The following is a 112344-nucleotide window of genomic DNA, read 5'->3' as shown; positions in this document are numbered from 1 at the left end:
TGATGCCGCCGTCCGGGTCGACGTCGGGCTGGTGGAACCGCGTGAACAACAAAGTCGCCGCGTGGTCCTGCCCCGCCGGCCACTCGGAGATGCCGGCGGCCGGCGTTCGTCGCCGACCGCACCTGGGCGGGTGTCTTCGGGTCGGCGGCGACGCCCGGGAAGTAACCAACAGCCGGGCGCGGCCGGCGTTGAGCTGCAGCGTGCGAGAAATGCCGGCCGTTTCAAGATTAATGAATTTGGAACGGCGGCCGTGACGCACGTGGAATCAGCCAGAATGGCCACCATCAAAATACATGCTCCGCCGGCTAGGGGAAATCCAAACCGATCCGGGTTCGGCCTCCGCGGAAATGGTTGAGATCGACTGCTAATGGGTTGATCCGCATGGCGTAGCGACCAGGGTGTGGATCGGGATTAACTGGTCCTGGCCGGAACCTTCCCGCCTGAGCTGCAAGCTGCCAAGGTTGCGGGCTGCCTCGGCGCTTCCGCCGCGGGGGTCGTCCGGGCGACTTGGTTGCGGGAGGGCGCCGAGGCGCTGCCGGCGCAGCTCAGTTGGCCGCGATCGGCAGCGCCCCGGTCTCACGCTTTGCCAGTGAGGGCGGCGGCTCGGTCGAGGTCGGCCGGGGTCACCGTGGCGAGTGAGCCGAACAGCTTGACCGCCTGGTAGTAGGTCCAGGCCAGGCTGTTGCAGGCGGCCTGGCTGGCTGAGCTGTAGGTGGCGCAGACTCGCCTGAGGTCGGCGTAGAAGGTGTCGTCGACGCGGGACTTGTTGGCCGCGAAGGTGCCGATCGCCTTGTAGTTGCGGTAGCCGAAATCGTGGTGCCAGCAGGGGATGTCGAAGGCGTAACCGAGCGGGTTGTCCGGGCTGGACGAGCAGTAGTCGGTCGACCAGTCGAAGCTGTAGGAGGCCCACGGTGCCCGGTCGTTGCGGGCGGCGTTCCAGGCGTTGAAGCTGGCCGCGGTCGGCTGGGTCCAGTTGGACAGGACGGTGGCCTTGCTGTCGGCCGCGTAGGCGGCGCCGGCGGGGAACAGGGCGGCGACGGTGAGCAGCAGGACGACGAGGATTCGCCGGGTCATCGGAGCCTCCTTGGCAGGGGTTGCCCGGAGCCTCGGAGGCAGACGTGAACCGATAGATGACGGTGAATTAACTTTGCCGGAGTTCGGCGGAAGGCCCTAACCGGCCTTCCTTAACGAGCCCTAACCTGATCACGTGGGTGTCCCTGACCGGCCGGCGGCGACGACGGCCAGCACGCCCGCCGCGACGATCGGGAGGCCGATCGACAGGATGCCGAGCAGCCCCAGCGCCAGCTGCAGCGCGCCCGCGGTGAACAGCGCCGGCCGGTGCCGCGGTGCCGCGGCGAACGAGCCGTAACCGGCCAGCACCGCGGCCACCGCCAGGCCGGCGACGAACCAGACGGCCGGCTGGTTGCCCTGCCGGCTGATCAGTCCGAGGTAGACAACGATCATGATCAGGGTGAGCGCGGCCGAAGCCATCGCCATCCGCCGTCCGGGGGTCATGCCCTCATCGTGACAAGCGCGACGCCATCGGAGAAGGCCGGAAGCCCTTGAAGAGCAGGTAGAAACCGAGCGCCAGCTCCCAGGCCGCGATCGGGAGGGCGGCCAGCGCGGCCAGCGGGGCGTCCCGCTCGTAGAGGCCGAACAGGATCGCGACGTCGGAGGCCAGCAGCAGGGGCGCGCCGATCAGGCCGACCACCGGAATGACCCGGGGCACCAGGCCGGACTGGTACATCACGCTGCCCAGGAACGCCGCATTGAGAACGGGCATCAGGCTCTGGCCGACCAGGAACGCCCCGTCGTAGACCGCCAGCAGGGTGTGCCCGGCCGCGACGAGCGAGGCCGGGTCCGCGCCGGCGGCGTCGCGGCGCAGCGTCAGCAGGGCCAGCAGGCTGACCGCGCCGAGCAGGATCAGGCCGGCCTCCAGCAGCCGGGAGCTGAGGAAGCCCACCGCGGCCGTCTCGCTGCGCCGCTTGGCGATCGGGAACAGCGCCACGGCGGTGCCGGCACATGCCAGGGCCAGCAGAACCTCGAGCAGAATGCCCCAGGTGACGGACGTGGCACTGCCGGCCCCGAGCACGAAGTCGGCGTTGTCCCGCACCGGTTGGTACAGCACGAGGGTAGGAATCGACGTGAGAAACGTCAGCAGATAGAGGGCGCCGGCAATCCGAGCGTTCACGCCACAACCTCGCCGCGCGCGACAGGATCTTTCACGAACGCGGAGTCTACGACCTGCGCAAGTGCGCCGCCGGGGTCTCGAACCCCGAACCCTCCGCTTAAGAGGCGGATGCTCTTCCATTGAGCTAGCGGCGCGTGCCCCTGGGGAGAGTCGAACTCCCGGCCTCCGGATTCGTAGTCCGGCGCGCTGTCCAGCTGCGCTACAGGGGCGTTGTGTCGTCGGGTGGGGTCGAACCATCCGGCTTCCGCGTTATGAGGGCGGCGCTCTTCCGCTGAGCTACGACGACGTGGGCGTGGACTCGGCCGGGATCGAACCGGCTGCCTCCTGTTTGCAAGACAGGCGCTCTACCCAGGGCTTATCTGGTGGATCACGCGGGCTGCGGCGTGGCCCAGCCCGCGCCTGACGGCGTCCGCAGAACGGCCTCATACAACACCGGTATGAGACCGCCCTGCGGCCGACGCCAGCCACGCCCTGGACCTCGCCTCGCTCCCACGTGATCCACCAGATAAGCCCTGGTGAGCTACGAGCCCTCCGCGAGGGCGAGGAACGGCGGTGCACGCGTTGGCCGGGTAGCGCAAGTATTCCCGTCCAGCGAGCCGGAGCCAGCCCGCGTTGCCGCCATTCCTCGCCCTATTTAATGGATGTTTGAAATGCGCGCACGGGCGGCCGGAATTGAACCGGCAACCTACGGCTTTGGAGGCCGTTGCTCTGCCAATTGAGCTACGCCCATAAGAAAGCCGCCCGTCCCGAGGTGGGAGGGCGGCGGCGGAAACCGTTACGGCATCAGCCGTTTCGCCAGCTCACTCCCGGGGAGCGCCACTTCGCCACGCGTCGCATGGCGGGGTCGACCAGACTGGTGGCCTGCCACATCATCTCGATCCCCTTTCGCGCTCTCCCGTGCTGACTTCCCAAAGATTAATGCACCGCCGCCGCCTCGACAACGCTTTTATTCGACGTCGGTCACGGTCGGGCCCAGACCGACGCGGCCGAGAAAATAGGGGCCCCGGCCGGCGGGCGGCCGGGGCCGGAGAATCACATCGACCAGCCGTCGCGGTATTCGACGGCCAGGCCCGGTTGCCGGCGTCGCTCACCGTGCCAGGCGCCGGGGACCGGCTCGGTGCGGATCACGGCGGGCCGGTCCACCAGGACGCAGTGCTGCTCGCCGGGCCACCACCAGCCGCCCGAGCGGGCCAGCGTCGCCCAAGTGGAGAACGCACCGACCGGCGAGGCCAGGCCGAGTCGGTGCAGGGTGTCGGCGTGCCCGATCCACGCGGCGTCCTGGTGGCCGTACCAGCAGACCGGCAGTTGATCTCGGGAGGGGAAGCCGGGCACCGCCGCCCGGATCGGGTTGTAGATCTCGCCGGCCAGGGTTCGGAACAGGGCCTCCCGCACGCCCTGATGCAGCAGTTCGTGGAAGGGCAGGCCGGCGTCGAGGGCGGCCTCGGGCCGCAACGACGGCCAGGGTTTGCCCTTCGGGCGCTGCATCGGTTTTCGGTCCGGCGACGGCTCGACGTAGGTCGCCGCCATCCGCGACCGCAGGTGAGACAGCCCGGCCGCGATGTCACTGGCGATCGGCCAGCCACGGCCGGCGATGCTCGCCCGCCCGGCGACCCTGTCACCGGCCCCCAGCCGGCCTGCGCTGGGCTTGCCTGCGCCGGATGAGCTGGATGCGCTGGGTTTGCCTGCGCCGGATGAGCTGGATGCGCTGGGTTTGCCGGCGCCGGGTGCGCCGTCGGGCTGCGGCCGTCGATCGGAGACATAGGACCGCAAGGTTTGGTGGGTGGGCAGGCCGGCTAGGTGCGGCACGGCGGCCACGGGGGACAGCACCCAGATGAATTCGGGACGGGCACGCCGATGCGAGGCATAAATCGAGGCGATGGCCTCTTCGGTGGCGGGCCGGTCGGCCGGCTCGGTGCTCAGACCTAGGTCGAGCCATTCGTCGCGGATCTTGATGGCCTCGGCCCAGAGGCCCGGCTGGAGCGCGGCAGCACGCCGCGCGGTCGCGATCAAAGCGCGAGGGCGCGCACGCCCTTTCGAGTGGAGTTACGCATCTGATCATGATGACCGCGCGGCGCGGGCCGGGCAACCGAATTACTGCGGGGCGCCCAGGTCGTCCAGGGCTTTGACGGCGCCGCGGTGCAACGGCACCGGGTCGGTCTTGCGGGACTTGTCGAGGGTGATCTCCTTGGCAGCGGCGTTCGCCTGTTCCAGCTGGGCCTTGCGGTCGAAGAGCACCCTGGTCAGCACGCATGCCACGTTCGGGTCCAGGTCGGCGCGCACCAGCAGGAAGTTCGGCACGATGATGGTCGGCACGTCGGCGGCCGTCTTGTAGGTGGACGCCGGGATGGCTCCCGTCTCGTACACCGGGTTGATCTTCTGCAGGTCGGGCAGGACGGCGGTGATGTCCAGGAATTCGACCTTGCCGGCCGACGTGGTCAGCAGGTCGGTGATGCCGGGGGTGGGCAGGCCGCCCGACCAGAACAGCGCGTCGATCGAGCCGTCCTTCATGCCGTCGACGGTTTTGGTGAGGTCGAGTTTCTGCGCGCTGATGTCCTTGGCCGGGTCGAGGCCGGCCGCGGTCAGCACCCGGTTGGCGATGACCTCGGTGCCGGATTTCGGCGATCCGGTGGAGACGCGTTTGCCGCGCATCGCGGCGACATCCTTGATGCCGGCGCCTTTACGCACAATGACCTGGGTGTAGTTGGTGTGAATGCGGGCCAGCGCCGCGATCGGCTGTTTGCTGGTGAAACTCCCGGTGCCGTTGATGGCGTCGGCGGCGGTGTCGGCGAGCGAGAACGCCACGTTGTAGGTGCCCGCGACCACCTGCTGAATGTTCTGCACCGAGGCGCCGGTCTCGGCCGCCGTGGCCTTGACCTTCCCGCCCGCGGCGCCGATCTGTTCCGCATAGGCGTTACCTAGCGCGAAATACACCCCGGTCGCATTTCCGGTCGCGATTCCCACCCGGGTGTCGCTGGCAACGTCGCAGGTCACGTCGCCGCCCGCGTCGGTCGAGGCGGCATCCTGCCGCCCACCGCAGCCCGCCGCCCCCACGACCAGAAGCCCGACCACACCGATTGCCGCTCGTCTCATCTCAACCCCGTTCAGTAGGCGATTCCTTCTCTTCTGCAAAACCAGCTGAGCGGTCCGCTTCCGCATCTTTTGAGTACGCGTTCCGCTCTTCCAGCCCAACGTTGGCGGTTGCGGACTCGCGCAACTTCGCCGCAGTCCCGAATGAAGCGGAATCGCCCGGGGCCGACCCCGTCGAGCGACGGCGCACGAAAGCCCACACGGCCGCCGCGATCAGGGCGGTCACCCCGACCCCGATCGTCAACGGCTCCAGATAGAGCAGCAGCAGACCGGCGACCGCGGCGAGCAGCCTGCTCGGCGTACCCGCCGCTCCTATGCCTGGCACCCAGCCGCCGGTCGCCACCGCCAGCCCGAGCACCGCGAGGGCCGCGACGATCGTCGTCCAAAGGACGTCGATAAAAGAGCCCCGGGCCAGCAGCGCGGACCCGGAATCGGTGAGCACGAAGGCAACCGGGACCAGGAACGCGGGCAGCGCGTACTTCAGCGCCTGCCACATCGTCGGCACCGTGCGGCCGCCGGTGATGGCACTCGCGCCGACCGCAGCCAGGGCCGTCGGCGGAGTCACCTCGGACAGCACCGAGTAGTAGAAGACGAACATCGCGGCGGCCGGCGCCGGCACCCCGAGGCCGAGCAGCGCCGGCCCGATGATGACCCAGCCGATGATGAAGCTGGCCGTGACCGGTACGGCCAGGCCGAGAATCGCCAGGGCCACCGCGGCCAGGATCACGGTCAGCGCGAGCACCGCGGTCGGGTTCGAGGTGACCGCCTGGGCGCCGGAGACGAGCAGCGACGCGAGTTGGGCGCCGAGCCCGGTCTTGGTGGTGGCGGCGGTGATGATGCCGGCGGCGGCGCACACCGCGACGACCGGCAGCACCCCGCGCACCCCGGCCGACAGCGCGCTGAAGACCCGCGGCGGGGTCATCCGGCAGCGCGGGTCGAGGAAGGAGAGCAGGAACGCGGCGAGGGTGGCGTAGACGACTGCCCGGGTGGCGCTGATGTCGAGCGCGAGCAGGACCACGATCAGGATCAGCGACGAGAAGTGGTAGCCGAAGCGAAGCAGCAGTCGCCACGCGCTGGTGGCCGGCACCTCGATCGAGCGGACCCGGAAGCGCCGCACGTCGATCTCGACGGCGAGCAGGATGCCCAGGTAGTAGAGCAGGGTGGGGATGGTCGCCCAGCCCAGGACGGTCAGGTAGGAGACGTCCAGGTACTCGGCGACGATGAACGCGGCGGCGCCGAGCGTGGGCGGCGACAGGATCGCGCCGACGCCGGCCGCGGCCAGCATGCCGCCGGCCTGTTCGGCCGGGTAACCGGCCCGGCGCAGCAGCGGCCAGGTCACCGCGCCGACGCTGACCGTGGTGGCGGTGCCCGAGCCGGAGACGGTGCCGAGCAGGAAGCCGGCCGCGACCGCGGTGCGGCCGGCGGCGCTGCGCGACTTGCGGAACGCGGCCACCGACAGGTCGACGAAGAAGCGGCTGGCGCCGGAGAGATCGAGGACGGCGCCGTAGATGGTGAACAGGACGATGTACGTGGCGGCGACGTCGAGCGGGGTGCCGTAGAAGCCGCTGCCCGAGTTGTAGAGCGCGTCGACGATCTGGGCGAAGTCGAGGCCGGCGTGCGCGATCGGCCAGTTCTGCGGCAGGAGCCCGCCGTAGTAGCCGTAGGCCAAAAACGCCAGGCAGACGATCGGCAGCGCGAGCCCGGTGGTGCGCCGGCAGGCCTCGACCACCAGGATCAGCAGGGCCGCGCCGAAGAGGATGTCGATCGGTTCGAGCAGGCCCTGCCGGTCGAGGAAGCCGTCGTAACCGCCACCGAACGGATTGACCGGGTAGAGACAGGCGATCAGGGCGAGGCCGGCCAGGAGCCAATCCGGCAGCGTCGGCCGCTCCCGGCCGCCGTTGCCAAATCGTGATCGGTACGCGAGGAAAACCAGCGGCAATGTTCCGGCCAAGAAGATGATCAAATAGAACTGGCTGCCCCTTGCGAGCGGCCGGAACACCTGCCAGAGCACGAGCAGCGCCACCGCGAAGGCGACCGCCGAGACGACGGCCCCGATCCGGCCGGAAAGGCTGCGAGCAGGGAGTTCTTCGTCGTCGTAGTGCACCGCGGGCGGATCGTTCACCGTCGAAGGAGATCGATCGACACCCATGTAACGGACAGTACTACGGCGAATATGAATGGTAACTATCCGATCGGTAACGGATACCACAGCGTTTTCATAGCGATCTTCACTAACCTCCCGGCCGTGAACGTGACCTTGGAAGAGATCCGCGAGCGCACCTACAAACCGCGAGATGCCTGGTGGACGGTGCTGCTGGTGGATCCTATCGCCGCCCGGCTTGTCCGATTGGTCGCGCCGCACCGTCGCATCACCCCGAACATGCTCACCCTGTTCGCCACCGTGATCGGGCTGGCCGCGGCGGGCTGCTTCGCGATGCAGTCCCGCTGGTGGCTGGTCGCCGGGGCGCTGCTGTTCCACCTGAGCTTCGTCGTCGACTGTATGGACGGGAAGATCGCCCGGCTGAACGGCACCGGCTCGATCTTCGGGGCCTGGTTCGACTTCGTCTTCGACCGGATCCGGGTCTTCATCTGCGCGCTGGCCCTGTTCGGCGGCCAGTACCTGCACACCGACAACATCGCGTACCTCTGGCTGCTCGCCGTGGTGGTCTTCCTGGACCTGTTCCGGTACCTCAACGGCAGCCAGATGGCCAAGGTCCGGCTGGAGATGCGCACCAAGCTGGCCGAGGTCCTGCCGGCGCGCGAGCCCATCGAGGCGGCCGAGCCCGACGAGGTGAAAGAGAAGGCCTCGACGAAGCGGCAGGTCGGCTCGTTCCTGCGCCGGCACCGGATCCGGACCCACCTGTTCAGCGGCATCGAGTACGAGATGACGGTCTTCATCATCGCGCCGCTCACCGGCTGGCTGATCCCGGTCACGGTCGCGGCCGGCATCCTGCTGCTGATCTTCGAGTCCTGGCTGGTGTCGAAGTTGTGGCGGCAGACCCAGGCGTTCCCGGCCAAACTGCGGGCAGCCGAGGCCGAAGCCGCGGCGTTCACCGATTTCACGCCGTACGAGAAGCACCCGATCTGAACCCGGAACCGGCGCGCCGGCGCAACCCACCACGGGTCGAATGGTCGGCATGCTGAAGCTGGAGACGTTGCACGACCGCGGACTCGCCGACGACTTCTCGACGGTGCTGCGGCGCCGGATGATGGGCCTGGCCCGCGGCACCACGGTGGCGGCGCTCGCGGCCGGCCACTCGTACTCCCCGCTGGTGCGCTCGGGCATCGTGCGCGGCGACATCCGCCGTAGCTTCGGCACCGCCACCGGCGCGGCCCGCGGGGTGTCGCTGGACATCCGGCTGCGGATCACCAGCGCCAACTCGGGTCGCCCGCTGCCCGATTACGCCGTGTACCTGTGGCAGTGCGACCAGGACGGCAACTACTCGCTGTACGACGGCGGGCTGGACCAGGAGAACTACCTGCGGGGCGTGCAGACCGCCGACTCGGCCGGCTGGGCCCGGTTCACCAGCGTCTTCCCGGGCGCGCACGAGGGCCGCTGGCCGCACCTGCACGTCGAGATCTACCCGAGCCTGGCCTGCCGGGATCTGCTCTACAGCGGGAAGGTCGCGCTGCCCGGCGACGCCTGCGAGAAGGTCTACGCGACCGACGGATATACCGCGACGCTCGACCCGGCCGCGATGAGCATGCCGCTGGAGATGGCCTCGGTGACCGGTGACGTGCGCAGGGGAATGGTGGCCACCCGTACGCTCAGTGTTTGAGAGGTTTGAGATGATCGCCACCCCCGGATGGGGCTGGTGTTCAACGCCTCGCCCGGCGCAGTCTGTGCTGATCAGGACGCGCTGAGGGGACATCATGGCGGGCACGGCGGCATTTCGGCAGGCACGGGACTTTCTGGTCGATCATGCCGACCAGTACGACGCGGCCGTGGCCGGGTTCGCCTGGCCGGAACTCGACGAGTTCAACTGGGCGCTCGACTGGTTCGACGTGATCGCCGAGAACAACGACGCGCCGGCCCTCTGGATCGTCGAGGAGGACGGCTCCGAGCAGCGGTTCTCGTTCGCCGAGATGTCCCGCCGCTCCAACCAGGTGGCGAACTGGCTGCGCGCGCAAGGTGTCGAGCGCGGCGACCGGATCGTGGTGATGCTCGGCAACCAGCACGAGCTGTGGGAAACGATCCTGGCCGCGATGAAGCTGGGTGCGGTCCTTGTCCCGGCGACGCCGCTGCTCGGCCCGGCCGACTCGGCGCAGAGGGTGGCCCGCAGCGGCGCCAAGCACGTGATCGCCGCCGCCTCCTCCGCCGCGGCCAAGTTCGAGGGCGTCGACGTCACCAAGATCGCGGTGGGCGACGCGGTCGACGGCTGGCATCACTATGCCGACGCCTATTCCGGAAATGTCGGGTTTGAGGCCGGCGCTACCAAGGCGACCGACACTCTTCTGCTCTACTTCACCTCCGGCACCACCGCGCGGCCCAAGCTCGTCGAGCACACCCACCAGTCCTACCCGGTCGGGCACCTCTCGACGATGTACTGGATCGGCCTGCGCCCCGGCGACGTGCACCTCAACATCTCCTCGCCCGGCTGGGCCAAGCACGCCTGGAGCAACGTCTTCGCCCCGTGGAACGCGGAGGCGTGCGTCTTCATCTACAACTACACCCGGTTCGACCCGGCCCGGCTGCTGGCCGAGATGCAACGCTGCGGAGTCACCAGCTTCTGCGCGCCGCCGACCGTGTGGCGGATGCTCATCCAGTCCGACCTGTCCGCGCTGCGCACCCCGCCGCGGCTGGTCGTCGGGGCCGGCGAACCGCTCAACCCCGAGGTCATCGACCAGGTGCGGAAGGCGTGGGGGGTGACCATCCGGGACGGCTTCGGGCAGACCGAGACGACCGTGCAGATCGCCAACACCCCCGGCCAGCCGGTCAAGCCGGGTTCGATGGGCCGCCCGGTCCCCGGTTACCGGATCGAGCTGATCGACCCGTCGTCACATCAGCCCGCCACCGAGGGTGAGATCTGCGTGGCGCTCGACCCGCGGCCGCTCGGGCTGATGGTCGGTTACCACGGCGACGACGAGCTCACCACGGAGCGGATGGCCGACGGTTACTACCACACCGGCGACGTGGCCTCCCGCGACGACGACGGCTACATCACCTACGTCGGGCGGACCGACGACGTGTTCAAGGCGTCCGACTACCGGATCTCGCCGTTCGAGCTGGAGAGCGTGCTCATCGAGCACGACGCGGTGGTCGAGGCGGCCGTCGTTCCCTCACCCGACCCGGTGCGCCTGGCGGTGCCGAAGGCCTACGTCGTACTCGCGGAGGGTTGGGACGCTTCGGCCGCGACCGCCGAAGCCATTTTCGCGTACGCGAAAGAGCACATGCCGCCGTACGCCCGGATCCGTCGCCTCGAGTTCGGCCCGCTCCCGAAGACCATCTCCGGCAAGATCCGCCGCGTCGAACTGCGCGCCGCTGAGCTGGTGAAGCACGCCGATCCCACCGCCACGCCCGACGGCGAATTCACCGGTTAGGGTTGCGCGGTGCCGCGCCGACGCATCGCCTATCTCCTCGTAGTCGCAGCGTTGCTGGGGGGCATGGCGTTCGCGATGGTCACCACCGCGATGCAGCAGTCGCCGACCATCGACGAACCGGTCTACGTGGCCACCGCCGAGGTGCTCACCCAGCAGCACAGCCTGCGTTACAACCCGGAGCACCCGCCGCTGGGCAAGCTGCTGATGGCGGCCGGGCTGGTCTTCGACGACGCCCAGCTTGATCCGTCCTATCCGGGCAATCAGACCGCGCTGGGCCGGCACCTGCTCTACGAGACCGGCAACAACCCGTTCCGGCTGATGCTGCTGGCCCGGCTGCCGATGATCGTGCTGACCCTGCTGTTCGGGCTGGTCGTGCTCGGGTTCGCCCGCGACCTGGCCGGGCCGTGGGCCGGGCTGGTCGCGCTCGCGCTCTACGCTTTCTCGCCCGACGTGATCGCGCACGGCTCGCTGGCCACCCTGGACGTTCCGGCGGCCGGGATGCTGCTCACCACGTTCTGGATGCTGTGGCGTTCCCGGAAACGACCTCGGCTCTATCTGCCGCTGGCCGGGCTGGCACTGGGTGCGGCGCTGGCGACCCGGATGAGCGCGCTCCCCGCCGTACCCATAGTCCTGGCTCTTGCGCTTTTGTCTCCGGTCGTCATCGGCCGGCCTTCGTCATGGTGGCGTTCGCTGCTCCTGCGGCTGGCGGCCGCGATCGGCGTGGGATTGATCGCCGTCGCCGTGGTGTGGGTTGTCTACTTCGCGGTGGATCGGTCGATGCGGTGGACAACCCCGGCCTATCTCACCAATCCGGGCGGCCTCAAGGGGTTCGTGGTCGACCTGCTGCCGTTCCCCAAGGCCTATCGGGACGGGATTCTGATCCAGTTCCGGTTCGAGTCGCGCAGCTTCAACGGGTTCCTGCTCGGGCACGCCTACCGCGGATCGCCCTGGTATTACCTGCCGGTGGCGCTGCTGATCAAGACGCCGCTCGGGATGATCGCGCTCTGGCTGGCCGGCACGATCACCATGCTGGTGCGGCCGGCGCTGCGAATCGCGACGCTTTATCTGTTGCTGCCCGCGGGCGTGCTGATGCTGGTGGCGATGACCGGGTCGCGCGACTACGGCACCCGTTACGTGATCTTCATGCCGATCTTCCTGGCCGTGGTGTCCGGGACGGTGGTGCTGATCCGGTTCCGGTTCGCCCGGATCGCTACCGGGGTGCTTGTCGCTTTCGTGGCGGTCAGTTCGATGCTGACCTTCCCGTACTACCTGCCGTATTCGAACGAGGCGTTCGGCGGGACCTCGAAGACGCACCTCAACCTGCACGACGCCAATGTGGACTGGGGGCAGGATCTCGGGCGGCTCGGGACGCGGTTGCGAACTGCGTATCCGAACGAGACGGTCTGGCTCGTCTACAAGGGCAGCGGCGTGCCCGGATATTACGGGATTCAGGGGAAAAATCCGCTCGGGGTGCCTCTTGATGACGTGCATGGACTGCTCGTCGTGTCGGACTCGCGGGTGGCGCTCGCCCGGGGCCGGTTGAAACAGCTCATCGACTCGAGCACCGAGATCGACAACGTGGGGTACTCGATCCGGATCTACCGGCGGTAAAGATTAAGGCTCCCCAAAGATCTTCAGGATGACGCCGTGGGAGCGTGCCCAGTAAAGTCCCGCGCTGATGAGCACGAATGAGGCCCCCAGCGGGCACCGCAAACCCGGATCGCCCGCCCGCCGTTTCGCCGTACTCGGCGTGGTCATCGGGGTTGCTGCGGCGGTGGCCGCCGCGGCGTTCGTCCTGCCCGCCGGGGCCAGCGGTTGGTTCTCGTCCTCATCGCCCTCTGTTTCTCCGTCCTCTTCTGTTTCTGTTTCGTCATCGGCCGTCCCCTCGGCTGCCACCTCTGTCGCCGCCGCCCCGGTGTCGGCCGCACCCTCGGCCTCAGCGTCGGCCACTCCCAAGACCGCCGGCCCCTGCGCCCGCCCGGTCGGCGCCGCCCCCGCCACCAAAATCACCCAGGTCAGCGTGGGTTCGGCGGTGAAGGGTTACGGCGGCGAAGGCGACACCGAAGCCCTGCCGATGGCGATCTCGGCCGCTCCCAACGGCGGCTCGTGGCTGGCCTGGCTCGGCACCGACGGCAAGGTCCACCTGGGCCGGCTCGGCTGCGACGACAAACTCGTCGGCACCCCCACCAGCTTCACCGGCATCGACCTGCAGGACGTCCAGGCCGACGCGACCGGCGGCGTGCTGCTGCTGACCCGCAAGGGCGACTGCCACACCGGCCCGCTCTGCGGCGGCGAATCCAGCCCGTGCAACCAGATGGTGATGGTCCGCTTCGACAACGCCGGCAAGACCGTGTGGGAACGCCAGGTCACCAACCTGACCTCGGCCCGCGGCGGCTACGACGACGGCGCCCGCTTCGTCTGGTGGTACCAGCACCACGGCCGGCTGGCGACCGACGGCACCAACTTCGCGGCCTACTTCGGCGTCGCGATCACCGTGCAGAACGGCAGCTGCGTGGACATCCACGAGGGCGACCGGATGCAGGTGGTGAGCAAGTCGGGCGCGCTGCTGAGCGGCCACAACAGCTTCGAGGTCGGGTGCAGCCACGCGTGGACGTCCCGGATCGTCTGGGACCCGCGCGCCAAGAAGTTCGCGATGGTCTGCGCCACCGACAACGACTGCCGGATCGCCCAGCCCAACCCGTACCGAACGGTAGCGGCCGGCACCTGCGACGGCTCGTTGTTCGGCGGCGACCTGGTGCTGGCCAAGAGCTCGGGTTACTGGACGGCGTGGAGCCAGGGCGGGACGGTCCGGCTGTCCCACTTCAGCGGCAGCTCCGCCGCCGACAAGACCATCAAGACCTCGGCCGGCTCGCAACACCCGCACCTGGTCACCTACGGCGCCGGCAAGATGCTGCTGACCTGGCAGTCCGGCTCCACGATGAAGGCCCAGGTCTACAACTCGGGCACCGGCGCGGCCACCGGCAAGCAGTTCACCATCGCCGCCAAGGACCACAATTACCAGGCCTTCAAGCCGTACGCCGACGGCAGCGCCGCCTACCCCGCGGCCGGTTCCACCAGCACCTCCATCAAGATCGCCCGAGTCCTGCCCAGCTAGCTCACGGACTCGTTGAAGGTGATCAGCCGGGGTGGGCGGCTGCTGTCCCACTCGACGACTGTCAGGGCGCAGTTGTCCAGGTTGAGGCCGATCCAACGCCATTCCGGGGCGTCCAGCACGTGGCGGACGAACCAGCCGATTACGAAGTTGTGGGTGATCAGCAGTTCGTTGCGGTCCTGGTCGTCGGTTGCTCCGAAGTGCTCTACGGCGGTCCGCAGGGCCTTCGCGTCCTCGTCTCGCTCGTCCCTGGGCACATCGTCCAGCCAGGAAAGCCACCGCTCCGGGTAGTCGCCGCGCCGGGCGGGGGACGGCACTGGGGTGCGGTCGGTGACGTGGTCGCAGGCGTGCCGGGGAACCGGTCCGAGGTGGGCCGCGACGAGGTCGGCGGTCTGCGCCGCCCGGGCCAGCGGGCTGTGATGGATCGCCGCGAACGGGGTGTTGCTCAATCGTCGGCCCAGCCGCTCGGCCTGCTCTCGCCCGCGCGGTGAGAGGCCGCCCTCGGGTGCGTGGTCGGAGGCCGGGTCCTGCTCGCCGTGGCGTACGAGATGCAGCCGGGTGAATGCCATCGCCCGATCATCGTGGGGGACCGCAACCGGGCGGCCGGCCACGCCGGGGACCTGCCCGAGCACGTCGAGAGCACCACCGGCCACCGGCTCTGACTATCGCGGACCCAGCTCGGCTATGTCGTACCCGTCGGGGTAGGTCTTGGTTTGGATGCCGTCCTCGAAGAGGCCTGTCGGGCGTGGGCGGTGCAGGTGCCGGAGCACGCGCGACCTGGCCTTGAGCGTGGTGTGCAGGGCCGCGCGCACCGGCCACGGCGGGGTGGGCACGCCGGTGGCGGTGCGCTGGCGGTCGTCGTACATCGCGCTCACCAGCGAGTTGCCCAGTGGGGCCAGCGGGCGGGGAAGGCGTTTCAGCATGCGTTCGCGGGTGGAGCGCTCGATGGTCCGGGCGGCGTCGCTGGGCTGCAGGTGGGCTTGGTCGTACGCCTCGAACCAGGTCTCCGTCCCGGACAGGGAGTCGGGCATGCCGGGCACGTTCATGTGCCCGGCCAGCTCGCCGAAGAAGCGGTACGTCGCCTCCCGCTCGTGGCAGCAGGGGCGGCGCCAGCCGTAGCGGTCCAGCCAGCGCAGCGGGAGGACGACGCCGCAGGCCAGGACGTAGAGATAGTCGTCGGCCGGGAAATCGCGGTACGGGCGGTGGATCTGGTTGATCCGGCGGATCGCGGCCCGGGCCCGGGGATCGGCGAAGCCGTTCAGGACGATCTCGTACATCAGGATGCCGGTGTCGTCCGCCCGCTTGCGGGGGCGTTCGAGCAGCTCGCCGGTGCCGACCAGGGTCTCGGCCACCCGGGGGATGGAGAAGGACCGGTTGAACGCGAGGTTGAGGGACAGCCGCATGTCCCACGGGAACTCGAAGCGCAGCATGGTCCGGAAGATCTGCTCGTAGTCGCGAGCGGGATCCAGGGCGCGGGTGGCGGCCAGATTGGCGTATCGGTCTCTCACGTCGTCACATTCAACCAGCCTCCGTCGATGTAATAGGTCGAGCCGACGGTGTAGCTCGCGCGGTCGGAGGCCAGGAAGACGAACAGGTCGGCGATCTCCTCGGGGGTGGCGAACCGGCCGATCGGGGCGTTGTCGTCGGCGATCTTCTGAAGATATTGCTCCCAGGTCTGGTCGGTGCCCTCGGTGAGCAGCTTCGCGGTCTTGACCCAGTCGCCGGTCATCACCAGGCCGGGGTTTACCGCGTTCACCCGGATGTTGTCGCCGATCAGCTCGTTGGCCAGGCACTTCGAGAACATGACCAGGGCCGCCTTGGTCACGTTGTAGATCGGCTCGTAGCCCAGCGGCTGGGTGGCGCAGATCGAGCCGTTGTTCAGGATCACCCCGCCGCCCCGGGCGCGCATGCCCGGCACCAGCGCCCGGGCCAGCCGGACGGCGGCCATCACGTGCAGGTCCCAGTACCACTGCCAGCGGTCGTCGGCGGCCGTCATGATCTTTTCTTCGCTGCCGGTGCCGGCGTTGTTGATCAGGATGTCGGCGCCACCGAACTCCTGCTCGACGACCCGGGCCACCCGGGCCGCGTCGTCCGGCACGGTCAGGTCGGCGGGGACGCCCACCACCCGTACGCCCGGGATGTCGACCGAGCGCAAGCGGGCCTCGTCGCGGGCCACCAGGACCAGATTGACGCCCTCGGCCGCCAGGCCGTGGGCGATCGCCCGGCCGATACCGGCACTTCCTCCCGTTATGACGGCTACCTTGCCGGTGAGACGCAGATCCATCGCCAACTCCGTTCGTGGTGGGTGAGCGGGGGTACTCACCACACGGTTCCATGACGGGCGGGAGGCTCGGGGTGTTCGGGAAGAAGCAGACGGTCGCCGACCAATTGGTCGAGGTGCTGGTGCAGTCGGGTGTGCGCCGGATTTACGGCATCGTGGGGGACAGCCTCAACTCGCTGAGTGACGCCATCCGGCGCAGCGGCGAGATCGAGTGGGTGCACGTGCGCAACGAGGAGGCGGCCGCCTTCGCGGCGTCGGCGGAGGCGCAGCTCACCGGCCGGCTGGCGGTCTGCGCCGGCAGTTGCGGGCCCGGCAACACCCACCTCATCCAGGGCGTTTTCGACGCGCATCGGTCGGGGGCGCCGGTGCTGGCGATCGCCTCGCACATCGTCTCCACCGAGATCGGCACCGGCTTCTTCCAGGAGACCGACCCGAAGCGCCTGTTCGAGCAGGCCAGCCACTGGACCGAGATGGTGTCGTCGGCCGAGCAGATGCCGCGGATGGTCCGGGTGGGCATCCAGGCCGCGGTGGGCAAGCTGGGGGCGGCGGTGCTTGTGGTGCCGGGTGATGTGCTGGAGGCGGCCGCGGTCAACGAGACCGGCACCGGACACCCGATGGCGGGACGGGTGCTGGGCGCGCCGCCGGCTGACGTGATCGACGCGCTGGCCGAGCGGATCAACGCCGCGGAAAAGGTCGCCATCTTCGGCGGGATCGGCTGCGCCGGGGCCCGGGCCGAGGTGCTGGCGCTGGCCGAAAAGATCAACGCCCCGGTCGGGCACAGCCTGCGCGGCAAGGAATCGCTGCAGTACGACAACCCGTACGACGTGGGGATGTCGGGTCTGCTGGGTTACGGCTCCTGTTACCAGGCCTGCCACGAGGCCGACCTGCTCCTGCTGCTCGGCACCGACTTCCCCTACCGGCAGTTCCTGCCGCAGAAGAACACCGTGCAGGTCGACATCGACCCGTCCCACCTGGGCCGGCGCAGCGCCCTCGAGATGGGCGTGGCCGGCGACGTCGGCGCGACGATCCGGGCGCTGCTGCCGAAGCTCGCGCCGAAGAAGCGGGACTTCCTCGATCAGATGCTGCACAAGCACTCGAAAGAGCTGGACCGGGTGGTCGACGCGTACACCCACGACATCGAGCACCTGTCGCCGATCCACCCCGAATACGTCGCCCGGGTGCTCGACGAGGAGGCCGCCGACGACGCGATCTTCACGGCCGACACCGGCATGTGCTGTTCCTGGATCGCCCGTTACATCACCCCCAACGGCAAGCGCCGGCTGCTCGGCTCGTGGGTGCACGGCACGATGGCGAACGCCCTGCCGCACGCGCTCGGCGCGCAGATGCTCGACCGGAGCCGGCAGGTGGTGTCGATGTCGGGGGACGGCGGCCTGTCGATGCTGCTCGGCGAACTGCTCACGGCCCGCACCCACCGGCTGCCGGTGAAGGTCGTGGTCTTCAACAACTCGAGCCTCGGCATGGTGCGGCTGGAGATGCTGGTGGCCGGGGACCCGCCGTTCGAGACCGACCACGACAACGTCGACTTCGCGGCGATCGCCCGGGCGGCCGGTTTCCACACCGTGCGGGTGGAGAAGGCCGCCGACGTGCGGGCCGCCATGCGCGAGGTGCTCGATCACGACGGCCCCGCCCTTCTGGATGTGGTCACCGACCCGGACGCCCTGGAGCTGCCCCCGCACATCACCAAGGAGGAGGCCAGCGGCTTCGCTCTGGCGATGGGCCGGACCGTGCTGGCCGGCGGGGTGGGCCAGATGGCCCACCTGGCCCGCACCAACCTGCGCAACGTTCCTCGTTAGTGCTCGGCCCGCAGCTCGGCGCCGACCTCGTGGAGGTGGCGCAGGGCCTGGGCGTACGACTCGGTCAGCGACGTCATCTCGTAGGGCACGCCGATCTCCGCGCAGTAGCGCTGGACGATCGGCTGTGCCTTGCGCAGGTTGGGGGTCGGCATGGACGGGAACAGGTGGTGCTCGATCTGGTAGTTGAGGCCGCCCAGCGCGTTGTCGACCAACCAGCCGCCGCGCACGTTGCGCGAGGTCAGCACCTGCTTGCGGAGGAAGTCTTCGTCGCCGGTCGGATGCGGCATGCCCTTGTGGTTGGGGGCGAACGTCAGGCCCAGGTAGACCCCGAACAGGGCCTGGTGCACCACGAGGAAGGCGAGCGCCTGCAGCGGCGACAGCACCAGCAGCAGCGCCGCCGCGTAACCGGCCAGGTGCACCGCCAGCAGGACGGTCTCCACGCCACGCTTTTTCACCGTGCCGTCGCGCAGCGCCCGGATGCTGTCCTTCTTCAGCGAGATGCCCAGCAGGGTGAGCAGCGGGAAGAAGAGCCACGCCTGGTAGCGGGTGAGGAATCCCTTGCCCCGGGCGGCTTCCGGGCTCCACACCAGCACCCCCGGGCCGACGTCGGGGTCGAGGTCGTCGTGGTTGGGGTTGGCGTGGTGCTTGGTGTGCTTGTCCATCCAGTAGCCATAGGACATGCCGATCGCCAGGTTGCCGGCGACCAGGCCGGCCCGGCGGCTCGGCGCGTTGGTGCGGAACACCTGCCGGTGGGCCAGGTCGTGGGCGACCAGTGCGACCTGGGCGAACACCACGGCCAGGAAGGCGGCCACGGCCAGGGTCCACCAGGAGGAGCCGATCAGGAAGAACGCGGTCCAGCCGGCGGCCAGCGCCGCGGCCACCGCACCGAGGCGAAAGGCGTAATAGGCCGGCCGCCGCTCCAGGAGGCCGGCCGCGTTGATGCGGCGGCCGAGCTCGGCGAAGTCGCTGCGCGGTCGCGCTGTCGTGGTCGTCATGCCGGTCAACTCAACCGGTTCGCGGGTTCCGAGTCAGGAGTGCCAGGCCTACTTTCGGGAGTAGTGCTAGCACTACTGAGTTCCGTGCCCCGACCCGCCAGGATGGAACCCATGGAGACGAGAGACTGGCTTCGTGAGGGGTTGCGGGCGGTGGCCGGCGGGGTGCTCGCGATCGCTCTCTCGATCGCGAATGTGGTGCTGCTCGTCCTGTTCCTGGTCGCGCTGCTCACGACCGCGGTCTGGGGCCTCGGCCTGATCCTGCTGCCGCTGGTGACCGTGCTGGTGCGGCTGCGGGCCGACGCCGCCCGCGCGGTCGCCGGGTGGCAGGGCGTGCCGATCGAGCGGCCCTATCGTCCCCGGCCGCCGATCGCCCGGCCGGTCGGCTGGCGCGCCTACAAGTGGATCGTCACCGACCCGGCCACCTGGCGCGACCTGGCCTGGCTGGTGCCGGGCGCGGTCGTCGGACTGGTCCTCGGCGTCGCCTCGCTGCTCATCCCGCTCTACGGGGTGGAGGGCATCATCCTGCTGCCACTGTGGATCTGGCTCGGCACCGGCTGGTATGGCTACGGCGTCATCTGGCCGATCGACACGGTCAGCGAGGGCCTGCTGTCGCTGCCGCAGGGCGCCCTGTTCCTGGCCATCGGCCTGGCCGCGGCACCCTACCTGCGCCGCTACGACGCCCTGTTCAACCGGCTGCTGCTGGCCCCCACCACCAACGCCCGGTTGCGGGCCCGGGTCACCCAGCTGTCGCACAGCCGGGCCGACACGGTCGACGCCCAGGCCGCCGAGCTGCGCCGCATCGAGCGCGACCTGCACGACGGCGCCCAGGCCCGGCTGGTCTCGCTCGGCATGACCATCGGCCTCGCCGAGGAATTGTTCGGCCGCGACCCGGAAGCCGCCAAGCGGCTGCTCGCCGAGGCCCGCGAGGCCAGCTCGACCGCGCTGGTGGAGCTGCGTCACCTGGTCCGCGGCATCCACCCGCCGGTGCTGGCCGAGCGCGGGCTCGACGGCGCGGTCCGGGCGCTCGCTCTCAACCTGCGCCTGCCGACCGCCGTCGACTCCGAGGTGGCCGAGCGGCTCGACACCCCGGTCGAGTCGGCCGCCTACTTCGCGGTCGCCGAGGCGCTGGCCAACGCGACAGTGCACAGCGGGGCCACGGTCGCCTACGTGAGCATGCGCTGCGAGGGCGACACGCTGCGCATGGAGGTCGGCGACGACGGCCGGGGCGGCGCCGACCCCGACCGTGGCACGGGCCTCAAGGGCATCGGCCGCCGTCTGGGCGCTTTCGATGGCACGATGACGCTGTCCAGCCCGCCCGGTGGGCCGACCATCGTGACCATGGAGTTGCCGTGCGTGTTGTCATCGCCGAGGACCACGCTCTCCTCCGGGACGGACTGACGCGGCTGCTCGAGGCCTTTGAATTCCGGGTGGTCGCGGCCGTCGACAACGGCCCCGCGCTGCTGCCCACCCTGCTCGGCCACAAGCCGGACGTCGCGGTCGTCGACGTCCGGCTGCCGCCCACCTTCACCGACGAGGGTCTGCAGGCGGCGATCGCGGCCCGCACCGCCGTGCCCGGCCAGCCGGTCCTGGTGCTGTCCCAGCACGTCGAGCCGCTCTACGCGCGCGAGCTGCTCGGCGACCGCAGCGGCGGCGTCGGCTACCTGCTCAAGGACCGGGTCTCCGACGTGGCCCAGTTCATCGACGCGGTCCGGCAGGTGGCGGGCGGCGGCACGGTGATGGACCCGGAGGTGGTGGCCCGGCTCCTCGACCGCAGCCGCCCGCTCGACGTGCTGACCGGCCGGGAGCGCGAGGTGCTCGGCGAGATGGCGGCGGGCCGCTCGAACGCGGCGATCGCGGCCCGCCTGTTCGTGACCGAGAAGGCGGTGAGCAAACACATCAACAACATCTTCACCAAGCTCGACCTGCCCCCGTCCGAAGACGACAACCGCCGCGTCCTGGCCGTCCTGGCCTACCTCAACGCCTGACCGGAATTGCGTTGCTCGTATCCCCGGTTACCGCCGACGCTTCAGTCATGGCGGGCATGGTTGACATCTATACCCTCGGGGACGAGGACATCCGGATGACGCTGGACCGCAACCAGGTGGAGTGGGTGCGGACCTGTGAACTGCTGGCCCGCTGGCTCCCACCAGCGCCGGGCCGGGTGATCGACGCCGGCGGCGGACCCGGCCGCCAGGCCCGGCACCTGCTCGACCTCGGCTACGAGGTCACGCTCTACGACATCGTGCCCAAGCATGTGGACCAGGCCCGGGCCAAGGGCGTGCCGGCCCAGGTGGGTGACGCGAGGCGGCTGCCGGCCGGCGACGAGACGGCCGATGCCGTGCTGCTTCTGGGGCCGCTGTACCACCTTCCGGATGCCGCCGACCGTGCGCAGGCGCTCACCGAGGCGTCCCGGGTGCTGCGCCCCGGCGGAGTCCTGGTGGCCGCGGCCCTGTCGCGCTGGGGCCGGGTCTTCGTCCGGGCGGCGGCCGGCGAGCTCGGCGATCCGGCCCGGCACCGGCACACGGTGGCGTCGATGCGGCACGGGCATGTCGAGGAGGGCGACGGCTGGGACCGGGTGGCCTACCTGCACGACACCCGCGAACTCGAGACCGAGCTACGAACCGCCGGGCTGCACCACGTTCAGGTCGTCGGAGTCGAAGGCCCCACCGGCGCGTGGGCTCGGCGCGACCCGGCACTCAACGCCGGCGCGTTGGAACTCGCGCGAGTCGCGGAGACAGCCATGGCCGAAGCCTCTATCCATCTCCTGGCCTGCGGGACCAAGCCCGCCTAGGCCTCGCGACGGGGCCGGAGGGGAGTGGAGGACGGACCGGGAGTCGGGCGGGCGGGCGCGGGGGTCGCTATCTTGGCGGCGTGGCAGTTGACGAGAGGACGCGGATGACGGCCGGCTATGCGAACGCCGCCGGTGTCACCTGGCTCGGCGACGCCGCGGAGGAGGCCGAGACGGTGGTCAGCATCGCGGCCGCCGGGAGGTGGATCGTGGCGACCTGCGTCGCGATTCTCGTTCGGCAGGGCGACCTTGATCCCAACCTGCCGGTGCGCACGCTGCTGCCCGAGCTGCCGGCCTGGGCCGCGCCCATCCGCCTGCACCACCTGATCCACCACACCAGTGGGCTGCCTGGGGAAGCGGTGCCGGCCGGGCGTGGCGACTGGATCGAGGGGCTGTCCCGGCCGGAGGCCGAGCCGGGGACGGTCTTCTCGGACAGCGACATCGGTTACGCCTGCCTGGCGATTCTGGCCGAGCGGGCCGCCGGCCGGCCGGTTGCCGAGATCGCCCAGAAGCACCTGTTCACCCCGCTCGGCATGGCCTCGACCCAGTTCCGGGCTGGGCCGTCCGGCGACGAGGTCTGGTCGACCGCGCGCGACATGCTGCGCTGGGCCGAGGCGATGCACATCGGCGCCCTCGGCCCGCGCCTCACCGCTGTGCTGCGCCAGCCGGGCAAGCTGCGGGACGGGGCCTTCGTGCCGTACGCCTGGGGTTCGCACATCCTGCCCGGCGAACGCGGTCCTGCCTTTGCACACACCGGCCGCTCGCCCGGCTGCGTCACCTTCGTCATCGCGTCGCCGGCGACCGCCACGTCGGCCATCGTCATCGCGCTCACCGACGACCCGGAGCCGGCCGAGTCCCTCGGCAAACAGCTGGTCGGCCTCACCGGGTAAAGCGCGAAGGCCGCGCTCCGGCCTGGACCCATCGCCCGGGTCGCGCCGGCGGCAGCCGCCGAAGGCGGGGTTCGCGATAATTGCGGTTGTCGAGCGCGAAAAGGCGTACCCGCTAAAGGTTTTTGGGGTCGGCGGCCAGGCGCCGGGAATTCTCGACGGCCATCGTCCGGATTTCGTCGGCGGTGAAGCCGGCCGCCAGCAAGCGGTCCGCGAAGAGGGCCAACCCGTCCTCGACGGGCGGGTTGAACGGCTGGCCGAGGTCGCTGGAAAGCACCGAGTGCTGCGGCCCGACCGCGCGGATGTTGGCGAACAGGTCCTCCCAGGACACCTTGCCGGTGTACGGCGTGGTGAAGCAGCGCTCCAGCAGGGCGCCTTCGGCCGCCAACTCCTGCTGCTGCTCGACCGTCAGCCGCTGCGACGTGAATTCGGGGTGGGTCACGACGATCCGGCGGACGCCCTCGGTTTTTGAAGCCCTGACAACGGCGAGGATCTCCGGGGCCGACAGGTGGCCGGTGGCCAGCACCATGTCGTGCCGGGCGATCACCCGCAGCACCTTGCGCACCGACTCCAGCACAGTGACGCCGTCGGAGGAAAGGACCTCGACCACGTCGGGGACGATGCCCTGCGCGTGCAGGTCGGCCTGCAGCGCGCCCCACATCGCCGGCTTGCTGCCGGGCAGGTCGGAGGCGGTGCTGCTGCGCTGGTTGCGGGAGTCGACGGTGGGCATCCAGACAATCCGGGCGCCCAGCCGGCCGGCGATCTCCACGGCGGCCGGGTTCATGCCGCCCATCGAGCCGTTCAGGGTGATCGCGCCCAGCACGTCGGTGCCCGGAACCGCCGCCCGGACCACCGAGGCCCGCTCGGCGGTCGTCAGGTAGTGCGATTTGATGACAAACCCGGCCAGCCCGACCTCGGAAAACCGCCGGGCCAGGGACAGGTCGTCGATGCGCCGTTCCATCACGTCGGGGGCGATGTGCACGTGCGTGTCGTAACCCCCGGTGACGATCTCGCGCGCGGCCGCGGACGGGACAGGGTGCTCGCTCATGACTCTCCAAAATGACTAAGGCGTCGGCGGGACAGTGCCGCTTCGACATGGCTCAGGTGGTGCCGCATGGCGTTCTCGGCGGCGTCCGGGTCGCGGCCGGCGATCGCGTCCACGATCGCGGTGTGCTCGGCCAGCGAATCGGGGGCCCGCCCGGGGACCAGGATGGTGCGGAACTGGAACCGGACCATCTGGCCGCGCAGTCCGGCAATCAGCCGGGCCGCGGTCTCGTGCCGGGCCGCCGCGATGATCGCGGCGTGCAGGGCGGCATTGCCCTCGGAGTAACCGAGCAGGTCGCCCTCCGCGAGTTTGCGTTCCATGCCGGTCAGCACCCGGCGGACCGCGGTGATCTCCCGGGCGGTGGCGCGGGCCGCGGCCTGCCGGGCGGTCAACGCTTCCAGCACGGCTCGGGCCTGGAGGATCTCCACCGCCTCGGCGTCGGTCACCACCCGCACCCGGGCCCCGCGGTGCGGGGTGTGCACGACGATCCCGTCCTGGCCGAGGCGGACCAGCGCGGTGCGCACGATCGCCCGGCTGACCTGTAGCCGCTGGGCCAGATCGGCCTCGACGAGGCGCTCGTTCGGCATCAGTTCGCCGGTGTAGATGAGGGACCGCAACCGCTCGTAGGCGTCGTCGACGGCAGGCGACGTCACGAAATGCTGTCCCCCTCAGAAGAGCCACGGATTGCTCACAATCTTGTGCACAGCATCGCGTTCGGCCCGATCACTGTCAACCGACGCTTGACCTGCGTCGATGTCCATTTGGGAGGGCGATGGCCAGTATATGACGGCCGATTCGCCCGAAAAGAGCGCGATGACAGGTGAGACCCCCTGCTCTACGATCTCGACCGGACGCGGGACCGAACGGACGATCGTCAATTGACAGACCGTCCATGCAGGTCAGACGAACAGTCATCGCCGCCGATCGGACCGGCGGATTCTCAGGAGGCTTAGGGATGTTCAGACGCTCTCGTGTGCTGGCGGCTACCACGCTGCTCGCCACGGTGCTCGTGACGGCCAGTGCATGCTCCAAGGACGACAGCTCCAGCGACGGCGGCTCGACCGTCAGCGCCGGCAGCGGCGACCTGAAGAAGGTCACCTACGTGACGGCGTTCGGCGCCGTGGGCCGTGACTCCTTCGTATGGGTGGCGAAGGAGAAGGGCTTCTTCAAGGACGCCGGCATCGACGTCGACATCCAGAAGGGCACCGGTAACGTCCAGAACCTCACGCTGATCAAGTCGGGCGGCGCGCAGTTCGCGGCCCTCGACTTCACCGGCGCCGAGATCCAGGCCGGCCTGGGCAAGTTCACCAACTGGCGCGCGGTCGCCGCGGTGCACCAGCAGACGCTGGTGTCCATCATGACCACGGCCGACACCAAGATCACCAAGCCGACCGACCTGGCCGGCAAGACCGTCGGCACCGGTACCGGTTCGGTGAGCGAGCTGCTCTTCCCGGCCTACGCCAAGCAGGCCGGCCTCGACCCCAAGTCGGTCAAGCTGCAGGGCGCCCAGGCCACCGCGCTGAACGGCCTGATGGCCCAGCGCAAGGTGGACGCGCTGTCGACCTTCCTGCTCAGCAAGAAGGCCCTGGAGACCGCCTCCAAGAAGGAGGTGACCGTGATGCCGTACTCGGAGTACCTGTCCGACCTGTTCGGCAACGCGATCATCGCCCGCGAGGAGCTCATCGCCAGCGACAAGGACCTGGTGAAGAAGTTCACCGACGCCGCGATGAAGGGCCTGCAGTACGCCGTCGACCACCCCGACGAGGCCGCCAGCATCATGAACAAGGCCGAGCCGACCGCCGCCATCCCCGCGGCCGTCGGTGAGATCAACGCCATGAAGCCGTACGTCGCTCCGCCGAACGGTGCCCCGCTCGGCCACCTCGACCAGGAGCGGGTGGCCCGCAGCATCGCGGTTCTGCAGGGCAACGGCCTGATCCCGGCCGGCCTCACGCCGGACAAGGTCGTCGACTTCAGCTTCATCCCGGCCAGCTGACGCACTGCGCGGGGCGGGTAAACTCCCGCCCCGCGCACGCTCTACACAGGAGCAGGAAACATGACGGACTTCGACGCCGGCTCGCGGACCTCGCGGGTGTGGACCAACGTGGGGCTGCCGATCCTCGGCGTGATCATCACGGTCACCGGCTGGTGGGCGATCACCGCGGCGTTCCACATCGACCCGTTCTACGTGCCCTCACCGGCCGACGTCGTCGACACGTTCCTGCGTACGCCCGAGTTTCTCCTTCAGGAAACCTGGACCACCCTGCAGCGGGTGTTGATCGGGTTCGCCATCGCGGTGGCCCTCGGCCTGGTGATCGCGGTGACCCTGGCCGCGTCGCGCACCGTCGAGCGGATGGCGATGCCGATCCTGGCCGCGATCAACGCGGTGCCCAAGGTCGCCCTCGCGCCGCTGCTGCTGGTCTGGATGGGTTTCGGCGACTCCCCGAAAATCGTCATGGTGGTCCTGGTGAGCTTCTTCCCGGTGATCGTCTCGACCATGGCCGGGCTCACCTCCACCCCCGACGACCTGCAGGAACTCACCCGCTCGCTGAAGGCGTCCTGGTGGCAGACCTTCGTCAAGGTGCGGCTCACCTGGGCGCTGCCGCAGGTCTTCGTCGGCCTCAAGGTCGCCACCCCGCTGGCCATCATCGGCGCGGTGATCGGCGAGGTGGTCAACCCCGACCGCGGCCTCGGCTCGGTCATCGCCGGCTCCGGCGCCTCCAACGACACCCCGCTGGCCTTCGCCGCGCTGGTCCTGCTGGCCGTCACCGGCGTCGTCCTCTTCTATCTGGTCGCCGGGATCGAACGCCTGCTCGTCCCGTGGAGGGTCGCGAAATGATTTCTATCGACGGCGTATCGCAGACGTTCAAGGGCAAGTCCGGCCCGGTCGAGGCGATCCGGGACATCAGCCTGACCATCGGCGAGGGCGAGTTCCTCACCGTGATCGGCCGCTCCGGCTGCGGTAAATCCACCCTGCTGCGCATGGTCGCCGGCCTGCTCAAGCCGACCAAGGGCGAGGTGCGGGTGGCCGGCGAGGTGGTGCGCGAGCCGCGCCGCGACGTCGCGATGGTCTTCCAGAAGCCGGCCCTGCTGCCGTGGCGCTCGGTCGAGGACAACATCATGCTGCCGGTCGAGATCTTCGGCCGCCGCAAGGCCGACCACCGCGCCCAGGTCGACCGCCTCCTGGAAACCACCGGCCTCACGGCCTTCCGCAAACGCCTGCCGCACGAACTCTCCGGCGGCATGCAGCAGCGCGTCTCACTCTGCCGCGCGCTGATCCAGAACCCCAAGGTCATGCTGATGGACGAGCCGTTCTCGGCCCTCGACGCGCTGACCCGCGAGGAACTGGCCGTGGAGCTTCAGCGTATCCACATGGACCTCGGCACGACCATCGTTTTTGTGACCCACTCCATTCAGGAGGCGGTCCTGCTGGCCGACCGGGTCGCGGTCCTCAGCTCCCGCCCCGGCCAGGTGCGGCGCCTGGTCGAGATCCCGATCCCGCGCCCGCGCTCCTTCGGCCACAACGCGCACATGGACCAGGTCGCCGGTGTCTCGGCCGAGCTGCATTCGCTCCTGCTGAGCGACACCCACCTCCCCAAAACCTCAACCCTTTAGCCGTACGCCTTTTCGGGCCCCCAACCGCAATCCTCGGGAGCCGTGGCGCCGGCGCGACCTCACCGGTGGGCCGCGGCCGTTGCGCGACTTTCGCGCGCCGATCAGGGCACGAACGAGGCGAGCTGTTCGTCCAGCCAGGGGTAGAGCTCCTCGGCCTTGGTGTTCAGGCGGGACTTCAGGTAACGGGTCTGGTCGTCGGCCAGCACTTCGATCGAGCCGTCCGCGACCGCGTCGTAGGCCTGGGCCACCACGCTCTGCGCGCTGACCTTCGGCACGTCCCAGCGGGCCGACATCGGGGTGTCGATCATGCCGACCAGCAACGCGATGACCTGCGTCTTCTGCCCGCGCAGCTCGAATCGCAGCGCGTTGGTCGCCGACCACATCGCCGCCTTCGAGGCCGCGTACCCGGTCGGCACGTTGACCCAGGCCGCCGACGACAGGACGTTCAGCAGGGTCCCGCCGCCGTTGGCCGCCAGCACCGGGGTGAAGGCGCGCGCGACGCGGAGCGTACCGAAGAAGTTGGTTTCGAAGGTTTTGCGAAGTTCTTCCTCCGGTCCGGAGATGGAGTCGCCGGCCGGCGCGATCGCGGCGTTGTTGATCAGCAGGTCGACGTCCGGCGCGGCCAGCGCGGCCCGGTCCGCGGCCGCGGGGTCGTTCAGATCGAGGGCCAGCGGCCGCACCCGGGCGTCGGCCCAGCTCTTCGGCGTGCGCGCGGCGGCGTAGACCGCCGCCGCGCCCCGGTCGAGGGCTTGGCCTACGAAGTGCTCGCCGAGGCCGCCGTTCGCGCCGGTGACGAGCACCGTCCGGCCGTCGAGTGACTGGTTCATCTAGACTCCTTCAACAAGTGGGGACTGCCCCCGCTTCAACTATGTGGGGACTGTCCCCGGATAGTCAAGAAGGATGTGGTGATGGCTACTGCGGCGAAGCGCCCGCTGCGTGCGGACGCCCAGCGCAACCGCGACGCGATCCTGGCCGCGGCCCGCGAGATCTTCGCGGCCGAGGGCGTGCTCACCTCGCTGGACGGCATCGCGCTGCGGGCCGGCGTCGGCAACGCCACCCTCTACCGGAACTTCCCGACCCGGGACGACCTGCTGGCCGCGGTCATGCAGACCAGCATCGCCACCGCGCTGGCCGAGGCCGACGAGTTGGCGCGCACCCGCTCGCCGCGCGAGGCGCTGGCCGAGTGGCTGTTCCGGCTGACCTGGCAGCTACGCATCTGGCACGACCTGCCGTACTGCCTGGCCACCTCTCGGCACGACGCCGCCTCCCCGATGAAGCCGACCACCGATCCGCTGCTGGCGCAGACCGAAACCCTGCTGGCCGCGGCCTCCGGCGACACGGTCGCCGGCCTTACCGCCGACGAGGCGTACGAGCTGGTCCTCGCCCTGTCCTGGGCCGTCGACCGCTTCCACGACGACGAGCCCGCCGCCCGCCGCCGCGTCGCGATCGGCACCGCCGGGATGTTCACCTCCGCCTAGAGGGCCAGGGTGTCTCACGGGCGCGAGGCGGGCCGCAGGCGAGGAGGCTCAGGGGGTTGTTCTGACAGAGAGGCGGCGCCTGACATGAGTACACCCATTCGGCCGTTCACCGTGCAGATTGACAAGGATGCCCTCGACGACCTTCGCCGCCGGCTGGCGGCGACCCGCTGGCCCAGCCGGGAGCTGGTCGGGGACCGCTCGCAGGGGGTGCAGCTGGCCACCATGCGGGCGCTGCACCAGTACTGGGCGACCGAGTACGACGGCCGGCGGGTCGAATCCCGGCTCAACGCGCTGCCCCAGTTCAGCACCGAGATCGACGGCGTCGACATCCACTTCGTACACGTCCGGTCCGAGCACCCGGACGCGCTGCCGCTGATCATGACGCATGGCTGGCCGGGCTCGGTCATCGAGATGCTCGACTCGGTCGGCCCGCTCACCGACCCCACCGCCCACGGCGGCACCGCCGCCGACGCGTTCCACCTGGTGCTGCCGTCCCTGCCCGGCTACGGCTGGTCCGGCGAGCCGGCCGAGGTCGGCTGGGACCTCGGCCGCACCGCGCGGGCCTGGTCGGAACTCATGAGCCGGCTCGGCTACGACCGGTACGTGGCCCAGGGCGGCGACGTCGGCGCCGGCGTCACCGACACGATGGGCCGGATCGGCCCCGACGGACTGGTAGCCATCCACACCAACCTGCTCGTGCCGGCCCTCAACGACCCGGCGTCCCTGCCGAACGGATCGGACGCCGAACACGCCGCACTGGCCGCGCTCAAGACGTTCCAGACCAGCGGAAACGGCTACTTCGTGGAGATGGCCACCCGCCCGCAGACCATCGGGTACGCATTGCAGGACTCGCCGGCCGCACTGGCCGCCTGGATGGTCGACCACGACACCGACGCCTACTACAAGATCGCGCGCGCGTTCGTCGACGGCGAACCCTCCGGCAACCTCACCCGCGACCACATCCTCGACAACATCACCGCCTACTGGCTGACCGGCACCGGCACATCCGCGGCCCGCTCGTACTGGGAGGCCTACGGCCCGGACGCACCCGCCGCCGGCAGCCCGCCGCTCCCGGCGCCGCGCATCCCGGTCGGCTTCAGCGCCTTCCCCGGCGAGATCTGGCAAACCCCGCGCAGCTGGGCCGAACAGGCCTACCCCACCCTCAGCTACTTCGGCGAGGTCGACCGAGGCGGCCACTTCGCCGCCTGGGAGGAGCCAGAACTGTTCGCCGCCGAGCTGCGAGCCGCCTTCCGCCCGCTGCGCTGACCGTCAGCGCCAGCTCAGTTCGGCCACCCGGCCCTGTTCGCCGGACGCCCAGCACGCGCCGTCGGAAGCGCACAGCACCGCGTCGAAGCTCCCGGTGTCGAAGCGCTTCCACGTCTTGCCGGCGTCTGTGGTCAGGTCGCTCCCCGTTGGGCCTACGGCCAGGGCGACCGGGCCGTGGCCGGTCCAGGCTGCGCCGGAGCGGTACTCGCCGGGGACCGTTCGGGACACGATCCAGGTGCGGCCGCGAAGGTGGGCGGCGCCGGCGGGGGCCGCTTCGGGGGTTGCGTAGTCGCCGCCCACGGCCAGGCCGTGGGTGCGGTCGCGGAACGCCAGGCTGTAGATGCCCGCGCTGGGGCCGCTCGGGATCGGGGTCGCCGTCGCCGCCCAGGTGTGGCCGCCGTTGGTGGAGGTGAAGACGCGGGACGCCGCGCCGCCGCCGGTGGCGAACCAGGCCTGGCCGGCCGCGGAGACCAGGCAGGTGCCGCTGGCGGCGAAGGCGAACTCGCCGTCCAGCGCGGCCGGCATCCCGGCCGGGGAGCGGACCGCCCAGGTCTGGCCGCCGTCGCTGGTGGCCAGGATGCGGAACTTGCCGTCGACCGGGTCGGACAGGGCCAGGCCGTGCCGGCGGTCCAGGAAGGTCACGCAGTCGTAGAACGCGTTCGGGTCGTCGTTGCGGAACGTCTCGGTCCACGTACGGCCGGCGTCGTTGGTTGTGTACAACCGGGAATCCGGGCCGTTTCCGATGGTCAGCGCGACCGCGCTGCGGGCGTCGAACGCCTCGATGTCGCGGAACTGCAGGGCGGCCGCGTCGGCCGGGCCGACCGACTGCCAGCTGCGGCCGCCGTTTGTCGTCCGCAGGATCGTGCCGGCCGAGCCGGCCACCCAGGCGACCTTGTCGCTGACCGGAGCCAGGCCGCGGAAGCGCGCGGTCGTTCCGGTGTCGCTGAGCTGCCAGTGCGGGGTCCCGTGGGTGAAGCCGGCGGTGGACGCGACCACGGCCAGGCCGGCAACAACGATCGACAACTTTCGCTGCAACGTCATCCGTGCAAGTTACCGCTACTGATCGATCAGAGCACGTAGTCGTATTGTGTCGGCCACCGTCCAGCCCGGGGGTGGGGCCACCGCGGCCCAGCCGTCGACCGTGCCGGACTTGTAGACGTGGCCGTGCCCCAGCGGCACCTTGTTCGCGAAGATCAGGTCCACCATGGTCTGCCAGAACGTGACGACCGGGTACCAGTGCATGTCGGGGGTCACGTCGGGGCCGCGTTCGCCGCGCAGCCAACCCGGCTGGTGCCACAGCAGGTTGGGGTTCCACCAGACGACCGGGTCGGACGAGTTCTGCATGTAGACGACCTTGGGTCGCGGGCCGGTCAGCTCGCGCAGCTCGGACGCCCGGGACGCGAACTCGATCGGCAGCGCGTCGTAGCGGGGGTCCCAGACCGTGCTGCCGGGTTCCCGGTCGCGGGTGAGCTGCTGGTGGATCGGGTTGGCGAAGGTCGGGCCCTCGAGCAGGATCCCGTCGGCGCCCTCGACCATCTTCTCCGCGCTGCCGAAGGTCTTCTCCGTCCCGTACGTGCCGAGGCTCTCTCCGAAGATCAACAGCTTGGGCCGGGAGGTCGGCGGCATCGCCGCCCAGCGGTCGTGGACCGCGGTGATCAGCGCCGCGGAAGCGTCGGTCACCTTGTCCCGGTCGACCCAGAACGAGATCCAGCTGGGCAGGTATGAGTACTGCATCGAGACCAGCGCGGTGTCGCCGTCGTACATGTACTCCAGCGAGCTGGTCACGTTGTTGTCGACCCAGCCGGTGCCGGTCGGGGTGAACACGGCGACGACGGCCCGGTCGAACGCGCCGGTGCGGTCCATCTCGCGCACCACGATCGCGGCCCGGGACTTCTCGTCGTCGGCCGCGGCCAGCCCGGCGTACAGCCGGATCGGCTCGGTGGCCGGGCGGCCGCTGAACGCGCTGAGCTGCTCGGTGCTGGGTGCCTTGGCGACGAAGTTGCGGCCCTGCCGGCCGAGCGAGTCCCAGTCGACGAGCGAACCGGGGCCGCCGGAACGCAGCACGATGCCCGGTCGCACGACTCCGCGCCCGGTGCCGGAATCGGTGATCGCGGCCGACCGGTCGGCCGTCGCGTAGAGATTTTGCACCAGCAGGTTGTCGAACGCCCCGTAGGTCAGCATGGTGACCACCAGGAAGCCGGCGCAGTACGCGGCCGACTCGGGGACGTACTGCCCGAGAAGTCGGGCGATGCCGTGCGCGGCGAGCCGCAGCAGCCGGGCCAGGAGCAGCAGCGCCCCGAAGGTGAGCAGGCTGATGCCGACGGTGCGCAACGCGTCGTATTCCTGCTGGGGTTCCATGCCGAGGCGCACGCGTAGCGCGCGCTGCCATCGGGTGCCCAGCCAGAGGAACGCCACGATCAGCACGGGGAGCAGGGCGAACAGCAGATGCCAGGCGATCCGTTCGACCCGGCGCGACGGCCACCAGCGCATCCGGACCAGGGCGCCGAGGGCGGTGCCGACCGCGTACCCGATGGCGCCGGTCAGCCCGGCCACCACGCCCTGCAGGAACCAGGGGCGGGGGAGCAGCGACGGGGTGAAGGACAGGCAGTAGAAGACGGCCGACAGGCCGAAGCCGGTGACGCTGAGTTTGCAGCGCACCATCCGGCGGGACACCACGGCGTTCTCGGGACTGCGCCGCGGCGCTGGAATCCAGCTGCGCCGCGGCGCGAGTGAGTCCGGCGGGACCTTCACCACCAGCCTGTCCATCGGCGTCCCCCGATTTCCGCAAGTGAACGTCATCCCATCTTTGACCACCGATGCCAGCGATGGCTGACCTCAAGAGGCGGACGGCCCGACATTTCGCATCATCTGGAGGCATCAGCGCAGGCAGCGGAGATCGGTTGCCGGATTCGGTTGCGAAAAGGGTTCAGGACGCTTGCTGCTTGCCGATCACTCGCTGCGAGGAGGCAATCACCATGCGGCTGCGAAACTGGATCGCTGTTGTGGTCAGTGTGTTGCTGCTGGCCGCGGCGGGAACGGTCGGCATCCTGGTGAACATGTCGGCGCTGCGGGCGGCCGACTCGGTGCACCGGGCCGACTCGCAGGCGCTCGCGGTCAACAACGGCACCCTCACCAAGCAGTTGCAGCTGCTCTCGGCGAAGGAGCTCTTCACCTTCCTTGGCGATCACACGCTGCACCTGGGCAAGAACAGCACGGCCGACAAGCAGACGCTGGCCACCCTGGTCGCGAAGAGCTCGACGTTCGCGTACGGCGCGCTGATCACCGACCTGAGCGGCAACGTGCTGACCGCGAGCCGCACCACCGGTCTGCCGGCCGCCACCGACGCGGCCTGGGCCCCGATGAAGGCCTCGCTCCTGGCCGGTCAGCCCGGCTTCTCCTCGATCATGAACGTGAACGGCACCTACCTGGAGGCGGTGGCGGTGCCGATCGTGGTCGGCGACGCGGCCGCGGCCCTGCTGATCGGGTTGAACGCGGTCGCCTCCACCTCGCTCCAGCAGTATCTGGAGACGCTCAAGGACGACACGCACACCACCGCGGTGGTCGACTCGACCGGCACGATCGCGGCCACCGACACCGACGCGAACGTGGGCACCAAGGTCGACGCGGCGCTCCGGAGCGAACTGGCGGCCGCGCCGTCCGGCGGCACGTTCGTCGAGTACACCGCGGGCGGCACCCCGATGATCGCGATGGTGGTCGGCGAACTGCCCGGCGGATATGCCTACATCCGGATCCAGACCCAGAAGTCCTTCGACGGCGCGGTGCACGCCAAGAGCCAGACGCTGAACATGACGCTGCTGGCGATGCTGCTGATCGGGGTGGCCGCGGTGTCGATCCTGGGTTACCGCACGATGCTGCAGCGCAAGCGGTCCGACGCGCGGTTCCAGGCGCTGTTCCAGCACGCTCCCGACCTGGTGTCGGTGCTCGACGAGACCGGCACGATCGCGTTCTCCAGCCCGAGCGGCGCCGCGATCCTCGGCTTCGAACCCGGCCAGATGGTCGGCACCAAAGTCTTCGACATCATCCACCCCGAGGACCGGCCGTACATGATCCAGCAGTTCGGGTCGCTGCTGGAGGAGAAGAACGGCGTGGTTCGGCTGCAGTGCCGGGTGCGGCCGGCCGACGGCCAGTACCGCTGGTTCGAGTTCACCGCCTCCAACCACATGGACAACCTGGCCCTGGCCGGGGTGGTGATCAACGCCCGGGACATCTCGGAGAACCGGGCGTTCCAGGAGCGCCTGGAGTTCGAGGCGCAGCACGACGCGCTGACCGGCCTGCCGAACCGGCGCCGGATGCAGGACGTGCTCGGAGCCTCGCTGCGCTACGACTCGGTCGCCGTGCTCTTCGTCGACCTGGACGGCTTCAAGCCGGTAAACGACGCGCACGGCCACGAGGCCGGCGACGAACTCCTGCGCCAGGTGGCGGTCCGGCTTTCGGACTGCGTACGGGCGGGCGACGTGCTCTCCCGGGTCGGCGGCGACGAGTTCGTCGTCCTGATGCCGGGCGTACTGGACCCGGCCGACGTCGAGGCGACAAGTGCCCGGATCCGCGCCGCGGTCGAGGCACCGTTCCTGATCGACGGCAACGAGGTGCGGATCGGCGCGAGCGTCGGCATGCACCTGGCCCCGCTGTCCTGCGACCCCGACGAGGCCCTGCGCGCCGCCGACCACGCCATGTACACGATCAAGAAGGCCGGCGGCAGCCGCGCACTGCGGCACGTGGTCGAGGCGGCCGGCTCGGGGCGGCACCGCGCCGAGCCGTAGAAGGTGCACACTGGGTGCATGTCTCGGATCCTGTCTCGTCGCGACCTCGACTTCCTGCTCTACGAATGGCTCGACGTCGAGGCGCTGACCTCGCGGGAACGCTTCGCCGACCATTCCCGGGAGACGTTCGACGCCTTCCTCGACCTGTCGGCCCGGATCGCCGAGCGCGATTTCGCCCCGCACAACCGGCAAGCCGACCTGGCCGAACCGACCTTCGACGGCGAGCGGGTCACGATCATTCCCGAGGTCGCCGCGGCGCTGAAGGTGTTCAACGAGAGCGGTCTGCTCTCGGCCGGGCTGGACGCCGAGGTCGGCGGCATGCAGCTGCCGCACGTGGTGGCCCGGGCCTGCTTCCTGTGGTTCCAGGCGGCCAACATCGCCACCTCGTCCTACCCCATGCTGTCGATCGGCAACGCCAGCCTGCTGCTCGCGCACGGAACCGAAGAGCAGATCGAGACGTACGCGAAACCGGTCCTCGAAGGCCGCTTCACCGGCACGATGTGCCTGTCCGAGCCGCAGGCCGGTTCCTCGCTGAGCGACGTGACCACCCGCGCGGTCGCCCAGGACGACGGCAGCTACCGGGTCACCGGCAGCAAGATGTGGATCTCCGGCGGCGACCACGAGCTGAGCGAGACGATCGTGCACCTGGTGCTGGCCCGGGTGGCCGGCGCCCCGCCCGGCGTGAAGAGCCTGTCGCTGTTCATCGTGCCCAAGCACCACGTGGCCGCGGACGGCACGGTCGGCGAGCGCAACGGCGTCGCCCTGGCCGGCCTCAACCACAAGATGGGCTACCGAGGCACCACCAACGCGGTGCTCTCCTTCGACGACGCCACCGGTTACCTGGTGGGGCAGGAGGGGCACGGCCTCGCCTACATGTTCCACATGATGAACGAGGCGCGGATCGGGGTGGGCTCGGGCGCCGTGGCCCTCGGCTACACCGGTTACCTGCACGCCCTCGACTACGCCCGGGAGCGCCTGCAGGGCCGCCCGGTCGCGGCCAAGGACCCCACCGCCCCACCGGTGCCGATCATCGAGCACCCCGACGTACGCCGGATGCTGCTCGCCTCCAAGTCGTACGTCGAAGGCGGTCTTGCCCTTGTTCTTCATGCCGCGAAGCTGCTGGACGAGCCGTCGGCCGAGAACGACCTGCTCCTGGACGTGCTGACGCCGATCGTGAAAGCGTGGCCCTCGCAGTGGTGCCGCCTGGCAAATGACCATGCCATTCAAATTCATGGCGGGTACGGCTACACCCGCGAATATCCGGTCGAGCAGTTCTACCGCGACAACCGCCTGAACTCGATCCACGAGGGCACCGACGGCATCCAGGGCCTGGACCTGCTGGGCCGCAAGGTGGTCATGCGCGACGGCGCCGGCCTGACCCTGCTGCTGGACCGCATCCGTGCCACGGCCGCCGCCGCCCCACCCGACCTGGGCAAGCCGGTGCTGAACGCGGCCGACCGCATCGCCGCCACCACGGCGAAGCTGTGGGCCGGCGGAGATCCCACGGTCGCCCTGGCCAACTCGACCGCCTACCTGGACGCGGCCGGCCACCTGGTGATCGCCTGGATGTGGCTCTCCCAGCACGCCGCCACCGAGGGCAAGGAGGGCGACTTCTACGAGGGCAAACGGCTGGCCGCCCGCTACTTCGTCACGCACGAGCTGCCCCGAGTCGGCCCCCTGCTGGACCTGCTGGACACCCGCGACACGCTGCTGGCCGACCTGAACCCCCGGGTTCTCTGACGATGGCCACCGCGACCACCGTCCAGGCCGGCGACCACGAGGTACGCATCTCCAACCCCGACCGCGTCTATTTCCCCGATCTGGGCCTGACCAAGCTGGACCTGGTCAACTACTACCTGTCGGTGAGCGACGGCATAGTCCGGGCGCTACGCGAACGCCCGTGCATGCTGCACCGCTTCCCGTCCGGTCTGTCCGGCGACAAGGTCCACCAGAAGCGAGTGCCGAACGGCGCCCCACCGTGGCTGGAAACAGTCCGGGTGACGTTCCCGCGCTACAACCGCCACGCCGACGAACTGTGCGTGACGAAGCCGGCCGACGTGATCTGGGCGGTCCAGATGTCAACGGTGGAGTTCCACCCGTGGAACTCCCGCCGGGCGGACACGGAGAAGCCCGACGAGTGGCGCATAGACCTGGACCCGATGCCGGATTGCGACTACAACCGAGTGCGCCGGGTGGCCGAGGTGGCCCACGAGGTGCTGACCGACCTGGGCATAACCGGTTACCCCAAGACGTCGGGTGGCCGGGGCTTGCACATCTACGTGCGAATCCGCCCCCAGTGGTCCTTCGGCGAGGTGCGCCGAGCGGCCCTTGCGTTCGCCCGAGAGGTAGAGCGCCGGGCTCCAGACGAGGTAACTACGACGTGGTGGCGCAAGGACCGAGACCCAGCCAAGCTGTTCGTCGACTACAACCAAAACGCCCGAGACCACACGATAGCCAGCGCCTATTCAGTGCGCGGAGTCCCCACAGCCACGGTGTCCACCCCGATCAATTGGTCCGAGATCCCCAACGCAGACCCGCAGGACTTCACCATAAAAACGGTCCCAGACCGCTTCGCCCGCCTGGGCGACCTACACGCCAAAATCGACGAAACAGAGTTCACCCTGGACAAGCTCCTGGAGTGGGCCAACCGAGACGGCCTAGAACTCCCCGAAGACCAGCCCACCGACTGAAGTCCGCAGAGCGCCCCACTCGGCAGAGCCAGATCCCAGATGGCGGCAACGCTCCCACCCCGATAAACCGGAAATATCCGACACAGCCGCGAGCGAACCACCAAGGGTGTGGAGTCCCAGTCCGCTCCAAACGGAAACCCCGCAAGATCGGCGTGGCCACTGGCCGCGGGGAGGCGGGGCGGGTGGCGGTGCGCCGAGGGTGTGGGGTTCCGGTTCGTTCCGAGCGGTAACCCCGCAAGATCGGCTCGGGCGGCCCGCGCGGCGGGGCGGGGGCGGGCGTTACGCCAACGGTGTGGAGTTCCGGTCCGTTCCTAACGGGAACCCTGCAAGATCGGCGTGGCCGGCGGCCGCGGCGAGGCGGGGCAAGTGGCGGTGCGCCAAGGGTGTGGAGTTCCGGTTTGCTCCGAGCGGAAAACCCGCAAGATCGGCGTGGGCCGCGGGCGCGGCGAGGCGGGGCAGTTCGCGGCGAGGCCAGGCAGGCAGCGGCGCACCGAAGGTGTGGGGTTGCGGTTCGCTCCGAGCGGCAACTTCACAAGATCGGCGTCGGCGGCGGCGCGCGTGGGCGAGGCGGCGGCATGCCGGCCCGCGCGGACAAGCGTGTCCCCGGTTCGGTCGGGTGATCGCCGTGCCGGCGGCAGCCCGGCCAGCGCGAGTCCCAGCACACCCCCGGTTTTGGCTTGGGGATCTCCTCGCGGCGGCACGCCCCGCTAATCGCGCCGGTGGTTGGTGTGCAAGCGGGGTTTGCTTGCGCACCGGCCGCCGGTGTGATCGCTTCAAGTGCCGCCGCGAGGAGATCCCCAAGCCCCGCCCTAAACCCCAGCCACAAACCGAGGCCGAACAGAACGAGGCGGCTCTCCGAGCGCCCGGCCGGGGTGTAGGGCAGAGCCCACAAGAACTAACTAAGGCCGAAAAGCGACCGAAGGATCAAGCAACCGCACCCACTCAGGTCTCCACTGAGGAGCCCGCCCATCCATCTCTTCCTGAAGATTGGTCCGCCAAGGCCCAGAAACCCCATCATCCGCCCACCAAGACGGCCAAGAGTCATAGCGCCGAGATACCTGAACAGAATCCGCAGAAGTAGAAACCCGAAGGAACAACCACCGCCCATACCGAGGATCACCCTCGGCCCGCCGCAAGGCCCGAATAAGCGATGTCAACTCCCGATAGGCCTGCCACCGCCCCTCAGAAACCCGATCAGCAGGCGGATGTGACCCAGGCTGAGCACTGAGGCTAGTCGCATCGGCATAAACCAAAACGGTGCACACCCCATCCCCGCCGGGCGCCCGCGACCGCATCCAAGAGGCCAGAGCGGAAAGCGATTCAGTAGAAGGCGGCAAAGGCCGATCAAGCTCCGACCCCGCCTGCATAGCCGACCAGACAAGCCGGTCATGCTCGCCTTCACTGAGCCGCCGAACCCGCCGCATAGGCGGCCGAGACCCAGGCGCAATCCGCGGCGGCCGAGTCCCGGCCGTGATCCCACCCCGCCCGGCCGCAAAGAGCGCCGCGTTGAGGTCAAGCGAGGGAACCCGCCCCAGCAGCCGGGAGAAAGCCCCGCCGGTAACCTCCCCACGAACCGCCGAGGACAGCAGCCGCTCAGCCGCCTCCCGCACGTCGTCCCGATCGGCCGGGGTGCGCAGCTCGTGCTGCCCCCACTCGGTAATCACCTCGCCGAGCTCACGCAGCGTGTTCTCGGTGCTCAGCACCGCCCCGACGGTCTGCACCAGCCCATCCCCGAGATCGTCCCGATAGCGGGTGCGGGACCACCGACCTTCGGCGTGCCAGACGACGAAGCCGAGGGATTCCACGTCGACCAGGTCGTCCCAGGGAAGCCAGTCCGGCGCGCCGGTGAGCAAATCAATCTCGGACCCCGCACTGTGATCGCGGTCATAGCCGAAGAGGACGGCCCGGGCGCCGTCGAGCAGCGCGAGCCGGGCCCAGCTGCCGCCGTGGTCGTCGTGATGTGCGCCACGGTCGTCGACGAACCAGACGTCCGCGAACCCGATGCCGGTGAGCGATGCGGCGATCGTCGCCCATCTGGTCCACAGCAATCCGGGCGCGGGGAGGTCCACGTCGGTCAGCATTCGTCCACTGTGCCAAATGGACAGACATCTTTGCGACCCGGAGGGAGGAGCGGCCGGAAAGTTGCAGGTCGGTGGCAGCACGCCGATCTTGGTAAGTCGATCCGGGAGCCGGGCGATGGGACACGTGGCCCACCGACCCCGACCGGAAACGGATCATGCTTACCCACGCCCTCGGCTGCCTCGGCGCCGCGCTCTCCATGTCCCTGTCCTGGCCTCAGGTCTACAAGTCCTGCGTGCAGCGCCGCACCGGAGGCCTCTCGGCCACGGCCAGCGCGCTCGGGGTGGCGATGCCGCTCGGCTGGATCACCTACGGACTCCTGAGCGGGGAGCGGATCCAGATCATCACCAACAGCGTCACCGGTACGGCCGGCCTGCTGATCATGGTGGCGCTGCTTGTCACGCAGCCGTCGCTGCGGTCGGCGCGGGCTCTGCGGGTGAGCGCCGGCGCCGCCGGCGCGGTTCTGACGGCGGTCCTGCTGAGCGGTCTGGCGGCGGCCCTTCCGGGCGTACGGGGTTCCGCGGTGGCCCCGGTTCTGGGCATCGTGCTGGCCGTGGTGTCGGTGCTCTCGGCGATCCCGCAGCCGCTCGCCCTGCTGCGCGACCGGCACCTGGACCTGTCCGGTCTGTCGCCGTTGCGCTGGCGGATGGGCGCGGCCGCGTGTGCGTCCTGGTTCGTCTACGGGCTGGGCACCGGTCAGCCCGCGGTCTACGCGTCGGCCTCGGTCGGCCTGGTCAGCGCCCTGATCGTCTGCACGATCCTGTACCTGCGCACCGAGCCCTCGGCGGTGACCGAGATCAGTGGCGCGGCCCGCTGGCGCGACTCGATCCACACCCGCACGCTGGCGATGGCCGGCGTCTGACCGACCGGAGAGGGGCGGCCCACTGGGCCGCCCCTTTCAGTTAGGTGGTTCGGGAGCCATCGTTGGTTGGCTTCCAGTCCGCGCTGTCGCGCGTGTCGGCCGTCCGGCCGGTGATCGAGGCGAGGGTGATGACCAGGAAGAAGAGTGCGATTCCGATTGCCATGACATAGAGCTTTCTCTTGCCCGCCCATGGTCGACAGTGGCAGTGATGCCACACATCTTCTAAATCCTGCCAACCGGCCGTATGCTGCGTCACATGCTCCGGAATGTGGCCGTCCTGGCCCTGCCCGACGTCGCCGTCTTCGAGCTCGGCGTGCTCTGCGAACTCTTCGGTTACGACCGCACGGCCGAGGGCCTGCCCGGCTACGACTTCGCGGTCTGCTCGATCGACGGCGGCCCGGTCACCACCCACGCCGGCTTCGACGTCGCCGTGCGGCACGACCTGTCCCGCCTCGAGGAGGCCGACCTGGTCGCGATCGGCCCGTTCGGCTATCGCGAGCATGAGGTCCCGCCCGCGGTGATCGCCGCCCTGCAGCGGGCACACGAGCGCGGAGCCTGGGTGATGAGCGTCTGTACCGGCGCGTTCGCGCTCGGCGCGGCCGGCCTGCTCGACGGCCGCCGCTGCACCACGCACTGGCTGCACACCGCCCGGCTGGCCGAGCGGCACCCGGCCGCCAAGATCGACCCCGACGTGCTCTACGTGCAGGACGGCAAGGTGCTGACCAGCGCGGGCACTGCCGCCAGCGTCGACGCCGGCCTGCACCTGGTGCGGCAGGAACACGGCACCACGGTGGCGACCATGCTGGCCCGGCGGATGGTGGTGCCGCCGCACCGCGAGGGCGGCCAGGCGCAGTTCATCGAGACCCCGCTCCAGTCGATCCAGTGCGAGACCCTGCAACCCGTGCTCAACCTGGTGCTCGGCTCGCTCGACCAGCCGCACTCGGTGGAGACGATGGCCAACCTGGCGCACATGGCCCCGCGCACGTTCGCCCGCAAGTTCCGCAACGAGACCGGGGTGACCCCGCACGACTGGCTCACCGGCCAGCGCCTGCTGCTGGCCCGGCGCCTGCTGGAAGACTCCGAGCTCGGGGTCGACGCGATCGCGGTCCGGGCCGGTTTCGGCAGTGCCGCCACCCTCCGGCACCACTTCGCCCAGCGGTTGAGCACCACCCCGCAGGCCTACCGCGCGACGTTCTGGTCACAGCCGGTGTGAGCCTGCCCGGCCGTGGGAAAGCTGCCGGTCATGACAGTTTTCGTGCTGTTCGGCGCCACCGGTGACCTGGCCCGGCGGATGGTTCTCCCGGCGTTCTACACCCTGGCCATCGAGGGCCTGCTGCCGGAGAAGTGGATCCTGGTCGGCAACGGCCGCGGTGACGTCTCGCACGAGGACTTCCGGGCCCGGGTGCGCGAGGCGCTCGAGGAGTTCGGGCCGGCGCCGGGCAAGGGGCCGTGGCGCGAGTTCGCCAAGCGGCTGCGCTTCGCCGGCGGCGGCTTCAACACCGACTCGCCCGGCAGCCTGCTCGACGTGATCGAGGAGGCGCGCCAGGAGGTCGGCCCGAAGGCCCAGCTCGTGCATTACCTGGCGGTGCCGCCGGTGGCGTTCCCGGAGCTGACCAAGGCGCTCGGCAAGCACGGGCTGGCCGAGGGCGCCCGGGTCGTCTACGAGAAGCCGTTCGGCACCTCGCCGGAGGAGTTCCGCAAGCTCAACCGGCAGGTGCACGGCGTGCTGGACGAGTCGCAGGTCTATCGGATCGACCACTTTCTCGGCAAGGAGGCCACCCAGCAGCTGCACGCCATGCGCTTCGCGAACACCACGTTCGCCGCGCTGTGGAACCGCGAGCACGTGGAGAGCGTGCAGATCGACGTGCCGGAGACGCTCGACGTGGCCAACCGGGCGCAGTTCTACGATGCCACCGGCGCGGTGCTGGACATGCTCGTCACCCACCTGTTCCAGGTGGCGGCCGAGGTGGCGATGGAACCGCCGGCCTCGCTGGACGCGCCCGATCTGCAGGCCGCCCGGGAGAAGGTGATCGCCAAGTTCCGGCCGATCGATCCGGCCGAGGCGGTGCTCGGGCAGTTCGCCGGCTACAAAGACATCAAGGGCATAAAACCGAAATCACGGACCGACACGTACGTCGCGGCCAAGCTCTGGATCGACTCGCCGCGTTGGGCGGGTGTCCCGTTCCTGCTGCGCACCGGCAAGCGGCTGGCGGCCAGCGAGCAGCGGGTGAGCCTCGTCCTCCGTACGCCCCAGAAGCCGTTCCCGAAGCTCCCGGCGCAATCCAACGTCCTGTCCTTCTCGCTCGCCGGCAGCGGCGAGGTTGATCTTTCCTTCCTGGCCAAGCAGCCGGGCATCGCCGAGGACCTGGAATCGGCCACCGTCTCGCTGCCGCTGGCGGCCGTGAAGGACGCCGACCCGCTCCCGCCGTACTCCCGTCTGATCCACGACGTGCTGGTGGGGGACCGGGCGCTGTTCACCCGCCCGGATGGTTTGTCGGCCGCTTGGAAGGCGGTCCGGCCGTTGCTCGACTCGCCGCCGCGGTCGATCTCCTACGCCCCGGGCTCGTGGGGTCCGGCCAAGGCCCGGCAGCTCGCGGCCCCGCACCGATGGTTGCTCGGGCAATAGTCAGTTAAAACTTGTCAGTCTGGACTGATGAGTTTACGGTTGGGTCATGACTGAGATCCCGGCTTCGGCTCTTCGCGCGGCCAGCGAGGTGCGCACGGTTTACAGCCGCCTGCGCCGCCGCCTGCGCGAGGTCGCCAACCTGGGTGACCTGACCCCCTCGCAGACGTCGGTGCTGAGCCGGCTGTCCAAGGACGGCCCGGCCACCGCCAGCGTGCTGGCCACGCTCGAACGCATCCGCCCCCAGTCGATGGCCACCACGCTGGCCGCCATCGCCGAGCGTGGGCTGATCGAGCGCACGCCCGACCCGACCGACGGGCGCCGTCAGCAGATCTCGCTCAGCGACTCGGGGCGCGCGGTGATCGAGGGGTCCCGGCGGGAGCGGGAGGAGTGGCTGGCCGGCGAGCTGGCCCGCGACTTCACCGAGGCCGAGCGGCAAACGATCATCGAGGCGATGGGCCTGCTCGACCGGCTGGCCGGGAAATGACCGCCGTTGTCGCGACGCCGCCGCGCACCTTCGACCGCCGGCTGATCGTCCCGCTCGTCCTCGGCGCCATCCTCAACCCGATCAACTCGTCGACCCTCGCGGTCGCGCTGGTCCCGATCGGGCTCGCCTTCCACGCGCTGCCGTCCGAGACGGCCTGGCTGGTCTCCGGGCTCTACCTGGCCACCGCGACCGGCCAGCCGGTGGTCGGCAAGCTCGTCGACCGGTACGGCGCTCGCACGCTCTACCTGGCCGGCACCGCGCTGGTCGGCGTCGCCGGGATCGTCGGCGCGCTCGCCCCCTCGCTCGGCGTGCTGGTGCTGGCCCGGGTCCTGCTCGGCTTCGGCACCTGCGCCGGTTACCCCGCGGCGATGTACCTGATCCGCCGCTCCGGAGTGGAGAAACCGGGCGGCCTGCTCACCGCGCTGTCGGTCTCGGCGCAGACCATCGTGGTGGTCGGCCCGACCCTCGGCGGCCTGCTGATCGGCGCGGCCGGCTGGCGGGCGCTGTTCGCCATCAACATCCCGCTCGCGGTGCTCTGCCTCGTGCTCGGCGCGCTCCTGCTGCCCCGCTCCGGGCCGGTCGAGGAGCATGTGCGGCTCGACTACCTCGGCATCGGGTTCTTCGCCGGCACGCTGACCGCGCTGATGCTGTTTCTGCTCAGCCCGTCGCTCGGGCATGTGTGGCTGGTGCCGCTCACCGTCCTGCTGGCGGCCGGTTTCGTCTGGCGGGAACTGCATTACGCCGACCCGTTCCTCGACGTCCGGGTGTTCGGCGGCAATGCGCCACTGCTCACCACGTACCTCCGGACGCTGCTCGCGCAGACCGTGGCGTACGCCTATCTCTATGGTTTCACCCAGTGGCTGGAGGCGGGCCGCGGCCTCAGCGCCGCGCATGCCGGCCTGGTTCTGCTGCCGATGTCGCTGGTCGCCATCGGCGTCTCGGCGATCACCGGCCGCCGGGCCGAGTTCCGCGGCAAGCTGCTGATCGGCGCGGTCAGCCAGGTCGTCGCCTGCGCGCTGATGCTGGTGCTCAGCTCGGCCAGCGCGCTCTGGATCCCGGTGCTCATCTCGGTCATCTGCGGCCTGCCGCAGGGGCTGAACAGCCTGGCCAACCAGAACGCCGTCTACTTCCAGGCCGATGCCGACCGGATGGGTGCCTCGGCCGGGTTGCTGCGCACGTTCGCCTACCTCGGCGCGATGGTCTCGTCGGCCGCCACCGGCGCCTTCTTCAAGCACGGCGCCGACACCGCCGGGCTGCACGAACTCGCCATCTTCCTGATCGTCGTCGCGACCCTGCTGCTGGTCGTGGTCCTCGCCGACCCGTCGTTACGGCGGATCGGTGCTGCCAACGAAAGGCTCTGACTCATGCCCGTCACCACGCTCGACCCCACCACCGCGCTTGTCGTCATCGACCTCCAGGGCGGCATCATCGCCGCGCCCACGGTTCCGCTGGCCGCGGCCGAGGTGGTCGCCCGCACCGCGCTGCTGGCCGACGCGTTCCGTTCGCACGGCCTGCCGGTGGTGCTGGTTCGGGTCACCCATCTGGCCGACGGTTCGGACGCCGTTGGCGGCCGGATCGACGGCGGCCCGCGTCCGCCGCGCCCCCGCCCCGAGGGCTGGGATTCGTTGGCGACCGAGATCACCGGCCCCGACGACATCGTGGTCACCAAGCGCAACTGGGGTGCCTTCTACGGCACCGACCTCGACCTGCAGCTACGCCGCCGGGGCGTCACCCAGATCGTGCTGACCGGCATCGCCACCAGCATCGGGGTCGAGTCGACGGCCCGGGCCGCGCACGAGCACAACTACCACGTCACCCTGGCGGTCGACGCGATGACTGACCTCGACGTGGACACGCACCGCAACAGCGTGGAGAAGATCTTCCCCCGGCTGGGCGAGACCGGCACCACCGACGAGATCATCGAGCTGCTGGCGAAGACCCGCGCATGATCTCGTCGCGGGTGGCGGACACCCAGTCCAGCGCCCGCCCGAGGTCCTCGGCGGCGGCGCGGCGGTCCTGTTTGGGATCGGCCCGCGCCGTCGCCGCGCACGCCTCGATCCGCTGGGTGAGGTCGGCGTAGAGGGCCGGCTCCTCGATCGGATCTCGTTCTCCCGGCCGTTTGAACCGGCTGCTGACCGAGATCGCCGCCTGGGCCACCAGCAGGCCGGCCACCAGCGCGGACGCCAGCGTCAGCGGATCGGCCGGTTCGTCCGCGACGAGCAGGATCACCACGGTGGTGACCAGCCAGGTAGCGGTGCTGACCAGCGGCCACACCCAGTCGTCGGCCTTGCGCATCGGGTTGTAACGGCGGATCGCCGCCCGTAACTCGTGGTGCACCTGGCCCAGCCGGGCGAAGCCGACCCGGTCGGGCCGCTCGGCGATCCAGTCCCGGCACTGAGCGTCGGCCACCACCGCCCGCACCCGGCGGTCGATCCGCTCCAGCCGGCCCTCCACGTCACCGGCGAAGATGTCGTCGTCGGTCATGCCGCCCGCCTTACCTGCTGCTCCGCTGCGTGGATCTCTAAAAAGTCGATGGCCTGGCAGAGCAGCATGTCGGCGTCGGCGATCCGGTTGATCGCCCGGTCGGTGCGGGCCAGCCGGGCGAGACGCGCGGCGTCCCAGCGCCGCGACCCCACCTGCCGCAGAGCCGCCGACACCAGCCGCACCCGGGCCCGCACCAGCACCTCGATGACCTCGTCGAGGTCACCCTTACCGGCCTCGCCGGCCCGCGGCCCCGCGCCCATCCGGCGGCCGTCGACCAGCCGCGAGATCCGCCCGGTGACCCAGAGCAGTCCCGGCATGGCCACGCCCAGCGCCAGCACGGTGATCACGATGACCCAGAGCGAACCGGCCCCGATCGCGGCCGAGGCCCAGGCCACCGCCCAGAGCAGCGGAAACGCCAGCACCGCACTGATCAGGGTGCGACTCCAGCCGGACAGCCCACCGGAGGCGGCCACCAGCATGCCGTCCATCCCGCGCACCCGGGCCAGCGCCGACCGCACCCAATATTCCTCGGCGCTCCCCGAGATCTCCTCGAGCCGGGCCAGCGCGTCCGCCACCAGCCCGCGAACATCGTTGAGATCCCGGTAGAGCTGACGGCGCGCCATAGCCCGAGCGTGCCACTGCCGTGCAACAGCCCGGTTACCCAGAGTCCACCTTCCGGGTGACCCAGTCGACGGCCGCGTCCATCGTGGTCGCCATCTCTCCACCGGGTGCCGGCGGCCGGTCGACGAGCACGACCGGGATCCCGCGTTCGCGCGCGGCGACGAGCTTGGCCGCCGCACCGCCACTGTCCTTGGTCACCAGCACCTCGATGCGGTGCTCGTCGAGCAGCCGCCGCTCCCCGTCCAGGGTGAACGGCCCCCGGTCCAGGATCACCGCGAGGTGCCGGGGCTTCGGCGCTTCCGGCGGTTCCACCGACCGGGCCAGGAACCAGCACTCGTCCACCTCGGCGAACGCGCCGATGCCCTGCCGCCCGGTGGTCAGAAAAACCCGATGGCCAAGCCGGGGGAGAACGGCGGCGGCTTCTTCAAGATCTGGTACGCGGTGCCAGACGTCCTCGGGCTCGGCGAACCAGCCCGGCCGCTGGAAGCGAAGCAGTGGAACCCCGGCGAGCCCGGCCGCCTCCACCGCGTTGGCGCTGATCCGCGCCGCGAACGGATGCGTAGCGTCGACCACCACGTCGATCCGCCGCTCCCGGAGAAATCCGGCGAGCCCGTCGACCCCGCCGAACCCGCCGATCCGCACCTCACCGGCCGGGAGCAGCGGAGAGCTGGTCCGCCCGGCAAGCGAACTGATCACGGTGTGCCCGGCCAGCGCGCCGGCGAGGGCGCGGGCCTCGGAGGTCCCACCCAGAACGAGAACGATCATGCGGCGACTCGCTTGTCGGCCGTGCGCCAGGGCAGGAACGCAATGCCGGTGAGCAGGATGACGGCCAGGACGGTCAGGGCGGTTCGGGCGCTGGTAACGGCCGCGAGCGCGCCGGCCGCCGCGATGAACACTGGCTGGACCACCTTGTTGGTGATCGACCAGGCCATCACCACCCGGGACATGTGGGCGTCGTCGGTGGCGTTCATCCGGTAGGTCGCGAACGACGGGCTGAACAGGCCGGCGAACAGCACCAGCAGAAACTCCGAGGCGGCGAGCAGGACCAGCCCGGAAAGCCCGGCCGTGGCCAGCGGCACCAGCCCGAGCCACAGGTTGCGGCCGATCCCGCCGAGCAGCAGGGTGCGGTGCTCGCCGAGCCGCCGGGTGACCGGCTTGACCAGCATCGAGCCGACGATCCCGGCCACACTGGACACCCCCGTGATCAGCCCGTACTGCCAAGCCGGGAACCCGAGATCGCGGAGCACGAAGACGGCCATCAGCGGCACCAGGGCCATCAAGCAGCCCCCGAAGATCATCGAGTTCCAGAACAGCGCGGCCAACCCGCGGTGCCCGAGGATGTACCGCCATCCGGCGGTGACGTCCCGCAGCCAGTGCTGTCCGGTCGCCCGGGGTGGCGGCGCCGGCTCGGACACCCGCAGGCCGCGCAGCAGCAGCGCGGAGACCAGGAAGCTGACCGCGTCGAGAACCATCGTCACGGTGGCGCCGAGCCAGGAGATCAGCACGCCGCCGACCGGCGGCCCGACCGCGTTGGCGGTCCACCGGGTCGTCTCGAACCGCCCGTTGGCGTCCGCGCGATGCTCGGCCGGCACCAGCGTGCGCAGCTGCGCCACCCCGGCCGAGTCGAAGGCCAGCCGGGCCGCCATCTGCACCACGGCCACCAGACAGAGATGCCAGTAGCTCAGCACGCCGAACCAGGCGGCGACCGGCACCGACGCGACCACGGCGAAGCGCACCAGATCGGCGACCACCATCACCGGCATTTTCCGGTGGTGCTCGATCCACGGCCCGAGCGGCAGCGCCACCGCCGCGCTGACCAGCCCGGCCAGCACGGTCAGCAGCGAGACCCGGAAGTCCGAGGCGCCGAGGACCAGCACCGCGACGATCGGCAGCGCCGAGTAGCCGAGCGCGCTGCCGAACTCGCCGACCGCGAACGCCGCCCACCGCCGCCGGAAGTCAGCCCGCCAATCACTCGATCGCACCGGAGGACCCTATGGCACGGGGGATGGCGCGGGCGGGCTGTCCGCGCAGACCTCGCCCCACCCGATCGCGTCTTTCCATCCGGCGTGGTCGACGTAGCTGCGTTCCAGGCTCAGCGTCGACCCGTCGCCGTCCTTCTCCAGGATGCCGTCCCAGCCCTGATTGGGCTCGTTGAAGATCTGCTGCACGATCATCGGTTCGCGGCCGCGCACCACGACGACCTTCTCGTGTGTCAGGACGTCGGCCACCCGGTCCTCGGGCGCGTCGACCCGCACCTCGATCAACAGGTGCCAGGCCGCGTCCACCGCGTCCGCGAACCGACAGGTCCGCACGACGGACGTCTCGATGCCGGCCGTATTGAGCGGCTCCAGATAGGTGGCGACCAGAGTCTCCTCCAGGTCGCGCACGTCGGCGTGCAGACCCTTGCCGGAACTACAGCCGGTCACCAGCGCGATGACCAGCGGAAGCACCGCGAACCGAACCCCGACACGCAACATCGCCCACCCCCGTAGGCCGACACCCTATCGAGGGACGGATCTCTCGGCCGCCCGCCAATCCGAAGCGGCCTCACGTCCGTACCCATGGATGCATCGCTGTCGGGGTCCGCCGAGAGGAAAAGCACCGTGGATCCGTCAACCCCCACAAATCGGTCCGGTGACCAGCCGGAACCGCGGAAGCCGCCGATGGTCGCCTTCTGGCCCGACCCGGAGCCGGCCGATGGGCGGCACGCCGCGCCTACGCCCACGCCGGCGCCGGCGCCGCGTCTGGCCGGGCCTCCGCAGCGCCCGGTGACGCCGGACGACGCGGGCCGGGTGCGTCTGGCTCGCGGCGGTTTGCTGGCGCTGGCCCTGGCGGTGGTTGTGCTGGTCGGCGCGGTGCTGGCGACGGCGATCGTCAAGGCGAACTCCGAACCGGACACCCCGGTCGCCATCCCGGTGGCGAGCCCGTGGACCGTCCCGCCGGTGGCGACCGAGACGGTGGTGACCCCCACGCCCACCGCGGCGTACAGCACGCCCCCGACTTCCAAGCCGACCCAGAGCGTAGCGACGTCGGCCGCGCCGAAACTCCCGGCCGCGGCGACGTTCGAGGTGGCGGCGTCCGACAAGTCGGTCACCGTGCGCAGCCAGAACCTCGGCACCACCCTCTACCGGGTCACCCTCGCCGGCGGCGGCACCGCGGTCACCCCGAAGGTCGCCGTCTCCGGCACGAAATTGCGGCTGACCCTGGTCAAGGCCCCGGCGACGGTCGCGCCGCCGGTGACGATCGTGCTGAACAGCCAGGTCAAGTGGGCCCTGAAGCTGTCCGCCGGCAACACCCAGACGGCCGCCGACCTCACCGGGAGCAAACTCTCCTCGCTGGAGTTGGCCGGCGGCGCGAACACCTTCGACCTGGACCTGCCCCGGGCGACCGGGACCCTGCCGGTGCGCATCACCCACGGCATGAGCCAACTCAAGATCAAGACCAATGGCGTTCCGGTACGGCTGACCATGCGCGTCGGGGCCGGGACGGTGATCGTGGCCGGCTCGGTCGACGAGGACGTCACGCCCGGGAAGGTGATCACCTCGGACGGCTGGGCCGATGCCACCAACCGGGTCGACGTGGACTCGGTCGAGGGCATCGGCACGCTAACCGTCAATATCGACTGAAACTCAGCCGCGCGATCGGGGCAGGCAGCACTTCTTGTACTTGTTGCCGGACCCGCACCAGCATGCCGCGTTCCGCTCCGGCGGCCAGCTGATCCGGTTGGTGCCGGTCTCCTGCTGGCGTGCGTAGGCCGCCCGGACCTTGGCGTCGGTCGCGTCGCCGGCCAGCCCGTCGACCGTGCCCGGGAACACCGCCAGGCCGACCCGGCCGGTGCCGGTCAGCCGGACCAGTTCCCGCTCCAGCCGGGCGCGGTGGTCGTCCCAGTTCTTGTCGTACGACTCGGTCAGGGCCGGCCACTTCGCCAGCAGCCGGTCGAACTCGGCCTGCGGCCAGAACAGCAGGTCGTCGGCCGGCCCACCGGCCGCGGCCGCGTTGGCCAGCCGGGTCTCGAGCCGCTCGGCCAGGTTGTCGTGCGTGTCGTGCGGCAGGCCGAGGGCGTGCCGCAGCCGGTGCCGCTGCTGGAGCAGGAAGAACAGCTGACCGGCGTCCTCGGCGCTGGCCGGGTCGGCGGGCTGGTCGCGCTCGGTCAGGGTGGCCTGCACGGCCTCGGTCAGCCACTGCTCGGCCAGCTTGTTCTGGCCGCCGACCGACAGGGCCACGGTGACGTACGCGGCGGCGTCCGGATAGCGGGTCAGCAGCGGGCGCAGCGGTTCCAGCTCCGCCATCGCCTCGTCCGCGCGGCCCGACCGGAACAGGATCCGGGCGCGCAGCGCGTGGGCGGCGCCGGCCTGGGTGTCGTCCCGCGTCTTGTAGGCGTCGACGGCCCGGTCGGCGTACCGGAGGGCGGCATCGAGTTTGGTCCGGCTCTCGGCGATCTCGGCCGCGAGCGTGAGGGCATATCCGGCATCGTCCGGGTCGGCGAGGCCACCGGAGTCGACGGCCTCGGCGAGCACGGCCGCGACGCCGAGCGGGTCGGCCGCGCCGAGGGCGGACTGCCGGATGTCGCTGAGGTCAGCGCTGGTCAAATCGGTTTTAACGGCACGCCGATACGGTACTGCGGTTCGCGTACCCGCCGCTGTTGATCTGGGTCTCACGCGTGAGTGAAATATTCACGCATGGCGATCTATTTATGAATTTGTTTACGCTGCGGCCATGACACGCTCTGTACCCAGGACGCTCGTCATGGTCACCGTCGTCGTTCTCCTCACGCTGGGGAATGTGGCAGCGGCCCAGGCGACTCTGCCCACGCTCGCGGTCGGTGCGACCACCTCGGCCTCCGACACGGTCGGTAGCGGCAACACCTGCGCCGGCTTCCTCGACGAACGCACCCACCTGGGCAACCTCGGCATCCGCCGGGTCTTCGCCTCGGCCGGGCAGCTGCCGCCGGCCAACGCCATCACCTGCCACAACACCAACGGTGGCGTGCTCTGGTACTCGTTCAAGACGTCCTGCACACCGACCGCGGTGGCGGCCGGCAGCTGCGACACCGAGATCCAGAACATCGCCACGGCGATGCCTGCCAACACCTACCTCACCTACTACCACGAGCCCGAGGACGACATGACCGGGGTGCAGTTCGTGGCCGCCTTCCAGCGGGCCTACACGGTCGCCAAGGCCGCGAACTCCACGCTCAACGTCATCCCGATCTACATGTCCTACCAGTGGCGCACCGGCTCGACCCGGGTCACCAACAACGGCACCGGTGGCGACTACGAGATCCAGGACTGGATCGTCCCGGCCGCCTACGCCGACGCGTACGGGCTGGACCTCTACTGGCAGGCCAGCACCCGGGGCAGCGAGCCCGACGACCCGTACAGCATCGGCTCCGACCCCCGGATGATCCGCTGGTACAACGCTGTCTCCGGGCTGGGCAAGCCGCTCACCCTGCCGGAGTGGGGGATCGACGACGACCAGGGCACCCGGGCCTCCCGAGGGCCGGCCATCCGCGCCTCCCGGACGTGGCTGACCAGCCACGACTTCCGGATCGTGTCGTACTGGCAGATGGACAACTGGTATCTCGGCGCCACCACCTTCCCGGCCGGCGGATACGCCGACCCGGACGGCGTGGCCGCCTATCAGGAGCTGGTGGCCGCGGCCACGCCATGAGTCAGGCGCGGGCGGCGAGCAGACCGGCGCCGCAGCGTTCGAAGAGCCGGCGGGCCCGGGCTACGTGTCCGGGTCCGCCGCCGGCCTTCCCCAGCACCAGGTGCGCCAGCCCGGCGCCGATCGGGTCGGCGCCGGTGCTGAACAACCGTTGTGCCGCCTCGGCGTTGGCCGCCGCGCCGGCCGGGTCGGTCGGCAGCAGGGCGTACGCCCGGGCGAGCCGGGCCGACCCGGACCGCCGCGGCGAGTCGATCAGATCCGCCTCGGCCTGGGCCCGGTCGGCCCACGTCATCGCCTGGTCCAGCCGGCCGCGCGTGGCCTCGGCCTCGGCCAGCATCAGGAACCAGGCGCTGCGGCTGACCGGGTCGATCCGGGTGAGCCGGGGATCCGCCGACTCGCCCAGCAGCACCTCGACACACCCGGCCGGGTCGCCGGCGTACAGCATGGCCTGGGCCAGGGCGCCGGCCGCCGCACCGGCGAAGTAGTCCCGGCGGGGGCCGGCCACCGCAACCGCCTCCTGGCCCAGCCGCAGCGCCCGGTCGAGGTCGCCCTGCAGGGCGACGACCACGCACTGGTACGCCAGAACCAGCGAGGTGAGTTCGTCGGTGTCGAGCAGCGCAGCCGCGTCCCGGGCGTCCTCCAGGCAGCGGGCCGCGGCCGGCAGCTCACCGAGGGCGCGGTGCACGCAGGCCCGCAGGGCGTGGATCTGACCGGCCAGAGTGGTCTGTCCGCTGGCCCGGGCGGCGAGCAGGGCGCGCTCGGCGTGCCGGCCCGCGTCGTACGGCCGGTCGTGGCACAGCTCGGCCGTGGCCAGCCAGGCGACCCCGTGCAACAGCTCGGCAACCTCGGCGTCCGGCATGGCGTCCACCAGCGCGGCGGCCTCGGTCAACCGGTCTCCGGTGCCGTGGTCGGCGCACCCGGTCCACTGGTCGTTGAGGACGGAGGTGGCCAGCGCGGCCGCCAGCAGCGGCCGGTCACCGGCCCGGCGGGCGGCCGCGACGGCCTCGGCCGACGGGCCCGGCCCGGCGTCGATCGAGGTGAAGTCGCTGGCCAGGCCGAGCAGCAGGATCGCGGTGGCGCGGTCCTCGTCCTCGGGCAGTCCGGCCAGCCCGGCCAGCTCGGCGGCGAGCTGAGCGTTGGCCTCGGTGTGCCGCCCGAGCAGGCGTTCGATGCCGGCGCAGAGGGCGACAAGCGAGGCGCGCGGTTCGGCTGCCGCGACCGGGATCAGGTGCAGCAGCTGGTGCAGGGTCTGCCGGCTCTCCGGCAGCCGGCCGGTCACCGCGAACGCCTGGGCCTGCGCGACGAGCAGCCCCATCCGGGTGCCGTCGGCCTCCGGGGTGTCCGGCAGCAGCCGCAACGCTGTGCTGAACCAGTGCGCGGCGACGCCGGGGTTGCTGTTCAGCGCGTCGGAGCCGGCCTGGTGCAGCACCTCGATCGCCTCGAGATCCCCACGGGTGGCGCATCGTTCCAGGTGGTGCGCCTGTTCCGCGGCGGCCGCGCCGTTCTTCCGGAGGGCCGCCGCCGCGCGGGCGTGGGCGCCGACCCGCCAGCCCGGGTCGCTGCTCTCGTAGGCGGCCTGCCGCAGCAGCGGATGCCGGAACTGGAACCGGTCGTGCTGGCCGGCCCGCAGGATGTCCCGCGCCGCCAGCCGGTCCAGGGCGGCGAGCACGGCCCGCTCGGACACCTCCGCGGTCCGGGCGACCAGCTCCGGCTCGGCCACCTCCGGGGCCAGGGCGGCGGCCCAGGCCACCTTCGCCTCGATCGGGGCCAGGGCGCCGAGCTCGGCGGCCAGCGCGGCCCGAACCGCCTCCGACCGTACGGCGGACAGCCGCCCCAGATCGGCCCGGGCCAGCGCGTGCAGGTAGAACGGGTTGCCACCGCTGGCCTCGTACAGCTCGCGGCGCCGGGCCGCGGGCAGCCGTTCGGGCAGCAGCTCGTCGATGTCGGCCCGGGTCAGCGGACCCAGCTCCAGCAGCTGCACCACGCCGTCCAGGACCGCCCGCCCGAGGCTGTCCTGCAGGCGCCCGGGCAGCTGCCGCGGCCGGTAGGCCACGGCGAACTGCACCGGCCCGGCCGGCGGGTGCCGCAACAGGAACTCCAGCAGCTCGGCCGAGCCGTGGTCGGCCCAGTGCAGGTCGTCGAGAACCACCAGCAGGCCGGCCCGGCCGGCCGCGGCTTCGAGCAGGCCCCGGACCGCCCGGTGCAGCCGGTACCGCTCGCCGCCCAGCACCGGTGCCGCACCGCCGTCACCCGGCAGCAGCTCCCGCAGCAGGTCTTCGTCCCCGGTCGGCGGCGCCGCCAGGTCATTCAGCGCGTCGGTGATCACGGCGAACGGGACGTTTTGCTCGTACTCGGCGGCCCGCCCCCAGGCCACCACCCGCCCGGACCGCTGCGCGCGCCGGGCGAACTCGCGCAGCAGGCTGGTCTTGCCGATGCCGGGGTCACCGCTGACCGCGATCATCGGCACGGTGTTGTCGCCGGTCGCGTCGAGTTCGTCCCGGCGGCCGACGAAAGACCGGGCCGGAGCGGCCGGCAAAGGCGCAGCCAGCGAGGGGCTCTGCCGCAGCACCGCCGCCGCCAGCTCCTGCAGCGCCGGACCGGGATCGATGCCCAGTTCGGCGGCGAGCCGTGCGCGCACCTCCCGCAGCACGACAAGCGCGTCCGCCTGCCGGCCGGACCGGTAGAGCGCGAGCACCAGCTGACCCTGCACCTGCTCGTCGAACGGATGCTCGCCGGCCAGTTGCCGCAGCTCGGGCAGCAGGTCGGCGTGTTCGCCGAGGGCCAGCCGGGTCTCGGCCAGGGACCGGCGGGCGTCGGCCGCGAGCGCGGCCAGCCGGTCCGACTCACCGGCCAGCCCGGGCAGGCCGACCAGGTCGGCCAGCGGCCGGCCACGCCACAGCGCCAGCGCCGACCGCAGCGACTCGGCCCGCCGGGCCAGGCTGCCGGTCTGCCGGGCGTCCCGGATCAGGCGTTCGGCGACGGCTGCGTCGGTGCCGTCGGGGCCCAGGTCGAGCTGGTAACCGGGCGGCCGGGTGACGATCGCGGCCGGGTCACCGAGCACCCGGCGCAGGTAGGAGACGTGGCTCTGCACGGTGTTGAGGGCGACATCGGCGCTCCGGCCCCACACCGTCTCGATCAGCCGGTCGGTGCTGACGATCTCGCCGGGCCGCAGGGCCAGCACCGCCAGGACCGCCTTGCGGCGCAGCCCGGACACCGGGCGGACCGCGCGGTCCGGGCCGACCACCTCGACCGGTCCGAGCAGCCGTACCTGCATGGGTCTCCCTGCCGTTCCAGCGCCGCGTCAGCGCGGTTGCAGCGCCGACCGGCACGATGTCGGGCGTCACAGTACACATAGGAGGAAACAGGGTGCGGTTCGTCTTGGCACTGCTGCTCACCGTGCTGCCACCGGCGGCCGCGGCCACCGACCAGGTGCCCCGGGAGCCGGTGATCCTGGTGCACGGCTGGACCGGGGCCGGCTCCGACATGTCGGCGATGCGGGACGCGTTCGCCGCGGCCGGCTATCCGGCCTACGTGGTCGACCTACCGGGTCAGAACAACGTGGTGAACGCCCTGGTCATCGCCGCCCTGGCGGACAGTGTCCGGGCGCAGACCGGCGCGGGGAGGGTCAACCTGGTCGGGCACAGCATGGGTGGCCTGTCGACGCGTTACTACCTCAAGCACCTCGGTGGCGCGGCGAAGGTCCGCACCTTCGTGTCGATGGGTTCACCGCACTACGGCTACCTCCCGGCCTGCCTGCTCGGCGAGCAGGACGGCGGCCAGATGTGCCCGTTCAACCCCTTCCTCTGGGACTTGGACGCAGGCGACGACACTCCCGGCGACATCGCGTACACCACGCTGCGCAGCACCAAGGACGCCGCCGACGTCACCCGGCTGGACGGCGGAGCCTGCTTCCACGAGATCGCCGGCGTCGAACATCCCGACGAGCCGCGATCGCCCCTTTTCATCGCCGCGGCGCTGGCCGCCGTCGGTGGCACCTGCCCGGGCACGTTCGTCGAACTGCCCATCACCTGATCAAGGAGACAGCCATGAAACGCACCATCGTCATCCTCGCCGCGCTCGGCGCCCTCGCCACTCCGATGCTGGCCACGCCGGCCTACGCGGTGACCGCCGAATGCGCGTCCCTGCAGGCGGCCTACGACGGGGTCCAGATCCGGGAGGACATCGCGCAGGAGCGGCTGGCCACCGCGACGCCCGCGCAGAAGCCGGGCCTCGTCGCCCTCATCCTCCGGCTGGAAGCCCAACTGGGCGACATCCGGCACCAGATGGACCTGGCCGGCTGCCCGTAGCCGAGCCGGCCGAGGAGAGTCATGTTCGCAGCAGTGAACGCGCTGGCCGCGCTGCTTCTCGTCGTTCCGGTGGGTGCCCAGGCGGCGGTCCCGGATCCCTGTCCGGCGCCCACGGGGTGCGCCGGCCCGGTCACGGGGGCGGCACCGTTCTGGCCGAGAACGACCCCAAGATCAAAGACTTCCCACCCCACTATCTCGTACGGGTGGACCCGAGTCGCGCCGATCCGGGTGGGCTCAGTGACCTGCTCGGCAAGCTCAACCCCGGGCGCGAACGAGCGGACGCGCTCGCGGTGTCCAGCAAGGCCGGCCTCGGACTGCTGACCATCGCCGCCACCGAGGCGGTGGCCGGGTTGGCCATCGGCGTCAACTGGCTCGCCGCCCCGGACAGCATCGCCGCCGGCAGTGCCAACGAGGCGCTGATCGGTCCGGAAGGATTCGGCAACGATCCGGCCACCGCCTACAACCGCAACTCCTACACCTGGTCCTACCTGAACTCGGGCAGTGTCCAGGACATCGGCGCCGCCCCGGCCTGGACCCTGCTCGACTCGGTCGACCGCACCCGCAACACCGTCGAGATCGGCGTCGTCGACCAGGGCTTCCGTCCCGACATCAACGACGACCTGCCGGCCGGCACCACGATGACCAGCGTGGTCCCGGGCGTGCCGGCGACCCACCGGGGCACCGGATCGCCCTGGCACGGCACCGAGGTGGCCGACACCGCCGCCGGCGTGCCGGACAACGGCCGCGGGGTGGCCGGTTCGGCCGGGCCGGTCGGCCGGCTCAACCTGGTCTGGTCCAGCTACGACTTCTTCACCGCGATCAGCGGCGTCACCGCCGCGGCCGGGGCCGGTAGCAAGATCATCAACATGAGCTTCAGTGCGTCGGTGCACTGGGCGCTGGAGTGGTCGGTGCTGCCGTTCGAGGCCGCGACCGCGGTGCTGCGGGGAGCGGGCATCCTGCTGTTCGCGTCGGCCGGCAACGACGGCCGGGACGTCGACGGCGAGACCTGCTTCCTGGTCTGCTGGGAGAACCACTGGGTCACCCCCTGTGAGAACGCCGGCGTGACCTGCGTCGGTGGCCTGTTGCAGAACAGCCTGCTGCGCGATCCGCAGTCCAACTACGGGCACGAGGACGTGGACATCTTCGCGCCGTTCACCGTCATCACCGGACCGACGCCGGACCAGACCCGGCCACGCCAGGTGTGGGGGACCAGCTTCGCCAGCCCGTACGCGGCTGGGGTGGCCGCCCTGATCTGGGCGGCCGATCCGAACCAGGGCGGCAGCGCGGTGGAGACCAAGCTCCTCGGGTGGATGCGCACCAGCCCCGACGACCGGGTCAAGCGGCGGGTGATCAACGCGCTGGACCCGGTCCGGGACGCGCTTCCGCCGGCCCTCGACATCCGGACCCCGTCGGCCGGGGCGCAGCTGGGCGCGGGCACGCCGGTGCAGTTCCGGGCGAACGTCTACGACGACGGCCTCGGCAGTCCGACCGTCACCTGGAAACGCGGCAGCGTCAGCCTCGGCACCGGTAACCCACGGACCGCGTCGCTGCCGGCCGGCACCCACACGATCACCGCCACGGCCGCCTTCCCGGGCGGGGCCACCGCGTCCGACTCGATCCAGGTGACCGTGACGAACCACGCGCCGACCGTGCACATCGTCACGCCCAGCGACGACTCCGGCCCGCCGGTCTTCACCCCGGCCGAGCCGATCTCGTTCGCCGGGACCAGCCTGGACCCGGACACCGGCGGGCTCGCCGACAACCAGGTGAGCTGGCGGCTCGACGGTTCGGTGTTCGCGGCCGGGCACACCGCGCAGACGCCGCTGAACGTTCCGCCCGGCCCGCACACGGTCACCTTCCGCGGCTGCGACACGTTCGGCCTGTGCGGCACCGACACCGTGGCGATCACGATCCGGGCGGCCGGGCCGAACCTCCCGCCGACGGTGGCCATCACCAACCCGGCCAACGGGGCGGTCCTGTGGACCAACGGCTCGGACGCCGGCGGGGTGTTCCATCAGCTCACGCTGGGCAGCAGCGCGGTCGATCCGGAGGGCGGGCCGCTGAGCCTGGCCTGGACCGACAGTCAGGCCGGCGCACCGGCGGTGCCGATCGGGGCCGGCCCGAGCCCGATCGTGCAGCTGCGCGGCGGGTGCGGCGACATCCCGCACCGGATCACCCTCACCGCGACCGACGACGCCGGCAACGTCCGTCAGCAGACCGTCGAGGTGGTGGTGAAGCTCATCTGCTGATATGACCCGTTCGCGATCTCCGGGACATTTATCCCCATCATTACGCTGCCCTTAAATTCGGGCGCAGCAGGTGGAGGTCATCGATGGCACGGAGAACGATCCAGCGGCTGGCGGCGGTGGGCGGCATCGTCGGCATGGTGGTCGCCTCGGGCGCCACCGCCGCCCACGCGGCCCCGGACGGACTTACCGTCGTGGCCACCCGGCACTCCCTGCTCGGCACGCACACCTGGTACCAGCAGACCTATCGGGGAGTGCCGGTGCTCGGCGGCTACTACGCCACCCACACCGACACCCGGACCGGCACCACCTCGATCCAGGACGGCCGTTTCGCGATCAAGGGCACGCCGGCCGGCAGCGCCGCCTTCGCCCGCAACCGGGCCGAGTCGGCGGTGACCGGCCGGCTCGCCGGTTCGCTGGTGCGGTCGGCGGCGGCGGTCATCGTGCCCGGCGACACCGCCAAGCTCGGCTGGCTGGTGCTCACCGACACCCGCGGCGGCAGCGTGCAGACCGTCGTCGACGCGGCCAGCGGCGCCACGCTCTCCGAGAAGAGCGCGGTCAAGGAGGTCAACGGCTCCGGCCAGGTCTTCAGCCCCAATCCGGTGGTGACCCTGCAGAACGAGAGCCTCAAGGACACCACCAGCGCCGGCACCTTCACCGCCGCTTACAAGACGGTCACGCTGACCCAGCTGACCAGCGGCGTCACCACGCTCCGCGGCGCGTACGCCAGCAACCAGAGCAGCAGCGGGGTCACCTCGAGCACGCGCACCTACACGTACACCCGCGCGCAGGCCGGCTTCGAGCAGACCATGGGCTACTACAGCATCACGTCGGCGCAGGAGTACATCCAGAGCCTCGGCTTCACCGACGTCAACAACTCGGCGCAGAAGTACAAGACGACCGGTTACACCGACGACAACTCCTACTACGACCCCTCGACCGATCAGATCACCTTCGGTACGGGCGGGGTTGACGACGCCGAGGACGCCGAGATCATCTGGCACGAGTACGGCCACGCCATCCAGGACGCCCAGGTTCCCGGCTTCGGCTCGTCCAGCCAGTCCGGGGCGATCGGCGAGGGCTTCGGCGACTACTGGGCGTACACCATGTCGTCGGCGGTCAGCACCAACACCACCGCCGTGCCGCTGGTCTGCATCGGCGACTGGGACGCGGTCTCCTACACCAGCACGACCCCGCACTGCCTGCGCCGGATCGACGGCACCAAGGTCTACCCCGGGGACTTCGAGAACGAGGTGCACGCCGACGGCGAGATGTGGTCGCGCGCCCTCTACGACATCAGCACGGCCCTGGGCCGGACGAACGCGAACACGGTCATCCTCGAGGCCCAGTTCAACTTCACCGCCGGTACGACCTTCGCGGCCGCCGCCAACGCGACCGTCAGTGCCGCGCAGAGTTTGTACGGCAGCGCCGCCGCCGCCTCGGTGAAGGCCGCCTTCCAGGCCCGCGGCTTCATCTGACCGTCCCGGCTCCAGCGGTCGGCGGTCCGGATCCCCGGTCCGCCGACCGACGCCGTTTTCGTCAGGCGTCAAGCTCCTGTTGGCGCTGGTACTGCTCGTTCTGCCGGAGGGCTTCCTCGAGTTGGTCCTCGAGAATGATGATCCGGCAGGCGGCTTCGAGTGCGGTGCCCTGATCGACCATCTCCCGGGCCCGCGCGGCGAGCCGCAGCTGGTAGCGGGAGTAACGGCGGTGTCCGCCGGTCGACCGGAGTGGGGTGATCAGCTTCGCCTCACCGAGCCGGCGCAGGAAATCCTGCGAGGTGCCGGTGATCTCCGCGGCACGGCCCATCGTGTAGGCGGGGTAGTCGTCATCACCAAACATATCGTCGGATTGGACCATATATACCTCTCCATGAACGAGGGCCCCGGTGCGGAAGCACCGGGGCCCAGGGTTTACGGGTAAAAACACCATTTACCGACAGGTTCGTCGGGTTGTCGTATCCGCACCGACCGCCGTTGGCGGTGTGGGGTGCGAGGATCGCGTAAGCGTGACCGAGGACCACCTCTCGTTCGATGGAAACTGCGGTGTCCGCCCCAGAGAAGAAGTGCGCCCTGGTGGCGGGCGATCCAACGGTGTCCAGCCCTCCCTTTCCTCAGCTTTCGGTTTCGGTGGTGCTGTCGTGCTGTCCGCCGGTGTCGAAGCCCCACGCGACTTCATGGCCTCACACACGTGCGGCGAACCTGCCCTGACCTGGAATTACGTCAAGGTCTTGTCGTGCTCACTGCGGACCGGGCGAGCCAGGAAAAGGTCCGGGCCCTGCTTGACGCTCGGTCGTTCTTCTTCGTCTGCGTCTTTTTTCGATCTCGTCTTTCAACACCAGGAACGTTACCCGGCCTCCCCGAGAAAGTCTAGTTCTTTCGTCATAGATTTTCTTGGTGACCTATCGAGGTTAACTCGTTGCCCAGGGTCAGGATGGGAAGGCGGTCTTGGCCCAGGCGGCCAGTTCGGTCTTCGCCGCGGTCAGCACGGCGGCCGTCGGGGCCACCGAGTCGGCGATCAGGGCGTAGTGCACGACGCCGGCCGCGCCGGTGCCGGCCAGCGACAGGGTCCGGCCGTCGGCCGAGATCGTGTAGGCGACGTCGGAGGCGATGGTGTTGCGGAAACCGGCCGGGAGCTTCACCTCGGTGGGGGAGCCGTCCCCGCCCGAGCGCCAGACGAGGACGCCGTACCGGCTGCTGTTCACCGTCGTGCGCACGTTCGGCAGGCTGGCCGGGACCGGGATCCAGGCCATCGCGGTGCTTCCGTCCCGGGCCCGGTCCTCGTAGGCGAAGGCCAGCGTGCGCCCGGCCACCGCGGCCGGGTAGATCCGGTCCAGCAGGCGCGCGTCCTGCCGCAGGTAGGCCGTACCCGTATCGTCCATAGCCACCGCGGAGAAGTCCTCGTCGTTCCAGGCGTCGCCGGCGGTTTTGACCTTGTCCGGGTTGTCGTTCATCAACTCCTGGTGCCGGCCGCTGTTAGTGTCCCACTGCCACTGCAGGCCGGAGAGCGCCGCCCCGGAGCCGGCCACGCTGCCCCACCACTGCGCGCCGGTCAGCCGCGAGTCCAGCCCTTGATACATCGCCTTGTCCACGCTCGGCGCCTTGTCCGAGGTGTAACCGGTGAGCGGATGGCCGAACTCGGAGACGATCGCCGCGGTCGACAGCGCCGTCGACCGGTCCCGGATCTTGGCGAAGTCGGCGCTCTCCCGCCCGTCGGTGGCCTTGCCCCACATCAGCACGCCGGAGATGGCGGCCTGGTCGTAGAAGTGCGAGTTGAACACGTACCGCGGCCCGATCGCTCCGGCGTCGAGGAGGCCCCCGGTCTGGTTGGAGACGTTGCCGTTCCAGAACGGGTTGGGCTCGACGAAGGCCGGCCGATCGGTCCAGCCCGCGGTGTCCATCATGGCCCGGAACGACTGGTAGAACGGCCACAGCACGGTCTGTTCCCAGGTGCGGCTGTTCTGCCCGCTGTCGTACTTGCCGGCGTAGGGCTCGTTCCACGGGTCGACGCCGAGCACGTGCGCGAACCGGCTGTCGCCGAGGTTGGTGCGCAGGTAGCGGAGCACCTGCTCGGCCTGCCACATGAAGTCCGTACGGTTGCGCCAGAAATCGTAGGTGGCCTGCTGGACCGCGGCGTTCTGGGTGATGTTCTGCCCCCAGGTGACGCAGACGCCGCAGCTCTCCTGCGGGTAGTTACCGGCCTGCACCCACCACTTGGGCGCGCCGTTGCCGGTGTACCAGCTCCCGGAGTTGAACAGGTACCGCGAGAACAGGTCCTGGTGAAAGTCGAAGAGCACCGCGAACCCGGCGTCCGCGAACGCCCCGGCCTGCTCGGTCACCTTGGCGAGGTAGGTGGTGTCGATGACCCCCGGGGCGGGTTGGGCGGCCTCCCAGGAGAGCAGGAACCGCACGGCGTTGGCGTTGGTGAGGTTCCGCATGGCCAGGGCCGAGGTGCGGGCGGCCGCCGCGTCGGCGAACGGAAGCCGCCCCTTCTCGGCCAGCTTCACCTCACCGGACACGTTGAACCCGCGAAGCACGACCTCCCGGCCGTGCCCGTCAACGAAGCGGGTGCCGTCCACGGTGACCAGCGGTGTACTGGCGGCGTGGGCCGGGCTGACGGGGGTGAGAATCAGGCCGAGGATGGCGGGAAATAGAAGGAAAAGTCGCATGCGCATGGCGTCTCCCGTTGAGCGAGCGGGAAAGCGGGGGCGGACTTAAGCGAAAATTAATCATGTTCACGCCCGCGACACAACGACTTCTGTCTATCTGCCCAGCTGGCACCGCAGTTTTGGCACGCCCGAGGCGGCCCATACGGTGATTTTTAGAAACAAAACCCCGCGGTCCCGCACGAATGCGGGGCCGCGGGGCGTGGTGGCGCGGTGATCAGGTGGTGAAGCGCGCCCGCCGACGGCGGGTCAGGACGAGGGCGAGCATGCCGGCGAGCAGCAGGCCGCCGCCGATGCCCGCGATCGACCAGGCGGCGGGCCCGGTGATCGGGAGACCGCCGCCGCTGCCGCCGTCGTCACCGGCGGGCACCGACGTGGTCGGGGACGGCGACGCGCTGCCGGACGAAGACGGACTCGGGATCTCGTCCTCCCCGACCTCGATGGTCGTCACGAAGGACCGCTTGGGGTCGCGCGGCGTCGGCAGGCTGGTGGCGACGAGGTGGGCGTCCGGCCCGGATCCGTCGCCCCGCGACGACCCCATGTTGGTGCCGCGCGTCGGGCGGGTGAGGCCCTCCAGGCCGCCACTCCAGTCCGTCCAGTGCGGATCGTGCCACGTCACCGTGAAGCTGGTCTTCTCGGTGGAGCTGCCGAATCCGGCGAGCTGCAACGGCTCGATCGCGTAGGTCTTGTTCGGCAGGAGCGGCTCATTGATCTCGCACCAGATGCCCGACAACTGTATGTACCCGTAGGAGACACAGTTCTTCGAGGCGGTCCCGAGCAGCCTTCCTTTGCCGCCGTACACCTCGACGTTCACGACGGCCTTCGAGATCGTGGTCGAGCCCGTGTTGACCACGCCGACCACGACGGGCCGTGGCTCACCGTTCGCCGTCGCCGGCACGTGGATGACAGCCGGGTCGCCCTGCGCGTTGAGTTTGCCGAGCGGAACGAGTGGCAGGTTGTCGGGCGGCGCGATCAGGTTCAGCGAGACGTCGGCCCAGGCGTTTTCATACGGCGCCGGCAGCTGCTTCGCCACCAGGGACACGGTGCCAGGACCGCCGGGCTCGTACCCCTTGGCGATCGCGTCGAAGCCGCCTTGGGCGTCCGCCCAGGCCTTCGAGTACCACTGGATCCGCAGCGGCTCCAAGGTTATGTAAGCGGCGTCCGCGCTGGCGGTCACGTGGAACGAATCCACCGCGTAGGTTTCGCCGGGCGCCAGCGTCCGGTCGAACTCGCACCACGCCCGACTGGCGGCCCCGCCATTGCCGTTGTAACGGCAGTTGGCGAACTCTTTGGGCAGGCTGATGTGTTTGCCGACAAAGACTTCGAGCACCACGCCGTCGACCGGCTCGGTGCCCCGGTTGAGCACGCCGAATGTCAGCGGCGCGGTCTCGCCCTGATGGATCGGATAGGCGACGGGGTGTCCGGCGGCGTCCCGCTCGTTCAGCGCCGTCAACTTGGCGGTGTCCGCGGCGGCGTGGGCCACCGATGGCACCGCGAGCACGCCCATCGTAAGAATTGCGGCGCCGAGCGCACGCACTAACAGCCTCATTAAAGCTCCCCGATTCGTGGCTGCGGAACCATATCGAGGGATCACGAATCAGGCTGTCCCGGGTGGAGGATTGAGGATCATCCGGGCATTCAGCGGCAGCGGGTCGCGGAGTACAGGTGGCTGTCCGGGAATTGGGCGGCGGTCAGGGCCGGGCCGATCACGATCACCGCGGTGCGGCGGATGCCGGCCTCCTTCACCAGGGCGGCTATCTCGCCCAGCGAAGCCCGGAGGATCTGCTCGTCGGGGCGGCTTGCCCTGGCCACCACCGCTACCGGGCAGTCCGGGCCGTAAGCCGGGAGCAGGTCGGCCACCACCGCGTCGATGCGCTGGACCGCCAGGTGCAGGACCATCGTCGAGCGGCTGGCGGCCAGGCTGGGCAGGTCTTCGCCCTCGGGCATCGCGGTCGCGCGCTCAGCGGTGCGGGTCAGGATCACCGTTTGGGCTACGCCGGGGACGGTCAGCTCGCGGGCCAGCGCGGCCGCCGCGGCGGCGAACGCGGGGACGCCCGGGGTCACGTCGTAGGGCACGCCGGCGGTGTCCAGGCGGCGCATCTGCTCGGCTATCGCGCTGAACACCGACGGGTCGCCGGAGTGCAGGCGGGCCACGTCGTGCCCGGCCTCGTCGGCCGCCACCAGCTCGGCGATGATCTCGTCCAGGGTCAGGGCGGACGTGTCGATCTTGCGGGCGTCCGGTGGGCAGATCTCCAGGAGCTCGGCCGGGACCAGGCTGCCGGCGTACAGGCAGACCGGCGAAGCGGCGATCAACCGCTGGCCGCGCACGGTGATCAGGTCGGCGGCGCCGGGGCCGGCGCCGATGAAATGGACCGTCACGGGGTCACCGACCAGATTGTCACCGGCATCATCGTTCTCCATCCAGTGAAACCGCCGACCGGGGAACCCCGGCTCACCGACAGGCGGACCAGCTCGCCGCCCAGCTTCGCGTGGGCCGCCGCCAGCGCGGCCTCCGACTCGACCGTGACCGCGTTCGCCACCAGGCGGCCGCCGGGGCGCAGGGCCGCCAGGCAAGCCTCCAGCACGCCGTCGCGGGTCAGGCCGCCGCCGATGAAGATCGTGTCGGGGGTGGGCAGGCCGGTCAGCGCGGCCGGGGCGCGGCCCTCGACCACCCGCAGCGCGGGAACACCCAGGGTGGCGGCGTTGGTGCGGATGGTCGCGCAGCGTGCGGGGTCGGGCTCGATGGTGATCGCCCGGCAGGCCGGGTGGCTGCGCATCCATTCGATGCCGATGCTGCCGGAACCGCCGCCGACGTCCCAGAGCAGGGCGCCGGGGACCGGCGCCAGGAGAGCGAGGGTGACGGCGCGGACCTCACGCTTGGTGAGTTGACCATCTGACTCGTACGTGTCGTCGGGCAGTCCCGGCACCACCGAGACGGCCGGGCCCTCGCCGCAGTCGACGGCGATTACGTTGAGCGGGTCGACGTCCGCCGACCATGCGGCGGCGGTGCCCTCGACCCGGCGCTCATCGGGACCGCCGAGTCGCTCGAGCACGGTCAGTCGCGCGGCGCCGAAGCCGGCCGTGGTCAGCAGGGCCGCGACCTGGGCGGGGGTGCCGGCGTCGCGGGCGAGGATCAGCAGGCGGCGGCCGGGATTGACCCACCGCCGCACGGCGGCGGGGTCGGCGGTGACCAGGCTGAGCACGTCGGTGTCGGCCAACGGCCAACCCATCCGGGCGGCGGCCAGGGAGGCCGAGGAGGGGTGCGGATTGATGTGTACGCGCTCCGCGCCGAGCAGACGCACCAGCGTCGCACCGATGCCGTGGAACATCGGGTCGCCGCTGGCCAGGACGCAGATCCGGCGGCCGCGGTGCTCGTCGAGCAGGCCGGGCAGCGCCGGGAGCAGGGGCGATGGCCACGGGACCCGCTCGGCCACCACGTCGGCCGGGAGCAGGTCGAGCTGGCGGGAACTGCCGACGATGACTTCCGCGTCGGTGACCGTGCCCCGACCCGTACGCCCGAGGTCTGACCAGCCGCCGGCGCCGATGCCGACCACCGTGACCAGGTCGGGGTTGTCGGCACGCATAGCGTGACGTTATCGCGCCGCGCGGCGCTGAGATTTTCTGCCTCCGGTTGAGCGATGGTCACCTCAGAGACGTATTTCAACCAGACGGCTCCCCGAGACCGGGTCGTCACGCCGCCCGCAGGGGGTGGACGGCGCCGAAGGACGATTTGCCGGACGGGTGAGGACGATGGCGCAAAAGCCGCCGGTGTTCCAGACCTCTCGAGATCAGGGATATTCCCAGGGCGAGGAGGACGCGCAGTTCTTCGCGGATCTGCGTGCCGCGCCCGACGACGATTCGTGGGGAAACTCACCTTCGTCCCGTCATGACGATTCCTCCCGTTATGACGATGCGCCTTCGTCGCGTTACGACGACGCGCCTTCGTCCCGTTACGACGACGCGCCTTCGTCGCGTTATGACGATTCGTCGGACTCGCGTTATTCGACCGGAACGCGGTTGTCGGACCCGCGTATGCCGGCCGAACGCACGCCCGTCGACCCGTGGGCCGGTGCCGAACGCGAGGACCGGCGGCCGCCGCAGACCTGGGACAGCTACATCGCCGACAGTGATGTCGACGACCCCTATCGGCGCAGCGACATCCTGGTCGAGTCGCACACCGACCCGACCGGCTGGAAAGCCTCCGGGCCGGCCCAGCCGCCGATTCCCGACGACCGGCCCCCGGCCGAAGCCGTCAGCGGAAACCGGCTGCTCACCGTCCTGCTGTTCTTCTCCGGGCTGGCCACGAGTGTCTCGCTGTGGCTGTTCGACACCCAGGCCGGCGCGATCAACGACACCGCCACCGCGATGCTCGCGGCCGGCCGGATCACCGGCCTGATCGGCGGTTACCTGCTCTTCATCCAGCTGCTCATGATGAGCCGGGTCTCCTGGCTGGAGGAGTGGGTGGGCGCCCGCGACCTGCTGCGCTGGCACCGCTGGCTGGGCACGTCGCTGGTGATGTTCGTGCTCGCGCACATCGTCTTCATCGTCTACGGGTACGCGCTCACCGCCGACACCGGCGTGGTCGACCAGGGCTGGTCGATCATCACCACCTTCCCGGACATGCTCAAGGCCACCGCCGCCACGATCATCCTGGTCGTGATCAGCCTGCTCTCGATCCGCGGTGCCCGGGCCAAGCTGCCGTACGAGCTGTGGCACCTGATCCACCTCACTGGTTACCTGGTCCTGCTGCTCGGTTACGGCCACCAGGTCGCCACCGGGGCCGACCTGAGCGGCAAGTTCGCCTCGGTGTTCTGGCCCGGGCTCACCGCCCTGGTGATCTCGGCCCTGGTCTGGGGCCGGCTGGTCGAGCCGCTCTGGCTCAACGTGCGGCACCGCTTCGAGGTCGCCGAGGTGGTGGCCGAGGGCGCCAACACGTTCTCCATCTACATCGACGGCAAGAAGCTGGAGAAGCTGCCCGCGCAGGCCGGCCAGTTCATGCGGTGGCGGTTCCTGACCCGCAACGGCTGGTGGCAGTCGCACCCGTTCTCGCTGTCGGCCGCGCCGAACCGGGAGTGGCTGCGACTGACCGTCACCGCCGTCGGTGGGCACACCTCACGCCTCGGCATGATGCAACCGGGCACGCCGGTGTGGGCGGAGGGACCGTTCGGCACGTTCACCGCCCAACGGCGTACCCGTCGTCGGGCTCTGTTGATTGCCGGCGGCAGCGGCATCGCGCCGATCCGCGCCCTCCTCGAGGACATGCCGCCGGACACGATCGTGATCTACCGGGCCTCCCGGCCCGACGAGTTGGTGTTCCGGGGCGAGCTCGAGGAGCTGGCCGAACGCCGGGATGCCTGGGTGCGGTACATCGTGGGGTCGCGCAACGACCCCGGGCCGCGCCGGCTGTTCAGCCCCGACGGGCTGCTCGGCCTGGTGCCGGACGTGAGCCGGCGCGATGTCTACCTGTGCGGGCCGCCCGGGCTCGTCGAGGCGGCGGTGGCCACGCTGCGCGAACTCGACGTGCCGGATTCGCAGCTGCACCTGGACCCGTTCGAGTTCTAGTTCTTTCTTTTCCTGCTTTCGTCGTCGACAAGGAGATTTCGCGATGCGACGCAGTACCGCCGCCGCCGTCGGCACCCTCACCGGCGCTGCCCTGATCGTCGGGGTGCGCCTGAGTGTGCAGCCACCAGCGCCTCCGGCCGCCGCGTCGTCGTCCGTCGACCTCGTCGGTGACACCCCGACCGAGTCGTCCTCGTCCAAGGCTGCCGCCTCTTCGAAGAAGCCGGCCGCGTCGTCGTCCTCCAAGGCGGCCGCCGGTTCGTCGTCTGAGGAAAAAGCGAAGAGCGGCCTGAAGGACGGGGTTTTCAAGGGCAAGGGCGCCACCAACCCGTACGGCACGGTCCAGGTCTCCATCAAGATCGTGGACGGCAAGATCACGGCCGCCGACGCCACCTATCCCACCACCGGGAACAGCGCCACGATCAACCCCAACGCGGTCGCGAAGCTCAAGCAGGAGACCCTGCAGAAGCAGAGCGCCGAGGTGGCGGCGGTGTCCGGAGCCACCTACACCAGCGACTCGTACCAGGAGTCGCTGCAGGCGGCGTTGGACTCGGCCAAGGCGTAGGGTCACCGTTCGTGCGCCACGTCGAGCAGGTGATGGGTACGGCCGTCAGCATCGAACTGGCCGACGACCGCCCTGCCGGGGAGCTGCGCGCGTTGATCGACGACGTGTGCGGCTGGCTGCACGAGGTGGACGCCCGGTTCTCCACGTACAAGGAGGACAGCGAGGTCAGCCGCATGCGCCGCGGCGAGCTGACCGCCGAGTCCTGCTCGGATGACCTCCGCCAGGTGCTGGTGGCCTGCGCCGACCTGTGGCGGGACACCGACGGCTACTTCGACGCGTACGCCGGTGGCCCGCTGGACCCCTCCGGCTACGTCAAAGGCTGGTCGGTCGAGGTCGCCTCGGACCGTCTGCTGGCGGCAGGCTCGGCCAATCACTACATCAATGCCGGCGGCGACATCCGGATGCGCGGCTCGCACCCCGACGGCGGCCCCTGGCGGGTAGGCATCCGCCACCCGTGGGAGGCCGACAAGCTCAGCTGGGTGCTGGCCCTGACGGACGGCGCGGTAGCGACCTCCGGCACCTACGAGCGCGGCGACCACGTCTTCAACCCCCGAACCGGCCAGCCGGCCCGGGGCTTGCGCTCGGTCACCGTGGTCGGCCCCAGCCTTGCGCTGGCCGACGCGTACGCGACGGCGGCCCTGGCCATGGGCGAGCCCGGCCTGACCTGGCTGGCCAAGCTGGCCACCGACGGCTACGACTCAGCGGTCGTGACGGACGACGGCCGAGCCTTCAGCTCCGCCAACCTCCCGGCCGCTGTGTAGGTCGCGCGCCCGGCGCCGACTTTCCGGCCTCCTCTGCGTTGGCGTTCCGCCCGCCTAACCCCCAGCTGCCTGCCTACGCTGCGGGCGGGTTTGTCGCATTGCCGGCGTTAGAAGTCGGCGAACAAGTAGGGCATCTCGCGGGGGAACATCGCGGACAGCGTTGGGATCGCCTCGGGGGAGACCTCGCCCAGGCCGCGGGTGAACACCTCGACCGGGTCGAGAACGCCGTAGACGAGCGCGCTGAAGCCGGCGGCGGTCAGGGTGGCCGCCGGGGTCGCGGAGCCCTTGCCGACCTCGAGAGTGCCGTCGGTGGCCGACAGCCGCCACACGCCGCCGATGTGCTCGTCGTCGACGATCTCGAGCGTGACCTCGCCCGGCCCGGCCTGCGAACCGGACAACGCCGCCATGTCGAGAACCCGGACCATCGGGGCGTTGTCGGTCGGATTGGCCACCTTGCCCGCCACGGTCACCCCGAAGTCGAGACCCCAGAGCTCCGGCACCTCGTCGGCACTGAGCCGCACGCTGACCCGGGCCACCTGGTCGACGTGCCGAGCGAAGAACTGCAACAGCAGGGCCCGCCCGAGCGCCCCGGTGTAGAGCAGGTCAGACCCGACCAGATCCCCACCGTGCTGATCCACCCGGTAGCGCACCACGCCGACCACCTCACCCCCGGACCGGGCCACGGCCACCCAGTAGTTGTCGTCCCGGAACTCGGCCGAGCGCACCTCGTCGTAGACCGCGAACCCGTGCCGGCGCGTGACCAGGTGGCGGGTCAACTCGTCGTACGCCTCGAAGCCCTCGTTCATCGACAACCGCTCCACCTCGCCCGGCAGATCCGCCCGCAGCAGGTGACTGAGCCCCTCCGGGGCGAAGGTCGCCGTGCGGTGGCGGGGAATGCCCACGAAGCCGAACTTGGCGTAGAAACTCGGCCGGAACGGGTAGAGCGCGCTGACCGCACACCCCTCCTCGCGCATCTGGCGCAGCAGCCGCTGCATCAGCTCACGCACGAGCCCCCGCCGGCGAGCGGCCGGATGCGTGGAGACCGAGGCGACCCCCGCCATGTCATGCACGAGCCCACGAACGTTCTGCTGCATGCGCAGGGCGGCCACCCCGGCCAGCGTCTGCCCGCCCTCCTCGGCGATCAGGTTGAACGTCGTCTCGTGGAACCGCATCCGTTTCCGATAGGCCTCTTCGTCGGCCGGCGTCCACGGAGAAGGCATGAACGCGTAGGTCTGCAGCGGAAACATCGTCGTCGTACGCTCAGCCGCGCTGATCTGCCGGAAGTCCATGGACCTATCCAACACTGGGTGGCCCGGGGTGTGCGCGCCAGTTTCCAGGGCTGTGGATAACCGTGAACCCGCAGCTCGCACCAGGCGGGCGACGCGCCGGGGGACCCCGGTTTGGCAAGCGGACGGCCAGCAGGATAAGGTTTCATCCGTCGCCAGGGAGCGCAAGCGCCCCGGAGAGACAAGCGGACGTAGCGCAGCTGGTAGCGCATCACCTTGCCAAGGTGAGGGTCGCGGGTTCGAATCCCGTCGTCCGCTCGGAGCGGGCTTGCACAGGTTTAGTGCGGGGCCAACTCGGTGGAGTGGCCGAGAGGCGAGGCAACGGCCTGCAAAGCCGTGTACACGGGTTCAAATCCCGTCTCCACCTCGGCGAAAGCCAAGGGCGATTGGCGCAGCGGGAGCGCGCTTCCTTGACACGGAAGAGGTCACTGGTTCGATCCCAGTATCGCCCACCATAGTTGGCAGTGCGCGAACCGCTGGGTTTGCGTCACGGTCGGTGAGGGTCAGCCCGTTGCGGGCTGGCCTTTCGTCGTTTCGGCCGAGGGGAAGTTTGAAGATCGGCCGGATGGTGTCGTCGCTGATGATCTGGATTTCGTGGATCATGGCGTCGAACAGCGCCTTGCGGGCGTTGTGGGTCTGGTTGGTGATGACGTCTCGGATCTCTGCGCGGATGGCTGCCAGGTCGGCCTCGGTGAGGGCGTGGGGCGGTTCTTCGAGGTCGAGGTCGAGGTCGGCCTTGCGGGTGCGCAGGGTCTTCGATTGGTTCTTGAGCGCGCTGAGGCGGGCTTTGATCTCGGGGTCGTCGTCGTTGAGGGTGCCGCGTTCGAAGACGGTGAGGTAGCGGTCGACGGCGGCGGCGTTGTCTTTGAGCTCCTTCTTCACTGCGGCGAGCTGTTCGCGTTTGGCGGCTGATCCTGCGGCGTGGGTTTGCTGGAAGCGGGTGATCGCGTCGGTGATCAGGTCGTGCCCGGTGGTGTAGAAGTCGAGCAGGGCCTGGGCGATGGCGGGTTCGAGGTCGTCGGCGCTGAAGCGGTGGATGTCGCAGCCGGCTTTGGTGCCGTAGCGCGCGCGGCTCCAGCAGGTGTAGTAGCGGTAGGTCTGAGAGGGGCGGATTCAACCGATCAACCACTGACAACCTCAACAACCAAGATCAGCCGTTAAATTGACCGACCCGAGCCCACTTCCTGGCTCCTGTCCAATCCTTGGACGGCTGTTGATCGGGCGGGGTCAGTCTCGTGATGAACCTTGGGGTAGCATCCTCCGACCCTCACCGATCGTGCACAACCAGGGAGCTTCAGCGCATGTCCCGTCCCCTTGGCGAGCGGGATGTCCGGCTCGATATTCAGGTGTTGCGAGCATTCGCGGTCGTTGTAGTTTTTTGCGGGCATTTGTGGCCGCATGGGCGGTTTTCCGGCGGTTTCGTCGGCGTCGACATCTTCTTCGTCATCTCAGGGTTCCTGATCACCTCGCACCTGCTGGGGCATGTCCCCACGAACCTGCGGGGGTTGCTGGACTTCTGGGCGCGGCGGGTGCGCCGGCTGTTGCCGGCTTCGCTGGCTGTTCTGGTGGCGACGGCGGTGGCAGCGTGGTGGTGGCTTCCGGAAACGGAGTGGGCCGATACTGCTCGTCAGGTCAGGGCGGCCGCTACGTATTGGGTCAACTGGCAGCTTGCCGGCGATTCCATTGACTATTTCGGGGCGGGGAAGCCGGCGTCCCCTGTGCAGCACTACTGGTCACTTTCGGTGGAGGAGCAGTTCTACCTCGTCTGGCCATTGCTCATCCTTGTGCTGACCTGGGTGGGCTGGCGGTGTCGGGACCGGCGTTGGTTGTACTTTTCCGGTCTGCTCGTCGTGGTCGGAGCGTCGTTCTGGTGGTCCGTCACCTACACGAAGACCTTTCCGGCGGCGGCATATTTCGTGACCACGACCCGGGTGTGGGAGTTGGGCGCCGGTGGCCTGCTGGCCGTGGCCGCCCCGGTGGTTGCGCGGATGTTGGCGACGCGCTGGGGTGAGCGGGCTCGGGTGCCGCTGGCGTATGCGGGCTGGCTCGTGATGGGTGCCGCGGTGCTGCGATTCAGCGAGACCACGGCGATTCCGGGCTGGCGTGCGGCGGTTCCCGTCGTGGGAGCTTTGCTGGTGATCGCGGCGAACGCGCCGCTGGACTGGTATCCAGTGCGAGCGCTGCAGTGGCTGGGTGACCACTCCTACTCCATTTATCTGTGGCACTGGCCGCTGCTGATCATCGAGCCGGCCGCACTGCACTCGGCCCGGGGCAGCAAGGACGATGTGGCGATCATCGTCGCCACGCTGGTGCTGGCGGCGCTGACGAAGCGGTTCCTGGAAGATCCGGTACGTACCATGGCCTGGTGGCGTCGCCCCGTGCCGACCTACGCGATGGGCGCCACGGGGATGGCCGTCGTCATCGCCCTCGCTGGGACCTGGATCGGGGTGGAGAACCGCCGCCAGGACGACTACCAGCGTCAACTCGCGGCCAAGCTCAGGGGAACGGTGCCCTGCTTCGGGGCCGCCGCACTCGATCCCGGCTCGAACTGTGGTCGTACTCTCAACGGGGAGTACGTACCGAATTCCTCGACCTGGCAGGTCGGCGCCATCTCGGAGAGCAAGCCCGGGCTCGACTCCCAGAAGTGCAATAGCGCCGCTCACGAGTGGGTCGTCACGCGGTGCGACGCCGGAGACCTGTCGTCACCGGTAACCGTGGTGTTGGCTGGCAACTCTCACGCCTTGCAGTGGCTCGAGGCGGTCTCGTCTATCGCGGAGACCGAGCACTGGCACCTGATCACCTACTACGCCGAGGGCTGCCCCCTCGCAGCCTGGCCTCGTAAGTACTTCATGCCTCAGTTCGCTCGTTGCGCTGACTGGGAGGAAGCGGTACTGGGCAGCATCGTTCAGTTGAAGCCCACCCTGGTGGTCACCTCGAACCTCGGCTACAACTTCCAATTCAACGGCTGGTTCAAGCCCAATATCAACGGGTTCAAAGCCGTCGACGCTTACACCGCCGCCTACAAACGGCTGAGCAAGGCCGGTATCAAGACTCTGGTGATAAATGACGCTCCGGCCTCATCCGGCAGCGATAAATCAGACCCGGCTAAGTTTCCGAACGCGGACCCGATCCGCTGTCTCGAAGCCCACCCCACTGACTACGCGCCGTGCTCTGCCCCGCGAACGGACTGGGAGTACCGCGATCCCGCTGTCGACGCCGTCAAGAGGATCCGCTCTCCGAGAATTACCTCGATCGATCTCAATGACCACATCTGCGGGCCCAAGATCTGCGACGCCGTCATCGGGGGTGTCCGGGTGCGGCAGGACTACTCGCACCTCACCGGCACCTACGTCCACACCTTGATTCCTTACCTGCGCCCAGCACTCCTGGCGTTGATAACAGACGCGTAAGGCGGCATTTTCGGCACCGCCCAGGCAGGTCCAGCGAGGGCAAACGTGCCGCGCTCCGTCACGTACTGCAGGTTGAGAGCGACCAGGAGCTCAACCTTTGCATCAACCGCCAGCGGCGTGCGGCCGACCGACCCGGTTCGCGTTCCACAGTCAGCTCGGGCGAGATGGCCGTCGGCGCTGACAAGGACAGCCAGCCGCAGCAGGGACTGGTGACCTCGATCAGCGCGATCGCCGCGAGTCTCGGTTTGTTCGGGCTGACGCCGGCGCAGGCTCGGCTACGAGCCTGGCGCCACCCCGAGGTCCTGGCCGGCCCGACCCGGGTGACCGCTGTGCCCCCGGCCGCCTTGCCGGCGCCCGCGCCTCGGCCGCGTTCAACGCCGAGGCCGGCGTGCGGATGACCGCCGAGATGCGCCCGGCGGCCGGCTGGGGGCGGTTGCACGCCACGGTCACCGGCGTCCCGGCAGGCGAGGAGTGCCGCCTGGTGGTGATCGCCCCGGACGGCCATCGCGAGCAGGGCGCCAGCTGGCTGGCCTCCGCCTCGGGAAGCACCACGGTGGACGGTTCCGCCCTGATGGCCCCGGCCACCGTCACCGCTGTACAGGCCGAGACCTACGAGGGTCGGGTCCTGATCACGCTGATGCTCTGAATTTCATGAATACATGAATACTTGTCCGGGATTGGATTGCGTGGATGAACCGTGGGGTGTGATCATGCTGGTCGCATCGATACGGGGGCGTAATGCGATCTTTCTTTCTGCTCGTCTACACAACGGCGATTCTGGTAAGCGGCGCCCTGGTGGCGCCGATCACGACGGGTATTGCGGCGGCGGCGTGCACCGACTCGGCCGGCAGCGAGACGGCAGCCGTCACGCTGGCGGAAAGCTGCGACCAGCCGGTCAAGGTCAGCGCCTCACAGACCGAGTTCTCGCAGGTGGTGGCCCAGCCCGACGGGAGTTTGCGGTTCGAGTCGGCGGCGGTGCCGCAGCGTGCCCGCCACGGCGACGGCTGGGCTGACATCGACCTGAAACTGAGTCCTGGCGCCGACGGCCTGCTGCGCCCGGCGGTCGCCACGGCGGACGTCGCGTTCTCCAGTGGCGGAACCGGCCCGATGGCGACGTTGACCCGGGCCGGCAAGACGGTGACCCTCACGTGGCCCGGCACGCTGCCCCGACCCATCGTCGCGGCCGACTCGGCCACCTACGCCGACGTGCGGCCCGGCGTCGACCTGGTGGTGCGGGCGACCGAGACCGGTTTCGCCCACACGCTGGTCATCAAGTCGGCCGAGGCCGCCGCCGCGGCCGAGGTCGCCGAGGTGCGGCTCACGCTCGGCGGCACCGCCCAGGTCACGGAGAACGACGGCGTGATGACCGCATCGGGGGCCGGGTCGGTCCTTGCCGCGACGGAACCCGCGGTGATGTGGGACTCGAAGACCGCCCCGGCGACGCGCTCCAAGCTGACCGGGTCGGCGGCACCGTCGGCAGTGGCCCCCTCGACCGAGCGCAGCCCCGGTGAGGCCGCGCAGGTCGCACCGGTGGAGCTGACGCTCACCGGCCACGACCTCGTGCTGCGGCCCGACGCCGGACTCCTGAAGAATGCCTCCTACCCGCTGTACGTGGACCCGATCTGGTCGATCTACAAGGGCAAATGGGCGTACGCGACGGACGACAACTCGAACAACACCGACTACGCCACCGCCCGGGTCGGCCTCAACCCGACCACCGGCGCGCTCTACCGGTCGTTCTTCCAGTTCGGCACGACCGCCAACGGTGTCTCGCTCGCCCAGAAGCACATCCAGTCGGCCCGGGTCGAGATGCAGCTCAACCACTCCTGGTCCTGCACCAGCACCGTCAGCACGATGTACGCGACGGCCGCGATCAACGCCACCATGAAGGCGAGCTGGTCGGCGATGACGCTCGGCCGCTACCTGGACACCGCCAGCGGGCACGCCAACGAGGCGGGCGGCTGCTCCGATATCCAGGGCAATATGACGATGAACTTCACCGGCGCCGCCGTCACCGGCCTGCTCGATGACGTGGCGAAGGGCAGCTGGAGCGCGGTCAACATCGGATTCACGGCGCGCGCCGCGGACGGCAGCGGCGAATCGACGCAGAACCGGTGGAAGAAGTTCGACCCGAAGGCCGCGATCCTGTACGTCGACTACGACAGCAAGCCGACCGCGCCGACGGGGCTGAAGGTGGCCGGGTCCGGTTGCGGCCCCAGCGCGGTGACGATCGGAACGCTGACGCCGACCTTCGCGGCGACGTTCCAGGACCCGGACAAGCCCAATGATTCGCTGAGCGGTGCGTTCGAGTGGGTCGAGGTGCCATCCGGCGGGATCAGCACGGTGACCGACAGCACCCCGTCGCGCCTGAGTGCGCCGCCGAACAAGACCTCGGTCACCCCCGGAGTCGAGGCCATCAGCGCCACGGTGACGGCGACGAAGAACAAGACGTACGCGTTCCGGGCGAAGGCCACGGACAAATCACCGTACTTGCAGACCGGCCCCTGGTCGGCCTGGTGCCAGTTCCGGGTGGACACCGAGGTACCGCAGGTAAAGGCATCGGTGGTCACGTACCCGGCTGGTCCGGGTCAGAAGGGCGTGATCCGCATCGAGTCGCCCTCCTCCGACGTGACGAAGTTCCAGTACGGCTGGGACGCGGCGACCAAGGTGGTGGCGGCACAGGGCACGACCCCGAAATACGCCGACGTGGAGGTGACCGCGCAAACGTTCGGCACCAACGTGCTGCAGTACAAGGCCATCGACGTCACCCTGAACGAGGGCTACGGCGTGCTGTCGTTCCAGGTCGGCCGGCCGTCCCCACCGATCGCCAAGTGGGGACTGGAAACCTATCCCGGCATCGGCCAGGATGCCGCCCTGGCCGACGGGTCACCGGCACTGACCGCGTCGAACATCTCCTGGGAACCTGACGTGCGGCTGGTCGGCGGCGAGACCGCGACCTTCAACGGCGCCTCGTCCCAGGCGACGACCGCCTCGGCGGTGGTGGACACCACGGCCTCGTTCAGCGTCTCCGCCTGGGTGTGGCTCGGCGCGTCACCTACCGCGGACGTGTCGTTCGCGACGCAGGACGGCACCGGCGCGGCCGGCTTCGAGATCGGCGTCCGTCGCAACGGGAGCACGCCCTACTGGTCGTTCGGGATGAAGAACGACGCCACCCAGTCGAGCGGGCTCGTCACCGCGGTGTCGCCGCAGGCCGCCGACGTGAAGCGCTGGACGCAGGTGGCCGGTTCGTACGACGCCACCGAGAAGCAACTCCGGCTGTTCGTCAACGGAACGCTGGTGGCTCAGGTCGACCGGACGGCCGTCGCCTGGCCGGCCACCGGGCGGTTCGCCGTCGGCCGGGGCTTCGGGTCGGGCGTGGGCAGCGGTTTCTGGAACGGCTCGATCGCGGACGTCAAGGTCTTCAGCCGGGTTCTGGTGCCGCTGGACTTCACCGGCCAGTTGGCCTCCGACCCGGCATCCGGCGGATTCGACGAGCCCGGCATCAACACGCCGATCGCGGTCGGCGACTGGGACTTCCAAGGAGCAGTCCCCTGCTACGTCGCTGATCTGCGCTATTCCTGCGAGGCGCCGGACTCCACCACCGCCTGGGGTCGCTGGTTGGCGTTGACCCGAGGCTCGGCGGTGGGCGCCGGGCGTACCGCCAGCCAACAGGGGCTCTGGCTCGACAACACCGCTCTCCCGGACGCCGAAAACACCGACTCTACCGACGAGTACGGCCGTAGCGCTGTGAAGAACGGGACGACCGCACCGGATGACGATGGTCGGAGGTACACGATCTGGAACGACAAGGCGGTGCTTCGCACCGACCAGTCGTTCACGGTGTCGGCGTGGGTGACGCTCGACGCCGACCACAAGGACGCCGGAACCCGCACCATCATCGCTCAGCGAGGTGCGCATCAGAGCGCATTCTCCCTCGAATACCAGCCCGACTCCGGAACGGCCGTCGGCGGTAACTGGAAGTTTACGGTCGCCGGGCAGGACAACACGGACACGCCCGGCAAGGCTGTCATCACCGGGTCGGCCGCGGTGCCGGGCGTGTGGACCCAGCTCACCGGCGTCTACGACGCGAGCCGCAACACCATGCTGCTGTTGGTCAACGGGCAGATCGTGGGCACCCGGCAGCTTTCGTTCACACCGTTCAACGCATCCGGACAGGTGCTCGTCGGGCACGGCTTCGGGAACGACACGCTGGGTGGCCAGTGGTTCGGCGGCATCGACGACGTCACGGTCTACCAGGGTGCGATGAGCGCGACCGCGGTGGGGATCGGGTACCGGCAGCAGATCCTCGAGGCCGCCGGTGCCAACGTCCTCGGCAAGAACCAGACGCTGCAGGAGGCCGAGGGCCTGCGGTCCAGCGACGGAAGTTACCGCCTGTGGATGCAGTCGGACGGCAACTTCGTGCTCTACCACGAGGCGACGCCGGTGTGGTGGACCGATACGTCCGGTCGCCCCGGTTCGTCGGTGGTGATGCAGGCCGACGGCAACCTGGTGATCTACCGCGCGGACGGATTGGCGATCTGGGCGAGCAACACCTCCGGTTCGGCCGTCGATCGCCTGGTCCTGCTCGACAACGGTGACCTTGTTCTTCTCGGCAAGGACGGTCAGATCGTCAAGCAGCTCTACGACTCGGTGCAGAACATCCTCGGGGTGAGCCAATCGCTGTACCCGGGCCAAGATCTGCAGTCCAGTAACGGCCACTACCGGCTGATCATGCAGACCGACGGCAACTTCGTCCTCTACCTCGACAAGAAGGCGGTCTGGTGGACCGACACGTCGGGGCGTCCCGGTTCGTCGGTGGTGATGCAGGGCGACGGGAACCTCGTCGTCTACGACGCGGACCGGGCGGCGGTCTGGGCGAGCGACACGTCCGGAACGGCGGCCGATCGGCTGGTGCTCTACGACAACGGTGATCTCATCCTGCTCGATCCGGCCGGTCAGATCGTCAAACAGTTATACGACTCCGGCCAGGACGTCCTCTGGGCGAACCGGTGGCTGCACGAAACCTACGGCATGCAGGCCGGCAACGGTCGCTTCAAGTTGTACATGCAGTCGGACGGCAACTTCGTGCTCTACGACAACGGCACGGCGATCTGGCACACCAACACGCCAGGCAATCCCGGCTCCTCGGCGGTGATGCAGGGCGACGGCAACCTGGTCATCTACCGTGCCGACGGAGTGGCGACCTGGTCGAGCAAGACGAGCGGCACCGGGGCCGACCGATTGATCCTCAACGACAGCGGTGAGCTGTACCTGCAGGATCCGAGCGGAACGGTCGTGTGGCGGCGATGAGCGAGATGCCAACTCGAGGGGGACGAGTCGTGCGCGTACGGAGCGGGAGATTTGCGGTGCGGACGGCGCTGGCCGTCAGCCTGGTGGCCGGTGGCGCGGCGGTGCCGACGCAGGCAGCCGTCGCTGCCGCGCCGAGCCCGGCCGCTGTGCCGGCCGAGAAACTGGACCACGACGGCGGCCCGGTCGCCGGCAAGGCGTGGACGCAGCAGAAGGTGCAGGACAAGCCGGCGGCCGCGCCGGAGTGGCCCGGCGCAACGTCGGTGCGGGTGACGTTCCCGAAGACCACCGCCACCTCGTCCGCGAAGTCGCCGGCGCGCCGGGCGAAGGTGGGTGACCTGCCGGCCTGGGTGAGCGACGTGCCCGGCGCGGTAGGCACCCGGTTGTCCGGCATGGACGTGCAGGTGGTCGACCGCGCCAAGGCTCCGGCCGCGTGGCGTGACGGTCTGCTGTTCCGGCTGACCGCGCCGACCGGCGCGGACGCCAGCGTCACTCGCCTGTCGGTGGACTATCGGGACTTCCAGCAGGCGTACGGCGCCGACTGGGCGTCGCGGCTGAAGCTGTGGCGGGTGCCGCAGTGCGCGCTGACCACACCGAACGCGCCGGCATGCCGTTGGGTGGCGTTGCCGACGGACGCCGATCCGAAGGCCGGCACGGTAACGGCGACGGTGGCGGTCAACTCGGCGGCGGCTTCGCTGGTGGCACCGAGTTCGCTCGTGGCACTGGCCGCGACGGCCGCCGGCACGGACGGCGACTTCGGGGCGACCAGCCTGGCGTCGAGCTCGGCGTGGACGTCCGGTGGCAACTCCGGCGACTTCTCCTGGAACTACCCGGTGCGGGTGCCGCCGGCGACCGGGCTGGCCCCGAACGTCGCCCTGTCGTACTCATCCTCGGCGGTGGACGGCCGGTCCGAGGTGACCAACAACCAGCCGTCGTGGGTCGGCGAGGGTTTCGACTACGCCCCCGGTTACATCGAGCGACGCTACGTCCCGTGCGGTTCAGATTCGACCGGAGGCGCGAACAGCACGAAGACCAGCGGTGATCAGTGCTGGCGGTCGGACAACGCGACGATGAGCTTCGGTGGCCACAGCGGCGAGCTGATCTATCAGGCCGGTAAGGGCTGGCATCTGCGCTCCGAAGACGGCACCAAGATCGAGAAGCTGACGAGTGCCGCGAACGGTGACACCGGTACCGCAGGGGTCGACGGTGTCGGTGAGCACTGGCGGGTCACCACCAACGACGGAACGCAGTACTACTTCGGTCTGGACGATCTGCCCGGGGAGACCACCGGTACCAACTCGACGCTGACCGTGCCGATCTTCGGCAACCACGCCGGCGAACCCTGCCACGCCACCGCGTTCACCTCGTCGGACTGCGTGCAGGCCTGGCGGTGGAATCTGGACTACGTCGTCGACGTGCGTGGTAACACCATGTCGTTCTGGTACGGCAAGGAGGCCAACAAGTACGCGCAGAACGCCACCGACTCGGACACCGTCACCTACGACCGGGCCGGATACCTGACCCGGATCGACTACGGCACCTACGACCGCACGGCCGCCACGCACGGCGTGACCCAGCGCAATACCGAGCCGTACGCGCAGGTGCTCTTCGGGACCGACATGCGGTGCTTCGCCGACTGCGGCACGGAGGCCTCACCGACCACGGCCAACTGGAAAGACACTCCGTGGGACCAGGAGTGCAAGGCGTCCGCCACCTCCTGCTCGGGCCAGTTCGCGCCCACGTTCTGGACGGCCAAACGGCTCAAGACGATCACCACCCGGGTGTGGGACACGACGGCCGCCACGCCGGCGTGGCAGGACGTCGACTCGTGGACGCTGACCCACACGTTCTCGGCGACCGCGGACTCCGCGCACACCGGGCTGTGGCTGTCGCGGATCGACCACAGCGGTCTCGTCGGCACCGCGGTCAGCATGCCGCCGGTGACCTTCGAAGCGGTGTCGCTGGCCAACCGTGTGGTCACCGAGAACACTTCCGCGAACAACTGGCTGCGGATCTCCAACATCGTCACCGAGACCGGGGCCCGGATCAAGGTCGACTACTCGGAGCCGGAGTGCACGGAGACGATGGTCGCGTCGCTGGCGCCGGAGTCCAACACCCACCGGTGCTATCCGGTGCGCGTGCCCGATTCGAGCAACCCGACCGGCGACGTCCTGGTCACCGAGTGGTGGCACAAGTACGTGGTGGTGCACATCGCCGAGGACGACCTTCAACTGACCTCGGGGAACGCGGCGCCGACCAAGCACACCCGCTACCAGTACGTCGAGGCCCCGGCCTGGCACTATGCCGACGACGACGGGCTGAGCAAGCCCGACCGCAAGACCTGGGACCAGTGGCGCGGCTACAAAGAGGTGCGTACGCAGGTCGGCGACGAGACCGATACCCGCACCCTGACGGTCACGACATTCCTGCGGGGTATGCACGGCGACCGCGCGGCGGCGAGTGGCGGCACTCGGTCGGTGACCTCGCCGGCGGCGTATGGCTCCGAAACCGTCTACGACGAAGATCAGTTTGCCGGAATGATCCGGCAGCAGGCCGTCTACAACGGCGTCGACGCCAAACCGGTCTCCCGGACGATCACCGTGCCGTGGCGGTCCAACCCGACCGCGAGCCGCACGATCAACGGCGACACCGTCGAGGCCCGGTACGTCGAGAACCAGGTGACGTACGCGCAGACCGCGCTCGGGGTGGACGGAAGCCGGGGCTGGCGGACCACGAGCGGCCGGACGGACTTCGACCAGACGTACGGAACTGTCAACTGGTCGCAGGAAGACGGCGATGTCGGCAAAACCGGCGACGAGAAGTGCGTGGCGTACACGTACAACCGCAATACCGCCAAGAACCTGATCACGTTGGTGAGCCGGACGTTGACGACGGCGCTGACCTGCGGCACATCGCCGTCGAGCGTGGACGACGTCATCTCCGACGAGCGCGTCTTCTTCGACGGCGCGACCAGCCTGACAACGGTGCCGACTTTCGGTTCGGCCACGATGTCGGACCGGCTCAAGGACTGGGCGCCGTCGACCGGCACGGTGTGGCAGACGACGACCAAGGCGACCTACGACTCCACCGGACGGGTCGTCAGCGGCACCGACCTCAAGGGCAACCTGACCCAGACCACCTATACCCCCGCGGTGGGCGGACCGGTCACCGGCGTCAGCACGAAGAACCCGCTGGGCTGGATCAGCACGTCCAACAACAACCCCTACTGGGGCTCCGCTACCAAGACGACCGATCCGAACAGCCGGATCACTGCCGACGTCGACTACGACGGGCTCGGCCGGGTGCTGCGGGTGTGGCAGTTGGGCTGGAACCGGGCTGATAATCCGGCCAAACCGTCGGCGCAATACCAGTACGTCCTCGCCGCGGGCCGCGACGCCTACCCCTACGTCAAGTCGCAGGCGCTGAACGCGGACGGCAACTACGTCTCGTCGTACCAGATCCTGGACGGCCTGCTGCGGTCGCGTCAGACGCAAACGATCTCACTAGGCGGCAGCGGCGACCGGGTTGTCACCGACACCATCTACGACGAATTCGGCCGGGTCGCCGAGACCTACAGCGCCCACGCCGAACCGGGCGCCCCGTCCGGGACGCTTTGGTCGGAGCCGGACTGGTCGGTGCCGTCGGTCAGCCGCAACGTCTACGACCGCGCCGGGCGCGCGACAGCCGCGATCTTCCTGAGCGGCGACGGGGTCACCAACCTAGTGGAGAAGTGGCGCACCGTCACTGCCTACGAGGGTGACCTCACCAAGGTCACCCCGCCGGCGGGCGGCACGCCCGCCACCACGGTGACGGACAGCCAAGGCCGCACGGTTGCCTTGCGCGAGCACACCACGACAGCCGGGGTGAACGGCGCCTACCTCGAGACGAAATACGGCTACAACCGCAAGGATCAGCTGGTAACTACGACCGATACCGCGGGCAACGCCTGGACCAGCACCTACGACCTGATCGGACGGGTGGTCTCGAAGGCCGACCCGGACAGCGGCAACTTGACCACGGACTACAACGAATACGACGAGGTGCGGAGCACCACCGACGCTCGCGGCGAGAAGCTCTGGTACACCTACGACGCCCTCGGGCGTAGCCGGACCGTCCGGGACGACTCGGCAACCGGCGCACTGCGCACGGTATTGCTCTACGACAGCCTCGACAGCGGCCAGACCGGCTTCCGTGGCCAGTTGACTCAGTCCATCCGGTACGAGCCGGCCGGCTCGGAAAACGAATACTTGTGGCAGGTCCGCGGATTCAACAACCGCTACCAGCCCACGAGCGTCCAGTACGTGGTTCCGGAGATCGAGGCGGGCCTGGACGGCGCCTACATTTACGCCTACGGGTACGCGGACGCGACCGGTCAGCAGACGTCGGTGTCCTACCCCAGCGGTGGAGGCCTGGTCACCGAGCAGCTCACCACCGACTTCGACGACACGACCGGCCTGCCCGTGCGGCTCGATACCTCCCTGACCGGGTCGGCCGGCACGATGGCCACGACCTCCTACACCGCGTACGGCGAGCGGTCCGGCTCGATCTACAAGATGTCCGACGGCAAGTGGACGCAGGACGTGGTCTACCGCGAGGAGGGAACGCGGCGGATCACCCGGACCACGGTGGGCCGGGAGACGGTGGCCGGGACTGTCTCCGACCGTAACTTCACGTACGACAAGGCCGGCAACATCGTTTCCGTTGCGGACACACCGGCGGTCGGCGCCGCCGACAAGCAGTGCTTCCGCACCGACCTGCTGGGCCGGCTGACCACGGCGTGGACCCCGGCCACCGGGGCGGACTGCGCGACCGATCCCACGGCGAGCAGCCTCGGCGGCGCAGCACCGTACTGGCAGGACTGGACGTTCGACTCCGTCGGCAACCGGCTCACCCAGACCAACCACGCGTCAACTGGCGACACCGAGCTCAGCTACGCGGTGCCGACCGGCGGCGCGGGTGTGACCGGCCCGCACACGGTCAGCTCGATGACCACCGCCGCACCGGGCCTGACCACGGCAACCACGCAATACCGCTACGACAGCAGTGGCAACACCACCTGCCGGCCCGCCCCCACCAGCACGAGCAACAACTGTGACACCAAGGCCGGCAGCCAGACCCTGGCCTGGGACGCCGAAGGCAAGCTGGCCACGGTCACCGCGGCCGACAGTACGGTCGAGAGCAATGTCTACGGCCCCGACGGCAACCGGATCATCCGGCGGGATGCCACCGGAACCACGCTCTACCTGCCGAATCAGGAGATCCGCAAACAGGGCACGGCCGTCACCGGTACCCGCTACTACGGCCTTGCCGGCACGGTTTTCGCCTCCCGCAAGGGTTCCTCGGCGGCTACCGATCTGACTTGGCTCTTCACCGATCACCAGGGCACCCAGCAGATCGCCATCAACGCGGCCACACAGAACGTGAGTGTCCGGCGCCAGACGCCCTACGGCGGCTCGCGTGGCACCGCCACGTCCTGGGTCAACGAGAAGGGCTTCGTCGGCGGCGACAACGACCCGACCGGCCTGGTGAACATCGGAGCCCGGCAGTACGACCAGATTCTGGGCCGCTTCATCTCCGTCGACCCGGTGCTGGATCTGTCCGATCCGCAACAGTGGAACGCCTACGCCTACGCCAACAACAGCCCGATCACCAGCTCCGACCCGACCGGCCTGGTCATCGACCGCGACCGGCCCGGCTGTGACGCCGGCAACGGTGGCAACTGCGGCGGCTACGTCAACCCGACCAAGCCTTCACCCGCTAAGCCGACCAATCCCGGTAGCGACGCCACTGACCTCGGCAGCGTCAAGGTCGCCATCCCCGACGGTCTGAAAGAGATCCTCCCGGCCTGGAACTACAACTCCAAGACCTACACGATCCGCAGTCTGTCCGAGTTCGCGGCCCAGGGCGACCGGGAATGGAAACTCCTGTGCGGGTGGCTCGCCTCGAACGTCGTCGACGAGTGCAGCGGACCCAACCCGTTCACCGCGGAAGCCTCCAGAAAGAAAAGAATCATCGGCGGTGGACTCACTGTTCTCGCAGTGATCGGCACGCTGGCGTGCGGTCTTGCCATCGAGGCCTGCGCCGGGATTGCGCTCGAAGCGGCAGCGGGCGAGGCGTCCTTCGCCGCCACCGGAAGCATGTTCGGCGCCAGCGGATTCGCCACCGGTATGGGTGGCCTGAGATCGCTTCTGGGCGATCTCTGCAGTTTCTCTCCGGACACCAAGGTCCTCATGGCCGACGGCAAGACAAAGCCGATAGCCGGCGTGCGAATCGGTGACAAGGTGCTGGCCACTGACCCGACGAACGAAACGTCGGGGTCGAAAGTGGTTACCGCATTGCACAAGAATCTCGATCGCGACCTCGTCGACGTCGAGATCGGTGAGCGGGGCAGTGTGGCCTCGACTCTGCATACGACCGCAGGTCATCTCTTCTGGGACGAAACGCGTGCGGCCTGGGTCGCTGCTGGTGACCTCAAAGTCAGTGACCGGCTCGTCACTGCGACCGGGGACAGCGTCGCGGTGCGCCGGGTCGCGCGCGTGTGGGGCCCGGCCTACATGTTCAACCTCACCGTCGCCGACATTCACACGTACTATGTGCTCGCGGGCACAACGCCTGTACTCGTACACAACTGCGGTGCCGAGCCCGGCCCGGCTCCAGCAGGATCCACCTTGGAGGACTATCGGCAGGCGAATCTCGGGACGAATGCGCCGCGGTTCGTCACTGAATACACCTCGCCTAACGGAAACCGGTATTACGGCCGAACTACCCCTGGAGGGGTGGACATCGAACCGGGGTCAGTTCTCGATGATGTTCTGAGGGGGCGTCATACAGGCTGTTCCGAGGTCTGTGCTCTCAATGAGGCGCAAAAGGCCGGGGATGAGATCTTCGGAGGATCCTTCCGTACGCTTAAGACCAATTCCGGAGAGGCTGTTAATCCTTGTGAGGACTACTGCCAGCCTATGATCAACCGGCTGTACGGAACGTGGAAATGATGTATGCTCCGTTGTTGGTGATTGAGGGGGCGCGGCGTAATGGATCTACCGGACGATGCTTTGTCTCGACGTGCCCTTACGTTCGTGCGAGCGCACGGGCAGCGAGTCACTAGTAATCGGGCGCGGCGGTCTGCGGATCAGTGGGTCGAGCAAGGGCTTGACGAGGTGCTCGTTCTGCGAGCCGTGGCCTACGAGCGGCGATGGGGTGATCTATATCTACCACCTTCGATATTATTTAACGGTGGTCCAAAGTATCTTGGCCCAGACCTGCTAGCTGGGAATTGGTCAGATGGCGGATTTATTGAGGCGGGCTCCGCCCGTTTCTCCGTCTTCTACGATTTCCTCCTCGGGCCTGATGGTGCCTTCGGCGTAGGGGGCACTGAATTCATCCCCTTGTACGCCTCGGTGGAGGAATGGATTGAGTCGTTGGCGCTTGAGTATGAGGTCCGCCGCGTAGCGAAAGATATTCGGAAACTAAAGGGTTCCGAGGTCTCATCACTCGATCTATCGGCGATGCTTCCATTTCCTGGAGTCTCAGGGCTCTCGGAGAGTTGGCTCATAGATGCCGAGCGAGTCGTCTTTGTTAGTCGCGGGATCAGTCTCATCTCGGGTCATCCGGAGGATTTGGTTGCGATCGTATATTCGGATATTCCTGATCGCGAGGCGAGTCTCGGGATGCGGTTACCTTGATTGATAAGAACGTTCTCCTGATACCCGGTATGTGAATTCTCGGCAGATGTGACGGGCTCTCGGAATATCTGTAGGTGCACGATTGTGCGTCCATGTTATCTGGAATGCGCCCCGGTTGCTGTCAGCGTTGATGTCAGATGATCAAATAAATCTATCTATGTCGATGCCGTGGACGTCTTTGGCCATCATGGCGTCGACGATGCGGCCGGCGATCTCGTTCTGTTTCAGCAGGAACTGGGCGACGCGCCGAAGTAGCAGCCTTCGGCTGAGAACTCGCCGCGTGGATAGCGCTGCGCCTGGGGGAAGAGGAAATCGTCGCGCGGAGGACCTCGCGGCCCTGTGCTGGCAAGGCGCCGGCCAGCTCGTCCGCGAGGGTGGTCTTGCCGGCGGCGGGTGGTCCGTCGATGGCAACCCGCGTCGGGTGTGCGGGGGTGACCGGCCCGACTGCCTCGGCCAGGCGGCCGAGCATCTCGTCGCGGGTGCCTTGGTCCATGTCCGGCCCGTCCTGCTCGCGCGAAGGGTCGTGGTATCGCGCCTTGCCTGGACGGCTACGAGGCTGCGGGCAGCGTGAACCAGAAGAGGCTGCCGCCGCCGGGGTTTTCCTCGACGCCGATCTGGCCGCCGTGCCGCTCCACGATGCGGCGGCAGATGGCCAGGCCTAGACCGGTGCCGCGGTAGGCGCTGCTGTTCGCGGAGCGGTGGAAGGCCTCGAACACCCTCGGCCGGTCGGCCTCGGGAATGCCGATGCCGCGGTCGGCGACCTCGATTCGGACCAGACCGCAGGCGTACGGCTGGGCGTGCACCTCCACCTGTGGGCGAACCCCGCCGGGGGTGTACTTGATCGCGTTGCCGATCAGGTTGTCGAGCACGTGCCGTAGCAGCTTCGGGTCGGCCAGCACGGTCGGCAGCGGGCCACGCACGGTCACGTCGTGGTCGGCGATCACGTCGGCCAGGCGTACGGCATGGGGATTGATGTCTTTTTGATCTGCCATCGCGTACGCCAGAAGGTCTTCGACCAGGCCGTTTACCCGGGCCAAGGCCCGTTCGGTCGCCGCCAGGCACCGCTCGCCGTCGTCGCCGATGTGGTCGGCGTGGTCCTCGCGGAGCATCTCGAGGTTCGAGAGCGCGGCGGCCAGCGGCGACTTCAGGTCATGGCTGGCCATGGCCATCAGGTCGCGCAGCTCGGCCAGGGCGCTGGGCTCGTCGTGGCGTACCAGTACTGCGTGCATGTCGGCTCCCCGAGTCACTGAAACAACCGCTGACAAGGGAAATCCTGCGCCCCGGCAGCCCTCCGGCGCGTCCGCCTGTGACGGTGTTCGCGGGTACCGCACGGGTACGACCCGGAACAACATCCGCTGGCTTGGCCTAACGTTCTGGTCGTACACCGCAGGGCCTCCGTCTATCCACGGCCCGGGGACGGACCGGCTCACCGCGGAGAGCGCGAGATCTTGCAGCGCACGCAGGCCTTGGGGGTCGCCGGCGACGTCCGGAGCTGGACGGTCACCAGCGGATGGGTGACGTGGAAGCGGCCCAGCACCTGGGGCAGGTCGACGACGAACAGCTGCCCTCCTCGGCGACCGCGACGAAGTACTCAAGCTGACGAAATTTCACCGCACCATGTTGCCCGGGTCATATTTCGGCCCTGTCGCAGGGCTCCTGGCTGCTCGTACATCTCATTTAAGAATGTGCACCTTTAAATCTGTGCAACAGTGATCTTCTACGGTCCGCGCTATGAAACGTGCATTCGCCGCGATCGCGGCCGGCTTGCTGCTGACCGGGCTGGCCGCTACGCCGGCGTCCGCCTCCCGGCCGTTGAAAAGGATCGTCGAGTCGCTCGATCGCGGGCTGGTCGCGGTGCCGGCGCAGGGCGGTGGCACGTTCCTGAGCTGGCGGCTGCTCGGCACCGAGTACGGCAGCGACATCGCCTTCGACGTCTTCAAGGGGTCCCGTCGCCTCAACGACCGGCCGATCACCGAGTCGACCACCTTCACCGACCGATCGCGGGGGACCGGCGACTACACCGTCCGGGCCGTCGTGCGCGGGCGGGCGCAGGCGAAGAGCCCGGTCGCGTTCACCCCCGGTGACATTCCGCTGGCCGCCGCGCCCGGCTACTACGTGCAGCACGCCTGGCCCGGCGACCTGGACGGCGACGGCCGCTACGAGATCGTCGTCTCCCGGCTCTCCTACGACCTGGACAAACCGAACTACCTCGAGGCGTACACGCTGGCCGGGGCGCAGTTGTGGCGGGTCGACCTGGGGCCGGCGTCCTTCACCCGCCAGGGCGGCAACGCCGCCAACGACCCACCGCTCGCGGCGATCAGTGGGTACGGCGACGTCGCCGGCTACCGCAACGACGACAACGTCACCGTGTACGACCTGGACAGTGACGGCCGGGCCGAGGTCTTCGTGAAGACCGCCAACGGCACCACCTTCGCCGACGGTGCCGTGGTCCGGTCGGGCAACCCGCTCGACCAGTTCGTCTCGGTGGTCGACGGGCGGACCGGGGTCGAGCGCAAGCGGGTTCCGGTCGCCGGTGACTTCGTGGCCGACGGCCCGTCCGGCGGCCAGTACGGCATCGGTTACCTGGACGGCGTACACCCCAGCCTGATCACCAAGCAGGTGGTCCGGGTCGGCGCGAGGCGCGGCGACTTCCGGGTGCTCTTCGCCGCCTGGGATTTCGACGGGCGCGACCTGACCCGGCGCTGGACCTTCGTCCGCGGCACCGACCAGGGCACCAGCTTCCACCAGTTGCGAATCGCCGACGTCGACCAGGACGGCCGGGACGAGATCGCGGACGGCAACTACGTGGTCAACAGCGACGGCACGTTCCGTTACGTGGTGCCCGAATCCGTTCACGGCGACCGGTTCCACCTCGGCGACCTCGACCCGAATCGGCCGGGCCTGGAGGGTTACGCGATCCAGCAGACCGAGGGCGGCGTCTTCACCGCCTTCCCCTGGTACTACTACGACGCGTCGACCGGCCAACGACTGATCACCGGCGCGCACCCGGACATCCCGCCGGACGCCACGCTGTGGGACGTGCCGCGCGGCACCACCGCCGACATCGACCCCACCCATCCCGGGTACGAGTTCTGGGCCGCCACCGCGAACAGCGACCTTCCCGGTGCGGGCGTCTGGACCGTCGACGGCGAGCAGATCTCGAAGACCACGCCCAGCGTCAACTTCCGGATCTGGTGGGATGGCGACACCGGCTCCGAACTGCTCGACAACACGTACATCGAGAAGTGGAACTGGAAAACGAAGACCACTTCCAAGATCTTTGAGCCGTACGGCGTGGTCTCCTCGTGGCGCAACGCGGTCCCGTTCTACGGCGACATCCTCGGCGACTGGCGGGAGGAGTACCTGGCCGAGACCAGCGACCACACCGCGCTGCGGGTCTTCACCACGAACATCCCGACGAAGACCCGGCTCTACACCCTCGCGCACGACCCGGCCTACCGGCTGGGCTGGACGGTTCGCGGTTACCTGCAGTCCACGCTGACCGATTTCTACCTCGGCTTCGGCAGCCGGGCGCCGAAGAAGCCGAACATCCAGACCACCGCCAAACCGGGCAACGCGTGGCAGATCGTCACCAGCGACCACTTCACCACGGGCACCGGCAAGTGGTCGGCCGAGCTGCAGAGCGGCGGCACGGTCGCCGCGGCCGACGGCGTGCTCGACATCGACGTGCCTGGCGGCGCGAGCGTCTGGCTCAAGCAGGAGCTCGAGGGCCCGTACGAGATCGAGTACACCGCCACGCCGATCGCCGCGGGCGGCCCGAACGACCACGTCACCGACCTGAACTCGTTCTGGAGCGCCCGCGACTCCCGCTCACCGGCCGACGTCTTCGCCACCGAACGGCACGGAGCCCTGGCCGAGTACGACTACCTCAAAACCTATTACGTCGGACAGGGCGCAAACCTCAACACCACAACAAGATTCAGACGGTACGTCGGTGAAGCCGGCAACCGCCCACTGGTCTACGACTACACCGAGCCACGGATCGCCGCGAACGTGCCGATCCACGTACGCATCTCGGTGAACGGCTCCCAGATCCGCTACTACAGCGACGACCAACTGGTGTTCGACTACACCGACCCCGACCCGTACCGGAGCGGCTGGTTCGCCTTCCGCACCGTAGCCAGCCATTTCCACATCGAGAACTTCACCGTCTGGCGTCAGCCCGCGGTCACGGTCGGGTAAGGCTGATAGGACTGGCTGCCGTCAGAGCCCGATCTCCCGGATGATGAACCATCGCCCGACCAGGTTGTCCACGCCCGGGTGGCGGGTGCGGTCGACCAGACGGACGTTCGTGGTGGTGGGCGTGGCCGGACCGCCGCCCGGGACGTTGCTGTAGGTGACCCGGTAGTTCTGGAAGCGGTTACCGGCCAGGGTGTTCCGTGCTGCGGCGAGCGGCCACAGATTCAACGGGTCGTCAGCTTCCGGACCGGTCCAGCCCAGGTCCTGGACGTGGTCGATCTGATGGGTCGCATGTTCCAGCCAACCGTGCCGGACCAGCAGGCTGCGGAAGCGGTCGACGGCCGGTCCGCGGTCGTCCTCCTGCAGGACGTACTGCAGCTGTACCGGTTTGCCCAGCCACGGCAGGAAGTTCGGGGCGACTCCGATGTCGTGGCCCGGCTCGACCGTCTGCCCGGGTGTCGTCATGTCGTAGTCGTGGGGAGTCCCCCAGTGGTCGACCAGGTGGACCGACGGCGGGTAGGCCCACAACGGCTTGAACCAGACGAGCGGGATGTGGTCCAGCACGTTGCCCGGCTGCAGCCCGCTCGGGAACCGCGGCGCTCCCGGGTCGTCCGGCTTCGGCCCGGGAGCGGGAACCGTCCCGGGGGCGATGGTTGTAGTGATGGCGCCGGTCACCGCCGGGGTCACCGCCGGCATCGGCGGCGGGATGACCTGTCCCGTCGCCGGCGGCATCGAGATCAGAGGCGGGCGGACCGGCTGCACCATCGGCACCGCCGGCGCCTCGACGACGACCGCCTTGAGCGCCTCCCCGCCCGGTCCGGTCTGGAACACGACCCGTGTCTCCTGGACCGTCCCGGGCGCGGGGGCGCCGCCGCCGGGTGGCCGGCCAGGACCGCTGTACACCAGTTTGGGGCCGGTGTAGCCGGGCGGGCGTGGGGGCGGCGCGCTCGGCGTCGACGCCGCCGACGTGAAGGACGCGGCGAGCAGGATGGTGCCCGAGGCGGCATTGACGGCCTGCACCACCCGCTCTTCGGGAGTGAGTGGCCGACCGCTCCAGACGTCCTCACCGAAAGCCGCGTTCTGCACGGCGATGGTCACGTTGAACGCGGTGACCCCGGTACCGACCACCGTCAGCACGGCACTGACCGTCGGGTACGCCCGGCTCAGTAACGCCAGTGCGCCGGTTTCCGGGGTGGCCGCGCCCGCGGACACCAGGGTGATCACGGTGAGGCCGGCCGTGTGCGGCAGCCACAGCGAGGCGAAGCTGCCCATCACCCCGCTTCCGGCCTTGACGAGGTAGCTGTCGGAGGACTCGTACACGTCGGCCCAGTACTGAGCGGCCTCCTCGGCCTTGTGAGTGGTGTACGGCAGGTACTTGCCGCCCCATCCGCGCCCGCCGGCGAGCGCGTCCACAGTGCTCGGCGGCAGCACTCCGCTGCGCTTGAGGGCGTCGCCGACCCGGGCCCGGTCGTCCTCGGTCAGGTCCTCGAAGAGCCAGTACAGCATCCCGGGACCCCAGGCCTCCCCGTACTTGCCGAATATGATCATCTCCGAGTCCCCGTAGTGGCTCATGACCTCGGTCAGCACCTGCCCGAGTTCGGGTCCGGGTAAGCCGGTGAGCAGGTCGGCGATCACCTTGCTGTCGTCGGCCGAGGTGAAGCCCTCGAGCCGGTCCAGGACGGTCTGCGCCGAGCGCTGCACCAGCTCCCGGTTGACCGTGAGCGTCGTCCCGCCGCGTATCGGCCGGCCCTCGACGTCGAGGGCGGTCCAACTCGGCCGGTAGGCCCCCCATCGCACGCTGTTCGCCGCGATGAGTGCGATCAGTTCGCCCTGCTGCTCCTCGACCTCCTCGTGGAGCGAGTCCAGGAAGGACGTGGAGGCGCCGGTGAAGAGACCGTAGTCGCGGGACCAGCGGTCGCGGGCCAGCCGGCTCAGGAACTCGTCGAAGTAGCTACTGCCGGTCTCGGTCCGCAGGTCCTTGCGCTGCGACCACCACCGGGTGTACCCGATGAGCTCGGTTTCGTCGTCCGCGTCGATCCGTTCCTCGAGCAGTTTCTCCTCGACGTGCCGGACGTCCGCCTCCAGGACGGTGCGCATCGCGGCGTGGAACCGGGCCCGATAGGCAGGCAACAACAGTTCCTGGATGATCTCGAACCGGAGTTGTCCGGGTGGCGTCCAGGCCGTCCCGGCATCGGGCCGCATCAGTGCCGAATAGTCGGCGCCGTACAGCGCGGTCGAGGCCGCCGCGGGCGGCAGGACATCGGCGAAGCTGACGATCCACGGCCGGGCCGCGTCGAACTCGATGGTCACCGGGGGTTGCGGCGCGATCGGCTGGGCCATCCGGGCCGCCCACCGGGAGAGGGGTGACGAGCCGACCGTCGGGGCCGGCGGCTCGCGGGAATCGGAGGCCGGCTCGCGCCGGGACCGCAACACGCCCATGACGGACCCCCCCTGAACTGGCCAGGCCACGATAGGGAGGAGACCATCACCCAGCCGTCACCGAATCCGGCTGGGTGTCTGCCGAGCCGTCAGAGGTCGAGGGTGACGGCGGTGCGCGGCTGTGTGGAGCAGATCAGGACGTTGCCTTCGGCCGGTGGGTCGATCGGGTCGAGGCTGTAGTGCACCTCGCCGGAGAGCAGGCCCGTTTCGCAGTTGTGGCAGACGCCGGTGCGGCAGGACCAGCGAGCCGGGACGTCGCACGTCTCGGCCAGGTCGAGCAGGCTGTTGCAACCGGTGGGCCACGGGACGGTCAGGCCGCTGCGGGCGAACGACATCCGCCGGCCGTCGCCGGGGGCGCCGGCCGGCGGATGCGGTGCGCGGTTCGGCTTCGCGCTGATGCCGGGGGTCAGGCCGGGCTCGGGGCCGAAGATCTCGGTGTGGATCCGGTCGGCCGGCAGGCCGGCCTCGACCAGCGCGGCGGCGACGTCGGTGAGAAAGGCCGGCGGACCGCAGAGGTACGCGTCGGCAGCGGCCGGCAATGCGAGCGTACGGAGTAGGCCGGCCGTAAATCGGCCCGCGCTGTCGTAGTCGGTGCCGAGCCGGTCGGCCGGACCGGGATGGCTCAGGCAGATAGCCGTGCGGCTCCTGCTTGACGCTGATCTGGTACTCCGGGTCGCCGGGGCGGCCGGACAGGGAATAGCTGCGGGTGAGTGCCTGCGGTAGCCGTACGGTCAGGAATTGGCCGGGAAGCGCGGCCGGCAGCGGCCCGCCCGCCGGATCGGCCAGCCGGACCGACGTGATGGTGTTGCTCTCCGGGTTTACCGCGGTGACCCGGAGCGGGCGGAAGCCGGGCCAGGCCGGCGGCGGAACGGCGGCGATCAGGCCGGCGTTGCCGCTCGCCGACGCCGGCTCGGCCAGCATCGCCCGGAACGAGCCTTGCCAGCCGGGGCTGAGCGCGGGGATGTGCAGCGCGCGTTCGATCCGGTCGCGCGGGTGGCCGGGGCGGTAGAGCAGGCCGTCCACCTCGGCCACCGTCATGCCTTCGGGGCCGTCGGCGACCTTGGTGATCTCGTCGCCGGCCCGCACCTCGCCCTCCCGCAGCACCCGGAAGTAGAAGCCGGGGCGGCGATGCTGCACCAGCAGCGCCGGCATCCGGGGGTCGTCCATCCGGATGCCGACCCGGTAGCAGGTGACCCGCGGCTGGGTCACCTCGAACAGCGCGGTGCCGATCCGGTAGCGGTCGCCGATGCACACCTCGTCGTCCGGCAGGCCGTCGACGGTGAAGTTCTCGCCGAACTGGCCGGGCGTGAAGTCGTCCCGGTCGAGGAACTTCTGCCAGTATCGGTAGGAGTCGAGCTGGTAGACGAAGACGGCCCGCTGCTCGCCGCCGTGGCCGCCCAGGTCGCCCTGGCCGTCGCCGTCGATGTTCAGGCGCCGGACCGTGGCCGGGCCCTCGACCGGGGCCTTCCAGATGCCGGTGTAGACCGATCGGCCCTGCCAGAGCACGTTCTTGGGCATACCGACGTTGACCGACCGCAGCGTAGCCATCTCCGCATGATCCCAGATGATGACGGCGCTGCCGGGCGTCTCAGTCCGTGGACGTGGTCGCCGGCTTCCGGTGGCGCTCCTTGCGTTCGCGGAGTTCGTCGGCCTCCTTCTTGGTCTCGCCGGCCAGGTCGGCCTTCAGCGCGGTGCAACGGGCCAGGCGCTTGGCCGCCTTGCATTCCTGGATGGCTATCTCGCCGATGATCTCGGTGAGGGCCCGCCGGCCCCGGATCGAGCAGCGCAGGCAGGTGCGCAGGCAGTCCTCGTAGGCGTTCGGGTAGGCGTAGCCGGCCCAGATCTGGTCGCGCTCGGCGTGGTATTCGGCGACCAGGGCCTTGATGTAGGTCAGCTCCGGGTCCACCGGTGGATCGGCGGTCAGCTCCTTGCCGACCGCGGCGACCTCGGCCTGCAGCGCGGTGATCCGGGCGGTCAGCGCGGCCGGCTCCTTCACCAGGTCGTCGAACTTCGCCTCGGCCGCGGCGACCCGGGCGTCGTAGGCGGCCTTGCGGGCACGCAGCTCGCTGAGGTCCTTGTCGCAGACGTCGTCGTCGAACTCGCAGTCGTCGTCCAGGCACGGGCCGCCGGTCTCCGTCGTGCACTTCTCCACCCGGACCAGGACCTCGTTCCAGGCCTCGTCGAGCAACTCGCGGTCGCAGCCGCTGATGCAGCGCAGCTTCTTGAGCAGGTCCTCGATCGTGTTGCGGGCGGTCTTCAGGGCCGGTTCGGCGGCGCCGCGGGCCTTCTCGTACGCGATGACCGAGGTGTCGAACTGCGTCTTGCGGTCGGTAAGCGCCTTCTCGATGCTCGTGTAGTAGTCGGACTTCTTCTTGTCGCCCTCGAACTCGCAGCGCAACTTGTCCAGCGCGGTCAGGTCGCGGTCCCGGCGGCGGCGCCCCCAGCCGGGCTCGTCGGGATAGTCATCGTGACCGTGGTGGTCCGATCCGTTCCCGCCGTCGGAGGGACCGGGCTTCGTCGGCCGCGGGCGACTCTCGGGTTCCTGCTCGTAGACGGAGTTCCTCATCGATCCTCCCGATGCGTGGTTGAGGCGCAGTCTGCGCAGCCGATGTCACCGGCGCGTCGCGGGCGCGTCGCCGGGGCGATCAGCGGCGACGAGCCGGTGACGGCGCGGCCGGATGCTTCCGGGCATGGCCGGTTACCAAGCTCTCGCCTCCGTCGCGCGCAGCCTCGTCGAGCTGCTCGACCGGCGGATCGGTGAGGTGCTGCCCGGCGGCCAGCGCCGGCCGGCCGTCCAACTGGTCACCAGCGACGACCTCGACAAGGTGGGCACGCCGAACGCCAACATCCAGATCCCGGCGGTCGCGCTGTACTGCTACCGGGTGTCGGTGGACGGCGAGACCCGGCCGGGCTGGTCGGCGGTGAGCACGGCCGACGGCGTACCGCATCTGCCGCTGCGGATGCACATCCTGGTGTTCGCGTTCGACAACAACGTCGAGTTCGAGCTGGCCTGGCTGGGGCTGACCGCCCGGCTGCTGGAGAGCGAACCGATCCTGACCGGGCCGATGCTGCACACCGACGGTGAGTGGACGCCGGGCGAGGCCGTGCAGATCGTCACCGACAATCTCAGCCTCGACACCATGTCCGAGGCGTTCCAGGCGCTCATCACGAAATACCGGCTGTGCCTGCCGTACGTGGCCCGGGTGATCATGATCTCGGGGGCCCGGCAGCCCATCGCCGGACCGGTCAGCAGCGTGGGTGCCGGACTATGAACGTCACCATCCTGCACCGCCTCGCGCTGGGCGTGGAGCCGTTCGACACGCTCACCGGCCGGCGGATCGGGTCGGCCGAGCTGATCGTCGAGCGCGAGAAGGACTACGGCCGGAGGCCGCTCGATCCGTACGAACCGGTGCCGCCGGGCCTGCCGCTCGAACCGAGCCTGGGCGGCCGGTTCCGGCTGCGGTACGGCCCGCAGGTCGTCTCGCCGGTCCGGATCCGGCTCTGGGACCGCCGCCGCCGGTTCGCGCCGCGCCGCTTCGAGATTCCGCTGTGGACCCTGAAGGAGATCACCGACCTCGAACGCACCGGCACCGACCTGCCGGTGTTCAGCCGGGTGTTCCGGCCCTGGCTGATGCCTGGGGTGGCGGCGCCGATCCCGCCGGCCGCGACGGCCGCCCGGGGCCGGATCGTCCGGGCCGGCCGGCCGGTGCCGTGGGCGCGGATCGTGGCGAGCGAGGCCGGGCAGCCGGACGTGCACGCGTCCGCCGACGAGCGGGGCGAGTTCCTGCTCGTGGTGGCCGGCCCACGGCGGATCGCGGTCGGCCGGCTCGACCTCGATCTGGTCGTGCTGGCCGACCCGGCGATCGGGCCGGTGGCCGAGGCCGCGCACCGGTTCGACAGCCTGCCGCTGGAGAAGGTGGCCCGCTCCTCGAACCCGGCGGCCAACGCCGAGCTCGACAACCCGCTCCTGCGCGGGATCCGGCCGCCGGCCACGTTCGTGGCCGGGCAGACCGTGCACCGCGTCCGGCTGGCCGTGGGCCGGCCGGCACCCGAGATCAACACCCTGGAATTCGACCCGCAGTGAGCCGAGGAGGCCGAGCGTGCCCGAGTATCTGACCCCAGCCGTCTATGTGGAGGAGACCAGCTTCCGGGCGAGGTCCATCGAAGGCGTGGCCACCAGCACGCTGGGCATGGCCGGCCTGGCCCGGTACGGGCCGATCTCCTATCGGTTCAACGCCGACGAGTACGTCGTCCAGCCGCCGCCCCTGATCACCAGCTACGGCGAGTTCGAGCGCGCCTTCGGGGGCCTCGGCCCGGTCAAGGACGACACCAACTACCTGGCCTTCGCGGCGCGCGCGTTCTTCGCCAACGGCGGCCGCCGGCTGTACGTGTCGCGGGTGTTCAACTTCCCGCGCGGCGACGGCGGGGTGATCGACGACGAGGATTTCGACGCCTGCTTCGCGCGGCGGCCGGTCGGGCCGGAACCGGACGCCGGGCCGGGGGCCGAACCCCCGCCGCGCCCGGCCTGGCAGGCCCGCTGGCCCGGCTCGGCCGGGCGGGACATCAAGGTCGAGGTGACGGTACGGCGGGGCCGTGACGTCGTCGTCCGAGATGCCGACGGCGCGTTCGTCCGGCTCAGCACGGTACGGCCGTTCGACCTGGTGCAGGTGTCGGACGAGGACGCGGTCCCGACCGGGGCGCCCGACCCGGACGACATCCGGCTGGTCCAGCGGGTCGGCGACGACCTGCGACTGACCGACGACGACGGGGTGGCGGACATCGGCGCGGACACCAAGGCGTACCTGCTGCAGCTGCAGGTCGTGGTCACCTGGGCCGGCCGGTCCGACGTCTACACCGAACTGGCGGTCCACCCGGACCATCCGCGGGCGATCACCCGGGCGCTCGGGCTCAAGGACGCCGCCGACGACCTGGCCCTGGTGTGGCTGCGCCTGCCGATCCCCGACCCGGACGAGGACGACGCGGACGCGCCCGGCCCGATCGCGGCCGCCGCCACCCTGCTGGCCGATCTGCTCGACGGGGACAGCCAGGGCTTCCTGTCCGAGGGCGGCAACGACGGCGCGGACCTCGCCGTCGGTGACTTCGCCGGTGAACAGGCCGACCCGGACGATCCCCGCAAGGGCGCCACCGGCCTGAACGCGCTCACCGACGTCGACGACGTGGCGATCGTGGCGATGCCGGACTCGGTGCGGTTCGGCACCGACATGACCGCCGTCGGTCTGCTGATCGAGCACGCCGAGCGGCAGCGCTACCGGATCGCGGTGGTGGATCCGCCCAGGGACAGCTCGATCTCCGACGTGCGGCAGTTCCGGGCCAAGTTCGACTCGAGACACGCGGCCCTCTACTACCCGTGGGTCGAGATCATCGACCCCACCGTCGTACCGGATGCCGGGTCGCCGCCGCCGGTCCTGCGCCTGCCCCCGTCGGGGTTCGTCACCGGGATCTACGCGCGCAGCGACATCGAGCGCGGGGTCTACAAGGCGCCGGCCAACGAGGTGATCCGCGGGATCCGGCGGATCGAGACCAACGTGACCTTCGACCGGCAGTCCACTCTCAACCCGGAGGGCATCAACGCGCTGCGGTTCTTCCCCGGCCGTGGCAACCGGGTCTGGGGCGCGCGGACGCTCAGCTCCGACCCGGAGTGGAAGTACGTGAACGTCCGGCGGCTGTTCATCTACCTCGAGCACTCGATCGAGAAGGCCACCCAGTGGGCCGTGTTCGAGCCCAACAACGAGCGGCTGTGGACGTCGATCCGGCGCACGGTGGAGGACTTCCTGTTCATCCAGTGGCGGGACGGGGCGCTGCTGGGCAGCCGGCCGGAGGAGGCGTACTTCGTGCGCTGCGACCGGTCCACGATGAGCCAGAACGACCTCGACAACGGCCGGCTGATCTGCCTGGTCGGGGTGGCGCCGACCTACCCCGCCGAGTTCGTGATCTTCCGGATCGGTCAGTGGACCGCGGACGCGCAGCGCAGCTGAGGAGGGACGACACATGGCTACCAGGGACAACCCGTACAGCGCCTTCAAGTTCATGGTGAAACTCGGCCAGGCCGGTGGGGAGGAGACCATCGCCGGCGGCTTCTCCGACGTCAGCGGGCTGGGCAACGAGGTGAAGTACGCCGAGTACCGCAACGGCAACGACAAGGAGAACCACGTCCGGAAGGTGGCCAACACCAACTCCACCGACGACGTGACGCTCAAGCGCGGGGTGATCGGCGACCTGCGGCTGTTCGAGTGGTTGCAGGCGACCCGGGAGGGGCGCTTCGATCCCCGTACGGTCCAGGTGATCCTGCACGACGAGGCCGGCGCCCCGGTCTGCGCGTGGACGCTGAAGTTCGCCCAGCCCAAGAAGTGGGTGGGCCCGACCCTGGCCGGCAAGGGCGGCGGCGAGGTGGCGATGGAGGAACTGCACCTGGTGGCCGAGCGCGTCGACTTCGAGAGCCTGTAGGCCGATGACCGTCGTCCAGCTCGGTGCGCCCGGCGTCTATCCGGCGCCGGTCGCCTCGGGGCCGCCGCCCGGCCAGCCGATCCGGCTCGACGTCGCCGGCCTGGTCGGGATCGCCCCGCGCGGCCCGGTGGACGAGCCGGTGGCGGTGCAGACCTGGGCCGAGTACGTCCGGCGGTTCGGGGCGCAGGAACCGGGCTACCCGGGGCGGCTCGCCGACGCGGTGGCGACGTTCTTCCGGCAGGGCGGCGCGCGGGCCTGGATCGTCCGGGTCGCCCCGCGGGCGGCCGACGACTCCGCGGTCACCGTGCTGCGATTCGGCCCGGCGCTCACGTCCGGCGGCGGGCCGGTCCGGCTCGCCGCCCGCGACGAGGGCGCCTGGGGCAACGCCCTCACCGTGCGGGTCGAGCTGGTGGTGACCGAGCGGTTCGCGGTCACCGAGGGCGTACTCACGTCGCGGGTTCCGGCCGGCTCGCTGCTGCGGATCGGCCCGGTCCTGCGCTGGGTCACCGCCGGCGGCCCCGGGCCGATGCCGGACGGGGCCGTCACCGCGGAGGTCGTCACCGCTTCGGTCACCGTCTCGTCGAGCGCGCCGGACGGGCCGCCGGTCGAGCAGCACGACAATCTCGGTCTCAGCCCGGAGCATCCGCGCTGGATGGCCGGCGTGCTGACCGAGCGGTCCCTGGTGGTGCGGCCGACCGGGGACTGGACCGCCCGGATCGAACCGGCCACTCCGGACCTGCCGGCCGCGCTGACCGCGGTCGAGCATCCGGGCCGCGACCGGTACGAGCAGATCACCGGCGGTTCCTTCTTCGACGTCGTGACCGCGGACGGATATCCGCTGCCCGAACCGGACCCGGACCGGCCACCCAAGGTGCGGCGCGGGATCGACGCGCTGGAACCGGTGGCCGACGAACTCGGCCTGCTCGTGGTGCCCGACCTGCTGCACGCGCCGGCCCCGGTCCCCGCACCGCCGGCCGAGGCGTCCCGGCCGGAGCACCGGTTCCGGCCCCGGTTCGCGCCGTGCACGCCGGCCGACCCCGCGCTGCCCGACCCGCCGCCACCGGCCCGGCCGGGTGTCCTGGACGACGACGCCGAGATCCTCGCCCGGCAGCGCGGGCTGGTCGCCCGGGTCGGTCCGGACCGGCCGGCCATCGCCCTGCTCGACGTGCCACCGCACCTGCGCGGCACCCAGATCCTCACCTGGCGGGCGGCCTTCGACAGCGACCGGGTCGCCGCCTACCACCCGTGGCTGCGGATGATCCGGGCCGACGGGTCCACGGTGACCGCGCCGCCGTCGTCGTTCGCGGCCGGCATCATCGCCGCCCGGGAACTGCGGTCCGGGGTGGCCACCGGGCCGGCCAACGAGCTGGCCGCCGACGCCATCGGGGTGGCCGACGTGCTGACCGACGAACTGCACGGCATCCTGCACCGGGCCGGGATCAACGCGTTCCGGCCGGAACGGGACGGGGTACGGCTGCTCGGCGCCCGTACCCTCTCGTCCGATCCGGCCTATCGGCAGCTGAGCGTGCGCCGCCTGATGACCTGGGTGCGGCTGGCCGTCGCGCGCCGGCTGGAGACCGCGCTGTTCGACGCGAACACCACCACCCTGCGCACCTCGCTGCGCCTGCAGGTGACGTCGATGCTGGCGGACCTGTTCCGGGCCGGGGCGCTGAACGGCACGTCCGAGGCGGAGGCGTTCTTCGTGCACTGCGACGACGAGCTGAATCCGCCCCGCACTGTCGAACAGGGCCGGCTGGTCATCGAGGTCGGGGTGAACCCGAGTGAGCCGATCGAGTACATCCTGCTGCGGTTCGCGCTGGCCGCGAACGGCAGCGTCAGCGTCGCCGAGGTGGTCCGATGACCGAACTGTTGCGTGCCTTCAGTTTCCACGTCGCGCTGAACTCCAGCGCCGGCGGCGACGGGCTCGGCGACGGCGGCTTCGCCGAATGCAGTGGGCTGAGCCTCGACGCCGACCTGCACGAGATCCTCCAGGGCGGGGTCAACGACCGGGTCACCCGCCTGCCCGGCCGGGTGAAGCTGGTGCCGATCGTGCTCAAGCGCGGCATGTTCGCGCCGACCGCCAACGGCCGGGCCGGCACCGAACTGTGGGACTGGTTCCGGGACACCATCGCCGGGGTGCGGCCGGTCCGGCGCTACGACGGCGTCATCACCGTGATGCCGCCGTTCGGCGAGGAGTCGATGGCGGTCTGGCACTTCCTGCGCGGCCTGCCGGTGAAGATCTCCGGCCCGACGCTCGACGCACGCACCGGCGAGGTCGCCGTCGAGGAACTGCACATCGCCCACGAGGGACTGCGGCTCGACCCGGCCGGAGGGACGCGGAGATGACCGATATCCCGGACGGCCGGGCCCATCTGTTCCGGCTCAAGACCACGCCCGGCGGCAAGGCCGGCGAGAACGGGACCCGGGAGACCGACGGCGACCCGATCGTCGTCCCGTTCAACCCGGCCAGCCTGCGCATCCAGCACACCGGCAGCCTGGACGTCGGCGGCAAGACGGCCGGCAGCGAGAACCGGCAGCACACCGGGGTCGGCAAGTCGTCGCTGAGTTTCGACCTGGAGTTCGACACCACCGAGATGGGCGACGCCGCCAACGCGGTCGACGTCCGATCGGTCACCGAGCCGGTACGCCAGTTCGTCGAGGCGCCGACCGGCCGCACCAAGACCGCCCCGCCGGCCGTCCTGTTCGTCTTCGGCACGCTGCGGTTCTCCGGCGTGGTGACCCAGCTCAGCGAGGAGATCACCTACTTCCTGCCGCCGGACAGCACCCCCGGGCGGGCCAAGCTCACCATCACCCTGCAGGGCATCGACCAGCGGGTCGAACAGGCCCGCAAGGGACCGGCCCAGCGCGACGCGGACGCCGGCACCGACCCGGCCCAGCCGGCCGGCGCACCGGCCGGCCTGGGCACCTCCGGGACGTCGTCGGTGCGCCGGATCGAGGTGGCCCGCAACTCGGAGAGCGCCGCCCAGCTCGCCGCCCGGATCGGGGCCAACCCGGCGGCCTGGCGCTCGCTGATGGACGGGATGGACGACCCGCTCACCCTGCCCGAGGGGGCACCGGTCACGGTCGGCCCGGAACTCGCCGCGGCCACCGTCGCCGTCGGCTCCGCCTCCGGCTTCACGTCGACCGGGGCGAACGGCGACCCGGGGCGGCTCGCCGCCGCGCTCGGGCTCACCGCGGCCGGTGCGGCGGTCACCGACGCCGCCGGGGCGGTCCGGGCCGCGGCCGCCGACGTCGCCGCGGCCGGGCGGGATGCCCAGCGGGCGGCCGGGTTCGCGCTCGCCGCGGCCGGTGGAACCGCGGCCGCGGCGGCCCAGGTCGTCGCCCAGCGGGCCGCGGCCGAGGCGGCGGCGGCCCGGTCCGCGTTCGCGGTCCCGGTGGGCGCGGCGACCGGCGTGGACCCGCGGTCGCTCACCTACGCCCGGTCCGTCCCGCTGCGCGCCACCGCGGCCCGGGCGCTCCCCGGCGGGACCCTGCGGGCGACGCCCGTCACCGGGCCGTCCTGGGTGCCGCCGGCGGCGACGACCCGGTGACGCCGGCCGGACCACGCTGGCGCCATGAGCGTGCACATCTCGGAGGTGCACTCCGACGTCACCGCGGAGGCCGGCCTGCCGGCGGCGCCACCCGGCACCGACCCGGCGCGGAACGCCCAGCTCGCCGAGCACGTCCGGGGCGAGATCCAGCGAGCGCGCGAGCTGACCGCCCGGCTCGCGGCCGAGGCGTTCGATGACTGAGCCAATGTTTTCCGCGGTGGCGCCGGTCTTCACCGTCGACGGGGAACTGGTCCGGCCGCTGGCCCGGGACTGCGCCCGGCTGGAGATCACCGAGGGCGTGGACGGGCTGAAACGGATGCAGGCCGAGTTCATCGCCGTCGGCGGGCACGCGACCGGGCCGCCCGGCGCGATGTACCACCTGGACGGCGCGACCGTCGACTTCGGACGGTCGGTGCGGGTCACCATCGGGGCCGAGGGCAACCAGCGGCACATCTTCGAGGGGCAGGTGTCGGCGCTGGAGGCGGTCTTCGGCGACGGGGACCCGCCGACCGTGGTGGTGCTGGCCGAGGACGTACTGATGCGGCTGCGGATGACCCGCCGGATGCGCACCTACGTCGACGCCACCGACGCCGACATCGCCGCCGAACTGGCCGGTGAGCACGGGCTGAGCGCCGACGTCAGCGCCGACGGGCCCCGCTACGACGTCGTCCAGCAGTGGAACCAGAGCGACCTGGCGTTCCTGCGGGAGCGGGCCCGGCTGATCCGGGCCGAGTTGTGGGCGACCGGGCGGACCCTGCACTTCCGGTCGCGTACCGCCCGGTCCGGCACCGCCGTCACCCTGACCCAGGGCGTCGACCTGCTCACCGCCCGGCTCACCGCCGACCTGGCCGAGCAACGCAGCAGCGTGGTGGTGACCGGCTACGACGCCACCTCCGGCAAGACCATCGAGGAGCGGGCCGGGGCCGACGTGGCCGACGCCGAGATCACCGCCGGCCGCTCCGGTCCGCGCCTGGTGGCCAAGGCGATGGGCGACGCGGTCTCCTACCGGGTCCGCGAGGCGGCGCTGACCGCCGATGAGGCGACCGCCTGGTCCCGGGCCGAGATGCTGCGCCGGGCCCGCCGGTTCGTCACCGTGCACGGCACCACCCGCGGCACGCCCGAGATGGTGGTCGGCAGCCGGTTGACGCTGCGGCACGTCGGGGCGCCGTTCGACGGTTCCGGGTACTACGTCACCAAGGTCTGTCACCTGTTCGATCCGCCGCAGGGCTTCCGGACCCGGTTCGAGGCCGAGCGGCCAAGCCTCAACGAGGTGAGCCGATGAGTATGCCCACGCCCGCCGACGGCAGCGCACCCGGCTACTTCGGCGTCTATCCGGCACTCGTCACCGACCTGGTCGACCCGGATTCGCTGGGCCGGGTCGAGGTGCGTTTCCCATGGCTCGGCGCGGACGGTGACCGGGACGTGCGGGCCTGGGCGACGCTGTGCTCGCCGTACGCCGACGACCAGCAGGGCCTGCAGATCGTGCCGGAGGTGGACAGTCAGGTGGTGGTCGCGTTCGAGGCCGGCAACCTGCGCCGCCCGTACGTCATCGGGTGTGCCTGGAACGGGGTTCGCAGTCAGCCGGAAGCACCGACCGACGCGAACGACCTGCGAGTCCTTAAGACGCGGTCCGGCAGCAGCCTGGAGTTCGACGACGGCGCGGCCGGCGCGAAGATCACCGTGGTCACCAGCAACGGGAACAAGGTCGTGCTGGACGACGGCTCGGGCGGCTCGGCCGAGGTGCGCACCGCCTCCGGGCATCACGTGACGATGGACCAGAGCCAGCTCACGGTGTCGCACGCGCTCGGCTGCTCGGTCACCCTGACCGCGACCGCGGTGCAGGTCAACGGCAATGTGCAGGTGACCGTCACGGCCCCGATGGTCAGCGTGTCCGCGCCGATGACCACGTTCAGCGGGGTGCTGCAGGCCACCACCATCATCGCCACCACCTCGGTGGTGTCGCCCTCGTACTCGCCGGGTGTCGGGAACATTCTGTGAGCCGGCCGGCCCTCCGGGTGCGCGCGCCGGTGGTGGTGCGCTACGACAAGCCGCTCTGGGTGCCCGATCTCCTGGCCGATCCGACCGGACCGGGCCTCGGGCCGCCCGAGGTGTGGCGGTACCTGGAGCCGCCGCTGTCCGAGTTCCCGGTGCCGCATCCGACCGCGTTCCAGTCCAACCACGATCGCTTCTACGCCGTCGTGACCGAGCTGGAGCCGCCCGGCAATGACGTCAGCGACATCCAGGTCAGCCTGGTGATCCGCCGGGAGCGGTACGAGGTCGTGCCCGGACCGTCGCTGTTCCGGCTGGCCCGGAAGATCGCGGCGGACACCGGTGCCCGGCTGAGCATCGCCGATCTGACCGACCTGCTGTTCGCCGCCGCCTTCGTCCCGCTCAACCTGCGGTTGCGCTATCGGCAGGACATGCGCCGCCGGGGCGCGACGCGGAAGCGCGAGGTGCAACTGGACCCGGGCGGATGGTCGCCGATGAGCTCGGTTTTTCACCGGCACCGGATTTCCGGCGAACGGGAGTACCCGATGTGGCGGCGCCCCGACGCCGTACGCAACCAATGGTTTGGATCTTTGCCTTCCGAGGTGCCGTTTCACGAGGTGGCCCGGCCGGATGACCGGTGGACCTACCGGATGCACTGCGTGGCCCGGTGGACACCGCCGGACTGCCGGCCCGGCGCCTGGGTCAGCGTTCCCGGGGCGCCGTTCCGGATCGCGCCGTTGCGGATGCCCGCGACGGGCGGGTGACGCCTCCCGGCGCAGCATCGGCGGATGACGACCGACTGGCTCGGCAACGGATTCCGGTTCCCCGTCGCGCCGTTCGCCTACGTCGGCGGCCTCGACCTGGTGCGGCAGTCGATCGGCGTCATCCTCGACACCGACCCGGGTGAACGCATCATGCTGCCGGCCTTCGGCTGCGGGCTGCGCCGTTACCTGATGGCGCCGAACAGCGCGGTCACCCGGGCCGCCATCCAGGAGGACGTGACCGAGGCGCTGTCCCGGTGGGAGCCCCGGATCCAGCTGACGAACGTTGCGGTGACGCCGGGCGACGATCCTGCACTTGTCTGGATCGACATCTCCTACGTCCAGCTGCTCGACCAGCGTCCGGACAACCTCGTCTTCCCCTTCTACCTGCGCTGACCGGAGGTGCCGAGCGATGCCGCTGATCCGGCCCATCCTGGACGACCGGTCGTACGAGGACCTCCGGCGGGAACTGATCGACCGGATCCGCGTCTACGCTCCCGAGTGGACCGATCACAACGAGAGCGACCCCGGCATCGCCCTCCTCGAACTGTTCGCCTACCTCGGCGAGAGCGTGCTGTTCCGGCTGAACCAGATCCCGGACGCCACCAAGACCGCCTTCCTCAACCTGCTCGGCGCGGAACCTCGCCCGGCCGTTCCGGCCGCCACCCTGGTCGCCGCCGGCACCACCGATCCGGCCGGGGTGCAACTGCTCGCCCGCACCGGACTGCGCGCCGGCAGCATCGAATTCGAGACCACAAACGAGGTGTACGTCTGGCCGATCGGTGCCGCCGGCGCGGGCAAGGTCGTCCGGGTCACCGGCGCGGCGGCCACTCCCGAGGAGCGGCAGCGGCTGCTCGAAGCCCTGCGCCGGGCCAAACTGCCGGCCACCACGGCCGACGTGCAGGGCTCGATCGCGTACGAGACCACGGTGCTGCCCGACAAGCCGGACGGCAGCGGCCCGCTCGACGTCGAAGCCACCGCCGACCACGCCCTGTGGGTGGCCCTGACCCGGATCCGCCAGACCGACCTGCGGCTGCTCGGCGGGCAGTCGGTGTTCCTCGGCGTGGCCGTCGACGACTCCCTCGACGAGTTGGCCGGATCCGCTCTCCACCCCGGTCGCGCGTTCGCCGCCGACCCGCCGGCCATGCGCTGGCAGCGATGGGACGGCCCCGGCCAGTGGACCGACGTCCCCGTGCTGCACGACACCACCCGCGGCCTGACCGGCACCGGCGTGGTGCAACTGCAGCTGCCGCCGGACTTCCCGGCGGTCACCACCGACCGCGGCGCCGAGGACGACCCGCCGACCGTGCCCGCCGACCTCGGGCCCACCATCGTCGCCTGGCTACGGGCGACCCGCCCGCTCCCGCCCGGCAACGAACCGCTGCCGCCGATGCCCCGGGTGCGCTGGGTCGGCGCGAACGCCGCCGACGCCGAACAGACCCGCACCGTCACCGCCGCCGAACTGCTGGGCAGCGGAACCGGCGACGCCGGCCAGAGCTACTCGCTGACCAAACAGGGCGTCGTGCCGGGAACCGTACGGCTGGAGGTCGAGGAGGTCGGCGGCTGGCAGACCTGGCAGGAGGTCGACGACCTCAGCCGCAGCGGCCCGGAGGACCGGCACTATCGGGTGGAGAGCGCCCCCGGCCTCGTTCACTTCGGCGGGCCCGGCACCCGCCGCCCGCAGATCGGCGACCGGATCCGGGTGCTGACCTACCGCTACGGCGGCGGCGCGGCCGGCAACGTCGCGGCCGAGGCGATCACCGCGGTGGTCGACGGGCACGGCGCCAAGGTGCGCAATCCGTTGCCCGCGCGGGGTGGCGGCGACGCCCAGAACCTCGCCGAGGCGCTCGACGAGACACCGGCAACCGTGCACCGCCGCGACCGCGCGGTCACCGCCGACGACTTCCGGGCCCTCACCCTCGAGGTGCCCGGGGTGAGCCGGGCCGAGCCGCTGCCCACCGCTCCCGGCGCGATCACCGTGGTCGTCTTCCCGGCCGCGGACGCCCGGCATCCGGACGCGCCGCTGCCCGACGCCGGACTGGTCCGCCGGGTGGCCCTGCACCTCGACGAACGCCGGCTGATCACCACCCGGATCGAGGTCGTCGCCCCCGCGTATCGCGAGCTCACCCTGGCCGTCCGGGTCGTCACCCGGCCCGGCTACCAGATCGACGCGGTCCGCCGCTGGGTCGACCTGATCCTGCGGCAATACCTGGCCCCCCTGCCGCCGTACGGGCCGGACGGTCGCGGCTGGCCGCTCGGGCGTACGGTCCGCGCCGCCGAACTGATGGCCGTCGCCGGTCAGGTCGACGGCGTCGAATACATCGACACCCTCGCGCTGCGCCCGACCGGCCAGACCGCCGCCCAGCCCACCGTGGACCTCGGCCCGTTCGAGGTGCCGGCGATCGGCACCCTCGACGTGACCGCCGGAACGTCCGGCGCCGCCGACCCCGCACCGCCGCCGCTCCCGCCCGCCACCCGGCACATCGTGGCCTACCCGCCGGCCGACTGCGGATGAGCGCCGAGCGGGACCTGAGCGTCCTCACCGACATCGACCAGTGGAGCCGGTGCCGGCACACCGCCACCGCGGTCTTCGCCGGTCCCGGCGACACCGGCGGCATCCAGCTCACCTGGCCGGACGACGTGCTGCCGGATCCGGCTCCTGATCCGCCGGAGCGAGGTGGGCTCGCCTTCGACCAGTGGGGACACGCCTTCGTCAACCGCGGCCCCGACACCACCCACGTGTGGCGGCACCTGGCCTCCGGGACCGTCGAGCCGTTCCCGGCCGCCGACCCCGGCCGGCCGGTCGCGCTGGCGATAGACCAGGACCAGCGCCTGTACGCGGCCCACGCGCACGACGACGAGATCGTCACCGCCGACCTCTGGACCCAGAACCGGATCACCGCGGTCGCCGCCGGACCGGGACAGCCCGTCGACCTCGCCGTGGTCGGGCCCGACATCGCGATACTCACCGACGAACCGGCCGGCCTCGTCTGGCTGCGGCACGGAGCTCTTCCTGGCCCGGCTGTCCTTCTGGGTCCGGCTGCCGTTTCGGGTCCGCACTGCTCGGATGGCCTGGTGCCGTGGCGACTCGCGGCCGGCCCCGATGGTGCGCTCCTCGTGCTGTGGCGGCATCCGGCCGGCCGGGAGGCACTGATCTGCCGCACCGACGGCACCACCGTTCTCGAGGTGGACGGCGCGACCGACCTGGCCGTAACACCCGACGGAACCCTTGTCGTCGGCCGCGACCCGGCCCGGCCGTTCCGCCGCTTCACCCCGCGCCAGGGGGCCTGGCGGGAGATCGAACCAATCCGCGCCGATGAGTACGACGGTGGCGCGATCGCGGTCAGCGCCGACGGTGCGGTCGGCTACACCACCGCGGACGGGGTGGGCTGGACGGCCGGCTCGGCGGCCGGTTACCGGGCGAACGGCACCCTGGTCAGCTACCGGCTGGACAGCGGGCGATACCGCAACCGGTGGGGCCGGGTGCTCCTGGACGCGTGCCTGCCGGTCGGCACCGACCTCGAGATCGCCGGCCTGACCACCGACGACGACGAGGTGGCCCAGCCGCTGGACCCGGCACCGCCCGACCGGGGAAGCGTGGTCGCGCACCCCGACACGCTCCCGCCGCCGTTTCCGCCGGCCACCCGGTGGGCCGATGTCCAGTGGCGGCCCCTCTACCGGCGGCTGGACGACTCGGACCAGACGTACGAGGCACCCGCCGCCGGGTCGCCGGGCCGCTACCTCTGGATCGGGCTGCGGCTGATCGGCACCGGCGCGGTCACCCCACGGGTCCGCGCGGTGCGCATCGAACGCACCGGCCATCGCCTGCTCGACTACCTGCCGCGAGCCTGGTCCCGGGATCTGGTGGCGGCCGACTTCCTGCACAGGTTCCTCACCCCCGCCGAAGGTCTCCTGCACGATGCCGACCAGCGTGCCGCGACCCGATCGCGGCTGCTCGACCCGGCCGCGGTGCCGGCCGAGATGCTGCCCTGGCTGGCCGGACTGGCCGGCCTGGTCCTGGACGAGAGCTGGCCGGAAGCTGCCCGGCGCACCCTGGTGGCCGAGGCCTACCCGCTCTTCGCCCGCCGGGGGACCGCGGCCGGGCTGGCCCGCATCCTGGAGATCTTCCTCGGCTATCCGCCCGCCCTCATCGAACGGTGGCGGATACCTGGCGAGCCGGACCCGGCCCACCGGTTCCTGGTCTACCTGCGCGCCGACCTCGACGACGACCGCCACCGGGTGGTGGAACGCATCCTGCGCGAACACGCCCCCGCGCACACCTCGTGGGAGATCCGCGACCTGGGCGCCGGCCCGCGCGTCGGCGACGACATGCGGGTGCAGGCCAACACGGTCGCGCTGGCCGGCGCACTCGGCACGCCGTTCGTCCTCGGCGAATCCGCCCTGGGAATCGACGGCCTGCTCGGCGGCGGCCCACCCTTCAGCGCCGGCCCATCACTCACTGGTGGGTCGTCGCTCGCGGGCGGGTCGTCGCTCGCGGGCGGGTCGTCATGAGCGGGGGCGTCGGCACCGATCTGCGGATCGGGCGGCTGAGCGCCACCTTGCCGCCGATGTTGGACCGTGGCCGGATTGACCTGCTGCTGCGCCGGATCGCCGGGGCCGGGCTGGAGGACGCCCTGGCGGATGCGGGGCTGCCGGGCGGGGAGTGGTGCCTGCGGCGGCTCGACGTTCCGGTGCGGGTCGACGCGGGGGCGAGTGACGAACGCATCACCGCCGTGTGGTCGGCGGCGCTGGCGGCGGCGGTGCGACGGGCATTGGCCGGCGGGGAGGACGTCGTCCGGTACGCATCGCCGCGCGCGGCCGCGGTGGACCTGGTGTCGTCGGTCGCGTTGGGACGGTGGCGCCGGGCCTGGGCCTGGCGGCAGATCGGGCTGCTCGAGGCCAGCGGGCACGTGACACCGGCGGCGGCGATCGTCGGGGCGCTGACGCGTTCGGGCGACGACGCGCTCGGGGTCCTGGTGGTGGCGGCCGAGGCGGCCGGGGTGGCGGCCCTGCACCGGGCGCTGGGTCCGGACAGCTGGCCGGCGGCGGTCGCAGCGGTGACCGGCGTGCGGATCACAACAGCGGACGTCGAGGCGATCCGGAGCCGTGCGCTGGCGGCAGACGGCCGTGTCCGCCCGCCCACCGGTGCTTATGGCCCCGAACGTTCGTCCGACGGACGTTTGGGCGACGAACGTTTGGGCGACGAACGTTTGGGCGACGAACGTTTGGGCGACGAACGTTTGGGCGACGAACGTTTGGGCGA

Annotated in this window: 88 protein-coding genes, 8 tRNA genes and 3 pseudogenes; 57 read left to right on the top strand and 42 right to left on the bottom strand. The window is 70.1% G+C overall.

Annotated elements, in window-relative coordinates:
* Positions 1-576: 576 nt before the first annotated feature.
* The 11 genes from Ate02nite_RS05025 to Ate02nite_RS04975 all read right to left on the bottom strand — a co-directional run bounded on the left by Ate02nite_RS05025 (position 577) and on the right by Ate02nite_RS04975 (position 7427).
* The gene (locus tag Ate02nite_RS05025; RefSeq protein ID WP_203799480.1) at positions 577-1074 is read right to left on the bottom strand and encodes a phospholipase; all 498 of its coding nucleotides are present in this window, start codon (positions 1072-1074) and stop codon (positions 577-579) included.
* 129 nt (positions 1075-1203) lie between these two features.
* Positions 1204-1515, bottom strand: a complete 312-nt coding sequence (locus tag Ate02nite_RS05020) for a hypothetical protein (RefSeq protein ID WP_203799477.1) — start codon at positions 1513-1515, stop codon at positions 1204-1206.
* A 4-nt stretch (positions 1516-1519) separates the two neighbouring features.
* On the bottom strand, positions 1520-2191 hold the full coding sequence (locus Ate02nite_RS05015) for a DUF4386 domain-containing protein (RefSeq protein WP_203799474.1): 672 nt from the start codon (positions 2189-2191) through the stop codon (positions 1520-1522).
* 62 nt (positions 2192-2253) lie between these two features.
* Positions 2254-2325 (bottom strand) — tRNA-Lys (locus tag Ate02nite_RS05010).
* Position 2326: 1 nt separating this feature from the next.
* Positions 2327-2400: transfer RNA gene (locus Ate02nite_RS05005), tRNA-Arg, on the bottom strand.
* A gap of 4 nt (positions 2401-2404) precedes the next feature.
* A tRNA-Met gene (locus Ate02nite_RS05000) sits at positions 2405-2477 on the bottom strand.
* 7 nt (positions 2478-2484) lie between these two features.
* Positions 2485-2547, bottom strand: a tRNA-Ala gene (locus tag Ate02nite_RS04995).
* Between the two features lie 301 nt (positions 2548-2848).
* Positions 2849-2921, bottom strand: a tRNA-Trp gene (locus tag Ate02nite_RS04990).
* A gap of 302 nt (positions 2922-3223) precedes the next feature.
* Positions 3224-4201 carry a DUF6745 domain-containing protein gene (locus tag Ate02nite_RS04985; RefSeq protein WP_203799471.1) on the bottom strand — a complete coding sequence of 326 codons (978 nt, stop codon included), beginning with the start codon at positions 4199-4201 and terminating at the stop codon, positions 3224-3226.
* An 81-nt stretch (positions 4202-4282) separates the two neighbouring features.
* Complete coding sequence (locus tag Ate02nite_RS04980; RefSeq protein WP_203799469.1) at positions 4283-5281, bottom strand: TAXI family TRAP transporter solute-binding subunit; 999 nt, start codon at positions 5279-5281, stop codon at positions 4283-4285.
* A gap of 1 nt (position 5282) precedes the next feature.
* Positions 5283-7427 (bottom strand): TRAP transporter permease, encoded by a 2145-nt coding sequence (locus tag Ate02nite_RS04975; protein ID WP_203799467.1) that lies wholly within the window; start codon positions 7425-7427, stop codon positions 5283-5285.
* A gap of 96 nt (positions 7428-7523) precedes the next feature.
* Between Ate02nite_RS04975 and Ate02nite_RS04970 the strand changes: the two genes are divergently transcribed.
* From Ate02nite_RS04970 to Ate02nite_RS04950, 5 genes are all read left to right on the top strand, one after another.
* Positions 7524-8366, top strand: a complete 843-nt coding sequence (locus tag Ate02nite_RS04970; protein ID WP_203799464.1) for a CDP-alcohol phosphatidyltransferase family protein — start codon at positions 7524-7526, stop codon at positions 8364-8366.
* 49 nt (positions 8367-8415) lie between these two features.
* Entirely contained in the window at positions 8416-9057 is a 642-nt protein-coding gene (locus tag Ate02nite_RS04965; protein WP_203799461.1) for a dioxygenase family protein, read from the top strand.
* Positions 9058-9151: 94 nt separating this feature from the next.
* On the top strand, positions 9152-10819 hold the full coding sequence (locus tag Ate02nite_RS04960) for an AMP-binding protein (RefSeq protein ID WP_203799459.1): 1668 nt from the start codon (positions 9152-9154) through the stop codon (positions 10817-10819).
* 9 nt (positions 10820-10828) lie between these two features.
* On the top strand, positions 10829-12430 hold the full coding sequence (locus tag Ate02nite_RS04955) for a glycosyltransferase family 39 protein (protein WP_239147128.1): 1602 nt from the start codon (positions 10829-10831) through the stop codon (positions 12428-12430).
* A 67-nt stretch (positions 12431-12497) separates the two neighbouring features.
* On the top strand, positions 12498-13934 hold the full coding sequence (locus Ate02nite_RS04950; protein WP_239147127.1) for a hypothetical protein: 1437 nt from the start codon (positions 12498-12500) through the stop codon (positions 13932-13934).
* On the opposite strand, the gene Ate02nite_RS04945 is transcribed toward Ate02nite_RS04950, so the two are convergent.
* The 3 genes from Ate02nite_RS04945 to Ate02nite_RS04935 are packed head-to-tail and all read right to left on the bottom strand — an operon-like array spanning position 13931 to position 16215.
* Complete coding sequence (locus tag Ate02nite_RS04945) at positions 13931-14584, bottom strand: histidine phosphatase family protein (protein WP_239147126.1); 654 nt, start codon at positions 14582-14584, stop codon at positions 13931-13933. The genes Ate02nite_RS04950 and Ate02nite_RS04945 overlap by 4 nt on opposite strands.
* A 9-nt stretch (positions 14585-14593) precedes the next feature.
* Entirely contained in the window at positions 14594-15439 is an 846-nt protein-coding gene (locus tag Ate02nite_RS04940) for an oxygenase MpaB family protein (protein WP_203799456.1), read from the bottom strand.
* Complete coding sequence (locus Ate02nite_RS04935; RefSeq protein ID WP_203799454.1) at positions 15436-16215, bottom strand: SDR family NAD(P)-dependent oxidoreductase; 780 nt, start codon at positions 16213-16215, stop codon at positions 15436-15438. The genes Ate02nite_RS04940 and Ate02nite_RS04935 overlap by 4 nt, the downstream gene beginning before the upstream one ends.
* 71 nt (positions 16216-16286) lie before the next feature.
* Here Ate02nite_RS04935 and Ate02nite_RS04930 point away from each other — a divergent pair, with 71 nt between their 5' ends.
* Positions 16287-18026 carry a pyruvate dehydrogenase gene (locus Ate02nite_RS04930; protein ID WP_203799451.1) on the top strand — a complete coding sequence of 580 codons (1740 nt, stop codon included), beginning with the start codon at positions 16287-16289 and terminating at the stop codon, positions 18024-18026.
* Here Ate02nite_RS04930 and Ate02nite_RS04925 read toward each other — a convergent pair.
* Positions 18023-19021 carry a fatty acid desaturase family protein gene (locus Ate02nite_RS04925; RefSeq protein ID WP_203799419.1) on the bottom strand — a complete coding sequence of 333 codons (999 nt, stop codon included), beginning with the start codon at positions 19019-19021 and terminating at the stop codon, positions 18023-18025. The genes Ate02nite_RS04930 and Ate02nite_RS04925 overlap by 4 nt on opposite strands.
* A gap of 111 nt (positions 19022-19132) precedes the next feature.
* Between Ate02nite_RS04925 and Ate02nite_RS04920 the strand changes: the two genes are divergently transcribed.
* The 4 genes from Ate02nite_RS04920 to Ate02nite_RS04905 all read left to right on the top strand — a co-directional run bounded on the left by Ate02nite_RS04920 (position 19133) and on the right by Ate02nite_RS04905 (position 22699).
* A complete protein-coding gene (locus Ate02nite_RS04920; RefSeq protein ID WP_203799417.1) occupies positions 19133-20419 on the top strand; it encodes a sensor histidine kinase in 1287 nt (428 codons plus the stop codon).
* Positions 20371-21006 carry a response regulator transcription factor gene (locus Ate02nite_RS04915; protein ID WP_203799414.1) on the top strand — a complete coding sequence of 212 codons (636 nt, stop codon included), beginning with the start codon at positions 20371-20373 and terminating at the stop codon, positions 21004-21006. The genes Ate02nite_RS04920 and Ate02nite_RS04915 overlap by 49 nt, the downstream gene beginning before the upstream one ends.
* A 47-nt stretch (positions 21007-21053) precedes the next feature.
* Positions 21054-21812, top strand: a complete 759-nt coding sequence (locus Ate02nite_RS04910; RefSeq protein WP_203799411.1) for a class I SAM-dependent methyltransferase — start codon at positions 21054-21056, stop codon at positions 21810-21812.
* Between the two features lie 80 nt (positions 21813-21892).
* The gene (locus Ate02nite_RS04905; RefSeq protein ID WP_203799408.1) at positions 21893-22699 is read left to right on the top strand and encodes a serine hydrolase domain-containing protein; all 807 of its coding nucleotides are present in this window, start codon (positions 21893-21895) and stop codon (positions 22697-22699) included.
* A 112-nt stretch (positions 22700-22811) separates the two neighbouring features.
* Here Ate02nite_RS04905 and Ate02nite_RS04900 read toward each other — a convergent pair whose 3' ends face one another.
* Positions 22812-23744 (bottom strand): DUF6282 family protein, encoded by a 933-nt coding sequence (locus Ate02nite_RS04900; protein ID WP_203799405.1) that lies wholly within the window; start codon positions 23742-23744, stop codon positions 22812-22814.
* Positions 23741-24394, bottom strand: coding sequence for a GntR family transcriptional regulator (locus Ate02nite_RS04895; RefSeq protein WP_203799402.1), 654 nt, complete (start codon positions 24392-24394; stop codon positions 23741-23743). Before Ate02nite_RS04895 ends, Ate02nite_RS04900 begins: the two co-directional genes overlap by 4 nt.
* A gap of 302 nt (positions 24395-24696) precedes the next feature.
* On the opposite strand from Ate02nite_RS04895, the gene Ate02nite_RS04890 reads away from it, so the two are divergent.
* The 3 genes from Ate02nite_RS04890 to Ate02nite_RS04880 are packed head-to-tail and all read left to right on the top strand — an operon-like array spanning position 24697 to position 27353.
* Positions 24697-25734 carry an ABC transporter substrate-binding protein gene (locus Ate02nite_RS04890; RefSeq protein WP_203799399.1) on the top strand — a complete coding sequence of 346 codons (1038 nt, stop codon included), beginning with the start codon at positions 24697-24699 and terminating at the stop codon, positions 25732-25734.
* A gap of 60 nt (positions 25735-25794) precedes the next feature.
* Entirely contained in the window at positions 25795-26577 is a 783-nt protein-coding gene (locus tag Ate02nite_RS04885; protein ID WP_203799381.1) for an ABC transporter permease, read from the top strand.
* Positions 26574-27353: an ABC transporter ATP-binding protein gene (locus Ate02nite_RS04880; RefSeq protein WP_203799378.1), complete on the top strand. Its 780-nt coding sequence runs from the start codon at positions 26574-26576 to the stop codon at positions 27351-27353. The genes Ate02nite_RS04885 and Ate02nite_RS04880 overlap by 4 nt, the downstream gene beginning before the upstream one ends.
* A 101-nt stretch (positions 27354-27454) precedes the next feature.
* Here Ate02nite_RS04880 and Ate02nite_RS04875 read toward each other — a convergent pair whose 3' ends face one another.
* The gene (locus Ate02nite_RS04875; protein WP_203799376.1) at positions 27455-28180 is read right to left on the bottom strand and encodes an SDR family oxidoreductase; all 726 of its coding nucleotides are present in this window, start codon (positions 28178-28180) and stop codon (positions 27455-27457) included.
* An 81-nt stretch (positions 28181-28261) separates the two neighbouring features.
* Between Ate02nite_RS04875 and Ate02nite_RS04870 the strand changes: the two genes are divergently transcribed.
* Both Ate02nite_RS04870 and Ate02nite_RS04865 read left to right on the top strand, forming a co-directional pair.
* On the top strand, positions 28262-28831 hold the full coding sequence (locus tag Ate02nite_RS04870; protein WP_203799373.1) for a TetR/AcrR family transcriptional regulator: 570 nt from the start codon (positions 28262-28264) through the stop codon (positions 28829-28831).
* Between the two features lie 84 nt (positions 28832-28915).
* On the top strand, positions 28916-30097 hold the full coding sequence (locus Ate02nite_RS04865; RefSeq protein WP_203799370.1) for an epoxide hydrolase family protein: 1182 nt from the start codon (positions 28916-28918) through the stop codon (positions 30095-30097).
* A gap of 3 nt (positions 30098-30100) precedes the next feature.
* Here Ate02nite_RS04865 and Ate02nite_RS04860 read toward each other — a convergent pair whose 3' ends face one another.
* Complete coding sequence (locus Ate02nite_RS04860; protein WP_203799368.1) at positions 30101-31138, bottom strand: beta propeller repeat protein; 1038 nt, start codon at positions 31136-31138, stop codon at positions 30101-30103.
* A 15-nt stretch (positions 31139-31153) separates the two neighbouring features.
* Positions 31154-32863 (bottom strand): alpha/beta hydrolase, encoded by a 1710-nt coding sequence (locus Ate02nite_RS04855; RefSeq protein ID WP_203799365.1) that lies wholly within the window; start codon positions 32861-32863, stop codon positions 31154-31156.
* Between the two features lie 209 nt (positions 32864-33072).
* On the opposite strand from Ate02nite_RS04855, the gene Ate02nite_RS04850 reads away from it, so the two are divergent.
* The 3 genes from Ate02nite_RS04850 to ligD are packed head-to-tail and all read left to right on the top strand — an operon-like array spanning position 33073 to position 37568.
* The gene (locus tag Ate02nite_RS04850) at positions 33073-34878 is read left to right on the top strand and encodes a sensor domain-containing diguanylate cyclase (RefSeq protein WP_203799350.1); all 1806 of its coding nucleotides are present in this window, start codon (positions 33073-33075) and stop codon (positions 34876-34878) included.
* Between the two features lie 18 nt (positions 34879-34896).
* Complete coding sequence (locus tag Ate02nite_RS04845) at positions 34897-36618, top strand: acyl-CoA dehydrogenase (protein WP_203799335.1); 1722 nt, start codon at positions 34897-34899, stop codon at positions 36616-36618.
* Between the two features lie 2 nt (positions 36619-36620).
* Positions 36621-37568 (top strand): non-homologous end-joining DNA ligase, encoded by a 948-nt coding sequence (gene ligD / locus Ate02nite_RS04840; protein ID WP_203799332.1) that lies wholly within the window; start codon positions 36621-36623, stop codon positions 37566-37568.
* A gap of 899 nt (positions 37569-38467) precedes the next feature.
* On the opposite strand, the gene Ate02nite_RS04835 is transcribed toward ligD, so the two are convergent.
* A complete protein-coding gene (locus Ate02nite_RS04835; RefSeq protein WP_203799329.1) occupies positions 38468-39649 on the bottom strand; it encodes a hypothetical protein in 1182 nt (393 codons plus the stop codon).
* Positions 39650-39804: 155 nt separating this feature from the next.
* Here Ate02nite_RS04835 and Ate02nite_RS04830 point away from each other — a divergent pair, with 155 nt between their 5' ends.
* Entirely contained in the window at positions 39805-40509 is a 705-nt protein-coding gene (locus Ate02nite_RS04830; RefSeq protein ID WP_203799326.1) for a SemiSWEET transporter, read from the top strand.
* Between the two features lie 40 nt (positions 40510-40549).
* Here Ate02nite_RS04830 and Ate02nite_RS49380 read toward each other — a convergent pair whose 3' ends face one another.
* Positions 40550-40672 carry a hypothetical protein gene (locus Ate02nite_RS49380; RefSeq protein ID WP_275422777.1) on the bottom strand — a complete coding sequence of 41 codons (123 nt, stop codon included), beginning with the start codon at positions 40670-40672 and terminating at the stop codon, positions 40550-40552.
* Positions 40673-40765: 93 nt separating this feature from the next.
* Between Ate02nite_RS49380 and Ate02nite_RS04825 the strand changes: the two genes are divergently transcribed.
* From Ate02nite_RS04825 to Ate02nite_RS04805, 5 genes are read left to right on the top strand one after another with little or no spacing between them, the layout of a single operon-like run.
* A complete protein-coding gene (locus Ate02nite_RS04825; protein ID WP_203799323.1) occupies positions 40766-41722 on the top strand; it encodes a GlxA family transcriptional regulator in 957 nt (318 codons plus the stop codon).
* A gap of 30 nt (positions 41723-41752) precedes the next feature.
* The gene (locus Ate02nite_RS04820; RefSeq protein ID WP_203799320.1) at positions 41753-43135 is read left to right on the top strand and encodes a glucose-6-phosphate dehydrogenase; all 1383 of its coding nucleotides are present in this window, start codon (positions 41753-41755) and stop codon (positions 43133-43135) included.
* A gap of 46 nt (positions 43136-43181) precedes the next feature.
* Complete coding sequence (locus Ate02nite_RS04815; protein WP_203799305.1) at positions 43182-43619, top strand: MarR family winged helix-turn-helix transcriptional regulator; 438 nt, start codon at positions 43182-43184, stop codon at positions 43617-43619.
* Positions 43616-44980 (top strand): MFS transporter, encoded by a 1365-nt coding sequence (locus Ate02nite_RS04810; RefSeq protein WP_203799290.1) that lies wholly within the window; start codon positions 43616-43618, stop codon positions 44978-44980. The genes Ate02nite_RS04815 and Ate02nite_RS04810 overlap by 4 nt, the downstream gene beginning before the upstream one ends.
* Before the next feature lie 3 nt (positions 44981-44983).
* A complete protein-coding gene (locus Ate02nite_RS04805; RefSeq protein WP_203799287.1) occupies positions 44984-45568 on the top strand; it encodes a hydrolase in 585 nt (194 codons plus the stop codon).
* On the opposite strand, the gene Ate02nite_RS04800 is transcribed toward Ate02nite_RS04805, so the two are convergent.
* Genes Ate02nite_RS04800 through Ate02nite_RS04780 form a run of 5 tightly spaced genes read right to left on the bottom strand, consistent with a single transcriptional unit; the run spans position 45537 to position 49201 of the window.
* On the bottom strand, positions 45537-46103 hold the full coding sequence (locus tag Ate02nite_RS04800; protein WP_203799283.1) for a hypothetical protein: 567 nt from the start codon (positions 46101-46103) through the stop codon (positions 45537-45539). The two genes, Ate02nite_RS04805 and Ate02nite_RS04800, sit on opposite strands and share 32 nt — an antisense overlap.
* A complete protein-coding gene (locus tag Ate02nite_RS04795) occupies positions 46100-46726 on the bottom strand; it encodes a hypothetical protein (protein WP_203799280.1) in 627 nt (208 codons plus the stop codon). Before Ate02nite_RS04795 ends, Ate02nite_RS04800 begins: the two co-directional genes overlap by 4 nt.
* 34 nt (positions 46727-46760) lie before the next feature.
* Positions 46761-47489, bottom strand: coding sequence for a cobalt-precorrin-6A reductase (locus tag Ate02nite_RS04790; RefSeq protein WP_203799277.1), 729 nt, complete (start codon positions 47487-47489; stop codon positions 46761-46763).
* Positions 47486-48706: an MFS transporter gene (locus Ate02nite_RS04785; RefSeq protein ID WP_203799274.1), complete on the bottom strand. Its 1221-nt coding sequence runs from the start codon at positions 48704-48706 to the stop codon at positions 47486-47488. The genes Ate02nite_RS04790 and Ate02nite_RS04785 overlap by 4 nt, the downstream gene beginning before the upstream one ends.
* 9 nt (positions 48707-48715) lie before the next feature.
* Positions 48716-49201, bottom strand: a complete 486-nt coding sequence (locus tag Ate02nite_RS04780; protein WP_203799271.1) for a hypothetical protein — start codon at positions 49199-49201, stop codon at positions 48716-48718.
* 186 nt (positions 49202-49387) lie between these two features.
* On the opposite strand from Ate02nite_RS04780, the gene Ate02nite_RS04775 reads away from it, so the two are divergent.
* Positions 49388-50350 carry a toast rack family protein gene (locus Ate02nite_RS04775; RefSeq protein WP_203799268.1) on the top strand — a complete coding sequence of 321 codons (963 nt, stop codon included), beginning with the start codon at positions 49388-49390 and terminating at the stop codon, positions 50348-50350.
* A 3-nt stretch (positions 50351-50353) separates the two neighbouring features.
* Here the strand turns inward: Ate02nite_RS04775 and Ate02nite_RS04770 are convergent, their stop codons facing one another.
* On the bottom strand, positions 50354-51313 hold the full coding sequence (locus tag Ate02nite_RS04770; RefSeq protein WP_239147125.1) for an SEC-C domain-containing protein: 960 nt from the start codon (positions 51311-51313) through the stop codon (positions 50354-50356).
* A 127-nt stretch (positions 51314-51440) separates the two neighbouring features.
* On the opposite strand from Ate02nite_RS04770, the gene Ate02nite_RS04765 reads away from it, so the two are divergent.
* Positions 51441-52394 carry a glycoside hydrolase family 26 protein gene (locus Ate02nite_RS04765; protein WP_203799262.1) on the top strand — a complete coding sequence of 318 codons (954 nt, stop codon included), beginning with the start codon at positions 51441-51443 and terminating at the stop codon, positions 52392-52394.
* A gap of 1 nt (position 52395) precedes the next feature.
* Here the strand turns inward: Ate02nite_RS04765 and Ate02nite_RS04760 are convergent, their stop codons facing one another.
* Positions 52396-55665 (bottom strand): ATP-binding protein, encoded by a 3270-nt coding sequence (locus Ate02nite_RS04760; RefSeq protein ID WP_203799259.1) that lies wholly within the window; start codon positions 55663-55665, stop codon positions 52396-52398.
* Positions 55666-55757: 92 nt separating this feature from the next.
* Between Ate02nite_RS04760 and Ate02nite_RS04755 the strand changes: the two genes are divergently transcribed.
* The 4 genes from Ate02nite_RS04755 (at position 55758) to Ate02nite_RS04740 (ending at position 60422) form a co-directional block, all read left to right on the top strand.
* A complete protein-coding gene (locus Ate02nite_RS04755; RefSeq protein WP_203799246.1) occupies positions 55758-56423 on the top strand; it encodes an alpha/beta fold hydrolase in 666 nt (221 codons plus the stop codon).
* A 14-nt stretch (positions 56424-56437) separates the two neighbouring features.
* Positions 56438-56698, top strand: a complete 261-nt coding sequence (locus Ate02nite_RS04750; RefSeq protein ID WP_203799243.1) for a hypothetical protein — start codon at positions 56438-56440, stop codon at positions 56696-56698.
* A 203-nt stretch (positions 56699-56901) separates the two neighbouring features.
* A complete protein-coding gene (locus Ate02nite_RS04745) occupies positions 56902-58947 on the top strand; it encodes a S8 family peptidase (RefSeq protein WP_203799240.1) in 2046 nt (681 codons plus the stop codon).
* A gap of 83 nt (positions 58948-59030) precedes the next feature.
* Positions 59031-60422 (top strand): M4 family metallopeptidase, encoded by a 1392-nt coding sequence (locus Ate02nite_RS04740; RefSeq protein WP_203799237.1) that lies wholly within the window; start codon positions 59031-59033, stop codon positions 60420-60422.
* Positions 60423-60483: 61 nt separating this feature from the next.
* Here the strand turns inward: Ate02nite_RS04740 and Ate02nite_RS04735 are convergent, their stop codons facing one another.
* From Ate02nite_RS04735 to cbiE, 5 genes are all read right to left on the bottom strand, one after another.
* Positions 60484-60783, bottom strand: a complete 300-nt coding sequence (locus Ate02nite_RS04735) for a helix-turn-helix domain-containing protein (protein WP_438871153.1) — start codon at positions 60781-60783, stop codon at positions 60484-60486.
* Between the two features lie 586 nt (positions 60784-61369).
* Positions 61370-63115 carry a cellulase family glycosylhydrolase gene (locus Ate02nite_RS04730; protein WP_203799232.1) on the bottom strand — a complete coding sequence of 582 codons (1746 nt, stop codon included), beginning with the start codon at positions 63113-63115 and terminating at the stop codon, positions 61370-61372.
* 208 nt (positions 63116-63323) lie between these two features.
* A complete protein-coding gene (locus tag Ate02nite_RS04725) occupies positions 63324-64613 on the bottom strand; it encodes an LPXTG cell wall anchor domain-containing protein (RefSeq protein ID WP_203799229.1) in 1290 nt (429 codons plus the stop codon).
* Positions 64614-64744: 131 nt separating this feature from the next.
* Complete coding sequence (cobM, locus tag Ate02nite_RS04720) at positions 64745-65485, bottom strand: precorrin-4 C(11)-methyltransferase (RefSeq protein ID WP_203799226.1); 741 nt, start codon at positions 65483-65485, stop codon at positions 64745-64747.
* The gene (gene cbiE, locus Ate02nite_RS04715) at positions 65482-66690 is read right to left on the bottom strand and encodes a precorrin-6y C5,15-methyltransferase (decarboxylating) subunit CbiE (RefSeq protein WP_203799223.1); all 1209 of its coding nucleotides are present in this window, start codon (positions 66688-66690) and stop codon (positions 65482-65484) included. The genes cobM and cbiE overlap by 4 nt, the downstream gene beginning before the upstream one ends.
* Positions 66691-67138: 448 nt before the next feature.
* Between cbiE and Ate02nite_RS04710 the strand changes: the two genes are divergently transcribed.
* From Ate02nite_RS04710 to Ate02nite_RS04700, 3 genes are read left to right on the top strand one after another with little or no spacing between them, the layout of a single operon-like run.
* Positions 67139-68668: a ferredoxin reductase family protein gene (locus tag Ate02nite_RS04710; RefSeq protein WP_203799220.1), complete on the top strand. Its 1530-nt coding sequence runs from the start codon at positions 67139-67141 to the stop codon at positions 68666-68668.
* A 43-nt stretch (positions 68669-68711) separates the two neighbouring features.
* Positions 68712-69230, top strand: a complete 519-nt coding sequence (locus tag Ate02nite_RS04705; protein WP_203799204.1) for an FMN-binding protein — start codon at positions 68712-68714, stop codon at positions 69228-69230.
* Between the two features lie 32 nt (positions 69231-69262).
* On the top strand, positions 69263-69991 hold the full coding sequence (locus Ate02nite_RS04700; protein ID WP_203799485.1) for an FAD:protein FMN transferase: 729 nt from the start codon (positions 69263-69265) through the stop codon (positions 69989-69991).
* 107 nt (positions 69992-70098) lie between these two features.
* Here Ate02nite_RS04700 and Ate02nite_RS04695 read toward each other — a convergent pair whose 3' ends face one another.
* Positions 70099-71280 carry a GNAT family N-acetyltransferase gene (locus tag Ate02nite_RS04695; RefSeq protein WP_203799187.1) on the bottom strand — a complete coding sequence of 394 codons (1182 nt, stop codon included), beginning with the start codon at positions 71278-71280 and terminating at the stop codon, positions 70099-70101.
* Between the two features lie 182 nt (positions 71281-71462).
* Between Ate02nite_RS04695 and Ate02nite_RS04690 the strand changes: the two genes are divergently transcribed.
* The 4 genes from Ate02nite_RS04690 to Ate02nite_RS04675 all read left to right on the top strand — a co-directional run bounded on the left by Ate02nite_RS04690 (position 71463) and on the right by Ate02nite_RS04675 (position 72189).
* Positions 71463-71535: transfer RNA gene (locus Ate02nite_RS04690), tRNA-Gly, on the top strand.
* Between the two features lie 38 nt (positions 71536-71573).
* Positions 71574-71644: transfer RNA gene (locus Ate02nite_RS04685), tRNA-Cys, on the top strand.
* A gap of 13 nt (positions 71645-71657) precedes the next feature.
* A tRNA-Val gene (locus Ate02nite_RS04680) sits at positions 71658-71732 on the top strand.
* Between the two features lie 139 nt (positions 71733-71871).
* Entirely contained in the window at positions 71872-72189 is a 318-nt protein-coding gene (locus tag Ate02nite_RS04675; RefSeq protein ID WP_203799171.1) for a hypothetical protein, read from the top strand.
* 87 nt (positions 72190-72276) lie between these two features.
* On the opposite strand, the pseudogene Ate02nite_RS49800 reads toward Ate02nite_RS04675, so the two are convergent.
* A pseudogene (locus Ate02nite_RS49800) lies at positions 72277-72390 on the bottom strand (recombinase zinc ribbon domain-containing protein); the annotation flags it as partial.
* Positions 72391-72578: 188 nt separating this feature from the next.
* On the opposite strand from Ate02nite_RS49800, the gene Ate02nite_RS04670 reads away from it, so the two are divergent.
* The 4 genes from Ate02nite_RS04670 to Ate02nite_RS04655 all read left to right on the top strand — a co-directional run bounded on the left by Ate02nite_RS04670 (position 72579) and on the right by Ate02nite_RS04655 (position 86986).
* Positions 72579-74687, top strand: coding sequence for an acyltransferase family protein (locus Ate02nite_RS04670; RefSeq protein ID WP_203799169.1), 2109 nt, complete (start codon positions 72579-72581; stop codon positions 74685-74687).
* Positions 74688-75075: 388 nt separating this feature from the next.
* Positions 75076-75333, top strand: a complete 258-nt coding sequence (locus Ate02nite_RS04665; RefSeq protein ID WP_203799166.1) for a hypothetical protein — start codon at positions 75076-75078, stop codon at positions 75331-75333.
* A 92-nt stretch (positions 75334-75425) separates the two neighbouring features.
* Positions 75426-79997, top strand: a complete 4572-nt coding sequence (locus tag Ate02nite_RS04660) for a LamG-like jellyroll fold domain-containing protein (RefSeq protein WP_203799164.1) — start codon at positions 75426-75428, stop codon at positions 79995-79997.
* Positions 79998-80053: 56 nt separating this feature from the next.
* On the top strand, positions 80054-86986 hold the full coding sequence (locus tag Ate02nite_RS04655; protein ID WP_239147124.1) for a polymorphic toxin-type HINT domain-containing protein: 6933 nt from the start codon (positions 80054-80056) through the stop codon (positions 86984-86986).
* Positions 86987-87918: 932 nt separating this feature from the next.
* On the opposite strand, the pseudogene Ate02nite_RS48615 reads toward Ate02nite_RS04655, so the two are convergent.
* Both Ate02nite_RS48615 and Ate02nite_RS04650 read right to left on the bottom strand, forming a co-directional pair.
* Positions 87919-88169: pseudogene (locus Ate02nite_RS48615) on the bottom strand (nucleoside/nucleotide kinase family protein); the annotation flags it as partial.
* Between the two features lie 55 nt (positions 88170-88224).
* Positions 88225-88905, bottom strand: a complete 681-nt coding sequence (locus Ate02nite_RS04650; RefSeq protein WP_203799160.1) for a sensor histidine kinase — start codon at positions 88903-88905, stop codon at positions 88225-88227.
* Positions 88906-89407: 502 nt separating this feature from the next.
* On the opposite strand from Ate02nite_RS04650, the gene Ate02nite_RS04645 reads away from it, so the two are divergent.
* Positions 89408-91879: a rhamnogalacturonan lyase family protein gene (locus tag Ate02nite_RS04645; RefSeq protein WP_203799158.1), complete on the top strand. Its 2472-nt coding sequence runs from the start codon at positions 89408-89410 to the stop codon at positions 91877-91879.
* A 21-nt stretch (positions 91880-91900) separates the two neighbouring features.
* Here the strand turns inward: Ate02nite_RS04645 and Ate02nite_RS49375 are convergent, their stop codons facing one another.
* From Ate02nite_RS49375 to Ate02nite_RS04630, 4 genes and pseudogenes are all read right to left on the bottom strand, one after another.
* A complete protein-coding gene (locus tag Ate02nite_RS49375; protein ID WP_203799156.1) occupies positions 91901-94315 on the bottom strand; it encodes a hypothetical protein in 2415 nt (804 codons plus the stop codon).
* Positions 94316-94404: 89 nt separating this feature from the next.
* Positions 94405-94650 carry a 2Fe-2S iron-sulfur cluster-binding protein gene (locus Ate02nite_RS49795; protein WP_354264070.1) on the bottom strand — a complete coding sequence of 82 codons (246 nt, stop codon included), beginning with the start codon at positions 94648-94650 and terminating at the stop codon, positions 94405-94407.
* A gap of 637 nt (positions 94651-95287) precedes the next feature.
* Positions 95288-95833: pseudogene (locus Ate02nite_RS49790) on the bottom strand (MOSC domain-containing protein); the annotation flags it as partial.
* Between the two features lie 70 nt (positions 95834-95903).
* Positions 95904-96881, bottom strand: a complete 978-nt coding sequence (locus tag Ate02nite_RS04630) for a hypothetical protein (RefSeq protein WP_203799152.1) — start codon at positions 96879-96881, stop codon at positions 95904-95906.
* Between the two features lie 124 nt (positions 96882-97005).
* Between Ate02nite_RS04630 and Ate02nite_RS04625 the strand changes: the two genes are divergently transcribed.
* The 15 genes from Ate02nite_RS04625 to Ate02nite_RS04555 form a co-directional block, all read left to right on the top strand.
* Entirely contained in the window at positions 97006-97587 is a 582-nt protein-coding gene (locus Ate02nite_RS04625) for a Pvc16 family protein (RefSeq protein ID WP_203799150.1), read from the top strand.
* A complete protein-coding gene (locus Ate02nite_RS04620) occupies positions 97584-98399 on the top strand; it encodes a hypothetical protein (protein ID WP_203799148.1) in 816 nt (271 codons plus the stop codon). Before Ate02nite_RS04625 ends, Ate02nite_RS04620 begins: the two co-directional genes overlap by 4 nt.
* A 16-nt stretch (positions 98400-98415) precedes the next feature.
* Positions 98416-100311, top strand: coding sequence for a phage tail sheath family protein (locus Ate02nite_RS04615; RefSeq protein WP_203799145.1), 1896 nt, complete (start codon positions 98416-98418; stop codon positions 100309-100311).
* A gap of 13 nt (positions 100312-100324) precedes the next feature.
* Entirely contained in the window at positions 100325-100780 is a 456-nt protein-coding gene (locus Ate02nite_RS04610; RefSeq protein WP_203799132.1) for a phage tail protein, read from the top strand.
* Between the two features lie 4 nt (positions 100781-100784).
* Complete coding sequence (locus Ate02nite_RS04605; RefSeq protein ID WP_203799129.1) at positions 100785-102641, top strand: phage tail sheath C-terminal domain-containing protein; 1857 nt, start codon at positions 100785-100787, stop codon at positions 102639-102641.
* Positions 102638-103126: a phage tail protein gene (locus Ate02nite_RS04600; protein ID WP_203799126.1), complete on the top strand. Its 489-nt coding sequence runs from the start codon at positions 102638-102640 to the stop codon at positions 103124-103126. The genes Ate02nite_RS04605 and Ate02nite_RS04600 overlap by 4 nt, the downstream gene beginning before the upstream one ends.
* Complete coding sequence (locus Ate02nite_RS04595) at positions 103123-104331, top strand: CIS tube protein (RefSeq protein ID WP_203799124.1); 1209 nt, start codon at positions 103123-103125, stop codon at positions 104329-104331. Before Ate02nite_RS04600 ends, Ate02nite_RS04595 begins: the two co-directional genes overlap by 4 nt.
* Before the next feature lie 24 nt (positions 104332-104355).
* Complete coding sequence (locus tag Ate02nite_RS04590) at positions 104356-104532, top strand: hypothetical protein (protein ID WP_203799122.1); 177 nt, start codon at positions 104356-104358, stop codon at positions 104530-104532.
* The gene (locus Ate02nite_RS04585) at positions 104525-105613 is read left to right on the top strand and encodes a phage late control D family protein (RefSeq protein ID WP_203799120.1); all 1089 of its coding nucleotides are present in this window, start codon (positions 104525-104527) and stop codon (positions 105611-105613) included. Before Ate02nite_RS04590 ends, Ate02nite_RS04585 begins: the two co-directional genes overlap by 8 nt.
* Positions 105610-106329 carry a phage baseplate assembly protein V gene (locus tag Ate02nite_RS04580; protein ID WP_239147123.1) on the top strand — a complete coding sequence of 240 codons (720 nt, stop codon included), beginning with the start codon at positions 105610-105612 and terminating at the stop codon, positions 106327-106329. Before Ate02nite_RS04585 ends, Ate02nite_RS04580 begins: the two co-directional genes overlap by 4 nt.
* Positions 106326-107084: a hypothetical protein gene (locus Ate02nite_RS04575; RefSeq protein ID WP_203799118.1), complete on the top strand. Its 759-nt coding sequence runs from the start codon at positions 106326-106328 to the stop codon at positions 107082-107084. The genes Ate02nite_RS04580 and Ate02nite_RS04575 overlap by 4 nt, the downstream gene beginning before the upstream one ends.
* A 24-nt stretch (positions 107085-107108) precedes the next feature.
* Positions 107109-107477, top strand: a complete 369-nt coding sequence (locus Ate02nite_RS04570) for a GPW/gp25 family protein (protein WP_203799116.1) — start codon at positions 107109-107111, stop codon at positions 107475-107477.
* Between the two features lie 16 nt (positions 107478-107493).
* Complete coding sequence (locus tag Ate02nite_RS04565) at positions 107494-109596, top strand: putative baseplate assembly protein (RefSeq protein ID WP_203799114.1); 2103 nt, start codon at positions 107494-107496, stop codon at positions 109594-109596.
* Positions 109593-111593 carry a phage tail protein I gene (locus tag Ate02nite_RS04560; protein WP_203799111.1) on the top strand — a complete coding sequence of 667 codons (2001 nt, stop codon included), beginning with the start codon at positions 109593-109595 and terminating at the stop codon, positions 111591-111593. The genes Ate02nite_RS04565 and Ate02nite_RS04560 overlap by 4 nt, the downstream gene beginning before the upstream one ends.
* The coding region (locus Ate02nite_RS04555) for a hypothetical protein (RefSeq protein ID WP_203799110.1) at positions 111590-112344 on the top strand (755 nt) is incomplete at its 3' end. The genes Ate02nite_RS04560 and Ate02nite_RS04555, both read left to right, overlap by 4 nt.

This window comes from Paractinoplanes tereljensis (assembly GCF_016862435.1).
Classification (GTDB): domain Bacteria; phylum Actinomycetota; class Actinomycetes; order Mycobacteriales; family Micromonosporaceae; genus Actinoplanes; species Actinoplanes tereljensis.
Note: the sequence above shows the minus strand (reverse complement) of the source record. Positions and strands in the feature narration are given on the sequence as shown.

Coding starts and splice junctions, on each gene's coding strand:
- Ate02nite_RS04660 (WP_203799164.1), top strand. CDS start 75,426: ATGCGATCTTTCTTTCTGCTCGTCTACACAACGGCGATTCTGGTAAGC.
- Ate02nite_RS05020 (WP_203799477.1), bottom strand. CDS start 1,515: ATGACCCCCGGACGGCGGATGGCGATGGCTTCGGCCGCGCTCACCCTG.
- Ate02nite_RS04815 (WP_203799305.1), top strand. CDS start 43,182: ATGACTGAGATCCCGGCTTCGGCTCTTCGCGCGGCCAGCGAGGTGCGC.
- Ate02nite_RS04925 (WP_203799419.1), bottom strand. CDS start 19,021: ATGACGACCACGACAGCGCGACCGCGCAGCGACTTCGCCGAGCTCGGC.
- Ate02nite_RS04645 (WP_203799158.1), top strand. CDS start 89,408: ATGAAACGTGCATTCGCCGCGATCGCGGCCGGCTTGCTGCTGACCGGG.
- Ate02nite_RS04595 (WP_203799124.1), top strand. CDS start 103,123: ATGACCGATATCCCGGACGGCCGGGCCCATCTGTTCCGGCTCAAGACC.
- Ate02nite_RS05025 (WP_203799480.1), bottom strand. CDS start 1,074: ATGACCCGGCGAATCCTCGTCGTCCTGCTGCTCACCGTCGCCGCCCTG.
- Ate02nite_RS04830 (WP_203799326.1), top strand. CDS start 39,805: ATGCTTACCCACGCCCTCGGCTGCCTCGGCGCCGCGCTCTCCATGTCC.
- Ate02nite_RS04605 (WP_203799129.1), top strand. CDS start 100,785: ATGACCGTCGTCCAGCTCGGTGCGCCCGGCGTCTATCCGGCGCCGGTC.
- Ate02nite_RS04935 (WP_203799454.1), bottom strand. CDS start 16,215: ATGGATCTGCGTCTCACCGGCAAGGTAGCCGTCATAACGGGAGGAAGT.
- Ate02nite_RS04900 (WP_203799405.1), bottom strand. CDS start 23,744: ATGAGCGAGCACCCTGTCCCGTCCGCGGCCGCGCGCGAGATCGTCACC.
- Ate02nite_RS04795 (WP_203799280.1), bottom strand. CDS start 46,726: ATGGCGCGCCGTCAGCTCTACCGGGATCTCAACGATGTTCGCGGGCTG.
- Ate02nite_RS04750 (WP_203799243.1), top strand. CDS start 56,438: ATGAAACGCACCATCGTCATCCTCGCCGCGCTCGGCGCCCTCGCCACT.
- Ate02nite_RS04560 (WP_203799111.1), top strand. CDS start 109,593: ATGAGCGCCGAGCGGGACCTGAGCGTCCTCACCGACATCGACCAGTGG.
- Ate02nite_RS49380 (WP_275422777.1), bottom strand. CDS start 40,672: ATGGCAATCGGAATCGCACTCTTCTTCCTGGTCATCACCCTCGCCTCG.
- Ate02nite_RS04730 (WP_203799232.1), bottom strand. CDS start 63,115: ATGCGCATGCGACTTTTCCTTCTATTTCCCGCCATCCTCGGCCTGATT.
- Ate02nite_RS04870 (WP_203799373.1), top strand. CDS start 28,262: ATGGCTACTGCGGCGAAGCGCCCGCTGCGTGCGGACGCCCAGCGCAAC.
- Ate02nite_RS04565 (WP_203799114.1), top strand. CDS start 107,494: ATGCCGCTGATCCGGCCCATCCTGGACGACCGGTCGTACGAGGACCTC.
- Ate02nite_RS49375 (WP_203799156.1), bottom strand. CDS start 94,315: ATGGGCGTGTTGCGGTCCCGGCGCGAGCCGGCCTCCGATTCCCGCGAG.
- Ate02nite_RS04865 (WP_203799370.1), top strand. CDS start 28,916: ATGAGTACACCCATTCGGCCGTTCACCGTGCAGATTGACAAGGATGCC.
- Ate02nite_RS04790 (WP_203799277.1), bottom strand. CDS start 47,489: ATGATCGTTCTCGTTCTGGGTGGGACCTCCGAGGCCCGCGCCCTCGCC.
- Ate02nite_RS04910 (WP_203799411.1), top strand. CDS start 21,054: ATGGCGGGCATGGTTGACATCTATACCCTCGGGGACGAGGACATCCGG.
- Ate02nite_RS04890 (WP_203799399.1), top strand. CDS start 24,697: ATGTTCAGACGCTCTCGTGTGCTGGCGGCTACCACGCTGCTCGCCACG.
- Ate02nite_RS49795 (WP_354264070.1), bottom strand. CDS start 94,650: ATGTCGTTCGCCCGCAGCGGCCTGACCGTCCCGTGGCCCACCGGTTGC.
- Ate02nite_RS04855 (WP_203799365.1), bottom strand. CDS start 32,863: ATGGACAGGCTGGTGGTGAAGGTCCCGCCGGACTCACTCGCGCCGCGG.
- Ate02nite_RS04825 (WP_203799323.1), top strand. CDS start 40,766: ATGCTCCGGAATGTGGCCGTCCTGGCCCTGCCCGACGTCGCCGTCTTC.
- ligD (WP_203799332.1), top strand. CDS start 36,621: ATGGCCACCGCGACCACCGTCCAGGCCGGCGACCACGAGGTACGCATC.
- Ate02nite_RS04630 (WP_203799152.1), bottom strand. CDS start 96,881: ATGAGGAACTCCGTCTACGAGCAGGAACCCGAGAGTCGCCCGCGGCCG.
- Ate02nite_RS04965 (WP_203799461.1), top strand. CDS start 8,416: ATGCTGAAGCTGGAGACGTTGCACGACCGCGGACTCGCCGACGACTTC.
- Ate02nite_RS04845 (WP_203799335.1), top strand. CDS start 34,897: ATGTCTCGGATCCTGTCTCGTCGCGACCTCGACTTCCTGCTCTACGAA.
- Ate02nite_RS04885 (WP_203799381.1), top strand. CDS start 25,795: ATGACGGACTTCGACGCCGGCTCGCGGACCTCGCGGGTGTGGACCAAC.
- Ate02nite_RS04600 (WP_203799126.1), top strand. CDS start 102,638: ATGACCGAACTGTTGCGTGCCTTCAGTTTCCACGTCGCGCTGAACTCC.
- Ate02nite_RS04570 (WP_203799116.1), top strand. CDS start 107,109: ATGACGACCGACTGGCTCGGCAACGGATTCCGGTTCCCCGTCGCGCCG.
- Ate02nite_RS04620 (WP_203799148.1), top strand. CDS start 97,584: ATGAACGTCACCATCCTGCACCGCCTCGCGCTGGGCGTGGAGCCGTTC.
- Ate02nite_RS04710 (WP_203799220.1), top strand. CDS start 67,139: ATGCCGGCCGAACGCACGCCCGTCGACCCGTGGGCCGGTGCCGAACGC.
- Ate02nite_RS04705 (WP_203799204.1), top strand. CDS start 68,712: ATGCGACGCAGTACCGCCGCCGCCGTCGGCACCCTCACCGGCGCTGCC.
- Ate02nite_RS04805 (WP_203799287.1), top strand. CDS start 44,984: ATGCCCGTCACCACGCTCGACCCCACCACCGCGCTTGTCGTCATCGAC.
- cbiE (WP_203799223.1), bottom strand. CDS start 66,690: ATGCGTGCCGACAACCCCGACCTGGTCACGGTGGTCGGCATCGGCGCC.
- Ate02nite_RS04975 (WP_203799467.1), bottom strand. CDS start 7,427: ATGGGTGTCGATCGATCTCCTTCGACGGTGAACGATCCGCCCGCGGTG.
- Ate02nite_RS04695 (WP_203799187.1), bottom strand. CDS start 71,280: ATGGACTTCCGGCAGATCAGCGCGGCTGAGCGTACGACGACGATGTTT.
- Ate02nite_RS04835 (WP_203799329.1), bottom strand. CDS start 39,649: ATGCTGACCGACGTGGACCTCCCCGCGCCCGGATTGCTGTGGACCAGA.
- Ate02nite_RS04780 (WP_203799271.1), bottom strand. CDS start 49,201: ATGTTGCGTGTCGGGGTTCGGTTCGCGGTGCTTCCGCTGGTCATCGCG.
- Ate02nite_RS04725 (WP_203799229.1), bottom strand. CDS start 64,613: ATGGGCGTGCTCGCGGTGCCATCGGTGGCCCACGCCGCCGCGGACACC.
- Ate02nite_RS04820 (WP_203799320.1), top strand. CDS start 41,753: ATGACAGTTTTCGTGCTGTTCGGCGCCACCGGTGACCTGGCCCGGCGG.
- Ate02nite_RS04850 (WP_203799350.1), top strand. CDS start 33,073: ATGCGGCTGCGAAACTGGATCGCTGTTGTGGTCAGTGTGTTGCTGCTG.
- Ate02nite_RS04625 (WP_203799150.1), top strand. CDS start 97,006: ATGGCCGGTTACCAAGCTCTCGCCTCCGTCGCGCGCAGCCTCGTCGAG.
- Ate02nite_RS04585 (WP_203799120.1), top strand. CDS start 104,525: ATGACTGAGCCAATGTTTTCCGCGGTGGCGCCGGTCTTCACCGTCGAC.
- Ate02nite_RS04590 (WP_203799122.1), top strand. CDS start 104,356: ATGAGCGTGCACATCTCGGAGGTGCACTCCGACGTCACCGCGGAGGCC.
- Ate02nite_RS04775 (WP_203799268.1), top strand. CDS start 49,388: ATGGTCGCCTTCTGGCCCGACCCGGAGCCGGCCGATGGGCGGCACGCC.
- Ate02nite_RS04875 (WP_203799376.1), bottom strand. CDS start 28,180: ATGAACCAGTCACTCGACGGCCGGACGGTGCTCGTCACCGGCGCGAAC.
- Ate02nite_RS04700 (WP_203799485.1), top strand. CDS start 69,263: ATGGGTACGGCCGTCAGCATCGAACTGGCCGACGACCGCCCTGCCGGG.
- Ate02nite_RS04580 (WP_239147123.1), top strand. CDS start 105,610: ATGAGTATGCCCACGCCCGCCGACGGCAGCGCACCCGGCTACTTCGGC.
- Ate02nite_RS04860 (WP_203799368.1), bottom strand. CDS start 31,138: ATGACGTTGCAGCGAAAGTTGTCGATCGTTGTTGCCGGCCTGGCCGTG.
- Ate02nite_RS04735 (WP_438871153.1), bottom strand. CDS start 60,783: ATGTTTGGTGATGACGACTACCCCGCCTACACGATGGGCCGTGCCGCG.
- Ate02nite_RS04880 (WP_203799378.1), top strand. CDS start 26,574: ATGATTTCTATCGACGGCGTATCGCAGACGTTCAAGGGCAAGTCCGGC.
- Ate02nite_RS04980 (WP_203799469.1), bottom strand. CDS start 5,281: ATGAGACGAGCGGCAATCGGTGTGGTCGGGCTTCTGGTCGTGGGGGCG.
- Ate02nite_RS04650 (WP_203799160.1), bottom strand. CDS start 88,905: ATGCACGCAGTACTGGTACGCCACGACGAGCCCAGCGCCCTGGCCGAG.
- Ate02nite_RS04960 (WP_203799459.1), top strand. CDS start 9,152: ATGGCGGGCACGGCGGCATTTCGGCAGGCACGGGACTTTCTGGTCGAT.
- Ate02nite_RS04610 (WP_203799132.1), top strand. CDS start 100,325: ATGGCTACCAGGGACAACCCGTACAGCGCCTTCAAGTTCATGGTGAAA.
- Ate02nite_RS04740 (WP_203799237.1), top strand. CDS start 59,031: ATGGCACGGAGAACGATCCAGCGGCTGGCGGCGGTGGGCGGCATCGTC.
- Ate02nite_RS04800 (WP_203799283.1), bottom strand. CDS start 46,103: ATGACCGACGACGACATCTTCGCCGGTGACGTGGAGGGCCGGCTGGAG.
- Ate02nite_RS04765 (WP_203799262.1), top strand. CDS start 51,441: ATGACACGCTCTGTACCCAGGACGCTCGTCATGGTCACCGTCGTCGTT.
- Ate02nite_RS04810 (WP_203799290.1), top strand. CDS start 43,616: ATGACCGCCGTTGTCGCGACGCCGCCGCGCACCTTCGACCGCCGGCTG.
- Ate02nite_RS04920 (WP_203799417.1), top strand. CDS start 19,133: ATGGAGACGAGAGACTGGCTTCGTGAGGGGTTGCGGGCGGTGGCCGGC.
- Ate02nite_RS04760 (WP_203799259.1), bottom strand. CDS start 55,665: ATGCAGGTACGGCTGCTCGGACCGGTCGAGGTGGTCGGCCCGGACCGC.
- Ate02nite_RS04950 (WP_239147127.1), top strand. CDS start 12,498: ATGAGCACGAATGAGGCCCCCAGCGGGCACCGCAAACCCGGATCGCCC.
- Ate02nite_RS04670 (WP_203799169.1), top strand. CDS start 72,579: ATGTCCCGTCCCCTTGGCGAGCGGGATGTCCGGCTCGATATTCAGGTG.